This window comes from Providencia sp. PROV156, from assembly GCF_028480905.1.
GTDB lineage: Bacteria > Pseudomonadota > Gammaproteobacteria > Enterobacterales > Enterobacteriaceae > Providencia > Providencia hangzhouensis.
In genome coordinates this window covers 1-115,343 of sequence record NZ_JAMPPE010000015.1, presented here as the reverse complement: position 1 = coordinate 115,343, position 115,343 = coordinate 1, and the positions used below count along the sequence as shown (strand labels likewise).

General features: G+C 38.4%; 110 protein-coding genes and 1 tRNA gene (1 of these 111 running past the window's edge). 53 read left to right on the top strand and 58 right to left on the bottom strand.

Annotated features, from left to right (window positions below):
• A protein-coding gene (locus tag PSF31_RS12695; protein ID WP_004255115.1) for a 4-hydroxyproline epimerase crosses the window boundary here: on the bottom strand, positions 1–690 show its 5' portion. 261 nt of this gene lie to the left of the window's left edge; the window shows 690 of its 951 coding nt (coding positions 1–690); it begins with the start codon at positions 688–690; the stop codon falls past the left edge of the window.
• A 153-nt stretch (positions 691–843) separates the two neighbouring features.
• Between PSF31_RS12695 and PSF31_RS12690 the strand changes: the two genes are divergently transcribed.
• The 6 genes from PSF31_RS12690 to dauA all read left to right on the top strand — a co-directional run bounded on the left by PSF31_RS12690 (position 844) and on the right by dauA (position 8,233).
• Positions 844–1,647, top strand: coding sequence for a helix-turn-helix domain-containing protein (locus PSF31_RS12690; RefSeq protein WP_096864840.1), 804 nt, complete (start codon positions 844–846; stop codon positions 1,645–1,647).
• A 239-nt stretch (positions 1,648–1,886) separates the two neighbouring features.
• Positions 1,887–2,510 carry a CDP-alcohol phosphatidyltransferase family protein gene (locus tag PSF31_RS12685; RefSeq protein WP_094962521.1) on the top strand — a complete coding sequence of 208 codons (624 nt, stop codon included), beginning with the start codon at positions 1,887–1,889 and terminating at the stop codon, positions 2,508–2,510.
• Between the two features lie 9 nt (positions 2,511–2,519).
• Entirely contained in the window at positions 2,520–4,286 is a 1,767-nt protein-coding gene (locus PSF31_RS12680) for a bifunctional alpha/beta hydrolase/class I SAM-dependent methyltransferase (RefSeq protein WP_096864839.1), read from the top strand.
• A 181-nt stretch (positions 4,287–4,467) separates the two neighbouring features.
• Entirely contained in the window at positions 4,468–5,811 is a 1,344-nt protein-coding gene (locus tag PSF31_RS12675; protein WP_096864838.1) for a phosphatase PAP2/dual specificity phosphatase family protein, read from the top strand.
• Positions 5,812–5,819: 8 nt separating this feature from the next.
• On the top strand, positions 5,820–6,209 hold the full coding sequence (locus PSF31_RS12670) for a hypothetical protein (protein ID WP_232062954.1): 390 nt from the start codon (positions 5,820–5,822) through the stop codon (positions 6,207–6,209).
• A gap of 290 nt (positions 6,210–6,499) precedes the next feature.
• Positions 6,500–8,233 (top strand): C4-dicarboxylic acid transporter DauA, encoded by a 1,734-nt coding sequence (dauA, locus tag PSF31_RS12665; RefSeq protein WP_004255130.1) that lies wholly within the window; start codon positions 6,500–6,502, stop codon positions 8,231–8,233.
• A gap of 50 nt (positions 8,234–8,283) precedes the next feature.
• Here the strand turns inward: dauA and PSF31_RS12660 are convergent, their stop codons facing one another.
• From PSF31_RS12660 to hemA, 7 genes are read right to left on the bottom strand one after another with little or no spacing between them, the layout of a single operon-like run.
• A complete protein-coding gene (locus PSF31_RS12660) occupies positions 8,284–9,018 on the bottom strand; it encodes a tetratricopeptide repeat protein (RefSeq protein ID WP_096864836.1) in 735 nt (244 codons plus the stop codon).
• A gap of 20 nt (positions 9,019–9,038) precedes the next feature.
• Complete coding sequence (locus tag PSF31_RS12655) at positions 9,039–9,941, bottom strand: TIGR01212 family radical SAM protein (protein WP_094962515.1); 903 nt, start codon at positions 9,939–9,941, stop codon at positions 9,039–9,041.
• Between the two features lie 12 nt (positions 9,942–9,953).
• A complete protein-coding gene (gene kdsA, locus PSF31_RS12650; RefSeq protein WP_004255137.1) occupies positions 9,954–10,808 on the bottom strand; it encodes a 3-deoxy-8-phosphooctulonate synthase in 855 nt (284 codons plus the stop codon).
• A 45-nt stretch (positions 10,809–10,853) separates the two neighbouring features.
• Entirely contained in the window at positions 10,854–11,663 is an 810-nt protein-coding gene (gene sirB1, locus PSF31_RS12645) for an invasion regulator SirB1 (protein ID WP_036958727.1), read from the bottom strand.
• Positions 11,664–11,685: 22 nt separating this feature from the next.
• Positions 11,686–12,519, bottom strand: a complete 834-nt coding sequence (gene prmC / locus PSF31_RS12640) for a peptide chain release factor N(5)-glutamine methyltransferase (RefSeq protein WP_094962514.1) — start codon at positions 12,517–12,519, stop codon at positions 11,686–11,688.
• Complete coding sequence (gene prfA, locus PSF31_RS12635) at positions 12,519–13,601, bottom strand: peptide chain release factor 1 (protein WP_004264135.1); 1,083 nt, start codon at positions 13,599–13,601, stop codon at positions 12,519–12,521. Before prfA ends, prmC begins: the two co-directional genes overlap by 1 nt.
• Before the next feature lie 31 nt (positions 13,602–13,632).
• Positions 13,633–14,895 (bottom strand): glutamyl-tRNA reductase, encoded by a 1,263-nt coding sequence (gene hemA, locus PSF31_RS12630; RefSeq protein WP_004264133.1) that lies wholly within the window; start codon positions 14,893–14,895, stop codon positions 13,633–13,635.
• Positions 14,896–15,477: 582 nt separating this feature from the next.
• On the opposite strand from hemA, the gene lolB reads away from it, so the two are divergent.
• From lolB to prs, 3 genes are read left to right on the top strand one after another with little or no spacing between them, the layout of a single operon-like run.
• Positions 15,478–16,134 (top strand): lipoprotein insertase outer membrane protein LolB, encoded by a 657-nt coding sequence (lolB, locus tag PSF31_RS12625; RefSeq protein ID WP_004910605.1) that lies wholly within the window; start codon positions 15,478–15,480, stop codon positions 16,132–16,134.
• The gene (gene ispE, locus PSF31_RS12620) at positions 16,131–17,006 is read left to right on the top strand and encodes a 4-(cytidine 5'-diphospho)-2-C-methyl-D-erythritol kinase (protein ID WP_096864868.1); all 876 of its coding nucleotides are present in this window, start codon (positions 16,131–16,133) and stop codon (positions 17,004–17,006) included. Before lolB ends, ispE begins: the two co-directional genes overlap by 4 nt.
• Before the next feature lie 56 nt (positions 17,007–17,062).
• On the top strand, positions 17,063–18,010 hold the full coding sequence (prs, locus tag PSF31_RS12615; protein WP_004910604.1) for a ribose-phosphate diphosphokinase: 948 nt from the start codon (positions 17,063–17,065) through the stop codon (positions 18,008–18,010).
• A 303-nt stretch (positions 18,011–18,313) separates the two neighbouring features.
• Here prs and ychH read toward each other — a convergent pair whose 3' ends face one another.
• Positions 18,314–18,586 (bottom strand): stress-induced protein YchH, encoded by a 273-nt coding sequence (gene ychH / locus PSF31_RS12610; RefSeq protein ID WP_004910602.1) that lies wholly within the window; start codon positions 18,584–18,586, stop codon positions 18,314–18,316.
• 299 nt (positions 18,587–18,885) lie between these two features.
• Here ychH and pth point away from each other — a divergent pair, with 299 nt between their 5' ends.
• From pth to PSF31_RS12560, 10 genes are all read left to right on the top strand, one after another.
• Positions 18,886–19,476 carry an aminoacyl-tRNA hydrolase gene (gene pth / locus PSF31_RS12605; protein WP_094962512.1) on the top strand — a complete coding sequence of 197 codons (591 nt, stop codon included), beginning with the start codon at positions 18,886–18,888 and terminating at the stop codon, positions 19,474–19,476.
• A 102-nt stretch (positions 19,477–19,578) separates the two neighbouring features.
• The gene (gene ychF, locus PSF31_RS12600) at positions 19,579–20,670 is read left to right on the top strand and encodes a redox-regulated ATPase YchF (protein WP_094962511.1); all 1,092 of its coding nucleotides are present in this window, start codon (positions 19,579–19,581) and stop codon (positions 20,668–20,670) included.
• A gap of 943 nt (positions 20,671–21,613) precedes the next feature.
• Positions 21,614–21,952, top strand: coding sequence for a helix-turn-helix domain-containing protein (locus PSF31_RS12595; RefSeq protein WP_004264112.1), 339 nt, complete (start codon positions 21,614–21,616; stop codon positions 21,950–21,952).
• Positions 21,953–22,044: 92 nt separating this feature from the next.
• On the top strand, positions 22,045–22,578 hold the full coding sequence (locus PSF31_RS12590; protein WP_004264109.1) for a fimbrial protein: 534 nt from the start codon (positions 22,045–22,047) through the stop codon (positions 22,576–22,578).
• 72 nt (positions 22,579–22,650) lie between these two features.
• Complete coding sequence (locus tag PSF31_RS12585) at positions 22,651–23,181, top strand: fimbrial protein (protein WP_136135201.1); 531 nt, start codon at positions 22,651–22,653, stop codon at positions 23,179–23,181.
• A gap of 38 nt (positions 23,182–23,219) precedes the next feature.
• Positions 23,220–25,745 (top strand): outer membrane usher protein, encoded by a 2,526-nt coding sequence (locus PSF31_RS12580; RefSeq protein WP_004264101.1) that lies wholly within the window; start codon positions 23,220–23,222, stop codon positions 25,743–25,745.
• A gap of 28 nt (positions 25,746–25,773) precedes the next feature.
• A complete protein-coding gene (locus PSF31_RS12575) occupies positions 25,774–26,535 on the top strand; it encodes a fimbria/pilus periplasmic chaperone (protein ID WP_004264098.1) in 762 nt (253 codons plus the stop codon).
• A 33-nt stretch (positions 26,536–26,568) separates the two neighbouring features.
• Positions 26,569–27,192: a fimbrial protein gene (locus tag PSF31_RS12570; RefSeq protein WP_004264096.1), complete on the top strand. Its 624-nt coding sequence runs from the start codon at positions 26,569–26,571 to the stop codon at positions 27,190–27,192.
• A 49-nt stretch (positions 27,193–27,241) separates the two neighbouring features.
• Positions 27,242–28,141, top strand: coding sequence for a hypothetical protein (locus PSF31_RS12565; RefSeq protein ID WP_164560991.1), 900 nt, complete (start codon positions 27,242–27,244; stop codon positions 28,139–28,141).
• 63 nt (positions 28,142–28,204) lie between these two features.
• Positions 28,205–28,735 carry a fimbrial protein gene (locus PSF31_RS12560; protein ID WP_096864000.1) on the top strand — a complete coding sequence of 177 codons (531 nt, stop codon included), beginning with the start codon at positions 28,205–28,207 and terminating at the stop codon, positions 28,733–28,735.
• 439 nt (positions 28,736–29,174) lie between these two features.
• On the opposite strand, the gene PSF31_RS12555 is transcribed toward PSF31_RS12560, so the two are convergent.
• Entirely contained in the window at positions 29,175–30,788 is a 1,614-nt protein-coding gene (locus PSF31_RS12555) for a GMC family oxidoreductase (RefSeq protein WP_096863999.1), read from the bottom strand.
• Positions 30,789–31,054: 266 nt separating this feature from the next.
• Positions 31,055–31,951, bottom strand: a complete 897-nt coding sequence (locus PSF31_RS12550; RefSeq protein WP_004264091.1) for a LysR family transcriptional regulator — start codon at positions 31,949–31,951, stop codon at positions 31,055–31,057.
• A gap of 124 nt (positions 31,952–32,075) precedes the next feature.
• Here PSF31_RS12550 and PSF31_RS12545 point away from each other — a divergent pair, with 124 nt between their 5' ends.
• A complete protein-coding gene (locus PSF31_RS12545) occupies positions 32,076–33,725 on the top strand; it encodes an alpha-keto acid decarboxylase family protein (RefSeq protein WP_096864011.1) in 1,650 nt (549 codons plus the stop codon).
• Positions 33,726–33,763: 38 nt separating this feature from the next.
• Here the strand turns inward: PSF31_RS12545 and PSF31_RS12540 are convergent, their stop codons facing one another.
• The gene (locus tag PSF31_RS12540) at positions 33,764–34,744 is read right to left on the bottom strand and encodes a Gfo/Idh/MocA family protein (RefSeq protein WP_096863998.1); all 981 of its coding nucleotides are present in this window, start codon (positions 34,742–34,744) and stop codon (positions 33,764–33,766) included.
• Positions 34,745–35,209: 465 nt separating this feature from the next.
• On the opposite strand from PSF31_RS12540, the gene PSF31_RS12535 reads away from it, so the two are divergent.
• The 3 genes from PSF31_RS12535 to PSF31_RS12525 are packed head-to-tail and all read left to right on the top strand — an operon-like array spanning position 35,210 to position 39,198.
• The gene (locus PSF31_RS12535) at positions 35,210–35,932 is read left to right on the top strand and encodes an IclR family transcriptional regulator (RefSeq protein WP_004264067.1); all 723 of its coding nucleotides are present in this window, start codon (positions 35,210–35,212) and stop codon (positions 35,930–35,932) included.
• A gap of 25 nt (positions 35,933–35,957) precedes the next feature.
• A complete protein-coding gene (locus PSF31_RS12530; protein ID WP_164560990.1) occupies positions 35,958–37,373 on the top strand; it encodes a YfcC family protein in 1,416 nt (471 codons plus the stop codon).
• Between the two features lie 4 nt (positions 37,374–37,377).
• Positions 37,378–39,198, top strand: a complete 1,821-nt coding sequence (locus tag PSF31_RS12525) for a CocE/NonD family hydrolase (protein ID WP_004264061.1) — start codon at positions 37,378–37,380, stop codon at positions 39,196–39,198.
• 75 nt (positions 39,199–39,273) lie between these two features.
• Here the strand turns inward: PSF31_RS12525 and PSF31_RS12520 are convergent, their stop codons facing one another.
• The 8 genes from PSF31_RS12520 to PSF31_RS12485 all read right to left on the bottom strand — a co-directional run bounded on the left by PSF31_RS12520 (position 39,274) and on the right by PSF31_RS12485 (position 50,001).
• On the bottom strand, positions 39,274–40,419 hold the full coding sequence (locus PSF31_RS12520; protein ID WP_096863997.1) for an ABC transporter substrate-binding protein: 1,146 nt from the start codon (positions 40,417–40,419) through the stop codon (positions 39,274–39,276).
• Positions 40,420–40,437: 18 nt separating this feature from the next.
• Complete coding sequence (locus PSF31_RS12515; RefSeq protein ID WP_096863996.1) at positions 40,438–42,561, bottom strand: TonB-dependent receptor family protein; 2,124 nt, start codon at positions 42,559–42,561, stop codon at positions 40,438–40,440.
• A gap of 230 nt (positions 42,562–42,791) precedes the next feature.
• The gene (locus PSF31_RS12510; protein ID WP_096863995.1) at positions 42,792–43,646 is read right to left on the bottom strand and encodes a dimethyl sulfoxide reductase anchor subunit family protein; all 855 of its coding nucleotides are present in this window, start codon (positions 43,644–43,646) and stop codon (positions 42,792–42,794) included.
• A gap of 11 nt (positions 43,647–43,657) precedes the next feature.
• Positions 43,658–44,200 (bottom strand): DMSO/selenate family reductase complex B subunit, encoded by a 543-nt coding sequence (locus PSF31_RS12505; protein WP_004264054.1) that lies wholly within the window; start codon positions 44,198–44,200, stop codon positions 43,658–43,660.
• A gap of 13 nt (positions 44,201–44,213) precedes the next feature.
• On the bottom strand, positions 44,214–46,796 hold the full coding sequence (locus PSF31_RS12500) for a molybdopterin-dependent oxidoreductase (RefSeq protein WP_096863994.1): 2,583 nt from the start codon (positions 46,794–46,796) through the stop codon (positions 44,214–44,216).
• A gap of 29 nt (positions 46,797–46,825) precedes the next feature.
• Positions 46,826–47,515 (bottom strand): TorD/DmsD family molecular chaperone, encoded by a 690-nt coding sequence (locus PSF31_RS12495; protein WP_096863993.1) that lies wholly within the window; start codon positions 47,513–47,515, stop codon positions 46,826–46,828.
• 10 nt (positions 47,516–47,525) lie between these two features.
• Positions 47,526–48,869, bottom strand: a complete 1,344-nt coding sequence (locus tag PSF31_RS12490) for a radical SAM protein (RefSeq protein ID WP_164560988.1) — start codon at positions 48,867–48,869, stop codon at positions 47,526–47,528.
• A 658-nt stretch (positions 48,870–49,527) separates the two neighbouring features.
• Positions 49,528–50,001, bottom strand: coding sequence for an Lrp/AsnC family transcriptional regulator (locus PSF31_RS12485; RefSeq protein ID WP_036958686.1), 474 nt, complete (start codon positions 49,999–50,001; stop codon positions 49,528–49,530).
• 161 nt (positions 50,002–50,162) lie between these two features.
• On the opposite strand from PSF31_RS12485, the gene PSF31_RS12480 reads away from it, so the two are divergent.
• Entirely contained in the window at positions 50,163–50,774 is a 612-nt protein-coding gene (locus PSF31_RS12480; RefSeq protein ID WP_096863992.1) for a LysE family translocator, read from the top strand.
• On the opposite strand, the gene PSF31_RS12475 is transcribed toward PSF31_RS12480, so the two are convergent.
• Both PSF31_RS12475 and PSF31_RS12470 read right to left on the bottom strand, forming a co-directional pair.
• Positions 50,771–51,337, bottom strand: a complete 567-nt coding sequence (locus PSF31_RS12475; RefSeq protein ID WP_226616984.1) for a HutD/Ves family protein — start codon at positions 51,335–51,337, stop codon at positions 50,771–50,773. The two genes, PSF31_RS12480 and PSF31_RS12475, sit on opposite strands and share 4 nt — an antisense overlap.
• A gap of 95 nt (positions 51,338–51,432) precedes the next feature.
• On the bottom strand, positions 51,433–52,857 hold the full coding sequence (locus PSF31_RS12470) for an aminotransferase-like domain-containing protein (RefSeq protein ID WP_096863991.1): 1,425 nt from the start codon (positions 52,855–52,857) through the stop codon (positions 51,433–51,435).
• Positions 52,858–53,104: 247 nt separating this feature from the next.
• On the opposite strand from PSF31_RS12470, the gene PSF31_RS12465 reads away from it, so the two are divergent.
• From PSF31_RS12465 to PSF31_RS12455, 3 genes are read left to right on the top strand one after another with little or no spacing between them, the layout of a single operon-like run.
• Positions 53,105–54,442: a cytochrome ubiquinol oxidase subunit I gene (locus PSF31_RS12465; protein ID WP_096863990.1), complete on the top strand. Its 1,338-nt coding sequence runs from the start codon at positions 53,105–53,107 to the stop codon at positions 54,440–54,442.
• Positions 54,432–55,442, top strand: a complete 1,011-nt coding sequence (gene cydB, locus PSF31_RS12460; protein WP_004264011.1) for a cytochrome d ubiquinol oxidase subunit II — start codon at positions 54,432–54,434, stop codon at positions 55,440–55,442. The genes PSF31_RS12465 and cydB overlap by 11 nt, the downstream gene beginning before the upstream one ends.
• Positions 55,399–55,578 carry a DUF2474 domain-containing protein gene (locus tag PSF31_RS12455; RefSeq protein ID WP_050763788.1) on the top strand — a complete coding sequence of 60 codons (180 nt, stop codon included), beginning with the start codon at positions 55,399–55,401 and terminating at the stop codon, positions 55,576–55,578. The genes cydB and PSF31_RS12455 overlap by 44 nt, the downstream gene beginning before the upstream one ends.
• 5 nt (positions 55,579–55,583) lie before the next feature.
• Here the strand turns inward: PSF31_RS12455 and PSF31_RS12450 are convergent, their stop codons facing one another.
• Positions 55,584–56,426 carry a hypothetical protein gene (locus PSF31_RS12450; RefSeq protein ID WP_164560987.1) on the bottom strand — a complete coding sequence of 281 codons (843 nt, stop codon included), beginning with the start codon at positions 56,424–56,426 and terminating at the stop codon, positions 55,584–55,586.
• A 257-nt stretch (positions 56,427–56,683) separates the two neighbouring features.
• Between PSF31_RS12450 and PSF31_RS12445 the strand changes: the two genes are divergently transcribed.
• Both PSF31_RS12445 and zinT read left to right on the top strand, forming a co-directional pair.
• Entirely contained in the window at positions 56,684–57,523 is an 840-nt protein-coding gene (locus tag PSF31_RS12445; protein ID WP_096863987.1) for a siderophore-interacting protein, read from the top strand.
• 217 nt (positions 57,524–57,740) lie between these two features.
• Positions 57,741–58,385, top strand: a complete 645-nt coding sequence (gene zinT, locus PSF31_RS12440; protein WP_004264004.1) for a metal-binding protein ZinT — start codon at positions 57,741–57,743, stop codon at positions 58,383–58,385.
• A 74-nt stretch (positions 58,386–58,459) separates the two neighbouring features.
• Here zinT and phoH read toward each other — a convergent pair whose 3' ends face one another.
• The 4 genes from phoH to PSF31_RS12420 form a co-directional block, all read right to left on the bottom strand.
• Entirely contained in the window at positions 58,460–59,245 is a 786-nt protein-coding gene (gene phoH, locus PSF31_RS12435; RefSeq protein ID WP_094962486.1) for a phosphate starvation-inducible protein PhoH, read from the bottom strand.
• 495 nt (positions 59,246–59,740) lie between these two features.
• Positions 59,741–60,694: an endonuclease gene (locus tag PSF31_RS12430; RefSeq protein WP_226616991.1), complete on the bottom strand. Its 954-nt coding sequence runs from the start codon at positions 60,692–60,694 to the stop codon at positions 59,741–59,743.
• A 298-nt stretch (positions 60,695–60,992) separates the two neighbouring features.
• Positions 60,993–61,463: a threonine/serine exporter gene (locus PSF31_RS12425; protein WP_094962485.1), complete on the bottom strand. Its 471-nt coding sequence runs from the start codon at positions 61,461–61,463 to the stop codon at positions 60,993–60,995.
• Positions 61,454–62,266 carry a threonine/serine ThrE exporter family protein gene (locus tag PSF31_RS12420; protein WP_004263992.1) on the bottom strand — a complete coding sequence of 271 codons (813 nt, stop codon included), beginning with the start codon at positions 62,264–62,266 and terminating at the stop codon, positions 61,454–61,456. The genes PSF31_RS12425 and PSF31_RS12420 overlap by 10 nt, the downstream gene beginning before the upstream one ends.
• Before the next feature lie 198 nt (positions 62,267–62,464).
• On the opposite strand from PSF31_RS12420, the gene PSF31_RS12415 reads away from it, so the two are divergent.
• Positions 62,465–63,106, top strand: coding sequence for a TetR/AcrR family transcriptional regulator (locus PSF31_RS12415; protein WP_094962483.1), 642 nt, complete (start codon positions 62,465–62,467; stop codon positions 63,104–63,106).
• Here the strand turns inward: PSF31_RS12415 and PSF31_RS12410 are convergent.
• On the bottom strand, positions 63,103–63,504 hold the full coding sequence (locus PSF31_RS12410) for a hypothetical protein (protein ID WP_226616985.1): 402 nt from the start codon (positions 63,502–63,504) through the stop codon (positions 63,103–63,105). The two genes, PSF31_RS12415 and PSF31_RS12410, sit on opposite strands and share 4 nt — an antisense overlap.
• 243 nt (positions 63,505–63,747) lie before the next feature.
• Between PSF31_RS12410 and PSF31_RS12405 the strand changes: the two genes are divergently transcribed.
• A complete protein-coding gene (locus tag PSF31_RS12405) occupies positions 63,748–64,041 on the top strand; it encodes a DUF5339 family protein (protein ID WP_096864009.1) in 294 nt (97 codons plus the stop codon).
• 53 nt (positions 64,042–64,094) lie between these two features.
• Here the strand turns inward: PSF31_RS12405 and PSF31_RS12400 are convergent, their stop codons facing one another.
• The 8 genes from PSF31_RS12400 to PSF31_RS12365 form a co-directional block, all read right to left on the bottom strand.
• Positions 64,095–64,532 (bottom strand): universal stress protein, encoded by a 438-nt coding sequence (locus PSF31_RS12400; protein ID WP_004263984.1) that lies wholly within the window; start codon positions 64,530–64,532, stop codon positions 64,095–64,097.
• 168 nt (positions 64,533–64,700) lie between these two features.
• Complete coding sequence (locus PSF31_RS12395) at positions 64,701–65,036, bottom strand: hypothetical protein (protein WP_004263981.1); 336 nt, start codon at positions 65,034–65,036, stop codon at positions 64,701–64,703.
• A gap of 125 nt (positions 65,037–65,161) precedes the next feature.
• Complete coding sequence (locus PSF31_RS12390) at positions 65,162–65,590, bottom strand: universal stress protein (RefSeq protein WP_004263978.1); 429 nt, start codon at positions 65,588–65,590, stop codon at positions 65,162–65,164.
• 114 nt (positions 65,591–65,704) lie between these two features.
• A complete protein-coding gene (locus PSF31_RS12385) occupies positions 65,705–66,142 on the bottom strand; it encodes a hypothetical protein (protein ID WP_004263976.1) in 438 nt (145 codons plus the stop codon).
• 80 nt (positions 66,143–66,222) lie between these two features.
• The gene (locus PSF31_RS12380; RefSeq protein WP_096863985.1) at positions 66,223–67,152 is read right to left on the bottom strand and encodes a Gfo/Idh/MocA family protein; all 930 of its coding nucleotides are present in this window, start codon (positions 67,150–67,152) and stop codon (positions 66,223–66,225) included.
• Positions 67,153–67,482: 330 nt separating this feature from the next.
• On the bottom strand, positions 67,483–68,262 hold the full coding sequence (locus PSF31_RS12375) for a YaeF family permuted papain-like enzyme (protein WP_004263971.1): 780 nt from the start codon (positions 68,260–68,262) through the stop codon (positions 67,483–67,485).
• Between the two features lie 223 nt (positions 68,263–68,485).
• Positions 68,486–68,674 (bottom strand): stationary-phase-induced ribosome-associated protein, encoded by a 189-nt coding sequence (sra, locus tag PSF31_RS12370; RefSeq protein ID WP_004263968.1) that lies wholly within the window; start codon positions 68,672–68,674, stop codon positions 68,486–68,488.
• A 254-nt stretch (positions 68,675–68,928) separates the two neighbouring features.
• The gene (locus PSF31_RS12365) at positions 68,929–69,270 is read right to left on the bottom strand and encodes a hypothetical protein (protein ID WP_175427121.1); all 342 of its coding nucleotides are present in this window, start codon (positions 69,268–69,270) and stop codon (positions 68,929–68,931) included.
• Between the two features lie 356 nt (positions 69,271–69,626).
• Between PSF31_RS12365 and PSF31_RS12360 the strand changes: the two genes are divergently transcribed.
• Together PSF31_RS12360 and catA are read left to right on the top strand one after the other, a co-directional pair.
• Complete coding sequence (locus tag PSF31_RS12360) at positions 69,627–70,322, top strand: aspartate/glutamate racemase family protein (RefSeq protein WP_096863984.1); 696 nt, start codon at positions 69,627–69,629, stop codon at positions 70,320–70,322.
• A gap of 757 nt (positions 70,323–71,079) precedes the next feature.
• Positions 71,080–71,721 (top strand): type A chloramphenicol O-acetyltransferase, encoded by a 642-nt coding sequence (gene catA / locus PSF31_RS12355; RefSeq protein WP_004263956.1) that lies wholly within the window; start codon positions 71,080–71,082, stop codon positions 71,719–71,721.
• An 85-nt stretch (positions 71,722–71,806) separates the two neighbouring features.
• Here catA and PSF31_RS12350 read toward each other — a convergent pair whose 3' ends face one another.
• The 3 genes from PSF31_RS12350 to PSF31_RS12340 form a co-directional block, all read right to left on the bottom strand.
• Positions 71,807–71,947, bottom strand: a complete 141-nt coding sequence (locus tag PSF31_RS12350) for a hypothetical protein (RefSeq protein ID WP_004263953.1) — start codon at positions 71,945–71,947, stop codon at positions 71,807–71,809.
• A 228-nt stretch (positions 71,948–72,175) separates the two neighbouring features.
• The gene (locus PSF31_RS12345; protein ID WP_096863983.1) at positions 72,176–73,099 is read right to left on the bottom strand and encodes a nucleoside hydrolase; all 924 of its coding nucleotides are present in this window, start codon (positions 73,097–73,099) and stop codon (positions 72,176–72,178) included.
• Positions 73,100–73,122: 23 nt separating this feature from the next.
• On the bottom strand, positions 73,123–74,310 hold the full coding sequence (locus tag PSF31_RS12340) for a NupC/NupG family nucleoside CNT transporter (RefSeq protein WP_231135955.1): 1,188 nt from the start codon (positions 74,308–74,310) through the stop codon (positions 73,123–73,125).
• 1,229 nt (positions 74,311–75,539) lie between these two features.
• Here PSF31_RS12340 and ttcA point away from each other — a divergent pair.
• Complete coding sequence (gene ttcA, locus PSF31_RS12335; protein ID WP_272683197.1) at positions 75,540–76,454, top strand: tRNA 2-thiocytidine(32) synthetase TtcA; 915 nt, start codon at positions 75,540–75,542, stop codon at positions 76,452–76,454.
• 260 nt (positions 76,455–76,714) lie between these two features.
• Here ttcA and zntB read toward each other — a convergent pair whose 3' ends face one another.
• Entirely contained in the window at positions 76,715–77,698 is a 984-nt protein-coding gene (gene zntB, locus PSF31_RS12330) for a zinc transporter ZntB (protein ID WP_004263941.1), read from the bottom strand.
• Positions 77,699–78,044: 346 nt separating this feature from the next.
• Positions 78,045–79,667 carry a peptide ABC transporter substrate-binding protein gene (locus tag PSF31_RS12325; protein WP_094961777.1) on the bottom strand — a complete coding sequence of 541 codons (1,623 nt, stop codon included), beginning with the start codon at positions 79,665–79,667 and terminating at the stop codon, positions 78,045–78,047.
• A gap of 722 nt (positions 79,668–80,389) precedes the next feature.
• Here PSF31_RS12325 and tpx point away from each other — a divergent pair.
• Entirely contained in the window at positions 80,390–80,893 is a 504-nt protein-coding gene (tpx, locus tag PSF31_RS12320) for a thiol peroxidase (protein ID WP_004263934.1), read from the top strand.
• Positions 80,894–80,972: 79 nt separating this feature from the next.
• Here tpx and PSF31_RS12315 read toward each other — a convergent pair whose 3' ends face one another.
• The 7 genes from PSF31_RS12315 to pspA form a co-directional block, all read right to left on the bottom strand.
• The gene (locus PSF31_RS12315; RefSeq protein ID WP_036958680.1) at positions 80,973–81,347 is read right to left on the bottom strand and encodes a hypothetical protein; all 375 of its coding nucleotides are present in this window, start codon (positions 81,345–81,347) and stop codon (positions 80,973–80,975) included.
• Between the two features lie 324 nt (positions 81,348–81,671).
• Positions 81,672–83,231 carry a transcriptional regulator TyrR gene (gene tyrR, locus PSF31_RS12310; protein WP_096863981.1) on the bottom strand — a complete coding sequence of 520 codons (1,560 nt, stop codon included), beginning with the start codon at positions 83,229–83,231 and terminating at the stop codon, positions 81,672–81,674.
• 239 nt (positions 83,232–83,470) lie between these two features.
• The gene (locus tag PSF31_RS12305) at positions 83,471–84,526 is read right to left on the bottom strand and encodes a YcjF family protein (protein WP_096863980.1); all 1,056 of its coding nucleotides are present in this window, start codon (positions 84,524–84,526) and stop codon (positions 83,471–83,473) included.
• Positions 84,523–85,920: a YcjX family protein gene (locus PSF31_RS12300; protein ID WP_096863979.1), complete on the bottom strand. Its 1,398-nt coding sequence runs from the start codon at positions 85,918–85,920 to the stop codon at positions 84,523–84,525. The genes PSF31_RS12305 and PSF31_RS12300 overlap by 4 nt, the downstream gene beginning before the upstream one ends.
• 344 nt (positions 85,921–86,264) lie before the next feature.
• A complete protein-coding gene (gene pspC / locus PSF31_RS12295; RefSeq protein WP_004263899.1) occupies positions 86,265–86,621 on the bottom strand; it encodes an envelope stress response membrane protein PspC in 357 nt (118 codons plus the stop codon).
• Entirely contained in the window at positions 86,621–86,851 is a 231-nt protein-coding gene (gene pspB / locus PSF31_RS12290; protein ID WP_004263897.1) for an envelope stress response membrane protein PspB, read from the bottom strand. The genes pspC and pspB overlap by 1 nt, the downstream gene beginning before the upstream one ends.
• Before the next feature lie 80 nt (positions 86,852–86,931).
• Complete coding sequence (gene pspA / locus PSF31_RS12285; RefSeq protein WP_004263893.1) at positions 86,932–87,597, bottom strand: phage shock protein PspA; 666 nt, start codon at positions 87,595–87,597, stop codon at positions 86,932–86,934.
• A gap of 278 nt (positions 87,598–87,875) precedes the next feature.
• On the opposite strand from pspA, the gene pspF reads away from it, so the two are divergent.
• The 7 genes from pspF to sapF all read left to right on the top strand — a co-directional run bounded on the left by pspF (position 87,876) and on the right by sapF (position 95,671).
• Positions 87,876–88,892 carry a phage shock protein operon transcriptional activator gene (gene pspF, locus PSF31_RS12280; protein WP_004263890.1) on the top strand — a complete coding sequence of 339 codons (1,017 nt, stop codon included), beginning with the start codon at positions 87,876–87,878 and terminating at the stop codon, positions 88,890–88,892.
• Positions 88,893–89,376: 484 nt separating this feature from the next.
• Positions 89,377–89,982: a hypothetical protein gene (locus PSF31_RS12275; protein ID WP_096863978.1), complete on the top strand. Its 606-nt coding sequence runs from the start codon at positions 89,377–89,379 to the stop codon at positions 89,980–89,982.
• Positions 89,983–90,347: 365 nt separating this feature from the next.
• Entirely contained in the window at positions 90,348–92,033 is a 1,686-nt protein-coding gene (sapA, locus tag PSF31_RS12270) for an ABC transporter substrate-binding protein SapA (protein ID WP_094961772.1), read from the top strand.
• Positions 92,030–92,995: a putrescine export ABC transporter permease SapB gene (gene sapB, locus PSF31_RS12265; RefSeq protein ID WP_004263875.1), complete on the top strand. Its 966-nt coding sequence runs from the start codon at positions 92,030–92,032 to the stop codon at positions 92,993–92,995. The genes sapA and sapB overlap by 4 nt, the downstream gene beginning before the upstream one ends.
• On the top strand, positions 92,982–93,872 hold the full coding sequence (gene sapC, locus PSF31_RS12260; protein ID WP_094961770.1) for a putrescine export ABC transporter permease SapC: 891 nt from the start codon (positions 92,982–92,984) through the stop codon (positions 93,870–93,872). The genes sapB and sapC overlap by 14 nt, the downstream gene beginning before the upstream one ends.
• The gene (gene sapD / locus PSF31_RS12255) at positions 93,872–94,867 is read left to right on the top strand and encodes a putrescine export ABC transporter ATP-binding protein SapD (RefSeq protein ID WP_094961769.1); all 996 of its coding nucleotides are present in this window, start codon (positions 93,872–93,874) and stop codon (positions 94,865–94,867) included. The genes sapC and sapD overlap by 1 nt, the downstream gene beginning before the upstream one ends.
• Positions 94,868–95,671, top strand: a complete 804-nt coding sequence (sapF, locus tag PSF31_RS12250) for a putrescine export ABC transporter ATP-binding protein SapF (protein WP_004263864.1) — start codon at positions 94,868–94,870, stop codon at positions 95,669–95,671.
• 58 nt (positions 95,672–95,729) lie between these two features.
• Here the strand turns inward: sapF and PSF31_RS12245 are convergent, their stop codons facing one another.
• Positions 95,730–96,596 carry a DUF817 domain-containing protein gene (locus tag PSF31_RS12245; protein ID WP_096863977.1) on the bottom strand — a complete coding sequence of 289 codons (867 nt, stop codon included), beginning with the start codon at positions 96,594–96,596 and terminating at the stop codon, positions 95,730–95,732.
• A gap of 306 nt (positions 96,597–96,902) precedes the next feature.
• Between PSF31_RS12245 and gstA the strand changes: the two genes are divergently transcribed.
• A complete protein-coding gene (gene gstA, locus PSF31_RS12240) occupies positions 96,903–97,508 on the top strand; it encodes a glutathione transferase GstA (protein WP_036958678.1) in 606 nt (201 codons plus the stop codon).
• A gap of 115 nt (positions 97,509–97,623) precedes the next feature.
• Here the strand turns inward: gstA and pdxY are convergent, their stop codons facing one another.
• From pdxY to anmK, 4 genes are all read right to left on the bottom strand, one after another.
• The gene (gene pdxY / locus PSF31_RS12235) at positions 97,624–98,487 is read right to left on the bottom strand and encodes a pyridoxal kinase PdxY (protein WP_096863976.1); all 864 of its coding nucleotides are present in this window, start codon (positions 98,485–98,487) and stop codon (positions 97,624–97,626) included.
• 234 nt (positions 98,488–98,721) lie between these two features.
• A complete protein-coding gene (tyrS, locus tag PSF31_RS12230; protein ID WP_094961766.1) occupies positions 98,722–99,996 on the bottom strand; it encodes a tyrosine--tRNA ligase in 1,275 nt (424 codons plus the stop codon).
• Positions 99,997–100,157: 161 nt separating this feature from the next.
• Complete coding sequence (pdxH, locus tag PSF31_RS12225; protein WP_036958675.1) at positions 100,158–100,811, bottom strand: pyridoxamine 5'-phosphate oxidase; 654 nt, start codon at positions 100,809–100,811, stop codon at positions 100,158–100,160.
• Between the two features lie 20 nt (positions 100,812–100,831).
• Positions 100,832–101,953: an anhydro-N-acetylmuramic acid kinase gene (gene anmK, locus PSF31_RS12220; protein ID WP_172412250.1), complete on the bottom strand. Its 1,122-nt coding sequence runs from the start codon at positions 101,951–101,953 to the stop codon at positions 100,832–100,834.
• Between the two features lie 532 nt (positions 101,954–102,485).
• Between anmK and PSF31_RS12215 the strand changes: the two genes are divergently transcribed.
• Complete coding sequence (locus PSF31_RS12215) at positions 102,486–102,953, top strand: glycine zipper 2TM domain-containing protein (RefSeq protein WP_036958672.1); 468 nt, start codon at positions 102,486–102,488, stop codon at positions 102,951–102,953.
• Between the two features lie 437 nt (positions 102,954–103,390).
• Here PSF31_RS12215 and slyA read toward each other — a convergent pair whose 3' ends face one another.
• Positions 103,391–103,825, bottom strand: a complete 435-nt coding sequence (gene slyA, locus PSF31_RS12210) for a transcriptional regulator SlyA (protein WP_036958670.1) — start codon at positions 103,823–103,825, stop codon at positions 103,391–103,393.
• A gap of 535 nt (positions 103,826–104,360) precedes the next feature.
• Entirely contained in the window at positions 104,361–104,600 is a 240-nt protein-coding gene (locus PSF31_RS12205; RefSeq protein ID WP_004263835.1) for a DUF1289 domain-containing protein, read from the bottom strand.
• 168 nt (positions 104,601–104,768) lie between these two features.
• Here PSF31_RS12205 and gloA point away from each other — a divergent pair, with 168 nt between their 5' ends.
• Both gloA and rnt read left to right on the top strand, forming a co-directional pair.
• Positions 104,769–105,176, top strand: coding sequence for a lactoylglutathione lyase (gloA, locus tag PSF31_RS12200; protein ID WP_036958666.1), 408 nt, complete (start codon positions 104,769–104,771; stop codon positions 105,174–105,176).
• Positions 105,177–105,320: 144 nt separating this feature from the next.
• Positions 105,321–105,965, top strand: coding sequence for a ribonuclease T (gene rnt / locus PSF31_RS12195; RefSeq protein ID WP_096863975.1), 645 nt, complete (start codon positions 105,321–105,323; stop codon positions 105,963–105,965).
• 100 nt (positions 105,966–106,065) lie between these two features.
• Here rnt and PSF31_RS12190 read toward each other — a convergent pair whose 3' ends face one another.
• Entirely contained in the window at positions 106,066–106,413 is a 348-nt protein-coding gene (locus tag PSF31_RS12190; RefSeq protein ID WP_004263827.1) for a Grx4 family monothiol glutaredoxin, read from the bottom strand.
• Positions 106,414–106,894: 481 nt separating this feature from the next.
• Here PSF31_RS12190 and sodB point away from each other — a divergent pair, with 481 nt between their 5' ends.
• Positions 106,895–107,473, top strand: coding sequence for a superoxide dismutase [Fe] (sodB, locus tag PSF31_RS12185; protein WP_004263823.1), 579 nt, complete (start codon positions 106,895–106,897; stop codon positions 107,471–107,473).
• Positions 107,474–107,914: 441 nt separating this feature from the next.
• Positions 107,915–108,940 (top strand): HTH-type transcriptional repressor PurR, encoded by a 1,026-nt coding sequence (gene purR / locus PSF31_RS12180; RefSeq protein WP_004263819.1) that lies wholly within the window; start codon positions 107,915–107,917, stop codon positions 108,938–108,940.
• A 9-nt stretch (positions 108,941–108,949) separates the two neighbouring features.
• Here purR and punR read toward each other — a convergent pair whose 3' ends face one another.
• Complete coding sequence (gene punR, locus PSF31_RS12175) at positions 108,950–109,855, bottom strand: DNA-binding transcriptional activator PunR (RefSeq protein WP_004263815.1); 906 nt, start codon at positions 109,853–109,855, stop codon at positions 108,950–108,952.
• 123 nt (positions 109,856–109,978) lie between these two features.
• Here punR and punC point away from each other — a divergent pair, with 123 nt between their 5' ends.
• The 3 genes from punC to PSF31_RS12160 all read left to right on the top strand — a co-directional run bounded on the left by punC (position 109,979) and on the right by PSF31_RS12160 (position 112,577).
• Entirely contained in the window at positions 109,979–111,205 is a 1,227-nt protein-coding gene (punC, locus tag PSF31_RS12170) for a purine nucleoside transporter PunC (RefSeq protein ID WP_164560986.1), read from the top strand.
• 316 nt (positions 111,206–111,521) lie between these two features.
• The gene (locus PSF31_RS12165) at positions 111,522–112,280 is read left to right on the top strand and encodes a helix-turn-helix transcriptional regulator (RefSeq protein WP_004263811.1); all 759 of its coding nucleotides are present in this window, start codon (positions 111,522–111,524) and stop codon (positions 112,278–112,280) included.
• A 24-nt stretch (positions 112,281–112,304) separates the two neighbouring features.
• Positions 112,305–112,577, top strand: a complete 273-nt coding sequence (locus tag PSF31_RS12160; RefSeq protein WP_004263806.1) for a putative quinol monooxygenase — start codon at positions 112,305–112,307, stop codon at positions 112,575–112,577.
• 213 nt (positions 112,578–112,790) lie between these two features.
• On the opposite strand, the gene PSF31_RS12155 is transcribed toward PSF31_RS12160, so the two are convergent.
• A complete protein-coding gene (locus PSF31_RS12155) occupies positions 112,791–113,456 on the bottom strand; it encodes a riboflavin synthase (RefSeq protein ID WP_004263802.1) in 666 nt (221 codons plus the stop codon).
• Positions 113,457–113,731: 275 nt separating this feature from the next.
• On the opposite strand from PSF31_RS12155, the gene PSF31_RS12150 reads away from it, so the two are divergent.
• Together PSF31_RS12150 and PSF31_RS12145 are read left to right on the top strand one after the other, a co-directional pair.
• Positions 113,732–115,105 carry an MATE family efflux transporter gene (locus PSF31_RS12150; protein WP_096863973.1) on the top strand — a complete coding sequence of 458 codons (1,374 nt, stop codon included), beginning with the start codon at positions 113,732–113,734 and terminating at the stop codon, positions 115,103–115,105.
• Between the two features lie 158 nt (positions 115,106–115,263).
• Positions 115,264–115,340, top strand: a tRNA-Val gene (locus PSF31_RS12145).
• The last annotated feature ends 3 nt before the right edge of the window (positions 115,341–115,343 follow it).

Genomic DNA, 115,343 nt, shown 5'->3' with positions numbered 1-115,343 from the left:
GCACAAAACAAAACTTTGACTATTAGCATTGGGGTGTGAACCGAATAATTCGATATGGTCAATTTCTTGGTCATCTTTACCGCAAACACCTTGATCAGCTAAGGCTTGTTTAATCTTTAAACTAATTTCTGTCAGTACTTTAATGTTTTGGTAATCAATGGCGACTGGTGACTGTTCAACAAGAAAAAACCAATTTCCACCCCAAGCAATATCCCCAGTAATGGGGCCGAGATCTGGGACATTAACTTGTACCGCTTTGCGATAACGATATGAATAAACATTCTGAATGCTCACGCTACCATCTTGGTGTAGTTGCGCCGTCACATCTCCTACCGGAGTTTCAATAAGATGTTTGCCATAAGTGATATGACCGAGAAAATGCAACGAGGCCACTAAACCGATAGTGCCGTGGCCACACATTCCCAGATAACCTTGATTGTTAAAAAAAATCACACCTGCTGTTGCCGCTGGGTTTTGTGGTTTGCAGAGTAATGCGCCAACAAGAATGTCATTGCCACGTGGCTCTAAAATGGTAGTTTTACGCCATACATCATGTTGCTTGCGTAATTGCTCCAATCTCGATGCCATGCTTTGTTGCCCTAAATCAGGGAATCCATCAATGACTAGCCGAGTTGGCTCGCCTGCGGTATGGGAATCGATAACTTCAATTTTGGTATATTGAGATTGCATCAGTTAGCATCCTATTTATTATCATTGTTAATAGAATGCTTGATTTTTGTTAACAACTCTTGATATCTTTCTAACAAACTTATGCGGTTTTCTGCACAATCTCAAAATATTTAACAGAATTAGTAAGATTAATTTAATATTTCGGAGCGCAGCATGATCAATCTAAATAAATTGCTATTGATTAGTCAGGAAAACATGCTGTTTCCCGTTGATAATATTGACGTTTTATTAAATCATTTAGGTTTAATCATGCCTCTAATTAATACCTTGCCTAATGTGACTTTTTTTATAAAAGACCATAATGCAAAGTATTTATTAGCTAATGATAATCTAGCTACTCGTTGTAAAATCGACAGTGTTAATCATCTCGTTGGTAAAGGCGCTGAGGATATTTTTCATTCGGAACTCGGCCAAAGCTATAGTTCTCAGGACTATTTAGTGATGGAAAAGAAAATTAGCGTCATTAATAAACTAGAGCTTCACCTGTATAAAGCGGGTTTGTTGGGATGGTGCTTAACGACTAAGGTTCCTATTTTTAATACACGTAACCAGGTTATTGGGGTTGCAGGAATTTCAGTGGATTTACAAGATGTAAAATCTGTCAGTCCTAAGCTGAACAACCAGCTTAGCCGTGTTGAACGCCATATTAGTGAACATTTTGATACCGCTATAAAAATGACAACTCTTGCTGAAATATCTGGCCTCTCCCTTTCCCAATTAAACCGCCAGTTTAAAGCTATTTTTTTGATAACCCCCCAGCAATATATTCAAAAAATGCGGCTTGAACATGCTATTGAACTGCTCGAAGATGATTTTTCAATCACTGAGATTTCCAGTAAATGTGCCTACGCTGATCACAGCGCTTTTTGCCGTAAATTCAAAGAAATGACCACAATGACACCCAGCCAATTTAAACGAATGCGTTCAAAAATCGATAAACAAAAGATATTGACGTGATCGGGTATCATATTGTTAATCTGTTTTCCTCAACGTGAATAAATCCATTCCATTTAATTTCATTAAATGCTTTTAGTTAATTATTCAAATAGTTTGAATGATTTTTTTACTAAAATAACACGGCTATATTCCTTGGTTATTTTCTAACTTAAGATAGCTCTTATTGCAGACATCAATCAATCGGGTATTGATATATCCCAAAGCTGCATCATTGTGCAGTGACGAGAAAGGAACACTCAATGACCATTTACGATCTGAAACCTAAATTTCAAGATCTGCTTCGTCCAATTGTTCATAAGTTATTTAGTGTGGGAGTTACCGCCAACCAAGTCACTTTGGCGGCTTTACTTTTATCCGTGATCAGCGGAATGCTATTACTGTTCATTCCAAATCCGCACCTGTTTATTTTATTACCTTTCGTTCTGTTTATTCGTATGGCACTCAATGCGATTGATGGCATGTTAGCAAGAGAACACAACCAGAAAAGCCATCTGGGTGCAATATTGAATGAGCTTGGTGATGTCATTTCAGATGTCGCACTCTACTTACCATTTGCCGTTATTTTCCCTCAAGCATTTTGGCTTATTTTATTAATTCTATTTCTTGCGTTACTCACTGAGTTTATTGGCGTTATCGCTCAATCAATTGGTGCATCTCGGCGCTATGACGGCCCTATTGGTAAAAGTGATCGAGCCTTTATTTTTGGTACGCTAGGACTGCTCGTTAGCATTTTTCCACAGATTATCTTTTCTAGTTGGGTAAATTATCTGTTTATCCTTTTAACTTTGTTGCTGTTTTATACTTGCTATAACCGTATTCGCCGTGCTCTTTGTGAATTATCTACACCTGCGAATAATAATTAAGGAAGAATTATGAACGTTCAGACAGATTATCTGACGCAACGTCCCGTTATTGAGTCTCAATTTACCACCAGTGACCATACTTCTCTTTTTTATCGACATTGGCCAACGGAGACTCCGACCAACAAAGCGATTATTTTATTTCATCGAGGCCATGAACATTCCGGCCGAGTCGCCCATTTAGTCGATGAACTCAATTTACCTGACTATGCTATGTTTGCATGGGATGCCCGTGGCCATGGTAGAAATGATGGCCCTCGAGGTTATAGCCCTTCACTAAGCACATCCATCAATGATGTCGATGAGTTTGTGCGTTACATTTCCGCTGAATATAATATTCCGTTAGAAAATATCATTGTCATTGGGCAAAGTGTTGGTGCCGTTCTTGTCTCCGCTTGGGTTCATGACTACGCCCCCAAAATTCGAGGGATGGTACTCGCCTCCCCTGCATTTAAAGTTAAATTGTATGTTCCATTTGCCCGAACAGGGCTTGCTTTAATGCAAAAGGCTCGAGGCTTGTTCTATGTAAATTCGTATGTTAAAGCTAAATTTCTCACTCACGATGCACAACGAATTGATTCGTTTAATCGCGACCCATTGATCACTCGCCCTATTGCCGTCAATATTTTACTTGAGCTGTATAAAACGGCTGATCGCATCGTTGCTGATGCGGGTGCAATTACTTTGCCCACTCAACTATTTATTTCGGGTAGCGACCACGTTGTTCACCACCGGCCTCAACATCAGTTTTTTGAAAAATTAAACACCCCAATAAAAGAAAAGCATATATTACCCGGTTTTTATCATGACACTTTAGGTGAAAAAGAACGCCATATCCCACTTGAGAAAATCCGTGAGTTTATTGGCAAATTATTCGCCTTACCGTGCTACCAACATAATTATCAATATGAAGATACGTGGAGTGTCAGCGCTGAAAAATATCGTTCACTCATGACTCCATTACCTAAATGGTGCCCCAAAAATCTTGCTTATAAAATTATGAGCAAATCAATGAGCACACTTGGCAAAGCTTCTGAAGGTATTCGTATTGGTTATGATAAAGGGTTTGATTCAGGTTCGACCCTTGATTACGTATATCGCGATAAAGCGCAGGGGAAAGGCTTGTTTGGCCGTGTGATTGATAGGCAATATCTCAACAGTATTGGCTGGCAAGGAATACGCCAACGCAAAGTCAATATTGAAAACATCATTCGGCAGGCTATTCGTGACCTAACAGAGAAAGGGACTCCCGTGCGAATTATGGATATTGCCGCAGGCCAAGGTCGTTATATTTTTGATGCGATTAATGACTATGGAAAAGTCGAGTCCGTCCTGCTAAGAGACTATAGCCCTATCAATGTTGAGCAAGGGCGATTACATATAAAAGAACGTTACCTTGAAGACAAAATCCAATTTACTGAAGGTAATGCTTTTGATGCCGATGATCTAGCTGCGGTTTCACCATCGCCAACAATTGGCATCGTCAGTGGTTTGTATGAGCTGTTCCCCAATAATGAAATGATAAAGGCTTCATTAAATGGGCTTTCTCGGGCAATTCCATCTGGCGGGCTATTAATTTATACCTGTCAACCATGGCACCCTCAAGTTGAAATGATTGCCCGGGTACTCCCAAGCCACCAAAGTGGGCAAGCATGGGTTATGCGTTGCCGTAGCCAAGGCGAAATGGATGCTTTAGTTGAAGAAGCGGGCTTTGAAAAACTAAACCAATCTATTGATAACTGGGGCATATTCAGCGTATCTATAGCTAGACGACGTTAATCTATTTATTCCTCCAGAGTGATTGATGACACATTATTGACATCAATCACTAACATCAACTTTAGATGATAGCCGTTGTTTATTGTTAGCAAAGCACCTATGCTGCTTAGCGTTATTTGTTTTCCCAATCATTTACTAATATCACCACCAGTTCGTTGACATTTAAGGAATAGGATAAAGGATGATAACTGCAACCCGCGAACCTCAACAGGTTGTACCTCGACGCAAAATAATACTGTCTGGTTTGCTATGGTTAGTTTTTCTAGCACCTTTTTTCTTCTTAACTTATGGCCAAGTCAATACCTATACCGCAACGTTAGACCAGGTTCCCTCTATCGTTTTTTCTTGGGAAACACATATCCCATTTCTTCCTTGGACTATCATTCCCTATTGGAGCATTGACTTATTCTATGGGTTATCATTATTTATTTGCACGACCCGTAAAGAACAAACCATCCACGGCTTACGGCTGATCACGGCTTCTCTTGTTGCTTGTATTGGTTTTTTGCTATTTCCACTAAAGTTTAGTTTCCCTCGACCAAGCACTGATGGCCTATTTGGCTGGATGTTTAACAGCCTAGAGCTATTTGATCTCCCCTTTAACCAAGCCCCTTCATTACATATTATTTTATTGTGGATCCTATGGTTACGTTTTCGAGCACATACACCAACAAAATGGCGCTGGTTGCTTCATAGTTGGTCTGTTTTAATTTTAATTTCAGTTCTAACCACATGGCAACACCACTTTATTGATGTCATCACTGGCTTTGTCGTTGGCCTATTAATTAGCTATTTACTTCCTATACAAACCCATTGGCAATGGCATTACACAGGTTCTCCTCGCAGTTTTAAAATGAGTAAAAACTATGGAGCCGGTTCTCTTGCTTGTTTTATTCTTGCTTTTACCTTCCAAGGGTTCGCTTGGTTACTATTATGGCCTGCTATTGCCCTCTTTTTTATTACCCTTGGCTACTTAGGAGCCGGAGCCAGCGTTTTCCAAAAAACACCGGAAGGTAATATTTCCCCTTCGGCTGCTATTTTATTGCTGCCATACCGGCTGATTGCTTGGGGAACCTATCATTACTTCGCTAAGCACTGCGCACAACCCAGTATTGTCAGTAAACATATTGTTTTGGGAGGGCGCCCGCTTTACGCTTTGCAAACTCAAGCTGTTTTAGATATGACTTGCGAATGGCCTCGTAATTCTTACAGTAAAGGGCTGAAATATTGTAGCCAACCGCAAATTGATTTGTTACCTCTAAGCGCGGAAGATATCGAAAAGTCAGTCCATACTATGGATGAGCTGGTAAAACACGGTGCGGTATATATTCATTGCAAATTAGGTTACTCACGAAGTGCGACTGTGGCTGTTGCATGGCTGGTACATCATGGTGATGCTAAAAATATAGAAGGGGCCGTAGTATTAGTTGAGCAAACTCGCCCACAAGTGATTTTAAATACAGCAACGATAGAGCAGCTGAATTATTGGTATACCCATTACCACCTAAACCGAGTGAAAAAATGAATATATTGATGAATAAACAACAAAGTGAAGTCATCACTATTTTGACTCATAGTTGGCGTTATTTTACTGTAGGGTCTGTATTAGCATTATTTTGCCAATTAAGTTTATTTTTGGGTTCTAATTACCCTAAATATATTTTATTTGTCAATGTGATTATATTTATAATTTGCCAGTATTATATATATCGCCTATGGCTAGATAATCATTTCTTTAAAATTATCTACACACATAATGAAACAGAACATTTTGATAATGCTTTAAATTTTTTATTTCCAAGCAAAATCAAACATCATACGATGCAGCAAAGGTGGTCTGGGACTAAACGTCTTTTCATACGTGCTCTTGGGCTAGTACTACTGCAATGGATAGGATTATTGGTAGCAATCATAACAATTTAGCCATTATACGTGTTGACTAATTATTTATTTATAATGATTTATAATTACTACTTAAAAAATAAAATTACGCTTACATCATTCACATATATAGTCTAAAAAAGAAAAATAGCCATATAAAATGTACTCTAACTATTTTTCTTTATAATATAACGGTTTTTTACTTTTGTTACTGAAAACGTTATGATAATTGCAGATTCATTGATACATAACAGATTTTTTTTAGATTGCTAAGCGTATCCTTATAGGTACATCTTTCGTTTATTTTTCACCCTGTTATTTGGTAGGGTATAATGAGTACAAAAAAAATTAATAGGTTGCGCCCTTTTAGTGCGCTAATAGATTCTTGTTGGAAAGAAAAATATACGGCTACCCGCTTTATTAAGGATTTAATCGCGGGTATTACCGTGGGTATTATCGCTATCCCCCTCGCAATGGCTTTGGCTATCGCTAGCGGTGTTCCGCCTCAATATGGGCTTTATACTGCCGCGATTGCTGGGATCGTCATCGCGGTAACTGGTGGGTCACGCTATAGCGTTTCAGGCCCCACAGCGGCTTTTGTGGTGATCCTCTATCCTGTCTCTCAACAATTTGGGTTAAGTGGGTTATTAGTCGCCACATTGATGTCGGGTGTCATACTTCTTGCGATGGGGTTTGCTCGCTTTGGTAAGTTTATTGAATACATACCCGTTTCTGTCACCTTAGGCTTTACTTCGGGAATTGCTATCACCATTGCTACCATGCAAATTAAAGATTTCTTTGGCTTGCAAATGGCGCATGTCCCAGAAAACTATGTTGATAAGCTCATTGCTATTGGCAATACCTTCCCCACTTTTCAGTACAGTGACACACTAATTGGTCTTTCAACCCTTTTGGTGCTTATCTTCTGGCCTAAACTAAAATTAAAACTTCCCGGCCATTTGCCAGCCCTTATTGTCGGGACTTTCGTCATGTGGGTACTTTCATTATTTGGTATGGAAGTCGCGACTATCGGTTCTGAATTTAGCTATTTATTGCCTGATGGTACTGAAGGTAATGGTATTCCCCCTATCCTACCGCAGTTTATTTTGCCATGGGAACTCCCCGGAAGTGCGCCAATCAACTGGGCGATGATCACCGCATTAATGCCTGCAGCATTTTCTATGGCGGTACTTGGCGCAATTGAGTCACTGTTATGTGCTGTAGTATTGGACAACATGACAGGAACCAAGCACCATTCCAATAGTGAACTTATTGGCCAAGGTGTGGGGAACATTGCGGCGCCTTTTTTTGGTGGGATCACAGCAACCGCTGCAATAGCACGCTCTGCAGCTAACGTCCGTGCAGGTGCTACATCCCCCATTTCTGCGATTATTCACTCAATACTGGTGATACTTACATTATTAGTTCTTGCACCAATGCTCTCTTATCTGCCATTAGCCGCAATGTCTGCATTACTATTGATTGTGGCTTGGAACATGAGTGCTGCGGGCAAAGTCGTTTACCTGATTAAACGCGCGCCAAAAGATGACATTATTGTATTAGTACTATGTATGTCTCTAACTGTTCTATTTGATATGGTCATTGCTATCACTGTCGGGATTGTTCTCGCGTCATTATTGTTCATGCGGCGTATTGCCAATATGACCCGTTCAACACAACTCGCAGAAACAGACGAAGAGCGAAGCCGTTTAGTCGTAAGAATAAATGGCCCGTTATTTTTCGCTGCTGCTGAGCGTATTTTCGATGAATTGCGCGTCAAAAGCGCAGGTTATGAAACCATTATTATGCAATGGGACGCAGTGCCGGTTTTAGATGCAGGTGGTTTAGAAGCTTTCGAAAAATTCATAGATGCCGTACGCAAAGATACCCATGTCTTAGTTTGTGACATTCCGTTCCAGCCATTAAAAACTTTGGCAAGAGCGAAAGTGACACCTATTGAAGGCGTATTGAGCTTTTATAATTCAATGGATCATGCACTTGAAGCCGTTAAAGCTATCGAACAGGCAGGTTCTATCGACACAGAAAAACCAACAACAACGCCTTAACTTAGGTATCAAAGCAAACCGCCATGCTATTTCACATGGCGGTTTAGCTATCACTCACTAAAACAAAACATCTCATTCCCTGCATTTTTTCCTTTTTCGCAGGCTATTTCCCTTAATTTTTTTGCTTTAACTTGGTCGATGGTCACCGTTCCTGTGTTATCTTCAGAAAATCTAAACGCAGCCATCCACTCTGCATAGCCTGGATAAGTCATCTCATTTGCTTTATCAAACCATTGCTGTGCTTTCTTTTCGTCTTTTGCAACGCCTTTGCCATCTAAATAGATAACACCAAGTAAAATTGGAGCAATAAAATAATCCGGGTTATTTAACGCATTAACTTCATTAAGAAGTTCTATAGATTGTTGATAATCCGTTTTGCCTGCAATTGGATTTATCAATGACTCTGCTAAACTGATTTTTCCGCGCGTACTGCCCATTTCAACCGCTTTTGTCGCGTATTTACGGGCATCAGCCAATTCCTGCGAAAAGTAACTATCACTTAATAGATTGATATCCGCCAATAATGCATAACCATCCGCATTACCGTTTTTTGCCGCTTCATTTGCCCATAAACGCGCACTATTAAAATTTTGTAGGACACCTAAACCGGAAAAATACATTTGAGCAAGTTGGTACTGAGCAAGGGCATCTTTCTTGACTGCTTTTTGGTGAGTTTGTACAAATTTTTGTTTATCTTCAGGAGTAATATCAAGTTGAGCAGCAGCTTGAAAAGAAAACGTAATTAGAGATGAAACGATAATAGCTTTATAAAAATTTGATTTCATAGTTGTTCTCATTAAAGAAGTCAAAGCGCGGAGCCTTGCCCTCCCCATTTTAAGAAATATTGATATAAATTATTCATTCCCACCCAATGATTTTCACACCAGTTCGGGGCGAGCAAAGTTGGCTTTCTTGCACTTGCACTGATACGATGGTAGACAATGTCAGTCGGAGTATGACGTACCATTTCACCAGCAGTTTGGGTATATTCATCAAGAGAAAGCGTTGCCAAGCGCCCTGCTCGCCAACTTTTGGCCATCACACTGCCTTCAACAATATGTAACGGATGTAATTTGATACCATCCGTTCCGCATTCAAGCACTTTATCAAGTGTTTCCATGTTCATTTGGCCATTTTCCCCGGGTAATCCACAAATCAAATGCGTACACACTTTTAATCCAAGGCTACGGGCTTTTTGCGTTGTTTGTCGGTATGCATCAAAACCATGGCCACGATTAATACGATGTAGTGTTTTATCATGAGCACTTTGTAAACCTAGCTCAAGCCATATTTCATAGCCTTTCTGTTGATACTGGCCTAACAAAGACAAAACGGATTCAGGGACACAGTCAGGGCGAGTTCCTACACATAAACCAACAATATCGGCTTGCAGTAAGGCTTCTTCATAAAGTTGTTTTAATAGGCTCACTTCGGCATAAGTGCTGGTATAGGCTTGAAAATAAGCTAAATAACGTTTTGCGCGGGAAATTCGGGTGATCTGTTGGTGAATTTGTTCACTAATAGTTTGAGATGACTGACTTTCATCAGCAAAAGAGGCCACATTACAAAAAGTGCAGCCTCCTCGCCCAAGGGTGCCATCACGGTTCGGGCAATTAAAGCCACCATGTAAGGTGATTTTATAGATTTTTTCACCATATCGGCGCTGTAAATCAGCGCCGAACATAGAAACGACTTCAGTGAGTTGCATAAACCGCCTAACTTAGCGACTTGTATCTAACTCTGGGAAGCTTTTTACAACTTCGTCAATTGCTTTCATTTGTTTCAGGAATGGTTCCAGCTTATCTAATGGCAGTGCTGATGGGCCATCGCAACGTGCGTTGTCTGGGTCTGGATGCGCTTCAAGGAATAAACCTGCTATTCCAACCGCCATTCCAGCTCTTGCCAACTCAGCAACTTGGCCACGACGGCCACCAGATGCTGCACCGAACGGGTCGCGGCATTGCAGTGCATGGGTTACGTCGAAAATGACAGGACAGCCTTTTGATGCTTGGACCATGACATTAAAGCCAAGCATATCAACCACTAGATTGTCATAACCAAAGTTCGCACCGCGGTCGCAAAGAATAATTTTATCATTACCGCCTTCGATAAATTTCTCGACGATATTCCCCATTTGCCCTGGGCTGATAAACTGTGGTTTTTTAATATTAATTACTGCATCTGTTTTAGCCATTGCCGCAACTAAATCTGTTTGGCGAGCTAAAAACGCTGGTAATTGGATAACATCAACGACTTCAGCAACAGGGGCGGCCTGTGCTGGCTCATGAACATCCGTAATGATTTTTACGCCAAATGTTTGTTTCAACTCTTGGAATATTTTCATTCCTTCTTCAAGACCAGGGCCACGATAAGAGTGGATTGATGAGCGATTTGCTTTATCAAATGACGCTTTAAAAACATAAGGAATTCCCAGCTTTTGTGTCACCGTGACATAATGCTCACACACTTTCATCGCCATATCGCGGGATTCTAATACATTCATTCCACCAAATAACACAAACGGCAAGTCGTTCGCGACATTGATATCACCAATATTGACTACTTTCTGTTGCATACTCTTACCTTAAATATTAAAACAGGGGATAGGCCTGTATGTTAATTAATGTAATACGACCGGATGGTTATCCAGCGAATAAATTTGTATTTTAATCATTTCAGAAACAGGGTCTTCTGGGCAATGCTCAATAAAATAATTGAGATCGCTCAATGCCACATGATTACAGTCTAAATGTGCCAGAATTAACCCTCGGTCACGAATTTCGTAAGGGTCTTCAGGGTCAAGAGTCAGAAGCGTTTCACAAACCCGCAACGCTAATTCCATCTTTTTCTCTTCCATTAATGACGCTTTTAATGTGTCAAAAATTTTACGAATGACAACGCTGTTTTCTGCTACATCCAGTTGGTCATGGTAAAATTCAGAAAAAGGATCAACTGTTCCTTTGAGCCATAAATTTAATGTGTGTAATGATAAAGACTCGCCATTAACAGGGTTAATTACCCATTGGCTGCCATCATTTCTTTCACTGATAAATAATAATTGCGTAGGAAAAATAGCGGGATAAATCGCAATACCAAGGCGTTCGGCAACATACAAGAAGATAGCACCGAGTGTCACTGGCGTACCTTGCTTAGATGACAATACTTTATCTAACCACAGCATATCCGATAACAAATAAATTCCTTCAGCTGGACCAAACGACCATTCTTGGTAGAAAAGTGAAGTCAATTGCTGAATTTTTGTTTCATTATCAGCAGTTAAATCGATACAAGACTTGGCTGATGATACTAAGCTATCTAACTGAGCTTGCACTTTCATCAGCGGGAAATCATGACGGATACATTGTGACACAGTCATGATCCCTTCACTTAAAGGGAGTTGATTAAACTCTATATTCGCTATGGTTTTCATTACATTCCCACTGCTACGCCACTTAACCATTCCATTGACCGAGTGAAATTCGCTCTCTTCCACCATAATCAAGACAAGTCTCAATTTTGGTGTACCCATGTACTTTAAATAAATCACGCACCGCAAGACCTTGTGTCCAGCCATGCTCAAGAAGCAACCACCCTTGATTTTTAAGATACTTTTTAGATTCTTTAATGATATGCATTAAATCAGCTAAGCCTTCATCCTTCGCCACTAGAGCGGTTAACGGCTCAAATCGCACATCACCTTCACTGAGGTGCATATCATTTTCATCAATATAGGGTGGATTACTGATAATCATATCAAATTGTTGAATTGATAGTGAAGAAAACCAATTACTTTGTATAAATTTGACATTTGAAATATTCAAACGCTGCTGATTTCGTTGTGCTAAAGCAACTGCATCAGGGTTAAAATCAACACCAATAACCTGACTTTGTTGCATCTCTGACGCCAAAGCCAATGCAATCGCCCCTGTCCCAGTGCCTAAATCTAAAATTTGATTTTTTTGCTCTGTTAGCCTAGATAATGCTTGTTCAATAATGCATTCGGTATCTGGCCTAGGTATTAGTGTTGCAGGAGAGACATAAAGAGGAAGAGACCAGAACTCACGTTCACCGATAATATAGGCGATAGGCTCACCTTTCTCACGGCGTTGTAAAAGTAATTCAGCTTGTTGGAATTCTTCGGCTTTGAGTTCCGTTTCACCAAAAGCAAAAAGATAGGTACGACTGCGGCCTGTGACATGTTCCAGTAAAATTTCAGCATCTCGCTTCGCACTGTCACTTGCAGACAGCCGATTCGCTGCCTGCTTGACCCATTCGATATATTGCATTATTCCTGCTCAGACAACGCAGAAAGTTGGTCTGCTTGGTATTCATTGATGATAGGTTGGATAAGTGAATCCAGCTTTCCTTCCATTACTTCATCCAAACGGTATAACGTTAAGTTGATACGGTGGTCAGTCACTCGGCCTTGAGGGAAATTATAGGTACGAATACGGTCAGAACGGTCACCAGAACCCAACAGGTTACGACGTTCAGAGGCTTCCGCGGCTTGGCGTTTATCCATTTCTGCTTGGCGAATACGCGCACCTAACACAGACATCGCTTTCGCTTTGTTTTTATGTTGTGAACGTTCATCTTGGCACTCAACAACGATACCTGTTGGAATATGGGTAATACGAATTGCAGAATCTGTGGTGTTAACGTGCTGACCACCCGCTCCCGATGAACGGAAGGTATCAATACGTAAGTCCGCAGGGCTGATTTCAGGTAACTCAGCTTCTGGCAGTTCAGGTAAAATAGCCACAGTACAAGCAGAAGTGTGGATACGGCCTTGAGATTCAGTTTCAGGGACACGTTGAACACGATGACCGCCTGACTCAAACTTCAAGCGACCATAAACGCTATCACCGGAAATTTTCGCGATAACTTCTTTAAAACCGCCATGTTCACCATCACTCGTGCTCATTAATTCAACGCGCCAGCGGTTGTTTTCTGCATAGCGGCTATACATACGGAATAAATCACCCGCAAAAATTGCCGCTTCGTCTCCCCCTGCTCCCGCACGGATTTCAACGAAGCAGTTATATTCATCATCAGGATCTTTCGGAAGCAATAACAATTGTAATTGCTGTTCGAGCTCTTCATTGCGCGCTTTGGCTTCTTTAAGCTCTTCTTGAGCCATTTCTTTCATTTCAGGATCGTCTAACAACATTTCAGCTGTTTCGATGTCATCCTGTACTGTGCGCCATGCGCTAAAGCATTTAGCGACATCAGACAATTGAGCATATTCTTTTGATAAAGCACGAAAACGGTCTTGATCGGCAATTACACCTGCATCAGCAAGGTGCGCTTCAATTTCTTCGTAGCGTTCTTGTAATGCTTCTAGTTTTGCGACAATAGAAGGCTTCATTCGTTATATAAGACCTATGATTAAAATGTGGTTATTGATGGTCCAGCCCTAAGCTGTCCCTAAGTAGATTTAGACGCTCTACATCCCCATTTCCTGCAGCTTGCTGCAAAGATTTGGTTGGAGCGTGAATAAGGCGGTTGGTTAATTGTTGCGATAATTGCATGATCACTTGCTCAGGGTCTGCACCTTGACGGATAGCCGTCAACGCTTTTTCAGTCATATTTGCCCGAATGGCCTCAGCTTGTTCTCTGTAATCGCGAATTGTAGACACTGCCGCTTGTGAGCGCAACCAATCCATAAAGTGGCTACTTTCTTGCTCAACAATGTATTCAGCTTCAACGGCTGCGGCTTTTCGCTGAGCAAGGTTCTGTGCAATGATAGATTCCAAATCATCCACAGTATAGAGATAAACATCTCTTAATTTTTCAACATCTTGTTCGATATCACGAGGAACGGCAATATCAATTAATAACATCGGCTTACTACGACGTATTTTCATAGCACGCTCGACCATCCCTTTCCCTATAATGGGTAAAGGACTCGCCGTTGAACTAATGACAATATCCGCTTCAGCTAAACGGTTATCAATATCCGATAACGAAATAACTTGTGCATTCACCTCATTGGCCAATAGCTCCGCACGTTCACGTGTTCGGTTAGCTATCATCATTTTTTGTACGCCGTGTTCGCGCAAATGACGAGCCACAAGTTCAATAGTTTCCCCTGCGCCAACTAACAAAATATTTAAATGCTTAAGTGATTCAAATATTTGACGAGCAAGTGTACAAGCAGCAAATGCCACAGAAACTGCATTCGCTCCAATATCGGTTTCTGTACGCACACGTTTTGCAACAGAAAATGATTTTTGGAAAAGACGCTCAAGTTCGCTTGATAACGAATGGTTACCTTGCGAAAGTGCAAACGCCTTTTTTACTTGCCCTAATATTTGTGGCTCTCCCAAAACTAATGAATCCAAGCCACTCGCCACACGCATTAAGTGGCTCACCGCTCGGTCGTCTTGGTGCCAATATAAACTTGGCTGTAAATCTTTTTGGGTTATACCATGAAAATCACACAACCATTTTACTAGCTGTTCTTGAGCTCGTTCTTGTGATTCAAGGCTCAAGTAAAGCTCAGTTCTATTACAGGTAGACAGCACAACGCCACCATTCACTTGAGGCTGTTTGAGAAGTTCCTCAAGTGCATGGTCAATTTTTTCAGGACCAAATGTCACCCGCTCACGCAGGGCTACTGGTGCTGTTTTATGGTTGATGCCTAAGGCTAATAAGGTCATTGTGCTTTACGACTTGCTCACATTGCTTACAGTGCTAATTATTTTCAGTTATGCTCGATGGGTATTTCCTACCAATTTAGCAATACTGTTATTTATATTGTTCTATTGTAGATGATCCGCGTCTCTCTTTCTACGGTTTACATAAGCCTATCCTTCAGAAAGATGACCCACGCCAAAAAATAAGCCGAAATAACAGACGTAATAGCGATTTTATCAGTCAAAACTGATCGTAATTTTATCGTTTATTTATACTATATAAAACTGATTATCAGCCATATCATTATTAACAATGATAAATTAACTGCGATAAGATGCATAGAGGATGCAATTATTTCGCACAGAAAACAAATGGTGACGAGCTTGGATTGGTTTAATAGCCACTTTAGAAAACCATTCCCGCTGTCAATGCACTATGTTATTTGTATACAAACAGTAAATCACTTACAGATTTTTATCGGTTAGGTATATCATCGAGTGCAATAGATGACTCAGATAGCCATATCGCGCTAAACTAAACCTCTTTAAATGCAAGTAACTCAATAGAGACTGCTATCAGCGCCCAATACAACTTTGAGATTTGATATGCAATTAACTCAAGCTTTACCGTTTATGCACATAAATAAGCACTTTTTTCGCCTCTTACCACTTTCATGCGTCTTGCTAACTGCTTGCGTGACAACGTCACAAACAACCACGAAAGGAACCAGCTCCGCATCGGATGCTAAGTGGAAAGCACATCAACAAGAATTAAGTCAGTTACGTGACTACCAAACCCGTGGATCATTTGCCTATAACGGCGGAGAAACAAAAACGTATGCTAAGTTTTTCTGGCAACAATATACACCTGAAAAGTACCGTTTGTTGCTGACCAACCCATTAGGTAGCCGCGAACTTGAGCTTACCGTTGAACCTGATTTAGCTCGATTAACTACCAAAGATGGTCAAACCCATATGAGTGACGTGCCGAGCGAGTTGATTTATCAGCTCACTGGTATGGAAATCCCAATTGATGACCTAACCGCTTGGTTAACTGGCTCGCCCGGACGTGCAACAGATTTCACCTTAGATGAAAACCACTTGCTAAAAAGTGTTACGTTTAAAAGCAATGGTGAAACATGGCAGCTCAACTATATTTCCTATGACAGCAAAACAACACCAATGCTGCCAAACTATCTCGAGTTACGCCAAGGGGATAGACTTATCAAATTGAAAATGGATAGTTGGACACTGAAAAAATGACGTTAACATGGCCTTCTCCGGCAAAATTAAATCTTTTTTTGTACATCACCGGCCAACGCCCTGATGGCTATCACGAGTTACAAACTCTATTTCAATTTGTCGATTATGGCGATGAAATCACTATCACAACACGTGATGACGACCAACTGAATTTATTGACTGACATGCAAGGGGTTCCCCCCGAAAAAAACCTAATTTTACGGGCAGCTAAATTATTACAATCCTATTGCCGCGATACCTTACAGCACGATGGCCCATTAGGGGCTGATATTTGTATTCATAAAGTATTGCCCATGGGCGGTGGTATTGGTGGGGGCTCATCAAACGCAGCAACAACCTTAATTGCGCTTAACGAACATTGGAAAACACAGGTTTCTGATGAAGTCCTTGCAGAATTAGGTGCATCATTAGGTGCTGATGTTCCAGTGTTTGTTCGTGGACATGCCGCTTTCGCTGAAGGGATTGGTGATATTTTAACCAAAGCTTCCCCTGAAGAGAAATGGTATCTCGTCACTCATCCCGGAATTGAAATATCAACCCCGATGATCTTCACAGATCCACAATTAAATCGAAATTCTCCAAAACGCTCCCTAGCCGCATTATTACTGGCTCCGTACGCAAATGACTGTGAACCAATCGCAAGAAAACGTTTTCGTGAGGTTGAACAGCTTGTTTCTTGGCTGTTAGAATATGCTCCGTCTCGCCTTACAGGAACAGGCGCATGTGTTTTTTCTGAATTTGAAACACAAGCGGATGCCCTGCAGGTGTTAAATAAAGCCCCATCGTGGGTGCAAGGGTTCGTCGCTCAAGGCGTTAACGTTTCCCCACTGCACAAGTTCCGCGCTGGGATAACCCGTGTATTGCACCAATAAGCCTTGTCGCTATTGGTCAACAATATCTCTCTGGACGCAAGCCTGAGGTTTTTCTCGTGCCCGATATGAAGCTTTTTGCTGGTAACGCTACACCGGAACTAGCACAACGTGTTGCTAACCGCCTTTACACTAATCTTGGAGACGCGGCTGTTGGTCGTTTTAGCGACGGCGAAGTCAGTGTTCAAATTAATGAAAATGTTCGCGGTGGTGATATTTTTATCATCCAGTCAACTTGTGCACCAACCAATGATAACCTGATGGAACTGGTTGTTATGGTCGATGCGCTACGCCGTGCATCTGCTGGTCGTATTACCGCTGTTATCCCTTACTTCGGTTATGCAAGACAGGATCGTCGCGTACGTTCTGCCCGTGTACCAATCACCGCTAAAGTTGTTGCCGATTTTCTGTCAAGTGTAGGTGTAGACCGTGTGCTCACTGTCGATTTACACGCAGAGCAGATCCAGGGCTTCTTTGATGTTCCTGTGGATAATGTATTTGGTAGCCCTATTCTTCTGGAAGATATGTTACAGAAGAATTTGGAAAACCCAATCGTTGTATCTCCAGACATCGGCGGCGTGGTACGTGCTAGAGCTATCGCAAAACTCCTGAATGACACTGATATGGCCATTATTGACAAACGCCGCCCACGTGCGAACGTTTCTCAAGTTATGCATATCATTGGTGATGTTTCAGGTCGTGATTGCATCTTAGTGGACGATATGATTGATACCGGTGGTACTCTGTGTAAAGCAGCTGAAGCACTGAAAGAACGTGGTGCTAAACGTGTATTTGCATACGCAACACACCCGATTTTCTCAGGTAATGCTGTAGACAACATCAAAAATTCAGTCATTGATGAAGTCATTGTTTGTGACACTATTCCTCTTTCTCCTGAAATCAAAGCGCTGAGCAATGTTCGCACCTTAACGCTTTCAGGTATGTTAGCTGAAGCTATCCGTCGTATTAGCAACGAAGAGTCAATTTCAGCAATGTTTGAGCACTAATTCTCCAATATTGGGTTTTAGCGTTCAACCATAATGAAAAAGTCACAATAAAAAATATAAGCCCCTGCAATGTCATTTGCAGGGGCTTTATGATTTTGGCAGGAAAGAAACCATCGATGCCTATGTTTATATTCTATCGCCAATCATAGTGGTGATTTCACGTAATAAAACGATAAAAATAGCCATCTAAAATAACTCACAATCTTCACGACAAAAGAGCAAAATTCATTGGAATTTCACTCTTCTTAATGCCTAATTATCAAACTTGTTCACCATTATCAGCAATTAATTGCTCTAGGCTATTTATGGATAGCGGTGATTATCTCTGCGTGAATGATATTGTTGTTTTAACTGCCAGTAACGGTCTGCAACTTTTTCACGGCCGCCGATCCTTGCACCGACTAACCATACCATCGCACCGATAAAAATGCCGAATAAGGAACCATTGGTAATAAGTTCTGAAAGGCCTAAGTTAACAATATGAGAGAATAAGTTGACACCAATACTCCCGATCATCAACACCATTCCGATTCCCATGAAGACATTACCAAGAAGATGAGCGCTTTTCCGTTTCATATATACCTCCAGTACCAGTAAACTGATAAGCAAGCATGTGTAAATAAATTCGGTCATACTTTATATTTATGTAATGATTATAGCGCATTAAGTAAAATTTTTTGCGATAGACATCACAAGGAAGGAAGTTAGCAAGAATATCTGTACAAAAAGTGCTTTTTATCAAAAACCCAGAAAATCCGAATAGTTTATTCGGTAATTATAATCATAGTTACTTTTATCTATCACAATTTTGTACATCCTGTATTTCACAAGGTAAACTAAGGCATTATTTCATAACTGATAGTGAAATCATCGTCGTGAGCAAAATTAAGTTAATTGTTGGACTTGCCAATCCAGGTGCTGAATATGCACAAACGCGCCATAATGCAGGTGCATGGTATGTTGATTTACTGGCTGAGCGCCATAATCAGCCATTGAAAGAAGAAGCTAAATTTTTTGGTTATACCGCTCGCATTAATATGAATGGTAACGATATCCGTCTGCTGGTTCCAACCACCTTTATGAATCTAAGTGGTAAATCTGTTGCCGCTATAGCTAATTTTTATCGCATCAATCTCGATGAGATCTTAGTCGCCCATGATGAGCTCGATTTACCACCAGGTGTGGCTAAAATGAAGTTAGGTGGCAGTAATGGCGGGCACAATGGGTTGAAAGATATTCAAAGCAAATTCGCCAATAACCCGAATTTTTATCGTTTACGCATTGGTATTGGTCATCCGGGTGATAAAAATAAAGTTGTTGGTTTTGTTTTGGGCAAACCGCCTTTATCTGAACAAAAGCTCATTGATGATGCGATTGATGAAGCAGCTAGGTGCACAGATATTCTCCTGGCTGATGGGATGGACAAAGCCATCAATCGTTTACATGGTTTTAAAGCAACCTCATAAGAGTTCATTTCATCCGAATCAACTTTTTGTGTATAATCAGCGCCAATTTCTAAACATTGGGTGCAGCGTGAGGCTGCCCCTTGCTATTAAGGTGAGAAACATATGGGTTTTAAATGCGGTATCGTTGGTCTGCCTAACGTGGGTAAATCCACCCTATTTAATGCATTGACCAAAGCCGGCATCGAAGCAGCCAACTTCCCTTTCTGTACAATTGAACCAAACACGGGTGTTGTGCCAATGCCAGACCCACGTCTTGATCAATTAGCTGAAATTGTGAAGCCACAGCGTATATTACCAACGACTATGGAATTCGTTGATATCGCGGGCTTAGTGAAAGGTGCATCCAAAGGTGAAGGCCTAGGTAACCAATTTTTAACGAATATCCGTGAAACCGAAGCCATTGGTCATGTTGTTCGTTGTTTTGAAAACGACAATATCATTCACGTTGCAGGCCAAGTTGACCCTGCCGCAGATATTGAAGTCATTAATACTGAATTAGCACTTGCTGACCTTGATACTTGTGAGCGCGCTATTCATCGTGTCCAAAAACGTGCAAAAGGCGGCGATAAAGACGCAAAAGCGGAATTAGAAGCATTAGAGAAATGTTTGCCGCACTTAGAGCAAGCAGGCATGTTACGCACATTAGATTTATCTAATGAAGATAAAGCGGCTATCCGCTACTTGAGCTTCTTAACATTAAAGCCAACCATGTACATTGCTAACGTTAATGAAGATGGTTTTGAAAATAACCCGTTCTTAGATGTGGTGTATAAAATCGCAGAAGCCGAAGGCTCTGTAGTTGTTCCTGTCTGCGCAGCGATTGAGTCTGATATCGCAGAACTTGAAGACGAAGAACGCGATGAATTTATGGCGGATTTAGGCATTGAAGAGCCGGGTCTTAACCGTGTTATTCGTGCTGGATATCAGTTATTAAACCTGCAAACCTATTTTACTGCCGGTGTTAAAGAAGTGCGTGCGTGGACTATCCCTGTTGGTGCAACTGCACCACAAGCTGCGGGTAAAATTCATACTGACTTCGAAAAAGGCTTTATTCGCGCGCAAACTATCGCATTTGATGACTTTATCCAATACCGTGGCGAACAAGGTGCTAAAGAAGCAGGTAAAATGCGCGCAGAAGGAAAAGATTACATCGTGAAAGACGGCGATGTACTCAACTTTTTGTTTAATGTGTAAGCCTATATTTTAGATTTGCACCCAACTAAAAAGTATCATTAATCAAAAACAGCATAATATTTAATTTATAAATATAATACTATGCTGTTTTCCCTCCTGTTATATCATAAAAACTCACTATTGGTTCTCCTTCTCTTTCTAAATAAATAGAATCTAGCTTACTTTCATAACAATTTGAATTTACAGGCTAACAAAGCCAAGTTAAAAAATATCAGACTAATGACCGCCCTAAGTCATATCTTAAAATAAAACATTATGGTAAAAAAACGACACATATCCGTACTTGTTTACTACTCTGCAGTAACTCTCTTACTAGATATGAAGTAAGCTAGAAGAGCCCGTAACAAAAAATTTAAGCAGATAGAACCCTATAGTGTCTCGGCTATGGAGGTATAAATATTTAGATAAGTAAGGCTATTGATGTAATGATAAGAAGCCACACATCATCTCTGCTAGCTACTATAATGATTTAATTGTATTTTTTTGTAGATTTTTACTCCAAATGAGAGTATTAATTAATCACTTGATTTTACTGTCTTTTTTCTAAAGTCTTTCGTTTTTCAAATTACATAATCACTCCTTATGTGTGTGTTTTTGATTGAAATCAAGTTATTTTGTTACAATCTAAGAGGATTTATTAAAATTTGTTAATTTCAGATAAAAATACTTTTTTTTATGTCAAACCAAGCCTAATAAACTAACAAGCTAACTTCTAAATTTGATTTTAAAAAAATTGTTAAAAACTTTAAATGTTTATAACTTATTGTTAGATAAGAAAAACAACTGAATTGTAAAAAGTGTAAATATAGCCAATTAAATAGACTCTATTCTTTTTCGTGGTTTGATTTAAAAAATACTACTCATTATAATTGTAAGCACTTAAAGGGAATATATAAGAGCACAACAAATTATAAATTATTAAACTGAGACCTTGTTATTAATTATGAGTAAAGTTAATAGAGTCATATCCAAATATGAAACACAAGATAATCTATTTTCTATTTACTGTGGATTAGTTATAAGAAAAATACGTAAAGAGAATGGTATTTCTGCTTGTGAACTAGCAAAACAAGTAAATGTTTCACAGCAACAAATGTCACGTTATGAACGTGGAATAAATAAAATTAGTATTGATATGTTATTTAATTTAAGCGTAGCACTCGATTGTCCATTTGAAAGAGTCATTAAGCTTATTATTGCTGAAGTTCAAAAATCCCCTTCGGATGATGTAATTTCTTTAAAAAATAAGATATCAGCCTCTGATACAATTTATTTTTATTAGTCCATTTAAATATATTTTATTTAAATATTTTTTATTAAAAAAATGCATATAAATATTTATATGTATATCTATACTTATCGTTTGAGGAAAAAATGAAAAAAATTATTTTAGCAACTATGATTTCTGGTTTAATGAGTACATCTGCTTTAGCTGTTGATGCAGGGAGTGGTACGGTAACATTTTCTGGTTCTATTATTGAAGCGCCATGCTCTATTGCTCCTGGTGAAGAGAATCAAGAAGTTCCATTAGGCCAAGTATCTAATGTGACTTTAGATAACGGTGGTGAATCATCAGCACAACCATTTCAGATTAAATTAGAAGGCTGTAACCTAAAAGGTGATAATCAAGTTGCGGTAACTTTCAAGGGAACTGAAGCGGGGAAAGATACAGGTTATTTACAGATTACAGGTGATGCTACTGGTGCCGCAGTGAAGATTATGAATTCATCGGGTACTCAAATTAAAGTTAACTCTGGCGCAAAACAAAATTATGTTGAAGGGAATAACACATTAAAATTCCAAGCATCATTAATTGGACTTCAGCTAGTTGATTCGCAAAGCAAAGTTATTCCAGTAACACCAGGGAAATTCCAAGCAGTTACTAATTTTACATTAGCATATAATTAAATAAATTTTTATAAGATGCTATCTCACCACGGGGTTGATAGACCTCGTGGTGTATATTTTAATGGTTATAATATGATAACAAAGAAAAAAGAAGTTATTTTATCATTGTGTTTTTTTTTACTATTACCTTTTTTAAAAAGTGCTTCTGCAAATAACTCAATGGATCTGATAATGCAAGGTAGCATTATGGATACGGCATGTAGTATTGATACTGGTTCTTATGAACAATCCATTGATATGGGAATTTTACCACTATCATTAATACAGCAAAAAGGACAAGGACAAGCACATGATTTTTTTATTACATTAATTGGTTGCAAACTAACATCTTATACAGGTGAACCATGGAAAACATTTGAAGTTTCATTTGATGGGCCTGTTAATGGGGATTTTTTTTCAGTATCGGGGTCAGCACAAGGTATAGCACTATTATTAACTGATTCGAAAGGAGTACATATTTACCCAGGAAAAAAAACACTACCGAACGATATAAAAGCTGGGAAATATATTTTGAATTATCAGTTAAAAGTTATTTCAGATAAAACACCGTTACGTGCTGGGCAGTATCAAACATCACTGCGTTTTAAACTAGATTATTACTAAATAATAAATAAATTATTGTTAGATTTTAGGAATATTTTATGTCTTCGTTACCTATTTATACACCAAAATTAAAATGGTTAAGTATTCTTATTGGATTAACAATCAGTTGTGTGACTTTAACTATCAATGCAGATAATCATATTGAATTCAATACTGATGTTTTAGATTTAGAAGACAAAAATAACATTGATTTAAACCAATTCTCTCGTGCGGGTTATATTATGCCCGGAGTTTATAACTTTACGCTAAAAATCAATAACGAACAAATATCTGACATTAGCATCCCCTATTATTCTGGTGAGTATGATCCTGATAATAGTCAACCTTGTTTATCTCCAGAAATAGTTAAGCTACTCGGGCTTACTTCTGAGTCGCAAAAAAAATTAACATGGTGGCATGAAGGGCAGTGCCTTAATGAAAACAGCTTGCCGGGATTATTGCTGCGCGGTGATTTAGCTACGTCATCTCTATATGTCAGTATTCCACAAGCGTACCTAGAATACACATCAGAAAACTGGGATCCCCCTTCTCGCTGGGACAATGGAATATCAGCATTACTTATTGATTATAATGTGAATGCTAATGCCACTAATTCCTATAATGGAGGAGCAAATTCATCCTCAGTAAATAGTAACGGTGTCGCAGGTATCAATTTAGGTGCTTGGCGGTTTAGAGCTGATTGGCAAAGCCGCTATAACCACACAACAGGAAGCCAAGGACGTGACCAGTCTGATTTCACATGGAACCGTTTTTATGCATACCGAGCTCTATCTGAATTAAAGGCTAAACTCGTACTGGGTGAAGACTATTTGGCTTCAAATATTTTTGATGGCTTTAGATTTATTGGTGCAAGCTTGCAATCTGAATTAAGCATGATGCCACCAAACTTGCGTGGATATGCCCCTGAAATAACAGGGATAGCACAAAGTAATGCTACAGTGACGGTCATGCAACAAGGACGGATACTGTATGAAACACAAGTTGCGCCGGGTCCCTTTCGTATCCAAAATTTAAGTGATGCCATAACAGGAACTTTAAATGTTGCCATTAAAGAGCAAGATGGTTCAATTCAAGAGTTTCAAGTTGATACCGCAAATTTGCCATATTTAACAAGACCTGGGCAAGTTCAATATAAACTTGCGCTAGGCCAGCCAACGAATACCGAGCGCCAAAGTGAAGGAGAAAATTTCATTACAGGTGAATTTTCTTGGGGTATTAGTAATGGTTGGTCTTTAATTGGCGGTAGTTTGAATAGCCAAAATTATAATGCGCTATCAATGGGATTTGGGCGGGATTTACTCGCATTCGGTGCACTTTCATTTGATGTTACTCAGTCTATCGCCCGTTTATCCGGTGAAGGGACATTAAGTGGGAGCTCATACCGAGTTAACTATTCTAAACGATTTGAAGAGTTCGATAGCCAGATACAATTTGCAGGTTATCGTTTTTCAGAACGAAGTTATATGAGCATGAGTGATTTCTTAAATACCCAACGAACAGGGCTACGCAATTATGGAAGCAAAGAGCTATACACTATATCTGTAAATAAGAATTTCCAGGATATAGGGTTATCATTATATTTAAATTATAACCATCAGACGTATTGGGATAAAAAAGATAATGATTATTACAGTTTAATGCTATCGAAATATATGGATATCGGTCCAATAAAAAATATGAGTATTAGCTTATCTGCAAATCGTAGTTTTTATAATGGTGTGACCGATGATAGCGCTTATGTATCATTATCTTTCCCACTAAGTAATGGGGCAAATGTTGGTTATTCGATGAATACAAGCCGCTATGATACGACTAATCGTGTTTCTTATTATGACCGATTGGATGATAGAACAAATTATCAGGTAAGTGCAGGTGCAAATCGAAAAGGTGGAACCGCAAGTGCTTTTATTTCACATCAAGGGGATAATGCTCGTTGGTCAGCCAATGCGAATCATATAAATAACCAATATAGTGCTTTTGGCCTTTCCACTTCAGGTGGCTTGACCTTAACAGGGAAAGGTACGGTTGCACATAGAATAAATAATCTCGGGGGAGCACGTATATTAGTTGATACTGATGATGTTCCAAATATTACGATTCGTGGTATTGGTGTTCCTGTTGAATCAAACCGATTTGGGAAAGCAGTTATTTCAGATGTCAGTAGCTACTATCGAAATAAAGCGCAAATTGATTTAAATAAGCTACCTGATGATATAGATGCCCAACAATCTGTTATTCAAGCAACATTAACTGAAGGTGCTGTTGGATATCGTTCATTTTCGGTTATTTCAGGTCAGAAAATTATGGCTGTTATCGTACTTACTGATGGTACTCATCCACCATTAGGAGCTCAAGTAACAAATCATAAAAAGCAAAACGTAGGGATTGTAGGTGATTTAGGTAATACTTATATAAGCGGTGTTCATCCTTCAGAAATAATGAATGTCACATGGGGTAAAAATATGTCATGTGAAATAATTTTCCCCTCTGAATTAATGAATCGAGAAATTCAAGATAATTTATTACTTCCATGCAACGAGGTAGTAAAAGCAATAGTCAAATGATTATTTAGTTTAAATAGATAAAAGTAATATGAAAGGTAATAACCAAATGAATATCAAAAAGACATTAATGAGTATTTTTTTAGGGCCTTTAACCCTAAGTGCTTTTTCAGAGGCTGCGGTATCATTAGATAGAACAAGAGTCATCTTTGATGGAGAGAACAAGTCAATCTCTTTAAATATTAATAATAATAATAAGCAACTTCCTTATCTTGCTCAAGGTTGGATTGAAAATGAAGAAAGTAAAAAAATAACATCACCATTAATTGTATTACCACCAGTTCAACGATTAGAACCAGGAAAATCTAGTCAAATGAAAATTGAAGCTCTACCCGATGTAAAAAACTTACCTCAGGATAGAGAGTCTTTATTCTATTTTAATATGCGAGAGATTCCACCTAAGAGTGATAAACCAAATACTTTACAGATTGCATTACAAACAAAAATAAAATTATTTTATCGTCCAGAAGCAATTGCACCACAGCAAAACAGTGCGCCATGGCAAGAAAAAATGCAGCTTGAAAAGAAAGGAAATCTTGTTTTTGCCAAAAACCCAACGCCTTATTACATCACAATAATTAATGCAGGGGCCCATGCAAATACGGATGCGAAAAAATTTAATCCAATTATGATTGCGCCCTTTAGTGAGATCAATATTGGAATGACAAATGAGCAATTAGGTAATACCCCCGTGATTACTTATATTAATGATTATGGTGGTCGCCCAAAATTAACCTTTGATTGTAAAAATACAATCTGCTCTGTTATTACAAAAAATTTATTAAATAAATAGTAAAGGAATATAAAGCTAAATGGGGACATATTTATGAGCTCAAAAATATATCGTTGGTTACGTTCAAAATATATAGTCATTTCACTTTGCTTAGCCACAGTATTGCCGGCTGTTGCTGACAATAATAATCTATTCAGGCCTACAGATGGTTGGGAGGTTGATGGCCAGCATGGGGTTATCCATGTTTCAGGCTCTTTAACTGAAAACCCATGCGAATTAGCTATGAAATCTAGTAATCAATCCGTTTCGCTAGGAAATTTATCATTTAGTGATCTAAATTCTTCTGAGCAAGTGATGCAACCTATTCCATTCCAAATTGAGTTGTTAAATTGCTTGCAAGTTCAAACTGAACTTCAAAATTTCCAAACTGGAAAAACAGTATGGAGTAGCACACAGCCTGCGGTCAAAATCAAATTTTTAGCGGCAAGTGAACCTGAACATTCAAATATTATTCAAGTCAATGGGGCATACGGCTTTGGGTTGCAAGTAGCAAATTCAGCAGGAGAAATATTACCAATAGGTAAAGAAAGTAACCCAACGTTAATTGCATCGGGCCAAAATAGCCTAATTTATTATGTCTCAGCTATAAGAACGTCCGGTCCACTCATACCTGGTGCTTTTTCTGCTTTAATTGCTTTTGAAATGCTATATGATTAACGTCATAGCATCACGATAATAATTTATAAAATTGATAGGTAATAGCGTAATGCTAAAAAGTAAAAATATTTATTTTTTTAAAATAATGATGCTAGCTTTACTATTTATAATTAATAATAAAACTAGTGCAAGTCCATTAAATCCTAACAGTATATACACCACAAGTAAGTTACATAATCTTATTAATGATGCATACTATACTATACCAAAAACGTTAGGCCCTTATTTTTTATATATTCCAGATGAGATAAAAAACAGCACGAATACTGAGTGTAATATTACAGTTATTGCGACTGGTCGCTCATCGACAGGCTCTATAACCTCTATGGCAACACCAAGTATTTCTCTACTAGTTGGATTTAGTAGTATATATAATGTAGGTGTTGTTAAATACTATTCAGTTACACGAAACACACCTAAGCACTGTAGTGAAGTATTACCCGACTTCGGCGTTAAGTTTGGGCAGTTTGATGTTAGATATATAAATTTCTTCGATTACCATGCATCAGCAACAGGTTATGCTGATACATGCTTACAAATAATTGTGAATGGAAAAGATGTAGGAACAACCTGTTCAGTTAATGTCCCAGAGATCCCAGTATTGCCTTCTTGCAATGTATCTATGCCATTGACGATATCTCATGGCAATGTCAATTCAAATAATATAAATGGAAATATAGCAAAAATTGACGGAGACATATCGTGTACTGGCGATATGAGTGCCACATTTCAATTTTTACCTGAAAATGAAGTTGATTTATTACATGGTGTAAAAAGTCAATTAGATGTATGTGTCTCAGGAAAATGTATGTTGAATAATTTAGTTCAAGCGGATATTAAAAAAAATACAAACTTAACCTTTTCCGTTAGTTCAACTCTATCTTCATTAGGAAATCCCGAGCCAGGTTCGAGGGTAGGAAATGCTATTTTATCTATTGTAATTAATTAAAAAATTAAATCTAAGTTACTTGAAATTAATTTATTTGATTTATCGATTGGAGTATAAATCATTATGATATTTTTAACTCAAATAATAAAAAAAAGAACACTTTTACTATTTGTAATTCTCACTAACATACTGATTATTTTTTTTAGTAGCTTTTGTCTTGCCGAAACCTATACATTAACAATTAAAGTGGATGTGATTGAAAGCACTTGTGATGTGTATGGTGAAAATGGCCCTGGACAACCTATTGAAGTCTCATTTGGTGAAATAAATCTACACGGATTTACCAGTGAACGTTATACAAAAAACATTGACTATCATTTGGATTGCGGAAGTAAATCATCCAGTAATCCAAATCTTAAATTAAAACTTGAAAGCTCTAATGCAAGCTTTAATACAGATTTGCTTGAAACATCTAACCCTAATTTAGGACTAAAAATTCAAGCAGATAATACGCCTTTATTACCTAATGAATATCGTAATTTTACTTACTATGCACAGCCAGTATTAACTGTGTCCCCAGTTTTTCATGAAGGGAAAGAAATTGAACTAGGTTTATTTACCGCTTCTGGAATATTGAAAGTGGAATATCAGTAATAGTTTGTTTATCTTTCAAATGATTATGCTCGGTCGAAATTTTTATCGTGAAGGTAAGGTTTATCTACATCATCCCAAGCCAATCAAGTCAGCTTCACCTATAACGCTCTTTGGCATATTATCCAAAAAAAGGAAATACGACTTTATGTCACTTTATAGTAGTCATTGCGAAGTAAATTTTTTGTATAAAATTATTTAACTTTAATAAAAGTACGCTATTTTATTTGATGGATTTAATTAAATGAATATACCGCGAGTACAAAATAAACCATTAAATATAAAAATACTATAAATCAATAAAGCAAAATAACGGTTTAATATATAACACCACAACTTAATGTTAGATCGTTCTAAGTACCGTAAGATTATTGAAACAGCATAAAGTGTGGGTGGTTGCCTTGATTTTATGCTGTTTTTCTATTATTACCTTATCGCAAGACTAATTTGCGTTCCTATCTTCTATAATCATCGCTGCTGCGCGTTCTGCAATCATGATCGTTGGGGCATTTGTGTTTCCACTTGGAATTTCAGGCATCACAGAACAGTCCACGACACGTAAGTTTTCAATACCATGTACACGTAACCGCAAGTCAGTCACTGATGTTGTAGTATCCGTTCCCATACGGCAAGTTCCCACAGGATGGTAAACCGTTTTACAAAAATTTCGGACAAACTCTTCAAGTTGAGCTTCATCATGGCGCACCGACGCTGGCGGCATTAGAACTTCTTTGCTTAATACTTGTAATGACGGGCAATCCAATACTTCCAGTCCAAATTTAACTGCACGTTTGCAACCTTCCATATCTTCAGGTGACGCAAGATAATTAGCATGTATCTTTAGTGGTGCTTGTGGGTCTGCGCTGCGCAATAAAACTTCACCACGGGACTTAGGTTGCAGGTACCCGACCTTTAAAGAAAAGCCGTGGGCGGCGGGTAGAGGTTCGCCAGGAACATCATCCCAACTATCTAAAATAGGTAAAAAATGAATTTGTACATCAGGACGACCTTGGCTGCAACTGTCTTTAAATGCAGCGCCTTCTAAAACGTTAGAGGTGAGCAGCCCACTGCGAAATGCTATCCACTCTACCCCGTGTTTAATCGCATTTAGACCTTGGTCTGCGCCGAATAAGCTAATTGGTTGCTTAGTCGTGACGTTAATTGACATATGTAGGTGGTCATGAAAATTTTGGCCAACAGGCAGATTCACATGAGTATCAATCCCCAACGAAGATAGGTGCTCCTCTGGCCCGATCCCTGACAGCATCAATAATTTTGCAGAGCCCATCGCACCAGAACAAACCAATACTTCGCAACTAGCGAATGCCTCAACTTCATGGCCATTTTTCCCTTGATAAGCAACACCAATCGCGCGGCCATCGCGAATTATAATACGGTTCACTTGAGTGCCAAGCTTTAATGTCAACTTATCACTCTTTTCCACTGATTTTAAATAGGTTCTTGATGTGCTGGCTCTTTCTCCATTATGCGTTGTCGTCTGGTAAAAGCTTGTTCCTTGCTGGCTTTCTCCATTAAGATCATTGAGATAAGGAAGGCCATGCTCTTGTGCTGCACGAATAAATGCCATTGATAATGGGTGCCGATATCTATTTTCACTGACAGGAAGTGGGCCTTCTGTTCCATGATATTCCCCTGTCAGGCTTTCATTGTTCTCTGCTTTTTTAAACCATGGCAATACATCCGCATATCCCCAACCTTCACAACCATAGTTTAGAGCCCAATTATCATAATCTTGTTTCTGTCCTCGGATATAAATCATTCCATTGACAGAACTACTTCCCCCCAATACTTTCCCTTGGGCAATTTGCATTTTACGGTTATTAGCATGAGGCTCTGGCTCAGTTTCATAAGGCCAGCTTTTTTGGGCGATAATTTTCGCTACACCTGCAGGCATACGAATAAACAAATGGTTATCGTTATCGCCCGCTTCGATAAGTAATACTCTAGATTGCGTTTCTTGGATCAACCGAGCAGCAAGAACACAACCGGCAGAACCCGCACCTACAATAATATAATCATATTTTACTGCGCTCATTTGTCACCCCGCCAAATAAAATAAACAATTTATTTTCATTTGCTTAACAATAGCGCTTTTAATTCATTAATGTATGAACAATATTCCGCATATGTGATTTAAATCAAAAATAATTTCTTATGTAATTATTTTATAATCTCAATAGATTCTGTTTATTAAAGAAAATTTTTAATTAAGATTAATATTTAAACCTTAGCAATATTCATTAATAAATGAATGTTTTTGGGCTGTTTAATGCAAGACTTAGCAATACAGGACTAACTGCCTCATCTTGCCCTATTGGCCTTTAATATAGTTAACGCCAAATCATGCCATGCTTTGGCACGACGGCTTTGGTGGTGGTTTTTTACTGTCGCTAAAGCAATGTCGTAAGCCAATATTGGCTCAATAACTGGAATAACGGATAATCCCACTGAACTGGTATTCTGCCACATACTATCTGGTAGTAGCGTTACCCCTACCCCAGCTCTTACCATTGCAGTTACCAAATCTAAATGGCTACTGCGTCCGGAAATAGTGGGCTTTTTGCCATAAACACCGCAAGCACTGACAACCAGTTCATTAATTAGAAAGTCATCAGAAAAGAAAATAAAAGGCTCATCGACTATTTCACTAAATTTAACAAATTCACGGATCGCGAGTGGATGTTGTTTGCTGACTAATAGCATTAATCGGTCCGTTGAAAAGGGGTGTACTTCAAAGCGGTCATCAGCAAAAGGTAACATCACAGCGGCAGTTTCAACTTCACCATTTAACATTGCCTCACGCATTTTTCGGGTACCTAACTCAAGAATTTTCAGTTCCACCTGTGGGTAACGTTGGCTAAAAGCCATAATAATGTCAGCAAAATAGGTCGATGCTATCACGGGAGGTAGCCCAACAGGTAGCACACCAGATATAGGACCCGACCTTTCCTGTAACGCTTTTTTCATACTGCTAAACTGTGAAAGAATTTGCTTCGCATGAGCCAATAAAATGTCCCCTTCCTCCGTTAATTTAACGCCATCGACTTCCCTAATCAGCAAGGTATAACCAAGCTCATCTTCTAATTTTTTAATACTGCGGCTAATCGCCGGTTGCGTTACAAATAAACTTTCTGCCGCACGACTAAAACCATTGAGCTGTACGACTTCAACAAAATAACGTAATGAACGAATGTCCATTGCACCCCCTATGATTTTTAGTTATAGATAGAATGAGTTTAAGTGATTTCCTTTAAAGCACAATAAACGATAAAAATAATTCAATTTAGAATTATTAGCTAAGCAATTAATGGAGATCAGCATGATGAATAAGACGGTTATCGAATACGTATTGGACAGACTTTACCAAATCGGTATTCACGATATTTTTGGTGTTGCTGGTGACTACGCATTCCCTATTGAAGATGCAGTATGTGAAAGTGAAAATATGCGCTGGATTGGCAACTGCAATGAACTTAATGCTTCATATGCTGCAGATGGCTACGCCCGCGTGAAAGGTGCAGCGGCATTATCGACGACTTTTGGTGTCGGCGAACTTAGTGCTTTAAATGGTATTGCAGGCGCTTATGCCGAACATCTTCCCATTTTTCACCTTGTTGGTATGCCAGCAAGTGGGGTTCAAAAAAACCACCGTTTAGTTCACCACACTCTAGGAAATGGTGATTTCGATGTATTTTATCAAATGAGCCAACACTTAAGCTGTGCTCACGCTATTTTAACGCCTGAAAACTGTATTGCCGAGACAGAGCGCTTAATTACAAGCGCTTTACAAAAATCTCGACCCGTTTATTTAGGTTTCCCTTCTGACTACGCTGTTATGCCAATTAAAGCAGATAAAACATCTGAAACTATCACTATAAATAAAAGTCATAGCGAGTCATTATCAGCTGCCGTTACAGCTATTGTCGAAAAGCTCACATCGAGTACAAAAGCCTGCATTATTCCTGGAATTTTAACAGCACGTTTCGGCTTAACGACTGATGTTGAGGCTATTATTCAGAAAACTGGCCTACCCTATACCACTATGTTTATGGATAAAGGGGTCTTAAGCGAATCTAACTCTCGATATATGGGGATTTATAACGGAAAACTAATGAATCCTGAAGTGAGAGAATTTGTCGAGAGTTGTGACTGTGTTATGGGGATCGGTGCAGTATTAACGGACTTCAACTCCGGCAGCTTCACGGCAGCTATTGCCCCTGAAAGCTGTATTAACATTCTTTCTGACCACGTGAAAGTGGGCTCTGCTATCTATCCAAATGTATTGATGAAAGATGTGTTACATAAATTAAAAGAACTTGTGCCCTCACTGAACCATGTTGGGATCAAAGCCCAAGATTTAGGATCTCCACAACAAGGTGAAAATGGCCAAATTACTGCCTCATATTTGTACCCTCGCCTAGAAAAAATGTTCCGTAAGGACGATATTATTATTGCAGAAACGGGAACTGCATCCATGGGGTTAGGTTTTGCTTTATTACCTGAAAATGCACAGTTTCATAACCAAACCTTGTGGGGCTCTATCGGTTGGGCCACTCCTGCTGCATTTGGTGCAGCAATAGCTGAGCCACACAAACGGGTGATTTTAGTAACTGGAGAAGGTTCTCACCAACTCACTGCCCAAGAGATTAGCCAGTTTGCCCGTTTTGGCTTAAAACCCATTATTTTTGTCCTAAATAATGACGGCTATTTAATTGAGCGGCTTTTGTGTAAAAACCCTGAAGCCTATTACAACGACTTACCCCAGTGGAATTATGCACAGCTTCCCGCGGCATTAGGCTGTAAAGATTGGTATTGTCAGCGTGTTACCAACTGTATTGAATTAGACAATGCGATTAAACAAGCCGAGCTATCGAACCATGCGGCCTATATCGAAGTGATCATGGATAGATATGCGGCATCTGAGCTTGCTGAAAAGCTTGGTAAATCAGTAGCATCTTTATATTCATTTTAAATTGACAAATTATGGCAGCCATAGCGCTGCCAATGTATTTATGATTCAAATACCAGCCCTACATCGTCCCGTGATTGATGCAATATTTTTGAAACAATTAATGCTAATTCAAGCAATTCATTACATTTAGCATGGCTTTTAGTGCCAATTTGCTCACGAAAGAATGCAAACTCATAGACCATATGATTGATTGTTGTATCCCGAGATACGCTGGATATTTCCCCGTCAATGCAAACCTCGACTGACTGGCAAAGACTTGGAGCCCCCTTGATACAAATATACCCTTTGGTACCTTGAATAATAAAGTAACCAGGGCTCGCCGAATCTTTCGCTCCCACGCACGATGCAACTGAACGCCCAAAATGGGCGGTTAATATCCCTGATGTATCAATTCCATTAAACCCTTTATTACAAATATAATGGCTACTATCGGGTGCTCCCATCAAGGCCGATAACAAATAAATGTTATATAGATTAATATCATAGAGTGCACCGCCTGCTTGCTGTGGGTCAAAAGCGGCATGAATACGGCCTTGTAAATAGTCATTGTATCGACTTGAATATTGGGAGTAATTACCGTGAATCACTTTGATTTCACCAATTTTATCAATATGTTGTTTGATAAAATGAAATTCAGGAGTATGAATAGACGTAATGGCTTCAAACAAAAAAAGCCCTCTAGTCTGAGAAATGGAAATTAACACCTGCAATTGTTGCCAATTTGGTGTAAACGGTTTCTCGCATACCACATGTTTGTCGGCCATCAATGCATCAAAGGTATACTGAAAGTGCAAATGATTTGGCAAACCTATGTATATCACATCAACATCAGGGTCTTGCAGGAGTTCTTGATAATCAGTATACAACTTTGCTATACCAAATTGTTGGCAAATAACCTGCCCCTTTTCAATACTTTCCTCCCGAACACACAGTGCAACTAGCTCTATCCCCTGCACCTGTATTAAAGCATCAAGAGCCGACATGATTATTTTTCCAGAACCGACCAGCGCGAGTTTCATCTCTGTTATCCATTAAAGAAAGTGAATTTCATTCTGCCATAAGGCTCATTATTTAAGAAATACCTTCGATGCTTTTTTGATAACCTCTGCCATTTCCGAATTTTCCCCTTAAAAATTCAATAAAAACGACGATTTTTTTCGCTGGAGGTTCTTTTATTTATTGCTGGTGTACGAATCAATTTCACTAGGTGAACCAAATAACCGCCATAAATGACGATTAGCTTCCCATTTACAATCATTTCTATTCGCGTTGTCATCAAAACTTTCTTATTTTACATTTCCTATAACCAATTGTTTTATATTAAAAATACTCCACTTTCATTTTTATCACTGAAAAATACCTTTTTAAAACCCTAACTCACCTCACAATTTATTAACAACTTTCTTGAATCATTTTTTATTATTCTCCATGCTAATTTTATTAAATAAACCAATGGTTTACTGTATGAACCAGTCGAGGTTGATATGAAAGAAAATATTGTCACTGCCGTTGATGATGCTTTATTGTTATTGATGCTATTAGGTGAAAAAAACAATCTTGGGTTAAGTGAACTTGCACGCTTATCTGGCATGAATAAATCCAAGGTATACCGCTTATTATGCACATTGGAAAATCGCCATTTCGTACAAAAAAATGAAAATCCGGTTACCTATCATTTAGGCCATCAATTATTAAGCTTGGGGAATTGCGCTCGCCAACAAATTAACTATATTCAAGTCGCAGAGGTTGAAGCAGAGCAACTACGTCAACGTTTTGATGAAAATATTCAAATGCGTATACGTGACAACGATGAAATTTTACAAGTTCTTCATAAGCCATCAGGACAATCACTTCAAGTGCGCAGTGAAGCTGGTAATCGCCGACCGTTAGGATCTGGGGCTTCAGGCAGAGTGCTATTGGCTTACTCACCTAAAGATGTTCAAGCACATTTTATTGAAAAGAACCCCTCTATTGAAAAATCTATTGTAACCATACGCTCACAAGGTTTTGCAATTACCCGAGGTGAATTAACCGCAGGTATTGGTGCGATCGCCGCACCTATCTTTTCACAACATGGGGAATGCATTGCTTCACTGAGTATTAGCTTACCTCTAAGCCGTTTTTCTGATGAAAAAGAACAAGATATGACTGAGCAACTGCTTCTGTCTGCTTTACGTATATCGAGGCAGCTCGGTTACGACTCATAATTAATACAATAAAAGAGACAACATCATGCAACCAACAAACAGCACAATACAAAGCCCATCTTCACCACCAGGCTGGCAAATGAACCCGGTTTTAGTAATGTTAACTATAGTTATCATTGCCTTTTTAATGACTTATTTTGTTAATTCAGGCCAATATGAGCGTGATGGCAAAAAAGTCATTCCTGACTCTTACCAAACTATCACTAAAGACATTACGTTAGAGCAATTATTAGGCACTGAGAAATCGGAGGAAGGTACTGCCGCTCCTGTCAGTTTGCCTCAACTATTTAAAGCGATCCCCGAAGGAATTGTTAAGCAATCGCCACTTATATATATGGTGCTATTCATCGGAGGAATGTTTGGTATTCTCAATAAAACAGGGGCAATAGAATCAGGACTAGAGCGATTGCTCCATGTTACCCGAGGCAATATCTACTTGTTAATCCCTTTCTTAATGATTGTATTTTCCATGGGGAGTACCTTTATGGGGTTGGCCAAAGAGTATCTTTTGGTTATTCCCATGGTTATAGCCTTAGTGAAACGCGTTGGGTTGAATGAACTTATTGGGCTTGCCATTGTAGCTATTGCGGTTAAGGTAGGATACCTCGCCTCCATCACCAACCCATATGCACTTTCTATCGCACAACCGCTTGTTGGTTTACCCGTGTTTAGTGGTTTAAGTATGCGAATTGCGGCGTACCTTATTTTTATTACACTCGGTATTTTATTCGTTTTCTATAGCATTCGTAAAACGACACTCACAAACTATGTGGTTGAAGAACATAATCAAACCACACAATTAACCCATCGCCATAAACTTATGTTAATTGTCTTAGCTATCGGTGTTGCATTTTTAGTCTATGCCTCTAATCGCTGGCATTGGAAAAATAATGATTTATCTGCTTACTATTTATTCTTAAGTGTCATTTTAACTTGTTGTAGTGGTTTGACCGCAAGTGCCGCCGCTAATGCATTTGTCAGTGGAATGAAAAAAGTCCTCATCGCAGGGGTGTTAATTGGGTTAGCGACTGCTGTCGAAATTATTCTTTCTCAAGGTAAAATTCTTGATACCATTATTCATCAATTAGTTGGGCTTGTCGGTAATCACGGTCCTTATGTTTCATCATATAGCATGTTTATTTCCCAACTATTATTAGACATTGCTATTCCATCTACTTCTGGGCAAGCCGCTGTCACAATGCCAATTTTAGGCCCCGTTGGTGAAATTTCTGGTGTTTCCCCTCAAACAACGGTTTTTGCATTTTTAATGGGGAATGGGCTAACCAATATGATCACACCAACATCTAGTGGGTTATTGATCTTTTTAGCTACAGCCGGTGTCAGTTGGACCACCTGGGCAAAATACATTTTACCGCTTTTTATCATTTTTATGGCAATCAGCATTGGTTTATTGAGCATCGCCGTTACCATAGGGTATTAGTAAGATGGATATGAAGAATTACCGAATAGAAATGCGTGATGGAATAATGCTATCAACCGATATTTACTTTCCACAAACTCAATCAACTGCATCTTTTCCCGTTATTATAGAGCGAACCCCCTATGATAAAACCGCACCTTCTCGTTCGGAAAAAACGGTATCAGGCCAGCAAATAACACGCCAAGAAATGGCGAAATACTTCAATAAACATGGTTTTATTGTCGTGTATCAAGATTGCCGTGGACGTTATGAGTCCGAAGGAAAGTTCACAAAATATATTAATGAAGCTGAAGATGGTTTTGATACATTACAATGGATTATGGAACAACCCTGGTGTAATGGCAAAATAGGCTCAATGGGTCTCTCTTATGCCGCTCATACACAATTAGCGATGGCGTGTTTAAATCCACCAGGTTTACAGACGATGGTGCTGGATTCTGGCGGTTTTGCCAACGCCTACCAATGCGGGATCCGTCAAGGGGGGGCTTTTGAACTCAAACAAGCCACTTGGGCGTTTAAGCAAGCTAAACTAAGCCCACTCGCCCAACAATCTCCCGAAATTTTAGCCGCACTCGAACAAGAAAATATCCATGAATGGTTTACGACAATGCCATGGCATCAAGGACAAACATTGCTTAAACATGTTCCTGAATATGAATCATATTTATTTGAACAATGGGAAGAAGAGTGTTTTTCCGATTATTGGCAGAAAATAGGCATTTATGCCGAAGGCTATTATGACCAAATACCGGATATCCCAGTGTTATTTATGTCTAGCTGGTACGATGCCTATGTCAGTTCAACATTAGATAACTACTATGCATTTGTTACCAAAAAACAATCACCGCAAAAATTGATCATGGGGCCTTGGCTACATGGTGACCGTAATATCACGCATAGTGGCGACGCAGAGTTTGGTGATATCGCAGCATTTGACCACAATGTTAGTGAAAGTTGGTTATCTTGCCGTTTAAACTGGTTTGAAACTCACTTAAAGGATGAGAGCGCCAAAAACCATCGTGACGAAGTAACAATATTCATGATGGGTGGTGGAAGTGGTAAACGCAACCAACAAGGACGTATAGAGCATGGGGGAAAATGGCTTAGCCACCATCAGTGGCCTTTGCCAAATACTGAGAAAACTGCGTATTATCTGTGGCCAGATAACAAATTACATCATCAGCCCTACACTAAAACAACTACAATATCCTATTGTTATGACCCTAAGCACCCAGTGCCTACCATTGGCGGTGCCTTAACCTCAGGTCAGCCTATATTTTGGGGTGGGGCTTTCAATCAATGTGAATTACCAAAGTTTTTTGGTAGTAAGCATAATAACTTACCCCTTTCTGCCCGCTGTGATGTATTAGTATTCGAAACCGAAGAATTACAAGCAGATGTCTGTTTAGCAGGTGAAATTGAAGTGTCGCTTTGGATAAGCAGTGATGCATTAGATACAGATTTCACTGCAAAACTTATTGATGTTTACCCTCCCAGTGCCGATTACCCTCAAGGCTATGCCATGAATATTACTGATGGCATCATCCGTTGTCGTTTTCGGCATGGTTATGAACGGAAGGAATTATTAACCCCAAATGAAATTGTCGAAGTAAAAATTAAGCCGTTTGCCTGTGCAAACCGTTTCGCAAAAGGACATCGTATACGATTAGATATTTCTAGTAGCAATTTCCCTAAATATGACTTCAATACAAATACAGGTAAAACTATCGCGGGTGATAGAACCTGGAAAATAGCTTGTAATAGCCTACATATTTCTAGCGAATACCCGTCAAAAATCATTTTGCCCGTGCTCAACGAAACTTAAAAATAATATAATTAACCAATAAATTTGCCCGCTTTAACTGCCAACACCACTAAAGCGGGCTATATGAGAGGAAATTTATTCCGCTTGAACCCAAAATACACCATCCCCCTCTAGGGCAGTAAAGGTCTGGTGTAAATAATCGCTATCTGCCTGTGGGTCAAGGTCTGCAAACAACTCTGGGTGGATAAATTTTGCAATCGCTTCCACCGCAATAATGTTAAATGGCGTATCGTAGTATTGCTGGTATAACGCTAATACTTGCTTGTTTTTGTAAGCAGATAATGAACGAAACTTAGGGCGATCCATTAGCTTACTCAAGCGGGCTAAAGACTTTTGTTTATCCCCCGTATAACCTAACGGCACAGAAGCACTACCTTTACGGGTACTATCCCAATCAGCTGCGGTCATTAAATAATAGTCAGGGTTGCTGTGAATCAATTGTTCTTCACTGATTTCCCCACCCATTCCAATACTAAACCATTGTGAACCTAGGTTATTCCCGCCTGCCGTTTCAACAAATTCGCCAAAATTACCATTACCGAACGTTTTACAGCAATAATCTTCCCCTTGGATACCAGCAGCTCGTTCAATGAATACGCTTGGACGCTGCTCTTTGCTAAGTTTAGCCACTCTTGAACGGATTAAGTCTAACTTTTGTTGATAAAACTGATTAAATGCTTGCGCTTGTTGTTCCTCACCGAATACTTGGCCAAGTAATGCCATACTCGGCATGGTATTTTTTAATGGATATTGCCTAAAGTCGATAAAAATAACGGGTAAACCACTTTTTTCCAATAACGATAAGGTGCCACTTTCAGCAAGCTTACTTTTTAAGCCAATATCAAAAATTAACAAATCAGGTTGAGCGACTAAGGCTTTTTCAACACTAAAATCTGTCGTATAAGGGTTGGGAAAAACAGGTATTTGACTGAGTTGTGGAAATTTTTTGCTGTACGCAACACTCAAATCAGGCGCTTTTTTAATTAACGCATCATCCCAAGCAATAATCCCTTTTAATGGGTCTTGCGGATGTAATATATTTAACGCAACTAAAACACGGCTGTCCGCCAGCATCACTCGAGATACAGGGGCATTAACCGTCACATCCCTACCCGCAATATCCGTCACAGTGATAGGTGCCGCCAAACTATTAGTTGAAAATAGTAGGCTAACAGCACTAAGAATCAGCACGAATGCATTGATAAGTTTTCTCATTATCATTGTTCTGCCTTATTTTTATTAAAATTTTACGGATGCTTGAACATAGTAAGTTCTTGGCTGCCCCACATAGATACCATAATTGTTATCCGTAGAACGTGTAAAATAAGTTTGATCAAAAAGATTTTTAATACCAGCAGATAGCGTTAAATCAGACAAACTTTTTCCAAAATGGTACTCGCCTCGTGCGTCCCACACCATATAACCGGGGATTGTTCCGTATCGACCATCAGCACTTGGTTTTGTTACATAATGGCTTGATGTTCCTGGCGATTCTTGGGTAGATTGTGCATAAGTATTTAAGTTCCATACCCAATTACCAGTTTCATAACGGCTACCTGCGGTAAAGACTTGCCGTGAATAAAACGGTAAATCCTTATGAGCGAAATCCCCTTTTTTACTTACCGCTTTAGTGTAGGTATAAGTACTATACACACTTATACCATCCAATTTATCGCTCAGCTCAGACAGGTTATACCTTGCCGCCAATTCCACACCTTGATGAGTTGTGGCTCCCAAATTTGTCCAACCCGTTGTATTTTCAACGTAAAGTAATTGGTCATCGAAATCGATATAAAATAATGTCGCTTCAAGAGATAGCGCAGTATTATCGTATTTAGTCCCCACTTCATAGTTATGTGCTTTTTCTGCACTTAACCCATTTGCAGGTGAATTCCCTACCCCTTTCGTATTCAACTGAAAATACTGCAAACTGCCAAATGACGTACTGGCATTGGCAAATAGTTTCCATTCATCATCAATGTGATAGATCACCGCTAGCGCAGGAAGCGGTTCGCTATATCGCTTACTTCTGTTTTGGTTTTTAAAACTGTCATTTAAATGAATATTAATGTTCTCATAGCGGATCCCTGGGATCACCGTCCAATTACCAACATCAATGGTGTCATCAAGGTAAATAGCATGGGCTTCTGTTCCACCTGATGTGTGTTGGTAATAATCATTAGTACTCGGCCGCGAACTTTGAGTGCCGGCTTGGTACCAATTTGAACGGTAAGCTTTTTCGTCTGCGGTTTCATTTAAATAACGGTATCCCACCGTCACTTCATGTGAAATATCATTAAAACGGAATAATTGTGAATAACTCGGTTCAATTGCATACGCGGTATAGTGACGAGGGTAAGAAACTAACCGTCTTTCATTCGCTTTATCTTTATGGTCACTTTCTATATAACTCCCCCGATAACTTTTACTAAACCATGTCATTAACTCAAATTGTTTATCATCTTCTTCATGTTTATATTTCAATGACATGTCTTGTCGATTTCCTTCAAAACGGTCATAAGGCCGTGTTGATTGGAATGGGTCAGCCTTATATTGCGCTTGAGTTAGCCCACCTGGCATACCTGACATTGCATGATAATAATGAAAATTAGCCAGTAACTCGTCGTTATCGGTTATGGCATAACGTGTTTTTAAAATCAGGTCATCAATATCTGTATTATCATTGCTTTTACGGTAGCCCTGCCCATGTAACCCTGAATACAGCAGTATCGCTCCCGCAGAGTCATCGGCTTTTGAGCCCCCCACGGACGCATCGACTAGGGTTTTGAGCCCTCCTGTTTTAGCCCCTTGGGTTTGTAACGAAACACCACCAGAAAAGTCTTTCGGGATAGGTTTTGTCACAAAGTTAATGACGCCACCCACATTTTGTGGCCCATAACGTACGGAAGCTCCTCCGCGGATCACATCAATAGATTCAATACTCCCTAGTGATAATGGCGACATCGACAGCTGAGGTTGGCCATAAGGAGCTGCCGCTAGTGGCATACCGTCGAGTAAAATCGTTGAGCGAGGTGAAAGGCGTGAGGTTAACCCACGAACCCCAACATTCAAGGAAACATCGCTCCCACCTGTCCCGTTACTTTCTCGTACCTGCACACCGGGTATCCCTTTCAATGCATCAGCAATGGTTTCACTGCCTGATTCTTTAATTTGTTGCTGCGTTTTTACCGTTCGAGCACCTGGGTGATTAAATACCACCTCACCATCTTCAGTATTTTCAAGCCAATTGCCTGTAACTGTAATCTGATCATTTTTTGGATTATCAGCAGCAAATACATGATAAGGCGCTAATGCCGCTGAAATTGCTAATGGTATGAGTAGCTTGCTAGTTTTTAAATTCATAAGGAATAAGCAATAAAGGAGATTAAGAGAGATAATGATAATTATAATCATTACAAACAATCAACTTAATTTACTATTTATTTTGAAATTATTCTGTTTTAATTCCTTATTATATAAAGGGTTATTGAGAGTGAAGAAAGCTAAAAAAACCGAAGGGAGATTCCCCTCGGTTCATATTATTGGTAAACATTATATAATTAGAGGCAAATATCATTTTGCCTCTAAAGGCATTAACCACCCAGCGAGAAAAATACCACTCGGCCAACCCCCTCACCAACAAAAATACAGAGTGTTGCCAGTGACATAACAAGTGTTGCATTTACATTGTGCCCATTTTTTTGGCACAGTAAACGGCCAACAAACAAGACTCCTAATGCAATAAGTATGACTCTAACAATGCTTAAGTTCACTAAACCCTCAGGTAGTTCACGCGGCGTCATTCCCATATAAATAGGCTCTCCCATATTTCCGAGTAGAGATAATGCGCCCAGCAGCATAAGTAAGATCCCAATAACACCAATACCGAGTGTAATTTTAACCACTCGCTTTAATTGCTCTTCTTTATCATTGCGACGCAAAGAGCCTACCAGTAATAATGCCGCTATCACGCCACCAACCAGTAATACCGCCCCAAAGAAACTGGCGTAGGTAAATAAGCCATTCCAGAGATTAAACAAGGTGTTAGCATACAACGCTGACATTGCGTACATATAGATAATACCTGCTAACGCACTAAGCAACAGTAGCAGCGCGTTCGCTTTTTGTTTAAGCAATAGCAGCGCGACACTGAAAAATAATAGCGCCATATAAATTGCAGTCGCCCACACTTCGCGACTCATCCATGAGGTCGATACATGCAGCATGGTATAAAACATGTGTAGCGGGTTGCCCATATGAAATAATGAACCCAATAACCCAACACAGCCCAGCACAAAACTGGCTAAAATAGGCAGTTTAATAAACTGGATGCTTTGTAGGTTATTTCCGCCTTCAAGCACACGAAAATAGCATACCAATGAAACTAACAAGCATCCCACAGAAGCCTGCATAAATAAGGTGAAAATCACCAACGGAAATTCATGCATGATAATTCTCCTTATCCTTTTGTACCGACAACTAAGTTCGGTTTGGTAATACTTGAGCTAGGTAGCCCGGCAATATCTGCATTCGAGCCATATTTTTTACGTAATTCGCTAATTAGACCGAACTCAATCGCACGCATAGGGCAAGAATCAACACACATTGGATTTCCTCCTTTTTCACGGAGATCAAGGCAAGTATCGCACTTGGTCATCATACCAATACTGGCATCGAACTGAGGTGCCTCGTATGGACAAGCCCATGTGCAATAGCGGCAACCCACACATTTATCATGATCGACTAAGACAACGCCATCTTCCTCTCGTTTGTGCATTGCGGTGGTAGGACAATGACTTACACATTGCGGATCATCACAATGGTTACAGGCAATAGACAAGTGCCAAGTCCGAGGACGTGGATACTCCCCCACTTCAATATCATACACACGGCGAAAGTTGCGCCCGACTTCAAGGTCATTTTTGTCTTTACATGCAACAACACAGGTCTTACAACCAATGCAAGTGGCAACATTAATATAAAATCCGACTTGTTTATCCATTTCTTATTGCCCCCTAAAATATAATACGCTGTGGAATTGCTGCATCTGGAACTAACTGGTCACCATGCCATTTTTCGATATTACATAGCATCGTGTTCCACCCTGATGTACCAAGCCCTGTAGGGACTTGAATGGTTAGCGTATTGTCGGCTCCCGCCATATCTATCCCTGTTTTTTCGTCAACATTGGTCCAACTGCCATGGGGTAATGCGACCACGCCCGGCTTCATCGTTTGTGTCACCAATGCAGGACGCACAATCTTCCCTTGTGGGCTCGTTATCAACACAGTTTCACCGTGTTTAATACCTAAACGTTTCGCATCAGACGCGTTGATATAAATTGGGCTTGGCCACTGTTCACGTAACCAAGGCACATTATCAAGCGTACTATGAGAGCGACGTAAGTAGTGTGGATTATAGATTTGGAATGGGTAATCCCCTTTCTCCTTCTTCGAGAAATCACTAAAGCTAGCCTCGTAACCACTTGCAGATGGAATATACTCAGGAATTGGCGGTAATTTAGTCCAGCCACACTCATCCGCTTTTTCGACTAATGTTTGGCAGTAAATTTCAAATTTGCCACTTGGAGTAGGTCGTGGATTAGCCTGAGGGTCGCGAATGAAATCTTCATAAGCAATATAGCCATAGTTATCACCAGCAGTCCGTTTTACTTGGTATTTCCCAACAGTAAGAAATTCATTGAGAGTAATTCGCCCCTGTTGTGGCTTACCTGTTACTTGCCATTCATCAATATCCGCTTGAGTGATTGTGATTAATGGTTCTGTCGTCTTACCATCTTCACCAATGATTGTTGCACCATTGAGTTTATTGAAAAACTGTTGTTTTTCAGAAATAGGAAAAACTTCCTCGACATTAATACCTAGACGCTTACCTATTTCTTTGGCGATCCATTGGTCACTTCTCGCTTCATAAAGTGGTGGAGTTACATTCACCGCTGCTATCATAACTTCACGGTTACTTGGATTTAATATGGTTCCTTCACGTTCCCACTCCGTGGTTACGGGTAAGACGATATCCGAATATTTCGCACAAGTATGTGGAACATAGGCTGCAGTCACAACCAATTCCACATCTTTACGATAAGCTTCAACGCTTTGCGAAATATTGGCTCGTGTTTGTAACGTGGCATTGAATGGATGAATGATCATTTGGATATTTGTATCCACATCCCCCACACCACGTTGGCGGAATTTTTTCTCTAATAATGCACGGTTAAGCTCATTGTGATTGATTTTTAAACTAACCGGGTTTGGTACTGACGGCAAGCCACTTGCTCCCGCCATGACTAAGCGAGTTCCATTATTCCCCGCAGCATAGTGGCAGCTTACGCCAGTCATGCGGCCAGGCCTTCCCATATGGCCAGTCATAAATCCTAATGTTGAGAATGCTTGTACCCATCCTTCTCCATTATGAATTCGTGCAGGAGCCCAACCTGTAAGCAATGCAACCCGGTTGGTACCCCCGATTTCACGTGCCAAAGTGCGAATATCACTCACTGACAGCCCACAAATATTAGAGGCCCACTCAGGTGTTTTTGGCTCTCCCGTATAGGTGCCTAATAGATAATCTTTGAAACTCCCTTTCGGATCTGCGCCTGCGGGCATATTACTTTCATCAAAACCAACTGTACAACGGCGCAGGAAATCCCAATCAATCAATGGGTTGTCAGGGCTGTCCATTTCTAATAACGCAGACATAATACCCAGAGCTAAAGCATGGTCAGTACCTGGGTTGATGGGGTACCAATCTGCGTCCATTAATTCCGCTGTAGTCGTATAACTTGGGTCAATACTAATAAAGCGTGCCCCCGCTTTTTTCGCTTGATAGTAATTATAGGTTGGGCTGCCTGGGCTACTCCATGCAGGGTTAGCTCCCCACATCACAATTAACTGGGAGTTACGCATATCAAAACGGTCATTGGTACCAAAGGTATAAAACCCTTCAAGTAATCCTAAATGAGCTGGCGTTTCAAACCATGCGCCCCATGAGGTTGTTCCCCAATCGCCAACAAATCCACCAGCCTTTGCATAAACGCTTTGGATTTCAACGCCGTTACCACCAGTGATCCAAATAGACTCGTTACCATATTTTTCTTTAATACGTTTCGATTCTGATGCCACAATATCTAATGCTTCATCCCAACTGATGCGCACCCATTGGTCTCGTCCTCGTAAGCTTTTATCCCCACCACCGGGAGCCCAACCTTTACGCTTCATTGGGTATTTCAGACGATCCGCCCCAAAGACTTGTTTACGTTGTGAACGACCACGTAAACAACCTCGCTGTTGTGGGAAATCAGGAGAATCTGCAACCACATCATCTGTTTTTTGTCTAACAACGACACCATCGACCACCAATGCTTTATTAACACAGCGGCCACCACAGTTATGCCAACAGGCTACGGGTTTCCATTTCCCTTGAGTCACTGCATCAGTGGCTTGTGCAACCGCTTTTTCTTCCTCTGGTGTTGCCGCATATAATTGCTTACTCAGCGGTAACGTAGCCATTACTGATGCCGCTGATGTCCAAGCTATAAATGAACGGCGACTTAAGGCTATTTTCTGTCTTTCTGACATTGCTCTTACCTCTTCATTTTGTTTTATTATTATAAATTGACTAATTCATTGATTTTTTTAATATCATTGCGTAAAAAAAGCTCAAGTAATGAACTTAATTGACGATAAAATACGGTTTCTGCATGGTTATGCATTGAGCGGCAAAATGGCGTAATAAAAGCCAATAAATGGGTATTCAGGAATGTCGCAGACCCGAGCAATAATGCGTTTACTTTAGTCCAATCAACGTTTTCAGTTTCGCTATCAATAATTTCAGTAATACGCAGACTTAAATGCCACATAAAATCTAACTCATAACCAATATGGTCAGCGGCTTCCATATCACCTTCTGGCAAGTGAACGCCATACCGTTCATAAAAAGACTTCACCGCTAAGGTACTTTCTTGAAATAACAATTTGTCACGAGAAACATACGTTGATTCCCATGGAGCTGCCGGCGGGGCTTCTGGGCCAATAAATAAGCGAGTAAAATCCCAATGCAAATTTTCGAAATCTTCGGTATTGGCTTGTAGCCGCCTATTGTTTAGGTCTTTATGCATTTCATTTATCGCATTTTTCATTGCAGGTAATGCTTCATCACAGGGGAATAACAACAACCCTGAATCTCTTAAATAACTTAATAATTCTGGCGTCGGCTCTTCCATAAACAAGCGCCGTAATACGTCATAAGCAAATTGACGCGCATAAAGAAAATCTAAAATTTGGTCATCATTGGTCATAAATGTTTCCCTACAGGTCAGTCAATAAAAATTCAGTGGGTGTGGTGAGTTCAACTCGCACTTCTTTAATTAAAGGATTGCCCTGTTCATCGGGCTCAATAATGTGGGAAGTCAATGCAATAGGCAGTTTGGCTAGCGGGGTTAATAAACAAATTGCTTCAGGATTAAACTGTAAAAATCCATGCAACAATTCTTGATGATAAGAAACGCCTGCGTTTTTCAATAAAACCGCCACTTTTTCACAATCGTCACCAAAAACTTTGGCGCTTTTAAAAAAATAATCCCGAGAGGAAAAAATATAATGCTTTCCTATTATTTGTTCATTGTGTTCAAAAAAAGCATTGCTTTGGTACACTTGCCCAGTATGCTTATTTTCTAAAGAGCAGTAATGCACCCCAATAGATAACTGATTTTCTAGTGCAAATTTAAGAACACGGAGACAGGCTAGTTCACTCTGTGCGACAGCTAATCCACCTGCATACCAATAGTTGTAATACACCTCATAAGGTGGGTTTTTAAGCATGTACCCGCGAGTTTGATAAGCTTCGCTATTTGTTAATGGAAAGCAAAACTCTAATAAATTGATACCATCAATACCAATATCATCAAGCTGAGTAAGTAACTGATACATCTCCGGTTCTGTACCGGGGATCACGGGCATTTCCACCATTACAGTTGGGATAATTTCGCGAGCTAAAGCAATGCGATGTAAAACTTTACTAATCCGTTCTTTAGGATCATCAATTTTGATACTAAAGCGGATTTCTTGTAGACCGGCTTTAGCTAGAGCTAATGCCGTATTACGGTCTAATGGATCACCTGCTGTATATAAACGGCTATGAGCCAGAGGTAATTTCTGTTGGACTGTTTGGAAAAACAAAATGCTTTCTTGGCGAAAAAGTAGAGGTTCCCCTCCTGTTAATGCGATATGAGTAAGTGGATAACCTTGTTCTGCTATCGCATCAACCTCACCAATAGCATCGCGCATTTCCTCTTGAAATTCATGATAGTTTTCTTGATTTGGATTAAAACAAAAGTAACAATCGCGGTGGCATTTTAAGGATAAAAATGTCGTGTGGCTCCCTTCCCCTGTACGGCATTGTACACAAGCACTTGATAGCCAATTACAATGTATACTCTTTCCATTATTCGCAAAAATTGCGCCTTTGCTTTTTAAATCTAGTTTGAGTTGTTCAATCTCATGTTGCTGTGCAAAAGCGGTTTCAAAATTAAGTCCATATTCGATAATTGCCTGCTGTGTTTGCTGTTCAATATCCAAATAACGAATAGCATAACGCTTAAACTTTTGGTTATTTACTGTAGAGATTGCTCTATCTGTAATAGGATAGATCATAAATTTACCTTCAATTTATGAGCAAATGGTTTCTATTATTCGTTGAATTTTCAATTGGACTCAGATCGCAAATAATCAATTAATAGACGGGTATAACAATACCTGTGACAATTAGAAAAATGCTTATAAAGACTCACATCATTACCGATTAAATTGAAAATATTTTTTAAATAAGAAATATTCGCATTATTTTATTTTGATTTAGTATTAATTGCAGTATAAGTTAGTGGCATTATATGATGTTGCGCAAGATCAAAAAAACTTTCCTTTCATTATTTAGATATCAAACAATTAGCTGATACTGCTAGCACAGCCAAATTATTACTCAGCAACGTTCTCATTATATGAGAATAATCTCATCAAATAAATCGCTATATAAAAACCAAATAACCAATTAGATAACTCTCAGAAATAAAATAAAACTAACCTGTTAACATTAAAATAATCATAACAATATTTCAATTTGTAAAATTAAAATTCAAAAAATGTTCATCTATTCATTTTTGTATTATTATTTATTTTTATCTTATAAAAATAAATCTCTCTAACAAATAAAGCATAGTGACTATTTATCCTTTTTATCATATTTAATTTATATAATTAAAATTAATCGTTAAGCATTTTCAATTTGTCACTATCGCTCTATTAGCTATTATCATCAAAGTGGTAAAGCATAAGTAACCTTAACCGTTTCCATTGGTACCTCCGTCTTAATACTTTGAATACTGCTAATTTGTGTTAAATGATCCGCATGGAAACGACGATATGACGCTAAGTCTTCCGTCACAATACGGATCAGTGCATCACATTCCCCCGCCATTAGATGGCATTCGACAACTTCAGGCATCTGTTTAATGTCTTCAACGAATTGGTTGATAGTTTTAGCATCCTGTGTTTTAAACCAAATACGAGCAAATAAAGAAAGGCCCGCTCCAATTTTACTGCCATCCAACACCGCCACATAACGTTTGATAACCCCAGCCTCTTCAAGTAATTTCACGCGACGTAGGCAAGGTGACGGGGAAAGCCCCACTTCTTTAGCTAATTCAATATTCTGAATTTTTCCATCTCTTTGTAATACTTGTAAGATGTGCCTATCAATGGCATCCAGTTTTAGCCTACTTTCTTTCATTGGTATTCAACCTCAATTTTATATTAATTAATGATATTAAATACCAATTATTGTTTGTTTTAAAGCAATAAAAAAATCCAATATCATTGGATTATCGCTATAATTTTATCGCTACTGGCCAGTTGCGTAAAAATAACAATGAACAATAATGAGGAATTGAAATGGAGTTACAGAGCTTACTCTTATTTAGCGCAACCGTGATCCCTTTAGTCTGTACACCAGGCCCAGACATTCTATTTATTTCCGCACAAGGATTATCGGGAGGAACCTCAGCGGCCTTGAAAGCGAATTTAGGTATTATATTGGGTTATGTGGCACATGCGATTCTAGCCGCACTTGGTTTAGCGGCGATTGTTGCAGCTTCACCCATGATTTTCCACACCATTAAATGGGTTGGGGTCGCTTATGTCACTTACCTTGCTATTCGCATGGTGTTATCTGCGATGAAAGCTGGAGACTTAAAAATTCAAACTGTGTCAACAAAGGCAGTCGTGGGTAAAGCATTTTTAACTAGCTTTCTTAACCCCAAAGGGTTACTGGTGTATTTTGCTATTTTACCGAATTTCATTAAGCTAACAGAAAGCGTCGCTGTCCAATCCTTAATACTTTCAGCCACTTTTATAATTTCGTGTGTCGTGATCTACGGCGTAATAGGTGCATTATTTGCATCCATGCATAATAAACAAGCTTATAATGATAAAAAACGTCGTATAACCGAAGGTGTTGCCGGTGGAATGCTAACGCTAGCCGCTATCGGTTTAGCAACCAGTTAGCGGGGTAATAACTCAATCCAGATTAACTTGCTATCGGTGCTAAGTGGTTTTATATCTCCTTCACCGATATCAGGTAACCACCACGCTCCTTGTCCTTGCGCCATATGATGGCAATTTGCCCCTGAAATTTCCCATTCGCCATTGAGCACGTAGACTAACCCCGCTTGGTTGGCGGGTAATCTACAATCTTCAGTGATGAAATAGTTTATAGCCACCCACCTATCATCTCGAAAAATAAAATTCATTAACTTAACTGATGGCTCTGAGACTTTTACCGCGCAAAATTGCTGAGCTGAAAATTGGGCGTGATCACCTGCGCGCTCTAGGCGATGCTCAAACGCTTTGGTATCGGTTAAAAGAAGCGGCTGGTCATTCAACAATACCACCAGCCTTTCCCCTTCTGCATAGCGCTTTAAATAGCTATCTTGGTTAATGGTTGCAATGCTTGCGCGTAATGAATAATCCGATGCAACCGGCCAGCAAAACACTTCTTGGCTGGCCCCCGCACCATCATTCCAATCAAGGATAGGTAATTCCATTATGTCAAAACATTTTATTTTCACATTACCTCCCGTCTGTTGCTGCTAACACATTTAGATTTATACCTAGATTGGCAAAGTTAATCTTTCAGGGCAATGAATTAACGATGATAATGTGACTAATCACGCCTCTCATTGATTAAAAAGTGACATAAACGACCTAAAGTTTTCATTGCTTCCTCCACCCTCTCATTCCATGTAAACGATGCATTAAGACGAAATGCATGATTAAACTGGTCACTTGTGGAAAACATGCTCCCCGGCGCGATACTGATACCTTCTTTTAGTGCGAGTTGATACAACCGAATTGCATTAAACGGCGGTTCAAACTCTAGCCATAAAAAATACCCACCTTTTGGTGTATTAACTTTTACTGACTGAGGCATGTATTTTGCTATTGCACTCAACATTTGGTGCTGACGCTGTTCCATCGTTAAACGCAGTTTACGAAGGTGGCTGTCATATCCCCCTAATGATAAGTACTCCGCAATAGCTAATTGCGTGGGAACGCTGGCAGAAACTGTACTCATCATTTGTAAATGTTGAATTTTTGTCGCGTGTTGGCCTGCAGCCACCCAACCCACACGATACCCCGGTGCTAAACATTTCGAAAATGAAGAACAATGAAAGAAATTACCTTTAGTATCAAGTGCCTTTGCGGATATTGGCTGTTTGCTACCAAAATAAAGTTCCCCATAAACATCGTCCTCAATTAAAGTAATTTGATGCTTATTAAGGATATCGACCAGACGTCTTTTGTTTGTTTGCGGCATCGTTCCGCCTAATGGATTTTGATAATGCGTCATTAGCCAACAGGCTTTAATTGGATATTTGCTCGCAATATCCTCTAATGCGTCAAGATCAATACCAAATAACGGGTCTGTTTTAATGGCAATGGCCTTAAGTTTTAACCGCTCAATTGCCTGAAGTGAACCATAAAATGCAGGAGATTCGATAACGACCCAATCCCCGGGCTGAGTCACCGATTGTAAACTCAGAACTAAAGATTCCATTGCCCCTGCTGTAATCACGATTTCATCCGGAGCGACATGGATCCCTTGGGTTGCATAACGCTGAGCAATGTTACGACGCAGTTGTTCATTGCCAGGAGGCAAGTTAGCCGGGGTATTAAATTTCGATAAGCGCCTAGCGACAGACGCGAGTGATTTCGCAAGTTTTGGATCATCCAACAAGGCAGGTTCTGGAAATGCAGAGCCAAATGGGATAATATTCGGGTCCTTACAAGCTTGTAGGACACCAAAGATAGAGGCGTTAATCTCTACATTTTCATTCAAATGTAGCCCTTTTCCTCCTTTTGCGGCAGCAAATGCGTTATTGCGGTTTGCCACGTAATAGCCTGATTGCGGGCGAGCAACGACCCATCCTTGGCTTTCAAGTAACTGATATGCTTGCACAACAGTCATTAAACTCAAACCAGACTGCTTAACACTTTCCCTCAATGAAGGTAATCTGTCGCCCACTTGCCAGATATTGTCTTCAATTTGCTGACGAATTTGCGCTGCTAATTGTTCATATCTCGTCATAGCCGCCTCAACTGTTATAGTTAATATCTCAATAATTGTTACTATTATAGTTTATCGTCTCATGTTCTACTTATCCACACATTCACCTGACTTTTTTTTAACTATAAGCACAAAACATTTTTCGTTGAATTGCGGTTATTTTGCATTCAGGTGTGAGCAATTCCTTTTGCTAGGGATTAGCGCCTCAATTGCTCTCATCAAAACGTTAAATATTGCGTGCCATTAACATATCCACTCAGGGGTCAATATGTTTGGACTAACTGCGCTGGAACTTGCCCGTATACAATTTGCTTTTACGGTCTCGTTTCATATTATTTTTCCAGCCATTACTATTGGGCTAGCAAGTTACCTTGCGGTGCTACAAGGCCTATGGCTTAAAACTCGTGACGAGGACTATATAAAACTGTTCCACTTTTGGTCGAAAGTTTTTGCGGTTAATTTCGGAATGGGCGTTGTTTCTGGATTGGTGATGGCATACCAATTTGGTACCAACTGGAGTTTCTTTTCAGATTTTGCGGGTGGAATTACCGGCCCATTACTCACGTATGAGGTGTTAACCGCGTTCTTCTTAGAAGCTGGTTTCCTTGGTGTCATGCTGTTTGGTATGAACCGAGTGGGTGAAAAACTGCACTTTTTTGCCACCTGCATGGTTGCATTAGGTACCATCATTTCCACTTTCTGGATTTTGGCATCCAACAGTTTTATGCAAACACCGCAAGGCTTTGAAATTATTGATGGGCGCATTGTTCCCGTTGATTGGTTTGCGGTTATTTTCAACCCCTCTTTCCCTTATCGGTTATTGCATATGACTACAGCTGCTTTCCTGGCTGCAGCATTTTTTATTGGTGCTTCTGCGGCATGGCATTTGCTCAAAGGCAACAAATCCAGTGCCATGAAAAAAATGTTTTCCATGTCCCTGTGGTTGATTTTGGTCTTAGCCCCTGTCCAAGCTTTAATTGGCGATGCTCACGGCCTAAATACACTTAAACATCAACCAGTTAAAGTTGCCGCAATGGAAGGTCACTGGGAAAACAAACCTGGGGAAGCCACTCCACTAATCTTGTTTGGTATTCCAAACCAAGAGAAAGAAAAAACCGAATATGCCATCGAAATTCCGTATCTTGCGAGCCTGATATTAACCCACAGTATTGATAAACAAGTGCCTGCATTAAAAGAATACGCGCCAGAAGACAGGCCGAACGTGTTTATGGTGTTCTGGTCGTTCCGTGTAATGGTCGGGCTTGGCTTATTAATGATAGCGGCTGGAGTCTGGGGTTTATGGCTGCGTTACCGTAAAAATTTGTATGAATCCAAAACCTTCCTGCGCTTTATGTTCCTCATGGCCCCCTCTGGTTTAATTGCCATTTTAGCGGGTTGGTTTACAACAGAAATAGGCCGCCAGCCATGGGTTGTTTATGGGCTACAACGAACCTCTGATGCGGTCAGTGCACATGGTGAAATGCACATGAGCATCAGTTTAATTGCCTTTTTTGTCGTTTATGGTGGTGTTTTCGGGATTGGCTACATGTACATGATGAAATTAATTCGTAAAGGTATCGCGGAGGACGCAGCTCATGGGCATTGATTTACCTCTCATTTGGTTTGTCATCATCGTATTTAGTATGTTGATGTATATTGTTATGGATGGGTTCGATTTAGGCATTGGGATCCTTTACCCTGCGCTAAAAGATAGCCAAGACCGTGATCTGATGATGAATAGTGTTGCTCCTGTGTGGGATGGCAATGAAACTTGGTTGGTTCTAGGTGGAGCCGCTTTATTTGGCGCCTTTCCTCTCGCTTATGCGATTGTCCTTGATGCACTGTCAATTCCGTTAACTTTCATGTTACTGGCCTTGATTTTCCGTGGTGTCGCCTTTGAGTTTCGTTTTAGAGCGGACGAATCGCACCGCCGCCATTGGGATCACGCCTTTATTTGGGGTTCAATTTTTGCCACCTTTGTTCAAGGTGTGGTAGTTGGTGCCTTTATCCAAGGCTTCCATGTGGAAAACCGTGTTTACATGGGGGGGTATTTCGATTGGTTCGCACCTTTCCCACTATTTTGCGGGTTTGGCCTCGTGGTCGCTTATGCGCTACTAGCGTGTGGTTGGTTAATTATGAAAACTGAAGGCCACTTACGTAGCACAATGTATCGCGTTCTAAAACCATTAACATTACTGATGTTAGCGGTCATTGCGGTAATCAGCTTCTGGACCCCAATGTTAAATGAGGCAATCTTTGAGCGTTGGTTCTCACTGCCGAACCTGTTCTTCTTTTTACCTGTTCCGTTACTGGTATTAGCCTGTACTTGGTTGATCCTAAAAAACGCTAAGCGCCAACAACATGACAGCGTGCCATTCTTAGCGGCTTTAATGTTAATTTTCCTTGGGTTTACTGGTCTAGGTATCAGCATCTGGCCAACGCTCATTCCACCTGCAATAAGTTTCCGTGATGCCGCAGGCCCATCCGAAAGTTTAGGCTTTATGTTAGTGGGTGCGTTATTCATTATTCCTGTTATTTTGGTTTATACCTATTGGAGTTACTATGTCTTCAGAGGAAAAATTACCCCAGAACAAGGCTACCACTGATAACGTGGCAGCCTCCCCTTGGTGGAAAAAACTCGGTTGGATGGCCATTATCTGGTTCGGAAGTGTACTTGCTTTATTTGCATTTTCGTCAGTGTTTAAATTGATGATGACCGCCGCTGGGATGAAAGTGAAGTAATCAACTTACTGAATGCCGCATAAATTTTTACGCGGCATTTTTAGACTTTTCAGGAAAGGCACTGTCGGGTGTGATGAATTTGACCGCCGCAAAAAAGACGCCTCGGCTAATTTATCCAAATCATTATACTTCCCATTATACACTTCAACCATATTATCGATATCTACCATGGTAATTTTATTTTCACCCAGTATTTCACTATTTTTTGTTTCAAGATAGCTTCCAATATTACTCCAATTTAAATCTTGAGCTAAATATTTACCTTTGCTATTCCAGTCAGCTATTTTTGTTTTTAAGAGGTCGTTATAGTCTTCTTTTTTACATACAATATTTGCCCATGGATCAATATTATAATCTTGCCCATTGATAGCAATTTGACAAAAAGCATGATCAAAACGTTTATTTTTCACATCTATTAACCAGACAAAATTTGGATTAAGACCAGCATGACATGATAAAACATAACAAATTTCCGCTAATTCACCGCAATTCCCCGTTTTAGATTGAATGGCTGCGAGTAAAAAAGCTTTTTTATCTTTAATGGCTCTATTTTTGCTTAACTGTTCTAAACAATTTTGATGTTGTTGAACAGTACGATTTAACCTGATTTTATTTGCTGATTTATTAGGACTTCCCTTAAAATAAGAACGTGTTTGCAACAGGCAATCATCCGCTTTTTTTAATAATGTGATGTGTTTCTTATCGCTATCAGCCTTATATAATGAGTTTAATGAAGGTAGTGATGATAAATTTTTAATATTAACAATATGTGATTCAATTCTCGTCTCATTTCTGGGTGATAATTGTGAAAAACAGATATCCTGTGTTCTTTGTTTATTTATTCTCATGACGATTGTCTCTTATAATAGTGAATAACTGATACGCAGCATAAATCTATCACGCCTATTTGTATTTAAAGAAACGACACAAGACACTGCGATATATTTACCATAAGAACCGCTGATAGCACTAAACTCGCTCAAGTTCGTAGCCATCATTTATCAGCTGCAATCAGTGTTTCCCTCTTGCAACCTTTTAATTTATTCATGATAATGATAATAATTACCAAATAATAAAATTATCATTAACACATAGGAGAACGTCCGTGGCTACTGAACAGACAGTTGAAAAGAATATCTATCGCCCGGCTCCACCACAGCTCATTCAAGTCAAATCCATAACCGATATCAGCCCATCTATTCGTAGTATTACTTTCACCGGTGAAAGACTCAATACATACCCAACAGATTGTGAAGGTGGGCACCTGAAAATATTTTTAGCCCCTGATTTAATCAGCCAGCCCGCACTCCCTATCCTAAGTAAAGAAGGCCGTAGCTGGCCAGAAGACAAACCTCGCCCATTTGTTCGTACCTATACCGTCAGAGCCATCCGTCCAGAAGTTAGCGAGATAGATATTGAATTTGCTATGCATGATGGCGCAACTGGCCCTGCATATCTATTTGCTCGGGATGCAAAACCAGGAAATTGGATGGGAATTACCAATCCAGGTGGCCCAGACCCATTATTACCTGCCAGACAACATTACTTCATGGCTGGTGATTCAAGTTCCCTACCCGCTATCGCCGCATTATTAGAAAAAATGCCAGCGAATGCCCAAGGCAAAGTTGTACTACGATTAGATAACCCAAAAGACGTAAGAGAACTAAAAAAACCTGAACAAGTTGAGGTGATTTGGGTTTGTGGTGATATCACCAAAACCGCTGAATTAATTAGCACATTTAAGTCTTGGGACATCCCAAGCAGCGACTGCGCTTTCTGGATTGCGGGTGAAGACCAAATTATTCGTGATTTGCGTCGTTATATTCGTCGTGAAAAAGGTTTTGGTCGTGATGATATCTATGCGATCCCTTACTGGCGATATGGCTATGATGAGGAAGGTTACCATCATGAGCGCCATGCTGTAATGGATAATCCTGACGATTAACTTCACTTCAAATATTTAGTTCGCTTATTGGTTTATAAATTCTAATAAGCGAACTCATTTCCTGATCTTGCCTGTCTTCATCAAGTTGTTAACCATTATATTCCTCAACAATAAACTCCCTAAAATACTTTTCATATCCATAAATGTTATGTTATAACATAATAGTTTTTATGGTCGTTATATTCACTACAAAAATAGGAAAACCACTGTGTACAAAATGGCAATTTTAAAAACTAGTCTTTATATTGCATTAGCTCTCACTAGCTATACTGCTGCTGCTCATGGCTCACATAGTCACTCCCATCCACAATCAGAGAAAGCGCTACAAGCTTCAAAAGGGATTTTTGAAGATACTGACGTCAAAGATAGATCTCTTAGTGACTGGCAAGGCATCTGGGAATCTGTTAATCCATTGCTATTAAATGGAAAACTTGATGAGGTTCTAGAAAGTAAAGCGAAGAAAAATAAAGACAAAACTGTTGAAGAGTATCGTGAATATTATAAAAAAGGTTATGCCACTGATGTTGACAGTATTGGTATTGAAAACGATGTTATTGAGTTTACTCAAAATGGTACTGTAAGTAGCTGTAAATATGACTACGCCGGTTACAAAATTCTTCATTATACTTCAGGAAAAAAAGGCGTTCGTTACTTATTTGAATGCAAAGATGCAAACTCAAAAGCGCCTAAATTTATCCAGTTTAGTGACCATATTATTGAACCACAAGCCTCGGGGCATTTCCACCTATACATGGGAAATGAATCTCAGGAAAAATTATTAAGTCAGCTAGAAAATTGGCCAACTTATTACCCATATACCCTCACAGATGAGCAAATCGTACATGAGATGCTCTATCACTAATCGGCTTCCTATATAGGAGTCTAACCTATGCCCCGTGGGTAAATCGCGGGGCATATAGTTAATAGCAATGCTAATTAGTGGTTATAAGCCAATAATGCCTTATGGCATAATTGTGATCTCACACAATCCTCTATAGTAAAATTCACCATTGAAACCATTTCATCACTACTAAAACGTTGTAATGCATCAGCTAACCCTGAAGACACACCTTCTGGTAAATCACACTGGGTCACATCACCATTGACTATCACCGTCACATTTTCACCAAGCCGAGTTAAAAACATTTTCATTTGAGTGACTGTGACATTCTGAGCCTCATCTAATATCACGACGGCATTTTCAAATGTTCGGCCTCGCATATAAGCAAATGGGGCTATTTCCACTTTAGCAATTTCGGGACGCAAACAATATTGCAAAAAAGATGCGCCGAGCCTTTTCACCAAGACGTCATAGACTGGGCGAAAGTAAGGCGCAAACTTTTCTGACATATCCCCCGGTAAAAAACCGAGATCTTCCTCCGCTTGAAGAACGGGCCTTGTCACAATGATCTTATTGATATCTTTATGAATTAACGCATCAGCCGCAAGTGCAGTACTGATGTAAGTTTTACCACATCCCGCTTCACCATTCGCAAAAATTAATTGCTTATGTTTAATGGAATTAATATAGAGTTTTTGAGCTTCATTTCTGGGCAATATAGGGGATTCATCACGCCGTTCTTTTGCCATACCGATAGCTTCAATGCCAGTAAATTCAGCAAATGATGCGACGTTATTGATATCAAAACGACCTGAGCGATCTTTGCGTGATGAACGTTTCATTTCACGGCGTGCCTTTGTTGCAGCTTTCTGTCTACTCATAGTATTAACCCTTCCAGGTATCAGTGATGTCAATTCAAATGACGGACTATTCAAAACAGAGGCGAGCTCCCTTCAAGCTCAAAGTTAATATCAAATATCTATTATGTGGCTGTAACTCCATGCCATAACTCGGCTAATAAAAAAACCGGTTACCAATCTCACCATGGAAATCTCATGATGGAGTGGTAACCGGCTTTGTATTCTCGTGTATAAACACTTATTTCCCATTAGTTTCTCCTGTAACAGCGATACTTTTAAACTAATGAATCTATGTGACAGTAATATGACGAACTGCAATATTTTTTGTGCCCCAATGAGTCCATGTTTTTATTGCAGTTTTCACTGCTTTAAATATAGCGTCATTTTTTTTGATAAAGCAACATTTTTCTAACAAAATTTTGGGCGTTTATTAAATTTTTTCGTTATCACACATAAAAACAAAAAAAGTAAAACCACAATAATCAGCTAGTTAACTATTGTGGTTTGAAAGGATAATTAGCGTATTTTACAATTTCCCGCTAACTCAAAACCTGCGGCTTTAGCCGATTGCTCGTCAGTGAAGATGACGGCATTTTTATCAGCGATGGTATTGAAGCTAGCGCAATGTGAAAAATGATATTTTTTAGAATTACGATTACCTTTAATTTCAACCGCATCTGATACAATAGATTTATCTTCTATTACTTGAGGCTGATTTAAGGGTGAGACTGGTGAAATATTAACTCCCTCTGCGCTATTTTTATGATTTAAATTCCATTTTTTCTCCCCTGTCACAAATGGGTTATGATGCCCCATTACCTTAGCGATTCGATTATCTCGCTTGATTTCCCAAGAGGTTGGAGGATATTTATTATCCCAAGCCATCAATAACTGTTGTTGTTGACGTGACATAGACAAGTTATAGCGGTCATGCATATAAAAATATACTCGGGCTACCTGCCCTTTGGCTTCATCTCTTGGCTCAAAGACTTTTTGTTTAAAATCAACTCGGCTACGGCACATTCCGTATGGATACGGTGTATTAGTGGATAATTGCCCAAAACTAAAATTGCTTCTATCACCATTCACTTCACCAATAGAAGGCGCTAAATTATGCATATCTGCTTCCATTCGGCCAAAAATAGGGTCACTAGACACACAGTTTTTCCGCCCCCCTTTTTGCCAGCATTGCCTTTGATGACCAAACACCCATGCTGGAACAATATGCTCCCATTCAATACGCTCAGCTCGGTTCTGTTGTTTACGCACTTGGTAGCCACAAGAGGCTAAGTCAACCTTTCCCCCGCTTTTTCCTACCCATTCCCACTGGCAACCACAATATATTGTTCCCTCTCCTTGATGATTTTGATCTGCATAAACCTGCGTTTTACTTAGCACTTTAGCTTCTGTAAACGAATTTGGTGCGGAAAATGAAAAAGCAGAGAAAAGAAATAATAGAATCGAAAAAATGAATTGATAATATTTGGACAAGCTAAATTGTTTCAAAATAACACCACTAATAAGAATATATGCGAAGAATTAATATAAATGCATTAGTTTTTCCTCTAACACATTAATGCATAAGAAGAAATATCACATATTCTAATCAAATAGTAGCATAAATGATATCAGAGATGACCCAATTTTATGGCTCACCATCCATATCGGAATTTATGCAGCTTTAATAGGATATCTAAATCTTATTAGTAAAAAGTAAAGTATGACTTACTCACATAACGAGAATGCCAGTAAGCCACACCATTAAAAATTACACGCTTGGTCTTTTGCGATATAACCATAAACCAGGTAAAGAAATACCAATAGACAAGGCTCCAACAATGAAAGAGGCTTTTAAAAAATTAGTCACTAAAACCTCAACTAATTCAGGGTTATAGCCAAATTGAGATATTTTCACGACTGAAATCATTGCAATATAGGCACTAATACCTGGGAACATCGGGATCACGGCAGCAACAGTAAACACTTTAGGATGAGCTAACCACCAACGCGACCACTGAATACCGATAATACCGATTAAAATTGCAGCAAGAAAACTTGCCCACTCAATTTGCAATCCTAATGTCATCAGTATCATTCTAAAGCCATAGCCAATAGCACCCAATAAGGCACAATATTTCAATGCCCTTACAGGCACATTAAATACCATAGCAAACCCTGCTGCCGGTATAGCGGCTAATAGCATTTTCTCACATAAAGAGAATAGAAATTCTATGCCCATTCTTTTAAACCCCAGATTGTCATTGCTAACACAACCCCAATACAGGTAGCCAAAGTGAGAAGGCTCGCCATTGTCCAACGCGCTAATCCTGTATTAACATGCCCTTTAAACATATCAGCGACTGCATTAATTAATGGAAAGCCGGGAACTAAAAGCAATACACTGGCAGCCATCGAAATTGTTTCAGTCACAGCCAAATACGGTATTTTCAATAATAAACCTGAGACCGTGGTAGCAACAAAGGCAGTAATACAAAAATTAATTAACGGATTCATTTGATGGGAAGTTAACACTTGCCGCACATACATTGCACAACCGCTAGCTAAAAATGTAATTAACGCACTCTCCCATCCACCTCCATTCAACCTACTAAAACAAGCACAAGATAGTGCCACCATCAGCACCATTAACCATCGAGGATAACGCAACGGTTTAATTGATAATAATTTCTTTTTTAATTGTTTTCGGTCTAACAAATGATGTTCGACTAGGATGACTGCATGCTGAACTTCAGTAACAACATGCATATTTATACCGCGGTCAATAATGCGTCGTGTTGACGTTAAGCAGCGACCATCAATTATAGTGGTTAAAACTAATGAATTAGATGAAATAGCACTATCGACTTGGCTTGCTCCAAGTGCAATACCCAAACGGGTCGTCAATTGTTCAACGAGCATACTTTCAGCGCCATGTTGCAATAACAATAAACCACACTCAATACATAGCCGAGTTACCTCACGTTGCTGATTAACAGGATCATCTTGGTCTGTTTTTTGCTCATTTAATACATGCTCTGTCATCTTGCCCCCAACATTGTGACAACCATTCAGATATCTACCTAAACATGTTAATCTTTATAAATATCATAAAGACAAATATCAGCTTAAATGATGATCTCTTTCAGGTAAATCTGTGATTGAGGTAACGTGATTTAAACTATTTCGTAAAATTTGTTATGTTATTTTCTTATTGAAGACAAATTGTAGGATTAACCATTCATGAATAGCCCTCTAACAGCTAAAACCCCAAAAGGCCAACGTCGGCATCAGGCGTTGATCACTGCAGCAACTGAAATTTTTCTGCAATATGGGTTTGAAGGCGCAACTCTGGATATGATTATTGAACGTGCTGGGGGCTCTCGCTCAACCTTATATAAAAATTTTGGTGATAAAGAAGGGTTATTTGCTGCGGTTATTGCATCAATGATTGATGATATTTTTCAAGAGCCCGACGAAAAAACACCACCACTGGATACGATTGAGTCCATACTTTCTTTTTATGGTTCTCGATTTTTATTGAATGTGCTTAAGCCTGAATCCATTGGGTTATACCGGTTAATTTTAGGTGAATACAACCGTTTCCCAGAAATAACTCACGCATTTTTTGAGCAAGGTCCAGTAAAAAGCTATCGTCTGTTGACACAAAAATTGGCTTTGCTTCCTGACGTTAAAGTGGATGAAAAAACATTGTTAAGCATTTCTTCACGCTACCTAGAAATGCTAAAAGCAGATGTGTTTATCACCACTTTCTGTATTGCTGATTTCAAGCCCAGCGATGAATTTATTCAACAGCAAATTGCTATGTCTGTCGATATCATCGCCAGTTATATCCGTAAAATCAGTAAAACCACAGCCGACTAAGCTAGAACTGATTGGGCTTGTTCTTTGGCTGCCATGGAATTATTTGCGATTAAAACTTGAGGGCCGTACAACGCAGACAGCATGGGTGCCATTCGTTCCATTTCTTCTTGATCTCGCCCGTCAGGTTGTAGGGTAACAACCAGAGCACGACAATGTTGCTCCATCGCTTCTTTTGCATCTTTCAACCAACGACGTATATATTTCATGCTTTCCATATCTTCTAAGGATGGTTTTTCTTTTTTAACCACCGGAGGATATATCAATACAAACTCATTTCTTCTTGCCAATAGCATATCCATTTCCTCTAACCATAAACGGGTTTCATCCATCGTTGAAGGAAATACATTCATCTCACAGATTGGCCAGCTTTCTGTTTCTATCATCTTTTTGTTCATCATAATCATCTCTTTTGTCATCATTATTCAAAGTGTACTCAAATGTACACTTTTACATTGCACTCAGTCAAGAATGATTATCATTTGTGTTTTGCAAATTATGCTATTACCGCGAGTTACTAACAGGAATACTCTCAATATGCAGTAAAAATTTATCAATTAAAAACATTCACGTGTTCGAGTGATGCGTTTTTGAATATGGGATGTTATTCTGACGATATTATGAATTTTAAAAGCGAAAATATGATGAAAAAAACTCTTCCAATTGCATTTAGCCTTTTAATGGCTTTCGCTGCATTTAATGCAAATGCAGGTGCTACCTGTGATACTTATTTCAAAGAAATGAACGACCTTGTTAAGCAAGCTGAAGAACAATATAAAGATGAAGCCAATGCAGGTGAACAAATTGCATTAATGAAGTCACAATTAGAGGAAGCGAAAAAAGCCCTTGCTAGCTACCCTGATGATGCACAAGAGCAAGCTTGTAGCCAAGCACTTAAAGCAATTGAGCAAGCCAAAGAAGCAGTTAAAACCCCCTAGATTTGTTCGCTTTTAATAGACAAAAAATAGCCTGCTGAGCAGGCTATTTTATTTTATCGAACCACAAGAACCGAAATCTTAGCATAGGAAACAATCCCAGAAGCATTTGAACCTAATAAATGCGTTGAAATACTTGGATTGCGTGAACCGATAACAATAAGATCAGCATCAATAGCTTCAGCTTCTGATAAAACTTTGTCTCTTGGTGAACCAAACTCAACCTTATAAGAGATTTTGTCTGACGGATAATCAATTTTTTCAATAATTTCTTTTAACTGTTCTTCTGAACGTTCAAGTGCTTTTTTAGCAAATGAGGACAATAAATCATAATGATAACTGTAGCTCATTGAAAATCTTGAAACATCCGGAACTGAGTGAAATAAGTGAATTTTCGCATCTGAAATTTTTGCTAAATAAATAGCATGTTTTAATGCATTATCTGTTAGTACATCTTCAGATATATCCACAGGAACCAAAATTGTTTTATACATATGATGCCCCTTATTAGTTATGTTTACATTTTTATTCAAGCTGTATTGTTGTGTATTTTTACAACTTGGTTATTAGGCGTAGCGGGTGAATATTGTCCTTTTAGTCTTCTAAGTATAGTCTTACTACACTAAAAAAAGCTGTGAAGCCCCTTACTATTACAACAAAAATTATTCTTCTAAATGCCATTTATGCAAAACGCGATGAATAAAAGGAGTTACGATTAATCCAATACTGATAATAAAAACGCTTTGTAAAAATAGACCATAAATAGCAATAAAGAAACGACCTCCTCGTGTAATAGGAGCCGGCTCAATAGCTTGTCCACTCAACATAGACAACGCATTAAGCATTGACTCAACAACTGAGTGACCTTCAATAAAATAAAAACCAACTATACCGGGTAATAAGCCAAGAAAAAAAATCAAAAGTGCGAGTAAATAAAAACGCAAAACTCTCAGAACAAAGTGTTCAACACGCAGTAATTCTTGCGAAAACTTTTCCATATTGACTCAAACTCACCTTGTTATAAGTAAGATCAATTAACTTGAGTACTAAAATTAATTAAATTGGCAATATAAATAATCAAATAACAAAGAACCCACCCGATAAGCAGGTTCTTCTCTAATTATTAACGTACAACCAGTACTGATGTTTCCGCGTAGCGCACTATTCCCGCGGCTGTTGACCCTAAAAGATGAGTTGTAATATTTGGACGACGAGAACCAATAACAATAATATCTGCATTAATGTCTTTTGCTGTATTAATCACTTCATCTCGCGGGGAACCAAACGTTATAGTATAACTAACATCATCATGAGGTAAATCAATTGAATCCATTAACATTTTCATGTCTTCTTCCGCTTTCACCGTCGCACGGTCTTTGATTTCCATGTAACCTAAGGCGTACGCATTAATAATTGCTGAAGAAATGGGTAAAACATGAATAAGATGAATTTTAGCACCGGATTGCTTTGCAAGATTAACCGCGTGACGGACTGCTTTACTGGTTAATTCATCTTCTGTTAAGTCGATAGGGACCAGAATCGTTTTATACATAACCCCTCCTAAAATAGTTAAAATGAAGTTCTACAACAAAATTATAAACAATTACTAATAAATGTCTCTTATCCACAAAGATAAATGAGATCTCTAACTACAAATAAAAACAAGCTATTCCCTTAGCCATGGCGTTACAGTTAAACCAACTAACATACCTTCAGGACTTAATAACCTTGTGACTGTTTGCCCCCAAGGTTCCATTCGGTTATTAACTAATAAGACATAACCTTCTTTAAGGCAAATTTTTGTAATTTTTTCAATGTCTGAAACCTCAAACTCCATCCAGCTTTGCGGGGTAGGTATGTTTTTAGGCCATTCACCTTGACCAAAACACGATTGAGCGGCTTGCTCTATAGGCCAAAGTGCAAAATGTTTGACACCTTCTAGCCCTTCTTGCTCACAAGTTAAATATTGGCTCCCTTCTTCAATTGGTTTTAAAGGTAGCTTTAACAACTCAAGATAAAAAGAGTGACTTTTTTTATAATCTGTAACTATTGGTCCAAATCCTGCAACAAACAATACATCAGAGCTATCTTGTAAATGTATCATCTCGCGTTCCTATAAAGTAATGAGATACTAAAAATTTACTGTTTAATAAAATAGATAATGACTTTTAACATAGAAGATAATTAATCACTGATTGTATTCGCTGTAGATATCATCTTTTCAACCATTCTTTGAGCCTTCAAGCCCTCTTCGCCACTGACCAACGGTTGAGTTTGATTTGAAACAGAATCAATAAAATGGCGAATTGCACCATCAAAGCCGCGTTGAACTAAAATCGAATCCCAATTAGCCGGTTTTCTCTCGCTAATCCCAATGGCATTTTCGTTCCACCAATGGTTCATATTGGTTATTTGGTGAATACTGTCTTCAGCCACCACAATAAGTTGCTCTTGTTGGCTTCCTGCTTTGCGATGCATCGATGTTGTTAGGCAACTTTGGCCAGCTTGCATATGGTGCTCTGCATAAAATAGCTCACCAGCATTTGTGTTATGAATACTACCACTGATTAATTCTACATTTTTTTGCGCTATCCACATTACAGTATCAACAACATGCAAATAATCATCTAATAACGTAAATCTAGCGTCATTCGGCCCTACGCTGTTCATACGGTGCTTATCCATACGAATAGACGTGATATTTTTAATATCCTGTTTAACTGCCAAATAAAATGGCGAGAAGCGGCGGTTAAACCCAACCATTAACATTTTCTGGCGTCGCGCTGCAAACTCAATTAATTGCTCGGATTGTTCAGTTAATTCAGTCAATGGCTTATCAACATAGATATCGACGTTTGCCTCTAATAGCCGCTTGATTACTTCAAAATGGCTTTTCGTCGCACTATGAACAAAAATAGCATCACATTGCTGTGCTAGTGCGTCAATATTGCTAAACAGGGGGATTCGATAACTATCACAAACTAATTTTGCCTTTGATTGATTAGGAGAAAAAGCGCCAACTAACTCCCAATTTTCTTCTTTCGTTAAAACCGGTAAATACGCTTTTTGTGCAATAGAACCTAAGCCAACTACACCTAACTTTAATTTTCGCATCGTAAACACGCCTATTAATGATTAATCTGAGCAAGAATAATCTCATTAATATCAATTAAAAAATTTTTTTTGGGGTAATAACGTAATTTTAATTAGAAATAAATATACAACATTTTGTTTTTTATAAATAAAAAACAAAATCAAGTGAAGAATGAGAATGAGTAACTACATAAAAAAAAGGGTTGATTTCTTAAATGAGAATGGTTATCTTTTACCTCGTGAATACTTGAGTAAATCACTCAGGTTTATCACAAACGACATTGCTCACATTGCTTCCAGTTTAGCAGGCCAACTTTATATGTTGGCCTTTTTTTTGTTTAAAATTACACACTATTTTCTGCGTATTGCACTACTAAAGCTCCATGATTTCAAATGCCCAACATACGCTAGACGCTGGGTTGGCATGAAAGTTGGCACATCACCTGTACGCATATGTAATATATCCGCAGGTGTTATCCACGATGAGTTACCTTCAAATAAGGGAATACCTGCATATTTATAAGCATCGAGGACAAACTGTGAACAAAAGAAACCATTAGCTTGGTCTATATCATCGCCTAATTGAACTTTAGCTAAAGTTTTTAAGCAAAAATTACGTATCGTTTCACCAATTAATGGAAGCTCACATACCCTTTTTGTGATCATCCAAGGCGCTATCATCACAATACCTTTATAATTATATTTATTTCCATTATTTTGAACTGAAAACTCGCGTAATTTTTCTGCATGCAATGATGTTAAGCCTGTTTGCCTCAGCACTACCATGTTGTTAGAGTCTCTCACTGCTTGGTCTAATGTAATGATCCTAACGCCACTTCCAACAGACTCAGCTACTTCCCCCAACCCCAAGTAAATAGATGCGTGACTTACCCCACTAATACTAAATAACCGAATTCCCCATGAATTTAACCCTGTAGCAGAAGATAAAAGAATATCGCCTGGCAACATGTCAGAAACCGCCAACGGCTCAACAGAATCCTTGATAGGAATCGTGTTTGCGTGTTGAATATTAAAATTTAAGCGATTAGTTTCTTCATCTGATTTGAATTGAGTTGAACACCCTGAAAGAGAAAAACAAAATAAAAATAGCAGGAAACAATAAAATTTCATTCAATAACACCCGATAGTCATCTTTCTTTTTAGTTTTTAATTAATGAAGATAATATCGCTTAATCTATTTTATGACTACTGTTTATTTCTATAATAGAAGAGTTAGAATATTACTCATATGAGTGGTGCATATTGAAATGAGCTAACGTAATCTAATGAAAAATTAGTTTTAACAACTTAAATTTAACCCTCTAGTAAACACTAGAGGGTTACATACATTCAATTAACTAATAACATATTCTGGGTAAAAAACGGTTACTGAATGATATGTCTTCTTTTCTGTCGCTTTATTCTTTTGTACTGCAACTGTAGTATTATCTTTAGAACCAAGCGAAACACGTATGTTTTTTTTAGAGCGACTTAATTTATAAGGCATACCTAATAAACGACGTGCATTATTATTACTAACCATTATCGACTCCTTAAACTACTAAATTAAAATTCATTAAAAAATGAACATCAAAAAATATAGTCATCGTTGACCACAAAGGCTTTTTGTTTCATAAAATGACAAAACAAAATGTAACTCTTTTAGTATAGCACTAAATCACCAATATATAATCCAGTTTTATTTATTAATTTCTATAAGTTATCATTTTGCTGGTTACAGCTCTTCATAAAACAATCAAATTATAGTGCGTTAAAAATATTAGCATACGTCGTTCCCTACTCTAGTGGTGAAGCAGGACTTGAGCATTTATCTTTCCAAATTTGGTTAACCTGTTCAGGCAATAATATTTCATGTCCTCCATCAATAAATGGAATTGAAATATCCATGCGACCTTCATCATTAGTATAAGCTTTAACAATAAAACGCTTAAATCCGTCAGGCTTATCATTTTTATATCGATAAACCTCCCCACAAACATAACCTACCTTACCATTATCTGCAGTGTAACGAGAAAAATGATATTCAATATTTCTAAACTTTGCTGCTTGTGGGTACGCTAGAACGTCATAAACATTCTTTTTCACTTGCTCAACTAAACTTAATTGAGTTGGTTTCATATATAGTGCTCCTAACAAAAATGCAGCACCAAAAATGAGTATCGCAATGATTACTTTGAAAAAATTCATTTTTATTCTCGCCATATATGACCAACTTTTTAGAAAAAATATTTTTTACGATGATAACCAGATATCAATTAAAATCCATCTTTAAAACGTAAATGTTCTTATATTTATCCTTTTTTAATTTAAAATATGTTAAATATAAAAACCCTTCAAAAAGTAATGTTAAGTTGTGTTTAATATTACAACTGTTTTTTACTTTTAATCATCTAGAAAATTTTTCTCATACTATTGTGTTCTTTTAGAAACTATCAGTATAGTAAGGAAAACATTACAATAATAGGAACTAAAAAATGAAAACAATAGGCCTTATTGGCGGCATGAGTTGGGAATCAACGTTACTTTACTATCAACAGCTTAACGAAGGTATCAAACAACAACTAGGTGGCCTGCATTCGGCTAAAATTGTTTTATATAGCGTTGATTTTTCTGAAATAGAACAATATCAATCTAGCGGGCGATGGGATTTAGCCGGCCAGTGTTTAGCTGATGCAGGAGAGAGTTTAAAGCTTGCAGGTGCTGATTTCCTTGTTCTTTGCACAAATACCATGCATAAAGTTGCACCACAAATTGAATCTCAAACAGGTCTTCCTTTATTACATATTGCTGATGCGACGGGTGAACGCATTATACAATCAGGTATAAAAAAAATTGGACTCCTAGGTACCGCTTTTACTATGGAGCAACCCTTCTATAAGCAAAGATTAATTGAAAAATTTAACGTGGATGTACTAATACCTAACCAGCAAGATAGGAAAATAGTTCATAATATTATCTATAATGAACTATGTTTAGGGATAATAAATGACAAATCTAAAAAAGAATATCAGCGTATAATGGCATCCCTTGTAGAAAACGGGGCTGAAGGTATTATTTTAGGCTGTACCGAGATAACATTACTAGTTAATCAGAATGATACGACCGTAGGAATATTTGATACTACTGCCATTCATGCTCAAAAAACAGTAGAAGTCGCACTATCTGTTTAACCAACATTAAATCCTTTCTTTAGTAACTATTGTTAAATATAGTCATTGTTAAAGAATAGTATCAAAATTAACATATTATCTAGTGCAAAATTTCATTTAATACTATTAAAAAGAATTTTGCACCCATTAAACTTCATCTTTAGATCATAATGTATAATAATATCTTTCCCTGTTGTTAATTATACCTGAGCTAATCTTATAAATATCATTTATACTTATTCACCTTAGTTCATCTATCTTAAATTTACAGATTATTACCCATTGAATATTAATTTTCTTCTAAGATAATAAAAAAATTTATTATCGAATTGACAATGGATCACTATGAATAAAAATAATGTTGGTAATGCCGTGTTGGGCAAATTTATTAAACAAAAACGTATAGAGCATCAAATTACGACAAAAAAAATGGCAGAATTAATATCTATCTCTGAAAAGTCATACATAAAATATGAAGATGGGAGCCTTTCCATATTCATTGAACATCTTATGGTAATATCTAACACATTGAATGTAGATGTTAAAACATTATTTGATACCTACGTCAACGCACAACCATGTACATAAGTATATTTCACTATCGTGCAAATTGTGCTTTACATTGAAAGAGTAAGGTATAGGCCTCGACAAGCAAAAATAAGCTAGATAACATACAAACATAACTTCAACACGAGATAAGAAATCACTATGAGCCAATCAAAAGCGGAGAAACCTCCCTTCTAATATCAGTAACATTAACTTATTAGAAGGGAAAATTATGAATTATACTAAATTTAATATAGAGACATGGTTACGTAGAGAACATTACAATATTTACGAAAAAACCATAAATTGTGGGTTTAGTTTAACAACTAAGATAGATATCACAAACCTAAAAAGATATATAGATTCAAATGGTTATGAATTTTATCCATCAGTGATTTATTTATTATCACGGGTAGTTAATACCTATAAAGAATTTAGGTTTGCAAAAAAAAATGATGAACTAATTTTATGGGATGAAGTGCACCCTAGTTTTACTATCTTCCACAAAGATACCGAAACTTTTTCTTCATTATGGTGCAAGTATTCTTCAGAAATAACAACATTTATGGAGAACTACCACCAGCAATTAACGTTGCATAAAGATAATCTCGATTTGCACCCTCAACCACAGCAAGTTGAAAATGTCTTCTATGTGTCATCTTTGCCTTGGGTTTCATTCGACAGTTTTAATCTAAATATTGCAGATATTACTAATGTTTTTACCCCGATTTTCACTTTGGGAAAATACTATAGTGAGAATAATAAAATGTGGCTTCCTCTAGCTGTACAAGTGCATCATGCAGTTTGTGATGGCTTCCATGTAGGTCAGTTTTTAACTACTTTACAAAAGCTATGTGACGAATTAACCCATTAGCCTAGATTACTCTCAGTCATGAAGGAAGCTAGCCTTCCTTCATTTATAGGAAATTAACCTCGTTAAATGGATACTCTCATCATCTTTAATTCAAAAATAATAAGCTTATGTAAATGGCATCCCCAATAGCGTCACTTTGAATAAGATATTCCGTTGGAGTAATCACCATTTTAATGGTGTTGGCGAGTAAAGAAAAAATCAATTCAATAGGATCAGTTGCAGGCATGTTTCCTCCATATTTTTCTATACATTAAGTTCTCATTGGCGCTTATACAATAAGATAAAGGCTATAGCGAAGACACTATCCCCTAACAGATTTTCATCTTTTGATAAATCTCACTGATTAAAATTTAAGCATAGAATAATCATAACTTAAAAAACTGGGCCATTACCTATGGTAAGCTCCATTATATTAAATAATTATCAACCGAGGCTCTAGTTGGTACTCTTTACCTCAAAGATTTATAATACGTTCTATAATTAAAGATATTAATTTCGATGTATCAACGTCAGTAATAATTTTGCATTTAGCTTCATTATACTTAGCTTTTGGGTCATGATTAATGGAGGTAGATGTGTAAGCAAAACTATGACCGAATAATTTATTAGACTCATATTCGATAGTAATTGAACCGTCAATACCTGAAAAAATTTCAGGTTTAATGAGGTATGCAATAACGCAGGGATCATGGAGAAATGGGTCAAACTCTGCATATCTTCGACACATTTCTGCAACAGTCTGAGCGATAAGGCCACCTTTTTCCAAAGGACTACACAAACCAGCCCTTATATCAGCCTTACTTGTTACATCCAAACCAAGCATAGTAATATGGCGTGCACTATCAAAAACGATATGAGCAGCATGAGGATCCACATAAAAATTAAACTCAGCAGCTGGCGTTATATTCCCCTGTGTAAATGCAGCTCCGCCCATGACTACAATGTCTTTTACATTATCAACTAATTTTGGTTCTTTGATGATAGCGACTGCGATATTAGTAAGAGATGCTATTGTGCATAATGTTATTTCACCTGGATTTGACATTACCGTATCAATAATAAAATCTACGGCGTGACCAGAATAATTTGGATAATCTGATGCGGGAAGCAATACTCCAGCTAGACCATCAGTACCATGAACATGAGTTTTACTCCCACTTTTGGACATTAGTGGACGCTCACAACCTTTCGCTAGAGGAATATCCTGCCTATTTGCTAACGCAAGTAATTGTCGTGCATTATTGTGAACCTTTTCTAATTCTACATTACCTGCAACTGTGGTTATGCCTATTAATTCTATTTCTGGAGAAGCTAAGGCTAAAAAAATAGCCACAGCATCATCTACACCAGGGTCACAATCAATTATTATTTTGTTCATTCTATTACTCCTTGATTTATATGTTATACAAAAATACCAACAATAGTCGCTGATAAACAACTGACTAAAGTTGAGCCAACAATCAATCTAAAACTATTTGATGCAATCATTTTTCCATGTTCTCGGCTTATACTTGTAACGCAACCGATAATCATTCCGATAGAGCCAAAATTTGCAAATGATATTAAAAATACGGACATAATTGCATCCGTTCGTGGTGTAATGCTTGTTAATTTCATATAGTCAATCATAGCAACAAACTCATTCGATAAAATTTTAGTCGCAATAATTGTTCCAAAAGTAACACTTTCATCCCATGAACTACCCAAAATGAAAGCTAAAGGTGAAAAAATATAACCAAGAATTCCTTGAAAACTAATTCCTAAAATATTTAAAAAAACATCATTCAGCATACTAATTAAGGCGACAAAACCGATAATTATGGGAACAATTGCAAGAATAAGCTTAAAGGCATCCTGCATGTGATCTGTCAACACCTCAAAAAATGAGCCCCTTTCACCTTTATTTGCCCCCAAAGGACAAGTTGTGATATTTGTGGGTTCACTTGGATTAATAATAGAAACAATAATAAAAGTACTAAAAAAATTGAGACTAACACCAATAAAAACATAGCGTGGCTCAACCATTTGTGTATATGCGCCTAGTAATGCAATATCTACTGTTGAGACAGTACATGCAGCAATAGTATACATCTGTGCTTTAGATAGCCTTGGAATGTAATCTTTAATTGATACATAAGCAGGCATCATTCCGACTATCACAGCGCTAATAGCGGCAAAAGACTCTAATTTTCCAACTTTAGATATTTTGTTAATTAGAAAGCCTATAGTATTAATAATTAAATCTAGCGCACCGATATATTTAAATATTCCAATTATAGAGCAAATAAAAATCAAAGGTAAAAGAGCTACAACAACAAAAACCATAGAAGTTTTACTGCTTATATCTCCAAAAACAAAATCAATCCCCTTATTAGCATAATTAATTATATAATGAATACCTGATGCTATACCGTCAAGAGTAGCAAGCCCAATGGTAGTATTTAGCATGGTAGACGCGACAATAATCTCCAATGTTAACAATGTTAGTATCGATGGAAGTTTATGTTTTATGTTTTTTTTACTAAAACTAAGCAAATATGCTATAAGAAAAACAAAAATTAGACTAAAAAAGAATATAAGGTATTTCATAAATATCACCATGTTAATAGATTTTAATTATGATTAGTTGATTTAATGTCTCCTTAACCCACTAATTAAAAGCAAAAAAATAATTTTTAATTTCAATATATATGACCTTGCTTAAAAGGTACGATTTTAAGCATTTACATTCAATTTATAATTATATTTATAGTTCAAGCGCCAAACACCCAGGAACATAATAATTCAAATAAACTCTCATAGTTTGTATTTTTAAACATATAATTCTTAAAATGTGAATCATGTCGCACTTGTAAGCCATGCTTAAAATAAAGCTTTTTCTTTTCACAAATAACTCAGAGCGTTAGTTATCTTATAATTTTTTCAATATCTTATTGTTATTAAGCGTTAATTTCTAATGGTCCTACAATTATACATTCACTCTATCTCGCTCTCTTTACCACTGCACTGGAAAACTGGCTAAGTTTAAATAGAAGAATATGTTCTATCTAAATATTATAAACATAGGCTTTATAATGCCCATATAATTCTTACCGTGATTAACAATTTATTAAGTTACTAAAATTCCTAGTGACTACTAAAAATATAAAATAGCCAGTGGGATAAATATTTATTACTTATCTACCCTGCTTATACTAAATAAGAATAAGAAAGACTCAATACAGCTATATTATTTTAGCTCAAAAATATATACTTTAGCCCCTAAAAAATGGAAAGTAATAATTGAAAAATTTATTGGTTCTGTATCTAGGCATAAAAACAATAGTATTGTTAACTCACATCTGAATAAGGCAGCTATAATTAGATTTTCTGACCTAAAACTTGCAGATGTCATGATGAAAAAGCTCAAATACTCAAGGGACATTGGGTTTCATGCACGAAAATTTATATTGCAGTAAATACGTTAAAACACTCAATATTATTAATGAAGAAACACACGAATGCTTAGTGATTTTGGTTGATACATCATTGCAGGCTAAAATATCATCAGAGCACTTGAAAGTTTAAATCAGCTTCCACCGGAGGCATATCGTCAACAGTTAGAAAACTCTATGTTTGTGTGTCTCTATTAAAGTGGGGGGACACCAATTTTCACCTATTTTACCGAACTGGTATCACTCTTCCCTCATGTTCTGCTATCATGAGCCTCTTTTTATAACTCTCGCTGATTAGGCTTTAAGCATAAAACAATAATAATTTAAAAACCAAATGTACAATTATCCATCAGCAACATAAACCCCAGTAGCAGAACGTATAGAATGACGACCAATAAAGAACAGTACAACTTAAATAAGTTGCAAAAAAGAATTCGCCGCGATGTTGGCCAAGCAATCGCTGACTTTAATATGATTGAAGACGGTGACCGGATAATGGTTTGCTTATCTGGAGGTAAAGATAGTTACACACTACTTTCCATCCTGCAAAGCTTGCAAAAAAGCGCCCCAATCCAGTTCTCATTAATTGCGGTTAATTTAGATCAAAAGCAACCCGGGTTCCCTGAGCATATCTTACCTGCATACCTTGATAAACTTGGTGTAGAGTACAAAATTGTTGAAGAAAATACCTATGGGATCGTAAAAGAAAAAATTTCTGAAGGGAAAACAACCTGTTCACTGTGCTCGCGTTTACGTCGTGGGATTTTATATCGTACAGCTACTGAACTAGGTGCAACTAAAATTGCTCTTGGTCACCACCGTGATGATATTTTACAGACTATGTTCTTGAATATGTTTTACGGTGGTAAGTTAAAAGGTATGCCTCCTAAATTGATGAGTGATGACGGAAAACACATTGTCATTCGCCCGCTCGCTTACTGTCGAGAAAAAGATATAGAACGCTTTGCGCAGGCTAAAGATTTTCCAATTATTCCATGTAACCTATGTGGTTCTCAACCAAACCTGCAACGTCAAGTTATTAAAGAGATGCTACGTGATTGGGATAAGCGCTATCCCGGCCGTATCGAAACAATGTTCCGTGCTACTCAAAATATTGTACCGTCTCATTTATGTGATACCGAATTATTTGACTTCAAAAATATTTCTCATGGAGATGAAGTTATCAATGGCGGAGATCTTGCGTTTGACAAAGAGGAGCTACCGCTTCAACCTTTTATAGATGAAGATGATAAGCCCGACTTTACAGCAGAACGCCTTGATATTATTGAAGTTAAATAAACATTTATTAATAACCTCCTCGTATGGAGGTTATTTTTGCTCGGATTAGATGCAAAAAAAAGCCGATGTAAAATACATCGGCATTACAGTGGTCAATTATTCTGTATAAGAACTCAATATGAGAAAAACTACAATTATGGAGCACAACGTTCATCGCTCAACGTTGCATTCACCTGCAGGACTAATACTGCACTAAAACCTCAGTAGTTTTATTGATTTATCTCAAACTAGGTCCGGTTATCGCAAATAAGTCATCAATATTAGAGCCATCGGCTTTTTCTTAACCACCACAAAACGGTTCCAATTAAAACGGCTAATAAAACACAAAATACACTAAAGGCAAAACGGAACTCATTACCAGGGATCCCACCTAAATTCACACCAAACAGTCCCGTTAAAAAAGTTGTTGGTAGGAATATCATGGCCATTAATGACATTGTATAAATGCGCCGATTCATCATCTCAGTCATCATATTCGTTATCTCGTCAGAAATAATCGCTGTACGTGCAATAAAACCATCGAGATCTTCAATACAACGTCCTAATCGGTCAGAAATCTCTTGAATTCGACGACGATTGGTTTCATCTAACCAAAGCAATTTTTCTGTTGTTAAACGGGAAAACATATCTCGCTGTGGAGCCATATAACGGCGTATCACAATAATTTGTTTACGAAGTAATGCTAATTCCCCTCTCTCAGGAATTTGGCTATTTAATATGAAATCTTCCATATCAATTAAACGCTCATGCAAAGAATCCGTAAAATCACTTATTTCATCTGTAATAGAATCAGCAACCTCAACTAACCAGTCACCTGTACTTTGGGCCCCGACTCCCTGCTTTAAATCATCAATAATAGAATCTAAGGAATTTACTTTTCGATGACGACTAGAAATAATTATCCGATTATTAATAAATACCCTAAACGCAACTAATTGCTCAGGCCGCTGGCCAGCATTGGTATTTAATGTTTGCAATGTTAATAAAATACCATCGCCAACACGAATCAATCGCCAACGTCCTGAATGCCCAGATAAAGCAGACTTAACTTGGTCATTAAAGAGATCTGATTGCTGAATCCAATTAAAACTTTGTGGGTCCTTATAATCATAATGAAGCCAAAACGGTGATTGCTGGTTTGCGCTAGCATTCACGTCAATAGGAAGTAACCCACCGTCTCCATTTAACTGAAATGCATGTACAGGATTTGAATTTTGGAATAAAGAACCATAAATCAGTCCCATGCAATATCTCCCTTTTATAATCAATACGGTATTTTTAGTCGAATAGTGACATATTTGTCATTATTTCAAGAATCGTTCTCACGATACATAAAATAACAAAAAAAAGATTGAGATTAATATCTCATAAAAACAGACAATTTCCCATAAATCACAAAATATCGCCATTTTTGCTAAATAACACTACATAATTGACACAAACGAGCAATAAAGTTCATGATGATTTTTTTATTATGAAAAGGTAGTGTTTATTCCTTTTTTGGTCCTCCTTCCCATTCTCCAGAGGAAGGAGCTTTTTTTCTTTCCTTTAGAAAAAGCAGCCCGTACCTTGCACAGGCTGTATCCTATTTTAATGTTTAATGATATAAAAACTGTGGCTATAAGCGACATCTTCGGGGTTGTTTATCGGGTACCCCTTCAGCCAAGGCTTAATTAAGCGTGCATTGGTATATTGGTAAATAGGCGCGATTGGAGCTTCTTTTGCAATGATTGCTTCCGCATTATTATAATAACGGTTGCGTAATTGTGCATTCGTTTCAATACTCGCCGACTCAATAACGCTATCATATGCAGGGTTATTAAATTTTGGTATATTGCCAGTATGTTGAGATGTAAGCAGAGACAAGAATGTTGAAGGCTCATTAAAATCACCTATCCATGATGCACGTATAACATCAAAATTTCCTGTATTGCGGCTATCTATATAAGTTTTCCATTCTTGATTAACTAATTTGACTTCAGCGCCTAATTTTTTCTTCCACATAGAAGCAATTGCAATCGCAATTTTCTGATGATTTTCTGAACTGTTGTACAACAATGTTAATTCTAATGGGTGATTTGGACCAAAACCTGCTTGCTGTAATAACACTTTTGCTTGCTGGTCTAATTCTTTTTGTGAGTAGCTATTGTAAAGCCCTTTTTCAGGTTTAAAGCCATCGGTGACATCGGGAGTAAAATAATTTGCAGGTTTTTCCCCTGTACCTAATACTTTATTAGCAATTAATTGGCGGTCAATCGCCATGGATAAGGCTTTTCTAACACGAACGTCATCCGTCGGTGCGCGTTGGGTATTAAATGCATAGTAATAGGTCCCTAATTGGTCTGGTGTAAAGACTTCATTAGGAATATCTTTCAATAATTTTTGATAGCGTTGTTTTGGAAATGATTCGGTAATATCCAAGTCTCCCGCTAAATAACGATTAGTTGCATGAGACTCTTGGTTAATCGGGACAAAAGTGACTTTAGTTATCACTGTATTTTGATGATCCCAATAATTTTTGTTTGGAACTAAAACAATTTTTTCATTAACCACTCTGTCAGATAAAACAAAAGCGCCATTTCCGACTAAATTACCTACTTTTATCCAGTCATTACCAAACTTTTCAACGGTTCCTTGGTGAACAGGAAATAAACTAAAATTAGCTGCTAATGAAGGGAAATAAGGTACTGGTTTATTTAAAGTAATCTTTAATGTATGCGCATCAACCGCTTCAACACCTAGCTGTTCAACAGGCAGTTTTCCATCGATAATAGCTTGCGCATTGTTAATACCTGCTAATGCTGCAAACCAAGCAAATGGTGATGATGTTACCGGTGAAACCAGTCGTTGCCAGCTATAAACAAAATCTTGAGCCGTGACAGGGTCACCATTCGACCAACGAGCATCAGTCCTCAGTGTAAATGTCCAAATCCGGTTATCTGTTGTATTCCAATTTTGGGCTACACCTGGGATAGGCTTTCCATGGTCATCCTGGTTAACAAGCCCTTCAAATAAGTCACGCATGACTTGCGCTTCCGTTAACCCCACTGACTTTACCGGGTCCAAAGAAGCCGGCTCGTCTTTTAAATGACGCGTAACTTCTTGGTTTTCAGCTAAAACTGTGCCAGTGGGTATCACCGCACTAATAGCTTGTGTAGTAAAAATAACTGAAGAAATCAAAACAGCTAAAGATGTGAATGAATGTTTATGCATTTTATTTTCTATCTTGTTAGTATAAATAAAGTTAACTAAAAGCCTAGTTAAATGATTTCAAGTGAAGGTGCTATTGTTAGCAATATTACTGCATTTACGTCTTAAGTTTCATTTAGGTAAATTAATTATTGAAACATATTTCCGTATATCCATAAAAAACAATAGATTATAGAGCAAAAACTCACTCAGTTTAGATAATATCAAACAGCGATACACTTGAGTTATTCTGTAGTTTATCTTAATTTATCATATGCTGTCATATTTCAGAAATCTACATTTCTCTTGTAATCAATTGATTTACCTATCTAAATATACATAAACTAATACTCGCATTATACAATAATAGCTATGCCCATATCCTTGTCATTTTTCTGATCAGTAAATAATGACTAAAGAAATCAATACAGACAGATTTCCTTTTGTTACACTCCATAAGGCAATTTAAAAAGGTGCATAACAGAAAACGCAAGCATTGAAAAAGCTTAGCTGTTATATAATGATAATGCACCATACCCTAATAAAAAGTATGTAATATTACCTTACTTTGCCCCATGTAGAACTCAAAGTAAGTGATAAGGTTTCTGTATAAAATTTGGTCATTAGTAGAATGTAAAACTCAGCACTGTATAACTACTCATTAAAAAACCTTTAATCGCAAAGATTTTTTATTAGAAGTTAGATTAAGTTAACAGTGAATCACTTTATGAACGGGAGAAAAATTCATGTCGCAAACAGTTAAATTAAAAGGTAATGACATCACAGTTAATGGTGTTTTTTTACAAGCGGGTTCAAAAGCTAAGCCCCTTACCCTTGTCACCAAAGATCTCAGCGAAGCAACGCTGGAAACTTATGAAGGTAAAAGAAAAGTTTTAAATATTTTTCCAAGTGTAGACACTGGCGTATGCGCGGCATCAGTTCGCAAATTTAATAAGCTCGCAAACGAATTGGACAACACTGTTGTGTTATGCATTTCTGCTGACCTGCCTTTCGCACAAGCACGTTTTTGTGGTGCAGAAGGTTTAGATAATGTCGTTATGCTATCTTCTTTCCGTAGTGATTCATTTGCTAATGACTATGGTGTTGCTATCGCTAGTGGTCCATTAAAAGGCTTAAATGCACGTTCCGTTGTTGTCTTAGATGAAAATAATAACGTTATTTATAGCCAATTAGTTTCTGAAACTACTGAAGAACCTGATTACGACAGTGCATTAAACAGCCTTAAATAAGCTTTTTATATCATTTAACTCACTGTAATTAGTAATGAAGCGGGAATTTTCCGCTTCATTACTCAATATAAAAACCACACTAATCTACGTGAGCCCAGTACAATGGCTGATGGTTCTTCGCATTAACAACATTCGCAAATAACTTATTGTCACTCATTATAGAGATCAAAGTATGAGAAAGCGTACTCAATACTTTTAAGGCTTGATCCTGAGTGACAGGGCAACAAGATGTCAAAATATCAATAATAAGGTCTCGAGGCTTATAACCATTTTTCACCAATGCCTCCCACGTGAAACGATTTTTCTTCGTTAAATATTTTACTGCGGCTTTATTCATCAGATAAAGTTCGGCAGCTGAGGCAGCAGACTCAAACATATCATTTTTATAATGACTCTGGCTCATGTATTCGCGTAGCTTACGATTTACAATGAAATTAATAGTGAATTGGTCCATGGCAACTCCTTGTAGGCTGAAACCCATCAGATGAGATTACGATACCCTAAAACAGTAGCTGTCTTTGTTATATAGCAGGAAAATTCACCAATTAGCAATAGTATTAGTAAGGTTTTGCCATACTAAACACGAGCTAAAAAAGGTACGTCTTTAAAATAACATTGAATTAGTGCCCTATTCTCATAGATTTTACCGACTGTTCGTACTACAACATCTCGGCAATACTTATTCAAACCGTGGGTCGGTATTGCCGTTGCAATGCCAGAACCACTAAAAACAAACCTATTGCTGTTAACACATAGGTTATTCTTTTGTTCATTTAAATTAGTTTTGCTCTTTTTTCGTATTGAGACCATATTCTCTCAATTTATTGGCAATTGCCGTATGAGAAATATCCAAGCGTTTAGCTAATTTACGGGTACTTGGGTAATCACGATACAAGCGCGCTAATACTGACGCTTCATAGCGTTTAGTAATTTCATCTAGCGAACCATTGAGCGAATCTAAAGCCAGTGCGGGAGGATTTACTACATCAGGTAATTGGATACTCTCTGCATCTAATATATTGCCATTAAGTTGAGTTAACCCTTGATAAAGAGCATTTCTCAGTTGTCTGACATTACCCGGCCAATAATAACTGCTTAAAAATTCGATTAGCGAAGGCGCCAATTTAGGCTCTGCAATATGAAGCTCTTTGGAAAAGCTGGCTACAAATGTCTTGGTTAGCGGTAGAATATCTTCTTTACGTTCACGTAATGGAGGGATGGTTAATGTGAGTACATTTAAACGATAATAAAGGTCCTCTCTGAATTTTTTTTCTGCCACCAATTCAGGTAGATTTTTCTGTGTTGCACAAATTACACGGACATTAACCTTAACTTCTCGTTCCTCGCCAACACGCCTAAATGTTCCATCATTTAAAAAACGTAATAACTTAATTTGCATTTGAGGTGACATTTCAGCAATTTCATCAAGCAATACTGTTCCGCCATTTGCTTGTTCAAAAAAACCTTTTTTACCTTCAACTGCATTTGGATACGCCCCTGCTGCATAACCAAATAATTCACTTTCTACGACATCATCCGGCATCGAAGCACAATTTAAACCTAAAAACGGTTCTTTTCCTCGCGCACTATGCAAATGACAAGCTTTCGCTAAGATATCCTTCCCAGTCCCTGTTTCACCAACGAGTAATAATGGCTCATCCAGCATCGCAACACGTTTAGCCCGTTCAACCACATTTGCCATGACAGGGCTAACAGCAATAATTTGTTCAAAACCACTGCCATCTACCTCAATAACTTGTTTACGTTGCTTATCTAAAATTTCAGCCGATTTCAACAGCAACACAGCTCCTGTACAATGGAGTTTACCATTTTCATCTGCCAAAATAATAGGAGTCACTTGCATCAAATAGTCTTGGCCTTTAATGACGACTTTCTCTGTATAAGCTTCTGGTGACTCTCGTTCAAACCAACGTACCAGCCCTTGGCTACCGACTAACTGAGAAAAGGTTTTTTCTCGAATTTTTGCCTCATCATAACCAAATAATTGCAATGTCATTGGGTTAACCAACTCAATATTTAGCTTATTATCAATGGACAAAACAGGTTCTGGAAATGAGTTTAATAGCGCCCAAACAGCTTTATGCTCTCTTTCTGAAGGCATAAAATAAATTCGGCGAACATCAATAACACCATTGATACGCCGTATTTCTGCCATCAATGAGCTGAATACCTGAAAATCCACAGGTGTAAAATTTAGGTAAATCCTACGTTGAGGAGATATTTCAATACCTTTTAAATCAATATTTTGTAGGACTAAAAGATCAAGTAATTCACGCGTTAAACCGATACGGTCTTGGCAGGTCACTTCGAGGCGCATGGATAGGAACCTTCATCAAAAAAGCCGAGAGAATAAAGGTATTTTAGCCTTAAACATTAAGGGAATACAGTGTTTGTGTCACAAATTGTTGACAGCTTGTAAGCTTCATAGGTATTAACAAATAAAATCACTACTTTCCTTAATTTTTTAAGGCTTGAAATAACAATAAGCATATTAATCAACAAATGATGCTGCTGAGTGAGTGAAAACTGTCAACTCACTCTGCCAGCGATATTTCTTTACGCTTTATCTTTTTTACTGGGAATAACACTCTTTAATTGGCCAATTAGCTGATGACGAAAATCGGCTAAACGAGGCTTGTTTTCAATCCAAGGTAGTGGTCGGCATAATTCCATCGCCTTAATACCTAAACGTGCAGTTAACAAACCCGCACCAATACCTTGTGCTGCACGTGTTGATAACCGTGCGGTAATGTCTTGAGATAACCAATCCATCCCCACTTCACGAATTAATTCAGATGCACCTGCAAAGGCAATATTAATGAGCACCATACGAAATAGCCGAATTCGGCTGTAATAACCGAGTTCAATACCATAGATTGCCGCGATCCGATTAATTAGACGAATATTTCGCCAAGCAATAAATGCCATATCCACCAGTGCTAACGGGCTCACTGCAATCATAATGGCCGATTCAGCGGAACAACGACTAATTTCTTTACGAGCTTGTTCATCAAGAATGGGCTGAACCATTCGACTATATAATTCAACAACTTCTCTATCATTATGAGAATCATGGAGAGTGGCTTGCCAATTAACAATCGCAGGATGTTGCATTGATAACGCAGATTGTTTTGCCAATTTTTCACAAAAAACCTTTCCTTGCCCCATTCCATGACTGTGCAATAATTCGCGAGCAAAGTCTCGTTCCTCTGCTCGTTCTCTTAAGCGATACAACCGCCGCCATTCACCAACGACTGACCCTACACCCGCCACAACGATTAAACTACCCGCAGCAGCAACACCTAACGCAGTCCAATCTTGTGTTACCCATGATTGGTGGATCCAAACGCCCAGTTGAGCAACGACACTGACCCCAAAAATTCCCGCAGCCGTGCCAACTAATTTTCGCCAAAAACTCCGTTTTGGTTTTAACGCTTCGTTAATCAGGCTTTCAACCTCACCCTCTTGGCTATCTTGTTCTGCTTCCAAAGAAACTGGAGTGAATTTTTCGAGTTCTCGTTCATCAAAAACTTGGGCTTTTTTCAGCGATTCTTTCGTATCATTTTCACTACTTTCAGCGAAATCTAAACGCTGTTTTAAAGGTTCATTCATTTCAGTTTATCTCCCAACAAAAATTCAAGCGCACTGTCCATACGAATATGTGGCAATGGTTGATCCATTGGCGTTGGCCTTGGTCTGAAATCTTCAAATTGAAAACCTTGAGTTTGCCAGAATTGCTCATTTGGCAACCGTTTTGGGACTTCACCAGGATAAAACATTAGCGGTTGTCCATCACTTAACCGATTCCCTTTTAACGCAGGTAATTTTTCACCTTTATAATCCACTAGGCCACTTTCGGTTGCTTGTATTGATGCTAAACCAACACAATCCATGCTGATCCCTTCAAACGCAGCATGCTGCCATGCCTCTTGCACTAATTGTTGCAATAAAGCCACTAAATTTGCATGCTGGTCTGGTGTTACATGGTCTGACTTGCTCGCCGCAAAGAGTAATTTATCAATACAAGGTGAAAATAAACGCCTCAATAATGTGCGTTTACCATAATGAAAACTACGCATTAATTGGGTTAACGCCATTCTCATATCATTAAATGCATCAACACCGCTATTTAACGGTTGCAAACAATCAACTAAAACAATTTGGCGGTCAAAACGTTGGAAATAATCACGATAAAAACCCTTAACAACATGCTCACAATAGTATTGATAGCGTTGCTGTAATGCGCCAATATTGGTGTTTTTTCCTGCCGGTGCGAGCTTTTTATCACCGTATTTGGCTACATTTGGCCATGGGAAAAATTGGAGTGCGGGTGCTCCTGTTAATTCAGCCGGTAAAACGAAACGACCTGGTTGAATAAAATGTTGCCCTTGGGCCTTGCATTCAACTAAGTACTGGGTGTAGGCAGCAGCAATTTCAGCCAGCAAATTTTCGTCAACAGGCGCTAAAGGGTCACATTTTTCACACAATGCCAGCCATGGTTGGGCTAAATGTGCACGCTCTCCCTTTATTAAGGTGTTCATTTGTTCAGACCATGCTAGATAATTTAAATCTAGCATGGGTAAATCCAACAACCATTCGCCGGGATAATCCACAATCTCTAAATATAATGATGAGTTATCGACAAAATGGCGCAAAAAAGAGTCTTCTGAACGGTAATGCAATTTAAGGCGTATTTCACTGACCCCCCGTGTTGGTGTTGGCCATTGCGGTGGTTCCCCATAAAGGGATGCAATACCTTCATCATACGCAAAGCGTGGTACTGACAAATCACGGTGAGGTATCCGTTTCACCCCTAACAACCGCTTATCACGCGCGGCAGAAAATAAAGGGAGCCGTGCGCCCGCATTCACATTCAATAATTGGTTCACCAGTGAAGTAATAAATGCGGTTTTTCCACTACGGCTAAGCCCTGTTACTGCGAGCCTAACATGACGATCAACACTTCTATTCATCAAATCAGTTAATTCACTGTGCAGTCGTTTCATGCTCCTCCCAAGACTTATCCTTTCAATTTAAACTCATTTTACGTCATATTGCGTTCTATAATTTAGCATAAAACAAATTGTATTAGGTTAACCGTTTAATTAGTACATTAAGCAACCATTTACTTGTCAATAACTTAATAAGTTTACCTATGAACCCTGCTGGGCCATACGTCATGAGCAACACTGCGGCTAATCGAATACCTTTTCGTAGCAAAAGTTTCTTTGCAAATTTTTTAATTCGATAACGAACGTTGTTTGCCATATTTCACTCACTTTTTTATCAAAAACAAAAGGGATTTGGTTTTGAAACCTAATCCCTTATCATGTGATGGTGATGCGATTTATTATAGATTTCGAAATTTACTGTTCACTGTATAAGTATCTGACGTAACGTATCTTTCAATCTGGCGTAGCTTCATTTCACCTGATTTTAATTGTGTATCGATTTGGTTAATAAGACTACTGACTTCTGGGCCAATATCTTGCTGTGAACGGTAGCCACTTGGTGCCGTTTCTACGACAAAGCACATCACGATATACAAAATCAAAGTAATACCAAAACTGACAAATAGAGCCAATACGGCTAATGCTCTAACCAAAGCAACTGGAAGTTCTAAATACTCAGCAATACCCGAACACACACCACCGAACACACGTCTATCCGTTAAACGGTAAAGTTTGCGGTTGCGAAATTGAGTCATTATTTTTGCCTCCAATTTGGGTGTTCTGCATCCAAAATATCTTCAAGCGTTTTAATGCGTTGCTGCATCTGTGATGCTTGTTCTGCTAATTGCATCAAACGTTGTACTTCATTTTCAGTTAGCTGACTCCCCTGCCCACTGTTTTTTTTGCTGTAATGTAGCCACAGCCAAATAGGCAGAATAAAAATGAGAAAAATGATTAATACGAGAGACAGAAAAACGTAGCCCATCACATATCCTTATACATATGGTTAACCTATCTATGGCACTGATACGATATTACTAACGTACCAGTGCATCAAAATAACTGTTACTGATCTTTATTGATTTTAGCTTTAAGTGCCGCTAATTGCGCACTTATTTCGTCGTCTGCTTTTAACTCTGCAAACTGTTGATCCAGTGATTTTTGTTTCCCAATACCATAACTTTGGGCTTCACCTTCCATATGGTCTATACGGCGCTCAAACTGTTCAAAACGCGCCATTGCTTCATCCAGTTTGCCGCTATCCAGCTGACGACGTACATTACGACTAGATTGTGCGGCTTCCATACGAACAACCATTGATTGCTGTTTCGCACGAGTTTCTTGCAGTTTGTTTTCTAATTCAGTGATTTCACCTTTCAAGCGAGTCAAGGTTTCATCAACAATAATCAGCTCGTGTTTTAAGGTATCGACCATTGCACTCACTTTTTGCTTTTCAATCAGTGCCGCACGCGCTAAATCTTCTTTATCTTTCACCAGCGCTAATTCTGCTTTTTCTTGCCAATCAGCAACTTGTTTTTCGCCCATCTCAATGCGACGTTCTAAACCTTTCTTTTCTGCTAAAGTACGTGCTGATGTTGACCGGATTTCAACTAACATATCTTCCATTTCTTGAATCATCAGACGGATCATTTTTTGCGGATCTTCTGCTTTGTCTAACAAAGAAGCGATGTTTGCATTAATGATATCGGCAAAACGTGAAAAAATACCCATTGTTTATATCCCCTTGATGGATTTAATCATTCTGTAGCGCCTCGACCTGATTTGGCTTCCAACCCATACCTGACGCTCCGTAAGTCTAACAACAATTCGCATGTTGCTGTATTTAGCTATTGCTATTACATATTTCAAATAGCAATTCGCGTGCCAACTTTTAAATTAATTCATATTGATATGATTTTAAAGAGAATAATTATAAGCTTCCCCTGAAAATCATTTTAGTCTATAGTTCAAATATCGGCATTTTAAACCAACTATTGGTGAAAAAAACCATGAAAGAAACCAATGAACCTATTCTTGGCGTTTCAAGTAACTTTCTCGATGTACTCGAACAAGCCTCTGAACTCGCACAACTCAATAAACCTGTTTTAGTTATCGGTGAACGCGGCACGGGTAAAGAGCTTATCGCAGATAGACTCCATTATCTTTCCCCTCGCTGGCAAGAAGCTTTTATCTCTCTCAATTGCAGCGGACTCAATGAGAATTTGCTGGATTCTGAATTATTTGGACATGAAGCGGGGTCTTTTACGGGAGCCCAAAAACGCCATCAAGGGCGCTTTGAACGAGCTGACAAAGGTTCTCTTTTTCTTGACGAACTCGCGACTGCACCTATGTCAGTTCAAGAGAAACTCCTGCGTGTCATTGAATATGGCGAGCTTGAACGTGTCGGTGGAAGCCAAGCTTTACACGTAGATGTGCGTTTAATCTGTGCCACAAATGCCAATTTACCCGAACTAGCCAAACAAGGTCGTTTTCGAGCCGACCTCTTAGATAGACTGGCTTTTGATGTCATTCGCCTTCCCCCATTACGTGAACGGCAACCTGATATATTATTATTAGCAGAGCATTTTGCTATTTTAATGTGTGGTGAATTAAAACGTTCGCACTTTACAGGTTTTACACGACATGCCCAACAAGCCCTGCAAAACTACCCATGGCCAGGTAATGTACGCGAATTAAAAAATGTCATTGAGCGTTCAATATACCGCCATGGAAACCATGCTGAACCCGTTGATAATATTATTTTCAATCCATTTGGTGAAAAACTTGCTGAGCTGCATGAATCACCAAGCCCCCAACCCATACAGCCTTCCCAACAAGCAAATACCATTTTACCTTCACTACCTTGTGACTTACGTCAGTGGCAACAGCAATCTGAAAAAGCACTATTAGAACAAGCGCTAGCAGATTGTCATTTTAATCAGCGTAAAGCAGCACAACGGTTATCTCTAAGTTATGACCAACTGCGTGGTTTAATTAAAAAACATCAAATAAATATTGAAATTTAATAGTCATTAGTTCAAACAATCCAAATTTATTGTTTGAACTAATGCAATATACTTAGAGATAAAAAATTTAAATTTGAAAATCGTGGGCTTTATTATTACTAAATGTTTCCAATTTCATATTGCACTTTTAAATATTACTTATCACTTAATTACCAACAGCATTAGTAAAAAACCAAATAAAATAAAAACAATAAGTAACAATTAGTTAAAAGATAACTTCATCATAAAAAATTAAGCCAAATTACACTAAAAACCATTTTGACACCCCCAAAAAAAGTGATAATTAGTAATTTCCACTAGCTATTATATAAAAAATATAATTTTCTTTAGCACATTTAGTTAATTATATATAGATAATTCTATTTTAATATGATTAATGCTGTTTTATTATTTGTATTTACACCTTGTCATATTTAACTACTGTGCGAAATATATTTATATGATATCTCTATTAATATAATTCTTATTATATGAGGAGCCTATTATGAAAAATATAAATGTAATAGCGATCACCTTTTTTCTTCTAGGGTTATCTCCTACGGTTAATGCGCAATCATTGATGAAAACATTTTCTTACTGTGATGCCGCTTTCTTCAAGAAAATAAAAGATGACCCTGTTTTAAACGATATTTCTAATGCATTGAAAAATAACCAATTAGGCACCAATGAATACGTTTCTGTTAATCTCAATTTTTCACCAACCGGTATTGTGACTTTTAACCGTTTTTTTGTTAGTCATAGTAATTTTGATAAATATGATGGCTTCGCCTATTTAGGCTTGCGTGGTCAATACTATTTTTGGGGATTTGAAACAACACAAAGCCTTGAAGAGGTTGTCCGCTATACGTCATCAAGAATTGCGATTATAAAGGTAGGAAATACTTATATCTACTCACCGATGATCCGCCATAATTTGCAAAGTAAATGGGTATTTAACGAACACGCAACGCAAGATTACAACTTGGAACCAAATGCTGCTGAAAAAATGCTGATTATTGAAAAAGATGAGCAAAGAGGTGTTGTTCGTTTCTTATGTACCCTTCAAGGCAACGTAACCGATGAAGACTTACACTATGTGGGTTTAAAATAATAGCTAGAAATTAAGCTAAACAAGCTCATCTATTTTCCATAAAAAAAAAGCCAGCACCCAAGCTGGCTATCAAATAAAACACTGGAAGCAATGTGAGCAATGTCATGCCTTGTCTACATAAGCACTCGGCTTAAGTGACAAAACGAATGATAATCGTTATCAGTGTCATTTGTAAAGCTTTTTAATGAGATTTTTTCTCATTAAGACATACTTCAATGATTAATATAATAATTTAAGTTAATTATTATATTTACATCATCCCTTTTAGCTTAATTTTCATACGTTATGAGGCTAAATTTTGCTTATACCCTGTATCCCCATTTTTACGCTACAATAGGTCAATTCTCGTTAACGATGTCAGTGGTATGCGCCTATTAACTGTTTGGTTTTTATTTATCATTTCTGTGTCTGCACAAGCGCTTAATAACCAAGAGCGCTTTACCGATATTGTGGCTAACGAGGTCCCTGCAGATATACGCCAAAAAGGCTTTATTTACTGTGTAAATGGGGTCGTTACCACGTTTAACCCACAATTAGTTAGTAGTGGGCTAATTGTCGACCCTCTCGGTGCTCAAATTTATGATCGGCTATTAGATGTTGATCCGTTCACTTATCGCTTGGTTCCTGAACTGGCTGCTAGATGGGAAGTTTTAGATAACGGTGCAACTTACCGTTTATACTTGCGTAAAGATGTAAAATTCCAAAATACAACTTGGTTTACACCTACACGCAATATGAATGCTGATGATGTTGTGTTCAGCTTTTCCCGCATGTTTGAGGTGAATCACCCCTATCACTACATCAATGGGGGGCATTACCCTTATTTTGATAGCTTACAGTTCGCCAACAGCGTGCAAAGCATACGTAAAATTAATAACCATACAGTGGAGTTTCGTTTGAACTCTCCTGATGCGTCTTTTTTATGGCATTTGGCGACACATTATGCTCCTATTCTTTCATCCGAATATGCCGATTTCCTTTCAAGCATAAATCGCCAAGAGCTGATCGATTGGCGACCAATTGGTACGGGGCCATTTCATTTAGATGACTACCAAGCAGGGCAATTCGTTAGACTTCTTAGAAATGACAATTATTGGAAGGGCTTGCCTCGTATGGAAGAAGTGGTTGTTGACATGGGAGCAGGTGGAACTGGCCGTATTTCAAAATTACTCACTGGGGAATGTGACGTTTTAGCTTACCCTGCCGCAAGCCAGTTAAAGGTATTACGCGATGACCCGCGTTTACGAATTTCTATGCGTTCTGGGATGAATATTGCCTACCTCGCATTTAACACCAGCAAGCCACCATTAGATAAGCTAAAAGTACGTCAAGCAATTGCGTATGCAATTAATAATGAACGTCTAATGCAATCAATTTATTACGGCACGGCAGAAACAGCCGCATCTATTTTACCAAGAGCATCATGGGCTTATGACAATCAAGCAAAGATCACCGATTATAATCCCGAACTTTCTAAGCAAATGCTCAAAGAGATGGGATTAGAAAATCTAAAACTAGATTTATGGGTACCAATCGCCTCCCAATCATATAACCCAAGCCCACTTAAGATGGCAGAGCTTATCCAAGCTGATTTAGCGCAGGTCGGTATTGTGATGAATATCCGTTCTGTCGAAGGCCGTTTCCAAGAAAACCAATTAATGGATAGAAGCCATGATATGACATTAGCGGGTTGGACAACTGACAGTAATGACCCAGACAGTTTTTTCCGTCCGCTACTAAGTTGTGCAGCAATTGGTTCCCAAACCAATTTAAGCCATTGGTGTAACCCTGCCTTTGATGAAATCTTACATAAGGCACTATTGACACAGCAATTAGCCGCACGTATAGATTATTACCACCAAGCACAGCAAATTTTAGGGGAAGATTTACCCGTCTTACCCCTCGCCTATTCTTTACGTTTACAGGCCTACCGCTATGATATAAAAGGCCTAATGATCAGTGCGTTTGGTAATACCTCATTTGCTGGCGTGTATCGTGAAATGGAGCAGCCTGAAAAAGTTTCTCCGAAAAAACAGAGGCAGAAACCATGATTATTTATTCACTGCGTCGTTTTTTACTTTTATTAGTCACGGTGTTCTTCTTATCGCTAGTCAGCTTTAGTTTAAGCTATTTTACACCTAATGCGCCTTTGAGCGGCGCATCACTTATCGATGCCTATGTTTTTTATTTTGAAGGCTTACTCCATTTTGATTTTGGTGTTTCAAGTATCAACGGGGAACCCATAACCGAACAATTAAGGGACACATTCCCTGCAACCATGGAGTTATGCATTTTAGCGTTTATTTTTGCTTTAACGACAGGTATACCACTCGGCATCATTGCTGCATTTTGGCGTAACAAGCCTGCAGATATTGCTATCAGTGTCTTTGCTTTATTAGGATTTTCTGTCCCTGTATTTGTACTTGCACTGGTTTTAACTCTCTTTTTCTCATTACATCTAGGATGGCTTCCTGTATCTGGCCGAATTGACCTATTATATAATTTAAAAACGGTGACTGGCTTTGCCTTGGTTGATGCATGGCTTTCTGACTCCCCCTATCGTAACGATATGATTATCAATGTACTTGAGCACATGGTGTTACCTGTCCTCACTTTAGCACTCGCACCAACAACCGAGGTTATTCGGTTAGTACGTAATAGCACCGAAGAAATCGCCAGTGAAAATTATATCAAAGCAGCCGCTATTCGAGGGCTTTCACGGATTAAAATCATTCGCCGCCATATTTTTCATAATGCTATTCCACCGATTATTCCTAAGCTTGGCTTACAGTTTTCTACGATGTTAACACTGACCATGGTCACTGAACTCGTTTTTAACTGGCCGGGGCTTGGTCGTTGGTTGGTTACAGCAATCCGCCAAGAAGACTACTCTGCGATTTCTGCTGGGGTGATGCTAATTGGTGCGCTCGTGATTACTGTAAATGTGCTGTCTGATATTTTAGGTGCCATGATGGACCCATTAAAACATAAGGATTGGTATGTCCTCAGATAATTTTTATCGTGAACAAAAAATGCCATCCCCAACTCGAGTGGTATGGAATATCTTCTCATCAGATGTAACCTCTATGGTGGGGTTTGTTGGTGTGTTGGTTTTATTAATTTTATGTTTTGTTGGCTCTTATCTGGCACCTTATGCACTAGATCAACAGTTTCTAGGTTACCAACTAACGCCGCCGTCTTGGTCTCATTATGGCGAAGTGGCATTCTTCTTTGGTACAGACGATCTGGGCCGTGATATTCTAAGTCGGCTATTGATTGGTACTAAATCGACATTTGGTGCCGCTATTTTAGTCACACTGATTGCGACACTTATTGGATTAGTTCTCGGCTGCTTAGCTGGGATGACTCGTGGGTTAAAATCTGCAATTTTTAACCATATACTCGATACGTTACTGTCAATTCCTTCCTTATTACTGGCAATTATTGTTGTCGCCTTTATGGGCGCTAGCCTACAAAATGCAATGCTAGCTATTTGCCTTGCATTAATTCCACGAATGGTAAGAACTATCTATGTCGCTGTACATGATGAGTTAGATAAAGAATACATCGTTGCCGCACGCCTTGATGGCGCTTCAAACATTTTTATTTTATGGTATACCGTACTTCCTAACATTACCCCTATTCTCGTCACTGAACTGACTCGAGCACTTTCTATCGCTATTTTAGATATTGCTGCTTTAGGTTTTCTTGATTTAGGTGCACAACTTCCCTCTTCTGAATGGGGTGCTATGCTAGGTGATACTTTAGAGCTTATCTATGTGGCTCCTTGGACGGTTATCTTGCCAGGTGCTGCCATCATGATAAGCGTGCTTTTTGTTAACCTTTTAGGTGACGGGTTACATCGTGCCATCAACGCGGGGGTTGAATAATGCCACTTCTAGACATCCGCAATTTAACTATCGAATTTATGACTGCAAATGGCCCCGTCAAAGCGGTTGACCGCGTTTCAATGACGCTATCTGAGGGGGAAATAAGAGGTTTAGTTGGCGAATCAGGTTCCGGAAAAAGCCTTATTGCAAAAGCTATCTGTGGCGTGACTAAAGATAATATTCGAGTAAAAGCTGACCGTTTTCGCTTTCAAGACATTGACTTACTAAAACTCAGCCCACGTAAACGCCGCAAACTAATTGGCCATAATATCTCGATGATATTTCAAGAGCCACAATCTTGTCTCGATCCAGCTGCTGATATTGGTAAACAGCTTATCCAAGCTATCCCAGGGTGGACTTATAAAGGCCGCTGGTGGCAACGTTTTAATTGGCGTAAACGTCGTGCGATAGAGCTATTGCACCGTGTGGGGATAAAAGATCATAAAGATATCATGCGCAGTTATCCTTATGAATTAACCGATGGTGAATGTCAAAAAGTCATGATAGCGATTGCCATCGCTAACCAACCCCGGTTATTAATCGCTGATGAACCCACCAATGCGATGGAGTCAACTACTCAGGCTCAAATTTTCCGTTTATTGGATAAATTAAACCAAAACAATAATATGGGAATTTTACTCATTAGCCATGATATGGAAATGATGTCGAAACTTGTTGATCGCATCAATGTACTCTATTGCGGGCAAACAGTGGAAAGCGCAACTCCTGAGGATATTCTACAACGGCCACGCCACCCCTATACTCAAGCACTAATCCGCTCAATCCCTGATTTTGAAAGCCCTCTTCCCCATAAAGGGCGGTTAAATACGTTACCTGGTGCAATTCCTTCACTTGAACATTTGCCCATTGGTTGTCGCCTTGGACCTCGTTGCCCCTATGCACAACGAACTTGCATCAACGCGCCACAATTACGCAATATTAAAGGCCATCTCGTTGCTTGCCATTACCCGCTAAACACCGAGGAACAACCCTAAATGGAAACCTTACTTGAAGTCCGTAATCTCACAAAAACTTTCCGTTTTCGTGAAGGGTTATTTCATCGACACGAATTACAAGCCGTCAAACCCGTTAGCTTTAACTTACAGGCAGGCCAAACATTAGCTATTATTGGCGCCAATGGCTCAGGAAAATCAACCCTTGCGCGAATGTTATCAGGCGTTGTAGAACCCACCAGCGGCGATATTTTCATTCGTGGACAACGCCTGAATTTTGGCGATTATAGCTACCGTTGCCAACGTATTCGCATGATTTTCCAAGATCCAAGTACATCCCTAAACCCAAGGCAGCGTATTGGTCAAACCCTTGAGCTCCCTTTAAAATTAAACACTGACTTAACTGGCATAGAACGTGAAAGGCGTATTATTCAAACGCTTCGCCAAGTCGGGTTACTCGCCGACCACGCTGAATATTATCCACACATGTTAGCATCTGGGCAAAAACAACGTATTGCATTGGCAAGAGCACTTATTCTACAACCCGAAATTATTATTGCTGATGAAGCGTTAGCTTCGTTAGACATGTCCATGCGCTCGCAAATCATCAACTTGATGTTAGATTTACAAGCAAAACAAGATATTGCATTTATCTATGTTACCCAGCACTTGGGGATGATGAAACACGTCAGCGATAAAATGCTTGTCATGGATAAAGGCGAAGTTGTTGAGCGTGGTAATACCGCAGAGGTTTTAGCTGCCCCTCTTCACGACGTTACCCGCCGGTTAATTGAAAGTCACTTTGGTGAACCCCTGTCGATTGATGCTTGGCGACAAGACTTGTAACTGTTATTCAGTTGTCTGTGGGTAAACACCTTCACAGACAACAAATTAAACATCTTATTTAACGTGCTATCGTCACATTGGCTTTAATATGTTTAAGGTGAACGACTATCGTAAATGTGACAATCACCAACAGTGACCATGCTCCCCACTTACCTGCATGTACCATTGACCAAGCACCAATTTGGTTTGGATACTGCCAAACACCAAAAAATGTCCCAAAATTCTCAGCTAGCCAAATAAAAAAACCAATTAGCATAAATGCAAATAATAATGGCATTTTTCGCTCTTTATCTAGCGGAGTGTAAAAAACCATACTGCGCGCATACAACCCCATAATAAACGCTGCTAAATACCAACGATAATCATCAATATAATGGTGGCTAAAAAAATTAATATAAATAGCCAGTGCGACCAGTGTCGCCATCCAATAAGGTGGATAGTGTTCAATTCTTACTTTAAAAAATCGCCAAGATTGAATGATATAGCTCCCTACAGCGGCATACATAAAACCAGTAAATAGAGGAACTCCCCAAAGTTTCGTATAGGCCTCATCGGGATATTGCCAAGAACCTATCGTTGCTGAAGTTTTAAATAACTCCATCATAAAACCGACTAAATGGAAAACACAAATAGCCTTTAATTCATCCCAAGTTTCTAACTTTGACCACACTAACAAAGCTTGAAAAGCAACGGCAAAAATTAGTAACAGGTCATAGCGAGGGATACCTATTAATCCTTTAGCTGGGACTAAGAATAGTGCCAAAAAGAAAAAACCAGCGAATAAACAAGAACGAGCATTAATTAAACCGAAAAACCAAAACTCTAATAGAAAGCGTTTAATTCCATGGCTATTATTCGGCTGGTGAGCCATTAAAATTTGGTCTAACTTTCCTAAAAAATTCAATTTCTGACACAAACTGGTCATCTATTCACTCACCTATTCTTTTATTATTCGGTTTGTTTTCTTTCCGAAGATTAGGCGAGGAGTTTAGCAAAATCGAATTACTCTACATAAGGTAACTATCTTAAATTTATGCATTTTTATTATTTATAGCTTTAATCACTAGATTTACACTACCTATTAATATTGACGATACTTTCCATCCAATTATGGGTTTTATTGTTTAACTCGCACCTGATGGCAATTCGTTAATAGAAAGTAATGATATACTTAAGCAATATGTGTTTATTTGCTATATGAATGCCAACTCAACAATTTAGGAGTTCTATGATGAAATTATATTACGCTCCCGGTGCTTGCTCACTTTCTCCTCACATCATTCTACGTGAAACAGGTTTAGATTTCAGTATTGAACGAGTAAATATAAAAGAGAAAAAAACCGAGAAAGGTGAAGACTTTTTAGCAATAAACCCAAAAGGACAAGTACCCACTTTAGTGTTAGATAATGGCGAACAACTCACAGAAGGTGCTGTTATTGTCCAATATATTGCGGACCAAAAACCGGATCGTAACCTAATCGCACTTCCAGGTTCGATGAAACGTTATCACCAATTAGAAGCTTTAAACTTTATTTCGACAGAACTACATAAAAATTTCTCACCTTTATTCACTCCAGGAACACCAGAAGAGTATAAAGATACTGTCCGTAATGTATTGTTTAATAAGTTTGCGTATGTTGATAACGTGCTCGCTAAACAGGCTTTCTTTGCTGGAGATACTTTTAGTGTCGCAGATGCCTATTTATTCACTGTGAGTAATTGGGCAAAACACGTTGGGCTCGATTTGACTAGCCTGACCCACCTGCAAGATTACAGTGCTAAAATAGCTAAACGCCCTAATGTTCAAGATGCATTAAAAGCGGAAGGACTAATCTAATCTGTAAAATAGCACGCTTTCAGTAGTGCGCTGTAAAGTTGTTGATAATGCGGGATAAAACATAGTTTTTCCCGCTTTATGTTATCAACTAAAATTTTATCAGCTGAAAAGCAGCTTAATCTAATTGTGTTGCACAGAAGTTATGTTCTGGGTTAACCATTTTGTCTTGAGCAGCGACGAGTTGTAATTCGTACTCCCCCATCTCTTTGGTTTTTATCATCACTTCATATACTGCAGCAGCAACGTGCTCTAACCCCTTATCTAAAGGCTCACCTTTCAATAAGTTAACCAACATTAAACCACTGGTCAAGTCACCAACACCTACAGGTTGTTTTTCACCGAAGTCAACAAGAGGACGGCTAACATGCCAACTGTGCTCTGCTGTTACAAGGATCATTTCAAAACGATCTGCGCGATACCCTGCTCGGCTTAAATGTTTAACAAGAACTATTTTAGGGCCTTTGTGACACAATTCACGTGCAGCTTGGGTAGCTTCTTCAACATTTTTAATTGTTCTACCCGTTAATGTTTCTAATTCGAGTAAATTTGGTGCGATAACATCACTCGCGGCCAATGCACGCTCACAAAGGAATTCAGCAACTCCCGGAGCAACAATACAGCCTTTCTCCGGATGCCCCATTACTGGATCACAAAAATAGAGGGCTTGCGGATTAGCTACTTTGACCCTTTCCACGATAGCAAGAATATCATTTCCTTGCTCAGCTGAACCGATATAACCGCTTAATACAGCATCACAAATTTCTAATTTATGGATTTTAGCTAAACCATCAATGATGTCGGTTAAGTGTTGTGCGGGAAAAACACTTCCGGTCCATTGTGAATACTGTGTATGATTCGAAAACTGTACGGTATTGAGTGGCCACACATCTACGCCCATTCGGCACATAGGAAATGCGGCAGCACTGTTTCCTGCATGGCCGAAAACAACATGGGATTGAATTGATAATACGCTTTTCATTGAAAACCCAAAGAATTGTTATGTCGAATGAAGAGAAATCAGTGATTATCCGTTGCTAATATGGATATACTCCAAATAATTCTAATTACATGTAAGCGGCTTGAGAAAATAGCTCGAATTATATACATCGATATATAATTCGAAGAGCATAGCACAATTAACACTCATGCAACTTGAAGTATGACGAGTATAGCCCGGAAAATTCCGGGCTGATATTACAAAGGTTAGTCAGAGCTATTTCCAATTAATTAAACAGTCGTTTTTCTTACCACGACGGATCAAGGTATAACGACCAAACAAGCGATCTGCGTCAGAGAACACATACATTGGCTCTGTTTGTTTTTGGCCATTAATTGATACCGCGTTAGAACTAATTGCCGTTCTTGCTTGCCCACGAGAAGGCACTAACTCTGAATCAACTAAAGCTTGCTGTAAATCCGCACCTGCTTCCAAAGTGATACAAGGCATGCCATCTTGAGCCAATTGCTCAAAATCAGCTTCAGTTAAATCAGATACTGCACCAGAGAATAAGCTTTCTGTAATACGTTTCGCTGCTGCTAACCCTTCTTCGCCATGTACCAGTTTAGTGACTAACTCCGCTAATACATATTGAGCTCGAGGTGCCTTTCCACTGTTTTTATCTTCTTCTTCTAGCGCATTGATTTCATCTAGTTCCATGAATGTGAAGAATTTTAAGAAGCGATAAACATCCGCATCTGCAGTGTTGATCCAGAACTGATAGAATTTATACTGGCTGGTTTTCTTGGAGTCTAACCAAACTGCACCACCTTCAGTTTTACCAAATTTAGTGCCATCTGCTTTAGTAATCAGAGGAACCGTCATACCAAATACTTGGTTTTGGTGTAAGCGACGTGTTAAATCGATACCGGAAGTAATGTTACCCCATTGGTCAGAGCCACCAATTTGCAGCTCTACACCCATCTCTTTGTTCATATTTGCGAAGTCATAACCTTGTAAAAGGTTATAAGCAAACTCAGTAAAAGAGATACCAACGTCATCACGATTTAAACGTTGCTTAACAGACTCACGGTTAATCATTTGGTTAACCGAAAAATGTTTACCAATATCGCGCAAGAAAGTCAGCACATCCATTTTGCCAAACCAATCATAGTTATTAGCAAGGCGTGCACTGTTATCACCACAATCAAAGCTTAAAAACGGTGAAACTTGGTTACGGATTTTTTCTACCCACTCTTGAACGGTTTCTGTGGTGTTTAATTTACGCTCAGTAGCTTTAAAGCTCGGGTCGCCAATAAGGCCCGTTGCACCACCGACCAACGCCACAGGCTTGTGCCCGGCTAGTTGGAATCGTTTTAAACACAGCAAAGGAACCAGATGTCCCAAATGCAAGCTATCAGCGGTAGGATCGAAGCCACAATAGAGAGAGATAGGGCCCTGCGCCAGTCTCTCTGCTAACGCATCCTCATCCGTTACCTGGGCAACGAGGCCCCGCTCTTGCAATTGTTTAATCAGGTTATTGCTAGACATCAATGACTCCATCAGTTGTATTTTGTCTATCTATTTTGGTTTGAATGACCAGTAAGTTTGAGAGGCTTATCAAAAACTCACCAGTGTAATTTGTCAATTTACTTAAATGAGGCTATAGCATAAAGCGCATATCAATTAAGTGCCAGCTAAAAAACATGATCCTAAGGGGCTAATCTATCAATTTTCCAGCCATCACCTTCTCGCTGGTATAAAAAACGGTCGTGCAAACGGTGTGCACCGCCTTGCCAAAATTCAACACTATTAAATACCACTCGATATCCTCCCCAAAAACTAGGCAATGGGACGTCACCGTTCTTAAATTTTTGTTTTAGTTCTAAAAATTTCCCTTCTAAAATACCACGCGCTGAAATTTTAGAAGACTGTGCTGATGCCCATGCTGCAATTTGGCTATCTTTCGGCCTACTATGAAAATATTTTACAACTTCAATAGGGTTTAAACGCTCAGCAACCCCAGTGAAATTGACTTGGCGCTCTAATGGGTACCATGGGAAATGCAGGCTAATTTTATTATTTTTTTCTAAATGCTGTGCTTTTCGGCTACCTAAATTGGTATAAAATACAAGGCCTTTATCATCAAAATGTTTTAAAAGTACAATACGCTGGTAGGGTTGCCCGGTTTCATCCACAGTAGCAACACACATTGCTGTTGGGTCACTCAAGCGAGCTTCACACGCCTGCTTCATCCAGAGTTCGAAAAGCGTCAGTGGGTTTGGCGTTAAGTCATTACGTCTTAACCCACCTTTTGTGTATTCACGACGTACCGATGCAAGATCTATTTCACCTAGCTCGTTCATTTTTATGTCCTTTACCACAGTTATTTTTTATCGGTATTTTTAGGGTATATTGCCCCAAGCACAGTCTCTTTACTTGCCCCAGTAACAGAGGCTAAATTTCCAGGAAGACCAGATACCGTTCTAGCAGCTAGCCATGCAAAAGCCAAGGCTTCCATGTCATCACCACTTAAACCAAATTTATCACTTGGTGCCACTTCAATTCCCGGAAGCAAGGCTGCCATCCGTTGCATTAGAAAAGTATTCTTTGCCCCTCCACCACATACTATTAAGCGCTCACAACCGCCACACAGTAATACTTGTTCTGCGATAGAAGCTGCGGTTAATTCGCACAGAGTGGCTTGAACATCGTCAGCTGAAATTGATGGAAAATGAACTAAATGCTGCTCTAACCATTGTGTGTTGAAATACTCACGCCCCGTACTTTTCGGTGATGAACGTCTAAAGTATGGGTCACTTAGCATCGCTTTTAGTAATGCATGATCAACTTGACCTCGACTTGCCCATTCACCGTCTTTATCATATGCCTGTTGCTTTATACGCCAGCTCCACGTATCCATTAACATATTTCCCGGCCCTGTGTCATAACCCTTAACATAGGCACCAGGTAATAAAGCAGTGACATTAGCTATTCCACCAATATTTAGTACAATTCGTTTTTCTGTAGGATGCCCTAAAACAGCTAAGTGAAATGCAGGAACTAAAGGTGCTCCCTGTCCCCCATAAGCCATATCTCTTCGGCGAAAATCACCTACCGTCGCGATCCCTGTTAAAGCGGCAATACGGTTGTTGTCGCCTAACTGCATAGTAAAAGGCTGTTCGCCATCGGGCTCATGCCAAACAGTTTGCCCATGGCAACCGATAGCAATGATATCTTCAGATGTTAAACCAGTTTGAATAAGAAGTTGGTTTACCGCATCTGCATATAAAGAGCCTAACTCTCGATCAATTTTACCAACCTCTGATAGCGTTGTTGTTTGCCCTTGGCATATATCTAAAATTCTTTTTTTTAATTCAATGGGAAATGCAACACTCAAACTGGATTGCTCTGCGACAAATTTGTCACTAATTGCGGCAAGAACGACATCAACACCATCTAGGCTAGTTCCTGACATAACCCCTATGTAACGACCTGATTTCATCATTATTCTTGTTCCTTCAGAGTGCACATTAACTTTACAACGCTCAGCTACAAAAGATTGTGCTTTGATGATAAATTTTGTCAACAATTCGATGCAATTTCTCGGAGCGCTTCGCAGGAATAATAAATAAATGCACTAAAACTAAAAATTGCTAGACAACCTAACTAAAAAAGACGTTTTGTAATATCTGAAACTTTCATTTTCAATATAATGATACATAATACATTTATCAGCTCAGCATTACTGTTTAGTATTTCAGCTAAAGTTTTAACGCACTATTCTTTTAGCAACTGGTGCGAAATGATGCTCATAAGCTGACTACCCTATATGAATATTTAACAAAGAGTGCCTTATTGAATGAAATCATCTCGAATTTGAGATATTTTACCTAGTGTTTACACTCTATTTAAATCAAAATCGGTAATCTAACCATCGCTTTTTAATATCATTATTTTGATACTTGTTGTGTTTATGGTGAAAACAAATATACGATGCTATGTTAGTGCCACAGACAGCAAATCTCATAGGAGTTCTTATGCTTAAGAAAGTTTTTGTAGGTGTTGTAGCAGTTGCAGCTTTATCAGGCTGTGTCAATACCAGTACGCTTTCTGGTGATACTATTTCAGCCAAGGATGCGAAACAGGTACAGACTGTGACTTATGGTACTGTTCTGAATGCTCGCCCTGTGACTATTCAAGCTGGTGAAGACGGTAACGTGATTGGTGCAATTGGTGGTGCTGTTCTTGGTGGGTTATTAGGTAACACCATCGGTGGTGGTACAGGTAACACATTAGCAACTGCCGCAGGTGCTATTGCAGGTGGTTTAGCTGGTCAGGAAGCTCAAGGCGCATTAAATAGAAGCCAAGGTGTTCAATTAGAAATCCGCCTCGATAGCGGTAAAAACATTGTTGTTGTTCAAAAACAAGACCCAAGCACCTTCCGTAATGGCCAACGTGTTATGATTGCGAATAGCGGAAATACTGTTACTGTGTCTCCTCGGTAATCATACAGTACTAAATTAGGCATGCTCACCGGCCATGGCCGGTGAGCATTACTTACAAATAGTATTGCTGAATGATATCGTTACTTTATGGTAGATAATCATATTTTTTATTTATTGTGCATGGCTTTTGAATGACACAATTTCTTGTTTACATATAAATGCCTTGCATTCAAATCAATAAATCTATTTTAGCCTATCTCCTTTAATAAAGTATTTATTAGTATCTACCGATAAATTAGCTAGCTAACAATTAAAAATGAAGGTATCACAGCGAAAAAAATAATTAATAGCCTTAACTATATTTCATAATAATAATGATTTAATGAAAATTATAACCAAGTGTAATTACTATTTCATTAAAAAATCATATGCTAAATTATTTTAAACACAAATTTAATAATTAATATGTCATTCATTAGCTAGGCATATTTTTTACATCAAGAGTCATTTTGTAGCCTCAAGATATTTTTTTCAAGTTTCATAAGTAACTGTGATAGCTGGTAAAGCTCATCTTTACTAATGTTGCTCAATATTTCTATACGTGTATTATTTATGACTTGGTCTACCGTTTTAATAAAGGGTTCAGACTCTTCCGTTAATTTTATTCTTTTAGCTCTCCTATCATTTGTACAAGTATGTCTAGAAATCAATTTTTTTTCCTCTAATTGATCTAGAGTCCTTACTAATGAAGGCTGTTCAATACCAATCGCTTTCGCTAACTGTATTTGAGATTGCTCAGGTGGTAGTTGACTTATATTATGCAATGTAACCCAATGTGTCTGTGTAAGCTTAAGAGGCTTCAAACGATAGTCGATTAATGCTCTCCACATGCGAACAACACGTGATAACTCTGTCCCAATTTGTGATTCCAATTTACCCTCCTTTATATAATTATAATGTCTAAAAAATATACCGTCCTCATATTATTTTTTGAATTATATATTAATTTCCTTTTATATTTACAGCTTTTTATTTATACATTAGCTATTAAATACCTATTCCTAGTTATAGTAGCTGTTTTATTATGCGATATATCTCTAATTAATACATCACTGATTCATCCATTATCTCAATCTAGGATTAATAAGATAACCTATCAATTATCTTATTAATAAGAATAGCCGCACTCTCCTTTTTGATCTATCTATTTTAGCTCTTATAGTAGCCATGAATAACAATAAAAAAAGTAACGCCAAATAATTCTTTAAAAAACAAATAAATATAGTTAATCTTAAAATCATGTTAATTACAGTCATTTTGATTCAACCTATACCTATTTTGAATAAATAAAATTTTATTGAAATATAAACCAAGAAATAAATATTTTGCTAATAATTCAACCTGAATTAGTTTACATTAGAAATAAAACATTTGATTTATTTTTATGATTATATTAAAAACTGTGAACTAAAAGAGTTGTTGTTGTGTATCTATGATTTTTTCTTGTTCTGTTTTTTTATTTAATATTCTTAAATAACGTTGACGGCATAAACGAAGTACATTTCGTTTTTCAGTATCAGAGAATTTTAGCCAATTAAAACGCTCATCACGAGTGCGATAGCAACCTCGACAATAGCCTTGTTCATTACTTTGGCAAATACCACGGCAAGGGCTGGGGATCTCAAAAAATTCAAGTTGTTCCGCCATAAGTTTCCCCTTCAAAAGAAAAAATCACTGATAAATGTATGATATACTCCTGAAAATGAGTATTACCATTATTTGTTCAAAAAACAAACTGTAATCATTGTATTTATTAATTTAAGCACGTTATATTAATAAGTAAATCGATTCAGGCTGATTCTAAGAGGTTTAAAAATGCGCTTACTCCATACTATGTTACGTGTTACTGATATGCAGCGTTCTATTGATTTTTACACGAAAGTGTTAGGCATGCGTTTATTAAGAACTAGTGAAAATACAGAGTATAAATATTCTCTCGCATTTGTTGGCTACAGCGATGAAAGTGAAGGCGCTGTAATCGAGTTGACCTATAACTGGGGGGTTGACCAATACGATATGGGTAACGCATATGGTCATATCGCCTTGGGCGTCGATGATGTTGCAAAAACATGCGATGATATACGTAGTGCAGGAGGTAACGTAACACGTGAAGCCGGCCCTGTTAAAGGTGGAACAACAGTGATTGCTTTTGTTGAAGACCCTGATGGCTATAAGATTGAGTTGATCGAAAACAAAAGCGCAAGTAAAGGCTTAGGCCATTAATTAGCTATATAATTTAAAAGTACTATATAATTTAAAGTTTAGGTGCCAAATCTAGCGCCTAAACTTTTATCACTGTTTACCTGCAAATTTTTACTGGTTTTGGCATAATGTTACCTAACCAGAAAACTAAAATTGAAAGTCCTAATGTCTGAAAAAAACAATCCAAATGCCCTAGTGAACCGTTTCAGGGGATACTATCCTGTCGTTATTGATGTTGAAACAGGCGGGTTCAATGCTAAAACTGACGGCCTATTAGAAATTGCTGCCATCACCTTAAAAATGGATAAAGACGGCTGGCTCTCCATGGATGAAACATTACATTTTCATGTAGAACCTTTTGAAGGTGCTAATCTTGAGCCATCTGCTCTTGCCTTCACAGGGATTGATCCAACAAACCCTCTACGCGGTGCTGTTAGTGAATATGAGGCTCTTCATGCGATATTCAAAGTCATTCGCAAAGGAATGAAAAATACAGATTGCAATCGTGCAATTATTGTCGCTCATAATGCAAATTTTGATCACAGTTTTGTGATGAATGCAGCCGAACGAGCAGGTTTAAAACGTAATCCTTTCCATCCATTTGCAACCTTCGATACTGCGGCACTGAGCGGCTTAGTATTCGGTCAAACAATTCTAGCAAAAGCTTGTGTTTCCGCAGGTATTCCATTTGATGGTAAACAAGCTCATGGCGCACTGTATGACACCAATCGAACGGCTCTGCTATTTTGTGAGATCGTTAATAAATGGAAAAAGCTGGGTGGTTGGCCAATTATTGAAGAACCCCAATAATTTTTTAATTAATCGCTATTACATAAAAAAACCGTGTTTGATAAAAAGTAATAAGTGCTTTCATCAAATACGGTTTTTACGTTTTTATCTATGGCTTAATTTAGTCTGTGCTAGCTTCATCTGCTGGACGATACTTATCAGCAGTTTCTTTAATTAGAGATTGGAGCTCACCACGCTGGAACATTTCCATGATGATATCACAGCCACCGACCAGCTCACCGTCAACCCATAGTTGAGGAAACGTTGGCCAATTTGCGTATTTTGGCAATTCAGCGCGGATATCTGGGTTTTGTAAGATATCGACATATGCAAAACGCTCACCACAAGAAGACAGAGCTTGTACTGCTTGAGCAGAAAAACCACAGCTCGGAAGTTTAGGAGAGCCTTTCATATATAATAAAATTGGGTTTTCTTTAATTTGGCGCTCAATTCTTTCAATAGTTGTCATTTTTTAACTTCCTTAAAACAAAGATGCAGGTTTTGCAGTCAGCCGGTAACTGAGAGTCTACCGCAACTTAACAGAATACATTGACTGATATAATAGGAAACTGAATTGTTTCATACAATATGCCAGTTTTATAGGGGCATTACTATAGCATTCCAAAAAACAAAAAGGCACCTTTTCTATCTTCTCTCTACTTAAGTCAAACAAGTAGCTATTTCTAGATAAAAACCGAAACTTAATATCTTTAGATTTTTCGATTACAATATCTATATGATTTTTATGTGTAATATCTCTATTTATTTGTTAACATCTTAGTAACGCCATTACCTTTATCTTTGTATGGTTTATCGTGTTATCATTAATGTATTAAGTATCATATCGCCAATAGGCGAAACTGTAATGATAAGCTGTCACATATTATTTCGCTCATTTTAAGAGCAAACACCCTAAGTATATTGATATAAAAGCAATCAAGGAGTACGCAATGTCATTTGAACTACCCGCTTTACCGTATGCAAAAGATGCTTTAGAACCTTATATCTCTGCTGAAACCTTAGAATATCACTATGGTAAGCACCACAACACTTACGTTGTTAATTTGAACAACCTCATCAAAGGCACTAACTTTGAAGGAAAATCTTTAGAAGAAATCATTAAAACTTCTGAAGCAGGCGTTTTTAACAACGCGGCACAAGTTTGGAATCACACTTTCTATTGGAATTGCTTAGCACCAAACGCTGGTGGCGAGCCAACAGGTAAAGTCGCTGAAGCTATCAATAAGGCATTCGGTTCTTTTGCTGAATTTAAAGCTCAATTTACTGATGCAGCAACCAAAAACTTCGGTGCGGGCTGGACTTGGTTAGTGAAAAAAGCAGATGGTAACCTTGCTATTGTAAATACATCCAATGCTGCAACACCTATTTCTGGTGATGATAAGCCTGTGTTAACTGTCGATATTTGGGAACATGCTTATTATATCGATTACCGTAACGCTCGCCCTAAATATTTAGAAAATTTCTGGGCGCTAGTTAACTGGAAATTTGTGGAAGAAAATTTAGCATAACAATTTCTGCTTATTGCTAGGTATAGATACAATAAGGGCGAGATATTCTCGCCCTTATTAAATTCACCCTATTCGAGGCTGAAATAAAATCAGAAAATATGTGCAGCAAGAAATATAATCAATGCTAATGAGCCCAACGCAGCAAGCAAACCATATTTAACATCTGTATCCATGAGTTCCTCTCATCCAAACGTAGTTAAACAACTAAGTAACCATACAAAAATCAATGTTATTCAGTATACATATCTAAAAAAGTAAAACTAGTGTCTATATCACATGTTATAACATCAATTATTTCTTTCGTTTTTGCGCTAGATCAGACAAAATCGACAACAAATCGCTAAATTATTGCCAGCAAAGGATCAATGCATCAATATGCAGGTAATTTTTTAACAAGAATTCTTATAGAGACCGGTTATTGGTCAGGAGTTTTTTTCCCCCATGGCAACGATTAAAGATGTGGCGAAACGCGCTGGCGTATCTACCACAACCGTATCCCATGTTATTAATAAAACGCGCTTTGTAGCTGATGACACTAAAGCTGCGGTTTGGGCTGCAATTAAAGAGCTCAATTATTCGCCAAGTGCGGTTGCCCGTAGTCTAAAAGTTAACAACACAAAGTCGATTGGGTTGTTGGCAACCTCATGTGAAGCTCCTTACTTCGCAGAGGTAATTGAATCAGTTGAAAATAGCTGTTATGAAAAAGGTTATACGCTAATCCTTTGTAATTCTCATAATAATTTGGGAAAACAAAAAGCGTATTTGCAGATGCTGGCACAAAAGCGTGTTGATGGTTTACTCGTAATGTGCTCCGAATATCCTGACCCCTTAATCAGTATGCTGGAAGATTACCGCAATATCCCAATGGTAGTGATGGACTGGGGAACTTCCCGTGGCGATTTTACCGATAGTATTATTGATAACTCATTCCACGGTGGCTATCTTGCAGGACGTTATTTGATTGATAGAGGGCATCGTGACATCGGAGCCATCCCTGGCTCTCTTGAAAGAAATACGGGTATTGGTCGATTAACTGGCTTTAAAAAAGCGATGGAAGAGGCCAAAATCACCATAAAAGATGAATGGATTGTTCAAGGGGACTTCGAGCCAGAATCTGGCTATAAGGCAATGATGCAAATTTTAAGCCATAAGCAACGCCCTACTGCCGTTTTCTGTGGCGGTGATATTATGGCAATGGGAGCAATTTGCGCCGCTGATGAGATGGGATTGCGTGTCCCACAAGACATTTCAATCATTGGCTATGATAACGTGCGAAATGCGCGCTATTTTACCCCGGCATTGACCACAATTCACCAACCAAAAGAGCGTTTAGGCCAAATGGCTTTCACAATGCTGCTCGATCGTATTGTAAATAAGCGCGAAGATGCTCAAACAATTGAAGTCCACCCTCGCCTTGTAGAACGCCGTTCCGTTGCTGACGGCCCATTTATCGATTATCGTCGATAATACGCATAATTAGTTTGAAAGCCACTCGGCATTGAGCGTTTCGTTATCGCCAAGGTAATCCAATAACCAATTCAACGCTGGTGATGTATTATTTTCCACCCAAGTTAGACAACAAGGACTGGGTGGAAATGGCTGTGCTAATGCTAGTTCAACTAATAAGCCTTTTTCGCAAAACGAAGCCGCACGATGCTCTGGCACCATTCCGACACACAACCCGTTAACCAAACAAGCTAGACCATTTTCCCAAGAAGGTACGACAAGACGACGTTGATTATCAAGAGCCCATGTATCACGTTTTGGTAGATTACGAGAAGTGTCTTCGAGACATAAACTTGGAAACTCGCGCATTTGGTCGTCTGTTAGCTTGCCGCTTATATTCGCTAATGGGTGTTTAGGACTCGCCACACACATCCATGACATAAAACCCATATCACGGAAACTATATCTTTCACCAATCGGTGAGGCTCGAGTAGCTCCAATAGCAACATCAACACGCCCATCAGCAAGTGCATCCCAAACACCATTAAATACCTCAGGATGAATGAAAAGTTCAATATCTGGAAAGTGACGATAAAAATCCAGTATCAATTGCTCTGCTCTCTGTGGTTTTACAATGCAATCAACGGCAATACTAAATTGCCCCCGCCAACCATTAGCAACCTGCTGGCATTGATGCCTTGTATCTGTCATTTTTTTGATAACAGAACGACTTTCCTTAATAAATATCGTTCCAGCTTCTGTAAGAACAACATCGCGATGTCGACGCTCAAATAGGGGAACCGCAAGCCATTCTTCAACTTGCTTGACGGTATAACTGATTGCAGAAGGTACACGGTGTAACTCTTCAGCAGCACCACTAAAGCTCCCAGTTCGGGCAACAGCATCAATCACTTCGAGTGCATGCGCAGACCACATAACCTCTCCTTTCAAAAATTTTGATAGCAAGATCCAAATATTACCGTTTCACAACCTAAAAAAATAGCCTATACAATGGCATCATCATTAACATTTTTTTTAAATATCAGATAAGTAATAATTATGTCGAATACTGTGAAAAAAAATTCCCCTGGATTTATGGTTTACCTTGCAGGACTTAGCATGCTGGGGTTTTTAGCTATTGATATGTATTTACCTGCATTCGGTGCTATGCAAGACACCCTGCATACATCAGAAGGCGCTATCAGTGCTTCTCTCAGTATATTTTTAGCCGGTTTTGCCTTCGCTCAATTGTTATGGGGGCCATTGTCAGACAAACTTGGCCGTAAGCCTGTGCTCATTGTGGGCTTAACTATTTTCATTATCAGTAGCTTAGCTATTTATTGGGTGGAAACCGCAATACAGTTATTAACACTACGATTTTTACAGGCTGTTGGTGTCTGCTCCGCTGCAGTTTTATGGCAAGCTCTTGTTATCGACCGCTATGATGAAGCAAATACCCAAAAAGTTTTTGCTTCTATTATGCCGTTAGTTGCGCTATCCCCTGCTTTAGCACCATTATTAGGAGCATGGGTACTAGAACACCAAACATGGGAAGCAATTTTCCTGATCCTAATGGCTGTGGGTATATTACTTTTATTGCCAACACTCTTTTTGAAAAATGTTTCAGCTAAAACAATAATTGATGACAGCCAACCACAAGCTAAGATTTCTTTCTCAAACTTACTCAGTTCGCCAGTTTTCAGCGGTAATGTGCTCGTTTACGCTTCATGCAGTGCGGGTTTTTTCGCTTGGCTAACCGGCTCGCCTTTTATCTTACGTAATATGGGTTTCAACCCTGCGGATATCGGTTTGAGTTATATTCCACAAACTTTAGCCTTTATTGTTGGTGGGTATGGCTGCCGTATTTTATTAGCAAAAGTCCGAGCAGAAACAATATTTCCATTGTTACTTGTTGGTTATGCGGTAAGCATGTCTATTTTATTCATCATGGCTATTTATACCACACCATCATTAACTATGATCTTGATCCCATTCTGCTTTATGGCAGCTATGAACGGAGCCTCTTACCCAATTGCAGTATCCAAAGCACTAAATGCATTCCCTAGCGCAAGTGGTAAAGCTGCAGCATTACAAAATGCCTTACAACTAGGTTTATGTTTTTTAGCCAGCCTACTTGTTTCTGCTCTTACTTTCGACCCATTGTTAGCAACAACTGGGGTGATGGCAGTAACGATCATCCCAATGGCCATTGGCTATTTTATGCAACGCTGTGCAAGCAAAAATAACCAAACTATTAAGCAGGTTGATTGCCAAACCAATTCATAAAGTATAGCTAACCGACTCAATCATGCCGAATCTTATCGGCATGATTTTTATTTTAGCAAATTCATAAAAATTTCCTTCAGTGTATAGTACTAGTGACCATACGGTAATATATGTTCAGTATTTTGCTATATAACCAATAGCCGATTATTCTTGGCTAGTAAAACCTTACCTTTCTCATCAATTTTCTTAATTCAAAGCGGATTTCACTAAAAATTAAAGTTTTAATTTTGTCATCTACTAAGATATAGATATTTCATGGTTAATTTTCTTGTTAAAAAACGTTATCATTGCGACATTAAATAATGAGTGCTCAAGAATGATGTTAAAACAGTACTATCCACCAGATGAATTAAAATCCTTTGTTAGTTCTATTTTGATAATCAAAGAGTTTACAGAAGCAATTAAAATTTTCCCTGGAACAGGTGCTGAAATCTGGGTTTCATCAGATGCATTTCGCATGACAACTGATAACGATTCAATAACAGACCCTTACCAGCTGATTATTCCTAGGGTTAATACATTTACTGCTAGCCCTAATCATTCAAAAGTAATGGTATTACGTATTCGTCATGATGCCTTACGTTTTCTACTGCCTCAAAGAACATTAAACTATACTGACACCCCAATCGCACTAAATGAGATATGGAAAGACCGCTGGTTTGAAGCTTTAGCTAATTCTTCATTTAAAGAGTTGTTAGATTGCTTTAATAGGACTAAAGCTAAGAAAAAGCCTCACTTCATTGATGAAGTTTTAGAATTACTGTATCGAAATCCAACCAAAAAAATCACAGAAATTGCTGAAGAGACAGGATTACACGTCCGAGTCATTCAAAAAGAGTTTTTGAAAGAATACGGCATTACACCAAAAAGGTACCAGATCAATTGCCGCTTAGAACATGTTTTAAAAAGTATGGTAGTAGAACAAGACACCTACCGTTGGTTTGAAACAGGGTATTATGATCAATCCCACTTTTACCGTGATTTTAAAAGATACTTTACTATGACGCCGTCGGCATTTTTAAAATCGAGTTATTCGCTTTTTTACAATACAAAAACTAAGTACCCATTAAGATAGTTCTTAATACATAAGGAGAACGGAATGAGTATTGTTGTGTATGCCCAAATTACAACAGAAAGGACAGATGGGTATTTAACGAAAGAAATCGTTCGCGACTTAGCAAAACTGAGCCGCCGAGAGAAAGGATGCATTCAATATGATCTTATGGCTAAAGAAAATGGTTATATTGTTTTTGAGGAATGGGAAGACACTCAAGCATTAGAAATGCATAAAAATAGTCCGCATTTCAGGCGATTAGTTGAAGCAATTGAACGTGATAACGCCAGCTTCTCTGTCAACTTCAGTGAAAAATGATCTATTAATATTGAAAACCGGAACTAGTCATATTTTTTGATAATGTTAATTTTCATTATTTAATAGAACTTCATGACAGACATTCAATAAACAAAGACTAACCATATTTTATTTAGGCTATAGCATAAATCATTATAGCTATAGCCTACTTGGCTGTTTCTTCTGCTATTTTTCTTTAAAGTAAATAACGCGGTTATCACCTTTTACGTCTGTTTACTCTGTTTTCGCTATGTCCGCCATCTCTTCTGCTTGCTGTAGTAATTTTTCTTGTTCTTTTTGATTTAAAACACGCTCAACGGTATCAACAATAGCCTGAGTTTGAGGGTCTATCTCAATATTTATTTTATCACCCAACCGTTTTTTACCTAATGTTGTTCTCTCTAATGTTTCAGGGATGAGATGTACGCAGAACCGATTGTTGATTACATCTCCGACCGTTAAACTGATACCGTCAATCGCGACAAAGCCTTTATGCAAAATATATTTCATCAAAGATTTATCACGAATTGATAACCAAATCTGGTGGTTATCTTCAGATGTGAAGATCTTACTAATTTCAGCTGTTGTCATAATATGACCTGAAACAACATGGCCACCGATTTCGTCACCATATTTTGCAGCCCGTTCGATATTAACAACATCACCTTCTTGTAATTCCCCCAAGTTAGTTAATCTCAGGGTTTCTTTAATTAGATCAAAACTAACTCTTTCACCATCAATCTTTGTTACCGTCAAACAACAACCATTATGTGCAACGGAAGCCCCTGTTTCTAAACCTATAAGTAATTCTGGGGTAAATTTCATTACATGAGTTCGAAAGTTGGCCCTTTCTGTAATTTCAACAATAGGAGCAGTCGCTTGAACAATGCCTGTAAACATAATGATTCTCAGTGTAGTGGATTAATAGGCTCAGTTTACATCAGAATTGTTAGAGATCTATCCTATTTGAGTGATAAACAAAACGATAATAAACCTAGAATGTAACAATATATTAGGTTCTAAAATGCTCTTTTATAGTTTGTTACCATATCATTATTGGAATCCATTTAGAAACGGGATAGAATAAGCGGTTTTTAGCAATCGATGTATTTTTAGTAACTCATTTATTTTTCTAGTTTTTTTCTCTTACTTGCTTTTATTACAAAGGTGTATGCGTGCAGAAATATTTTACAGAAGCGCGTAGCTTGTTGGCACTTGGTATTCCTATCGTTTTAGCTCAATTTTCACAAACTGCAATGGGGTTTGTGGATACGGTTATGGCTGGAAGTGTTAGTGAAATTGAGATGTCCGCAGTTGCAGTTGGGTTTTCCATCTGGCTGCCAGCTATTCTTTTTGGCCAAGGAATTTTGATGGCATTAACCCCAATCGTTGCACAAATGAATGGGTCAGGCCGTCGCAACCTAATAGGCGACCAAATTCAACAAGGTCTATGGTTAGCGCTACTTTTAGCCTTAGGCATTATGTGCCTTCTTTATAACAGTCAGCTTATTATTAGCAATATGCCCCATATTGATAAAGAATTGGCAGATAAATCTGTCCGTTTTTTACATGCCATTATGTGGGGAGCTCCAGGCTACTTATTTTACCAAGTATATCGTAGCCAATGTGAAGGGCTTTCAAAAACCAAGCCGGGGATGGTGATTGGTTTTCTTGGCCTAATGATTAATATTCCTATTAACTATGTCTTTATTTATGGTCACTTTGGTGCACCTGCTTTAGGTGGTGTGGGTTGTGGTGTCGCCACTGCATCAGTGTATTGGGCTATGTGTCTGATGATGAGATGGTATGTGAAACGTGCTACTGCGCAGCGTGATATTCGCCCTACACTCTCTTTCACATCGCCAAATCCATTAATCTTAAAGCGAATTATCGTGTTAGGTACGCCTATTGGTCTGGCACTTTTCTTTGAAGTCACTTTATTTGCTGTCGTTGCACTGCTAGTCGCCCCATTAGGGGTTGTTGCAGTAGCTGGTCACCAAGTTGCGTTGAATTTCAGTTCTGTGATGTTTATGTTCCCATTATCATTAGGAATAGCAGCAACCATTCGCGTAGGTTATAACTTAGGACAGAAATCGACTGAAGCTGCTAAAGTTTCATCTTATACTGGTATTACTGTTGGCTTAATGGTCGCTTGTTTTACTGCAGTTCTCACCGCCGTTTTCCGTGAGCCGATTGCAATGATGTATAATAAAAACCCAGAGGTCGTTGTTTTAGCAAGCAGCTTAATGTTATACGCAGCTATTTATCAGCTGTCAGATTCTGTGCAAGTTATAGGTGCCGGAATTTTACGTGGTTATAAAGATACGCGTTCCATTTTCTTTATTACCTTCACCGCATATTGGTTACTTGGCTTGCCTTCTGGTTATATTTTAGCGTTAACTGATTTCATCGCACCGGCTATGGGGCCTAAAGGCTTCTGGATTGGCTTCATTATTGGTTTAAGTGCTGCTGCAATAGGAATGGCTACACGAATTATATGGATCCATAAGCAGACAGAAGATGTTGTTTTACTTCGCTCAGCTCGCTAATTGACGGTTTTTTAAGCTTTTTATTATGGGAGAAGATGTATTTCGCACCAGATAGTTTTAAATACGAACAAACTATCGCGAAAATACATTTTCCCCTTGCCAGATGAACTTCATAACGTTAATATTCATCCCCGTTGTCACCTAGATATCTTTTAGATGCGTCCGTAGCTCAGTTGGTTAGAGCACCACCTTGACATGGTGGGGGTCGGTAGTTCGAGTCTACTCGGACGCACCATTT

Excerpts from the sequence above, each read along its gene's own strand:
- PSF31_RS12480 (WP_096863992.1), top strand. The coding sequence starts at position 50,163 with ATGGAGTTACAGAGCTTACTCTTATTTAGCGCAACCGTGATCCCTTTA.
- PSF31_RS12405 (WP_096864009.1), top strand. The coding sequence starts at position 63,748 with ATGAAAAAAACTCTTCCAATTGCATTTAGCCTTTTAATGGCTTTCGCT.
- PSF31_RS12465 (WP_096863990.1), top strand. The coding sequence starts at position 53,105 with ATGTTTGGACTAACTGCGCTGGAACTTGCCCGTATACAATTTGCTTTT.
- tpx (WP_004263934.1), top strand. The coding sequence starts at position 80,390 with ATGTCGCAAACAGTTAAATTAAAAGGTAATGACATCACAGTTAATGGT.
- PSF31_RS12520 (WP_096863997.1), bottom strand. The coding sequence starts at position 40,419 with ATGATAATGAGAAAACTTATCAATGCATTCGTGCTGATTCTTAGTGCT.
- PSF31_RS12400 (WP_004263984.1), bottom strand. The coding sequence starts at position 64,532 with ATGTATAAAACAATTTTGGTTCCTGTGGATATATCTGAAGATGTACTA.
- PSF31_RS12385 (WP_004263976.1), bottom strand. The coding sequence starts at position 66,142 with ATGATACATTTACAAGATAGCTCTGATGTATTGTTTGTTGCAGGATTT.
- cydB (WP_004264011.1), top strand. The coding sequence starts at position 54,432 with ATGGGCATTGATTTACCTCTCATTTGGTTTGTCATCATCGTATTTAGT.
- gloA (WP_036958666.1), top strand. The coding sequence starts at position 104,769 with ATGCGCTTACTCCATACTATGTTACGTGTTACTGATATGCAGCGTTCT.
- PSF31_RS12505 (WP_004264054.1), bottom strand. The coding sequence starts at position 44,200 with ATGGATAAACAAGTCGGATTTTATATTAATGTTGCCACTTGCATTGGT.
- PSF31_RS12205 (WP_004263835.1), bottom strand. The coding sequence starts at position 104,600 with ATGGCGGAACAACTTGAATTTTTTGAGATCCCCAGCCCTTGCCGTGGT.
- PSF31_RS12215 (WP_036958672.1), top strand. The coding sequence starts at position 102,486 with ATGCTTAAGAAAGTTTTTGTAGGTGTTGTAGCAGTTGCAGCTTTATCA.
- hemA (WP_004264133.1), bottom strand. The coding sequence starts at position 14,895 with ATGACCTTATTAGCCTTAGGCATCAACCATAAAACAGCACCAGTAGCC.
- PSF31_RS12375 (WP_004263971.1), bottom strand. The coding sequence starts at position 68,262 with ATGAAATTTTATTGTTTCCTGCTATTTTTATTTTGTTTTTCTCTTTCA.
- PSF31_RS12565 (WP_164560991.1), top strand. The coding sequence starts at position 27,242 with ATGCTAAAAAGTAAAAATATTTATTTTTTTAAAATAATGATGCTAGCT.
- PSF31_RS12560 (WP_096864000.1), top strand. The coding sequence starts at position 28,205 with ATGATATTTTTAACTCAAATAATAAAAAAAAGAACACTTTTACTATTT.
- pspB (WP_004263897.1), bottom strand. The coding sequence starts at position 86,851 with ATGGGCTACGTTTTTCTGTCTCTCGTATTAATCATTTTTCTCATTTTT.
- PSF31_RS12190 (WP_004263827.1), bottom strand. The coding sequence starts at position 106,413 with ATGACAACTATTGAAAGAATTGAGCGCCAAATTAAAGAAAACCCAATT.
- PSF31_RS12360 (WP_096863984.1), top strand. The coding sequence starts at position 69,627 with ATGAAAACAATAGGCCTTATTGGCGGCATGAGTTGGGAATCAACGTTA.
- sirB1 (WP_036958727.1), bottom strand. The coding sequence starts at position 11,663 with ATGAAAACCATAGCGAATATAGAGTTTAATCAACTCCCTTTAAGTGAA.
- zntB (WP_004263941.1), bottom strand. The coding sequence starts at position 77,698 with ATGGGACTGATTTATGGTTCTTTATTCCAAAATTCAAATCCTGTACAT.
- PSF31_RS12390 (WP_004263978.1), bottom strand. The coding sequence starts at position 65,590 with ATGTATAAAACGATTCTGGTCCCTATCGACTTAACAGAAGATGAATTA.
- PSF31_RS12325 (WP_094961777.1), bottom strand. The coding sequence starts at position 79,667 with ATGCATAAACATTCATTCACATCTTTAGCTGTTTTGATTTCTTCAGTT.
- sapD (WP_094961769.1), top strand. The coding sequence starts at position 93,872 with ATGCCACTTCTAGACATCCGCAATTTAACTATCGAATTTATGACTGCA.
- PSF31_RS12585 (WP_136135201.1), top strand. The coding sequence starts at position 22,651 with ATGATAACAAAGAAAAAAGAAGTTATTTTATCATTGTGTTTTTTTTTA.
- PSF31_RS12535 (WP_004264067.1), top strand. The coding sequence starts at position 35,210 with ATGAAAGAAAATATTGTCACTGCCGTTGATGATGCTTTATTGTTATTG.
- pspA (WP_004263893.1), bottom strand. The coding sequence starts at position 87,597 with ATGGGTATTTTTTCACGTTTTGCCGATATCATTAATGCAAACATCGCT.
- PSF31_RS12450 (WP_164560987.1), bottom strand. The coding sequence starts at position 56,426 with ATGAGAATAAATAAACAAAGAACACAGGATATCTGTTTTTCACAATTA.
- punR (WP_004263815.1), bottom strand. The coding sequence starts at position 109,855 with ATGTGGTCTGCGCATGCACTCGAAGTGATTGATGCTGTTGCCCGAACT.
- PSF31_RS12160 (WP_004263806.1), top strand. The coding sequence starts at position 112,305 with ATGAGTATTGTTGTGTATGCCCAAATTACAACAGAAAGGACAGATGGG.
- PSF31_RS12470 (WP_096863991.1), bottom strand. The coding sequence starts at position 52,857 with ATGACGAGATATGAACAATTAGCAGCGCAAATTCGTCAGCAAATTGAA.
- PSF31_RS12415 (WP_094962483.1), top strand. The coding sequence starts at position 62,465 with ATGAATAGCCCTCTAACAGCTAAAACCCCAAAAGGCCAACGTCGGCAT.
- PSF31_RS12315 (WP_036958680.1), bottom strand. The coding sequence starts at position 81,347 with ATGGACCAATTCACTATTAATTTCATTGTAAATCGTAAGCTACGCGAA.
- PSF31_RS12305 (WP_096863980.1), bottom strand. The coding sequence starts at position 84,526 with ATGAATGAACCTTTAAAACAGCGTTTAGATTTCGCTGAAAGTAGTGAA.
- PSF31_RS12340 (WP_231135955.1), bottom strand. The coding sequence starts at position 74,310 with ATGAAATACCTTATATTCTTTTTTAGTCTAATTTTTGTTTTTCTTATA.
- PSF31_RS12485 (WP_036958686.1), bottom strand. The coding sequence starts at position 50,001 with ATGAAAGAAAGTAGGCTAAAACTGGATGCCATTGATAGGCACATCTTA.
- pdxH (WP_036958675.1), bottom strand. The coding sequence starts at position 100,811 with ATGAACGAGCTAGGTGAAATAGATCTTGCATCGGTACGTCGTGAATAC.
- PSF31_RS12420 (WP_004263992.1), bottom strand. The coding sequence starts at position 62,266 with ATGACAGAGCATGTATTAAATGAGCAAAAAACAGACCAAGATGATCCT.
- PSF31_RS12380 (WP_096863985.1), bottom strand. The coding sequence starts at position 67,152 with ATGCGAAAATTAAAGTTAGGTGTAGTTGGCTTAGGTTCTATTGCACAA.
- tyrS (WP_094961766.1), bottom strand. The coding sequence starts at position 99,996 with ATGTCTAGCAATAACCTGATTAAACAATTGCAAGAGCGGGGCCTCGTT.
- pspF (WP_004263890.1), top strand. The coding sequence starts at position 87,876 with ATGAAAGAAACCAATGAACCTATTCTTGGCGTTTCAAGTAACTTTCTC.
- prmC (WP_094962514.1), bottom strand. The coding sequence starts at position 12,519 with ATGCAATATATCGAATGGGTCAAGCAGGCAGCGAATCGGCTGTCTGCA.
- PSF31_RS12495 (WP_096863993.1), bottom strand. The coding sequence starts at position 47,515 with ATGACCAATGATGACCAAATTTTAGATTTTCTTTATGCGCGTCAATTT.
- PSF31_RS12660 (WP_096864836.1), bottom strand. The coding sequence starts at position 9,018 with ATGAAATCAAATTTTTATAAAGCTATTATCGTTTCATCTCTAATTACG.
- lolB (WP_004910605.1), top strand. The coding sequence starts at position 15,478 with ATGCAATTAACTCAAGCTTTACCGTTTATGCACATAAATAAGCACTTT.
- PSF31_RS12515 (WP_096863996.1), bottom strand. The coding sequence starts at position 42,561 with ATGAATTTAAAAACTAGCAAGCTACTCATACCATTAGCAATTTCAGCG.
- sapF (WP_004263864.1), top strand. The coding sequence starts at position 94,868 with ATGGAAACCTTACTTGAAGTCCGTAATCTCACAAAAACTTTCCGTTTT.
- ychH (WP_004910602.1), bottom strand. The coding sequence starts at position 18,586 with ATGAAACGGAAAAGCGCTCATCTTCTTGGTAATGTCTTCATGGGAATC.
- PSF31_RS12245 (WP_096863977.1), bottom strand. The coding sequence starts at position 96,596 with ATGACCAGTTTGTGTCAGAAATTGAATTTTTTAGGAAAGTTAGACCAA.
- PSF31_RS12575 (WP_004264098.1), top strand. The coding sequence starts at position 25,774 with ATGAAAGGTAATAACCAAATGAATATCAAAAAGACATTAATGAGTATT.
- zinT (WP_004264004.1), top strand. The coding sequence starts at position 57,741 with ATGGCAATTTTAAAAACTAGTCTTTATATTGCATTAGCTCTCACTAGC.
- PSF31_RS12365 (WP_175427121.1), bottom strand. The coding sequence starts at position 69,270 with ATGAAACCAACTCAATTAAGTTTAGTTGAGCAAGTGAAAAAGAATGTT.
- PSF31_RS12525 (WP_004264061.1), top strand. The coding sequence starts at position 37,378 with ATGGATATGAAGAATTACCGAATAGAAATGCGTGATGGAATAATGCTA.
- PSF31_RS12490 (WP_164560988.1), bottom strand. The coding sequence starts at position 48,869 with ATGATCTATCCTATTACAGATAGAGCAATCTCTACAGTAAATAACCAA.
- PSF31_RS12685 (WP_094962521.1), top strand. The coding sequence starts at position 1,887 with ATGACCATTTACGATCTGAAACCTAAATTTCAAGATCTGCTTCGTCCA.
- sodB (WP_004263823.1), top strand. The coding sequence starts at position 106,895 with ATGTCATTTGAACTACCCGCTTTACCGTATGCAAAAGATGCTTTAGAA.
- PSF31_RS12410 (WP_226616985.1), bottom strand. The coding sequence starts at position 63,504 with ATGATGAACAAAAAGATGATAGAAACAGAAAGCTGGCCAATCTGTGAG.
- PSF31_RS12570 (WP_004264096.1), top strand. The coding sequence starts at position 26,569 with ATGAGCTCAAAAATATATCGTTGGTTACGTTCAAAATATATAGTCATT.
- anmK (WP_172412250.1), bottom strand. The coding sequence starts at position 101,953 with ATGATGAAATCAGGTCGTTACATAGGGGTTATGTCAGGAACTAGCCTA.
- sra (WP_004263968.1), bottom strand. The coding sequence starts at position 68,674 with ATGGTTAGTAATAATAATGCACGTCGTTTATTAGGTATGCCTTATAAA.
- rnt (WP_096863975.1), top strand. The coding sequence starts at position 105,321 with ATGTCTGAAAAAAACAATCCAAATGCCCTAGTGAACCGTTTCAGGGGA.
- PSF31_RS12425 (WP_094962485.1), bottom strand. The coding sequence starts at position 61,463 with ATGGGCATAGAATTTCTATTCTCTTTATGTGAGAAAATGCTATTAGCC.
- PSF31_RS12300 (WP_096863979.1), bottom strand. The coding sequence starts at position 85,920 with ATGAAACGACTGCACAGTGAATTAACTGATTTGATGAATAGAAGTGTT.
- PSF31_RS12555 (WP_096863999.1), bottom strand. The coding sequence starts at position 30,788 with ATGAGCGCAGTAAAATATGATTATATTATTGTAGGTGCGGGTTCTGCC.
- PSF31_RS12545 (WP_096864011.1), top strand. The coding sequence starts at position 32,076 with ATGAATAAGACGGTTATCGAATACGTATTGGACAGACTTTACCAAATC.
- PSF31_RS12395 (WP_004263981.1), bottom strand. The coding sequence starts at position 65,036 with ATGGAAAAGTTTTCGCAAGAATTACTGCGTGTTGAACACTTTGTTCTG.
- PSF31_RS12595 (WP_004264112.1), top strand. The coding sequence starts at position 21,614 with ATGAGTAAAGTTAATAGAGTCATATCCAAATATGAAACACAAGATAAT.
- punC (WP_164560986.1), top strand. The coding sequence starts at position 109,979 with ATGTCGAATACTGTGAAAAAAAATTCCCCTGGATTTATGGTTTACCTT.
- PSF31_RS12530 (WP_164560990.1), top strand. The coding sequence starts at position 35,958 with ATGCAACCAACAAACAGCACAATACAAAGCCCATCTTCACCACCAGGC.
- PSF31_RS12155 (WP_004263802.1), bottom strand. The coding sequence starts at position 113,456 with ATGTTTACAGGCATTGTTCAAGCGACTGCTCCTATTGTTGAAATTACA.
- tyrR (WP_096863981.1), bottom strand. The coding sequence starts at position 83,231 with ATGCGCCTCGAAGTGACCTGCCAAGACCGTATCGGTTTAACGCGTGAA.
- catA (WP_004263956.1), top strand. The coding sequence starts at position 71,080 with ATGAATTATACTAAATTTAATATAGAGACATGGTTACGTAGAGAACAT.
- PSF31_RS12670 (WP_232062954.1), top strand. The coding sequence starts at position 5,820 with ATGAATAAACAACAAAGTGAAGTCATCACTATTTTGACTCATAGTTGG.
- PSF31_RS12675 (WP_096864838.1), top strand. The coding sequence starts at position 4,468 with ATGATAACTGCAACCCGCGAACCTCAACAGGTTGTACCTCGACGCAAA.
- PSF31_RS12165 (WP_004263811.1), top strand. The coding sequence starts at position 111,522 with ATGATGTTAAAACAGTACTATCCACCAGATGAATTAAAATCCTTTGTT.
- PSF31_RS12580 (WP_004264101.1), top strand. The coding sequence starts at position 23,220 with ATGTCTTCGTTACCTATTTATACACCAAAATTAAAATGGTTAAGTATT.
- gstA (WP_036958678.1), top strand. The coding sequence starts at position 96,903 with ATGAAATTATATTACGCTCCCGGTGCTTGCTCACTTTCTCCTCACATC.
- sapA (WP_094961772.1), top strand. The coding sequence starts at position 90,348 with ATGCGCCTATTAACTGTTTGGTTTTTATTTATCATTTCTGTGTCTGCA.
- sapC (WP_094961770.1), top strand. The coding sequence starts at position 92,982 with ATGTCCTCAGATAATTTTTATCGTGAACAAAAAATGCCATCCCCAACT.
- dauA (WP_004255130.1), top strand. The coding sequence starts at position 6,500 with ATGAGTACAAAAAAAATTAATAGGTTGCGCCCTTTTAGTGCGCTAATA.
- ttcA (WP_272683197.1), top strand. The coding sequence starts at position 75,540 with ATGACGACCAATAAAGAACAGTACAACTTAAATAAGTTGCAAAAAAGA.
- ychF (WP_094962511.1), top strand. The coding sequence starts at position 19,579 with ATGGGTTTTAAATGCGGTATCGTTGGTCTGCCTAACGTGGGTAAATCC.
- PSF31_RS12500 (WP_096863994.1), bottom strand. The coding sequence starts at position 46,796 with ATGTCAGAAAGACAGAAAATAGCCTTAAGTCGCCGTTCATTTATAGCT.
- pdxY (WP_096863976.1), bottom strand. The coding sequence starts at position 98,487 with ATGAAAAGCGTATTATCAATTCAATCCCATGTTGTTTTCGGCCATGCA.
- PSF31_RS12275 (WP_096863978.1), top strand. The coding sequence starts at position 89,377 with ATGAAAAATATAAATGTAATAGCGATCACCTTTTTTCTTCTAGGGTTA.
- PSF31_RS12550 (WP_004264091.1), bottom strand. The coding sequence starts at position 31,951 with ATGGACATTCGTTCATTACGTTATTTTGTTGAAGTCGTACAGCTCAAT.
- PSF31_RS12455 (WP_050763788.1), top strand. The coding sequence starts at position 55,399 with ATGTCTTCAGAGGAAAAATTACCCCAGAACAAGGCTACCACTGATAAC.
- PSF31_RS12590 (WP_004264109.1), top strand. The coding sequence starts at position 22,045 with ATGAAAAAAATTATTTTAGCAACTATGATTTCTGGTTTAATGAGTACA.
- PSF31_RS12655 (WP_094962515.1), bottom strand. The coding sequence starts at position 9,941 with ATGCAACTCACTGAAGTCGTTTCTATGTTCGGCGCTGATTTACAGCGC.
- PSF31_RS12350 (WP_004263953.1), bottom strand. The coding sequence starts at position 71,947 with ATGCCTGCAACTGATCCTATTGAATTGATTTTTTCTTTACTCGCCAAC.
- PSF31_RS12345 (WP_096863983.1), bottom strand. The coding sequence starts at position 73,099 with ATGAACAAAATAATAATTGATTGTGACCCTGGTGTAGATGATGCTGTG.
- kdsA (WP_004255137.1), bottom strand. The coding sequence starts at position 10,808 with ATGCAACAGAAAGTAGTCAATATTGGTGATATCAATGTCGCGAACGAC.
- PSF31_RS12540 (WP_096863998.1), bottom strand. The coding sequence starts at position 34,744 with ATGAAACTCGCGCTGGTCGGTTCTGGAAAAATAATCATGTCGGCTCTT.
- PSF31_RS12690 (WP_096864840.1), top strand. The coding sequence starts at position 844 with ATGATCAATCTAAATAAATTGCTATTGATTAGTCAGGAAAACATGCTG.
- sapB (WP_004263875.1), top strand. The coding sequence starts at position 92,030 with ATGATTATTTATTCACTGCGTCGTTTTTTACTTTTATTAGTCACGGTG.
- phoH (WP_094962486.1), bottom strand. The coding sequence starts at position 59,245 with ATGAGTAGACAGAAAGCTGCAACAAAGGCACGCCGTGAAATGAAACGT.
- pspC (WP_004263899.1), bottom strand. The coding sequence starts at position 86,621 with ATGACTCAATTTCGCAACCGCAAACTTTACCGTTTAACGGATAGACGT.
- ispE (WP_096864868.1), top strand. The coding sequence starts at position 16,131 with ATGACGTTAACATGGCCTTCTCCGGCAAAATTAAATCTTTTTTTGTAC.
- PSF31_RS12510 (WP_096863995.1), bottom strand. The coding sequence starts at position 43,646 with ATGCATGAATTTCCGTTGGTGATTTTCACCTTATTTATGCAGGCTTCT.
- PSF31_RS12680 (WP_096864839.1), top strand. The coding sequence starts at position 2,520 with ATGAACGTTCAGACAGATTATCTGACGCAACGTCCCGTTATTGAGTCT.
- prfA (WP_004264135.1), bottom strand. The coding sequence starts at position 13,601 with ATGAAGCCTTCTATTGTCGCAAAACTAGAAGCATTACAAGAACGCTAC.
- purR (WP_004263819.1), top strand. The coding sequence starts at position 107,915 with ATGGCAACGATTAAAGATGTGGCGAAACGCGCTGGCGTATCTACCACA.